The sequence below is a fragment of the Nitrospirota bacterium genome (assembly GCA_023229435.1).
Taxonomy (GTDB): domain Bacteria; phylum Nitrospirota; class UBA9217; order UBA9217; family UBA9217; genus JALNZF01.
The window spans coordinates 1-97849 of the sequence record JALNZF010000010.1 but is presented as its reverse complement, the minus strand read 5'-3'; the positions used below and the strand labels follow the sequence as shown (position 1 = coordinate 97849).

Here is a 97849-nt window from a genome sequence, read left to right as displayed (position 1 = left end):
CCTTATCAGCTTTGGGACTGGATGTCATACGACTGGGATGGGGACGGCATAAACGGTTATCCCCTGGTGGACGGCGCGTTTGCGGGTGCGTGGGCTGTAAACTTCAATGTGATGGGTGGTCTTTGAGACGGTTGGAAGACGCGCTGCAACGATAACAACGTTTGAACGAACAACACCTGTGATCCGGCATCCGGCGCCTGTCAGTAATATGCCGGGTCAGGAAAGACCCCGGTGAAGGTCATCAGTTCATTCAATGGGCAGCGCCTCTTTTAGAGGCGCTGCCTTTATTGTCATTGTTTAAGGTGAATAGCACACTCCGGTTTCTAACGCCAGAAATGGGGATCGTGGCCATGGATGTGCGCAATTAAAAATACGAGGGTAAGGTAGTGCCAACGAACAGGTTGACGCGTTCGTGTATATCTGTTAATGTTAATTAAAATGATATCAAATCTCTTATAAATCTTGCCGCCAGATATATACCGCTGATCAAGCTGAGCAAATCATGTCCAATTTCATAGAGATCTTCTTCATCGGACTTCTCGGCAGCATGCACTGCATCGGGATGTGCGGCGGTTTTGTGGCCATGTATTCGCTTAAAAAACCGGCGACGAAGCCGACCTTGCCCTATCATATCCTTTACAACCTCGGCAGAATAACGACCTACTCTTTGCTCGGCGGCATTCTCGGTTCAGTCGGATCGTTCTTCGCGTACATCGGCGAACACCGAGGAATTCCCGGCGCGGTGCTGCTGATCGCGGGATCATTCATGGTCCTGATGGGTTTGAATATCGCCGGGGTCCTCGGGAAGAGGGGACTCTTTGAAGAGAACGGGATCACCGGTACCTCCGCCTTCCGACAAACGCTTCACCGAATACTCGCTCTCGAAAGCGTGTGGAGCACATTTCTGCTCGGTCTGCTGCTCGGGTTCCTCCCCTGCGGCCTGCTTTACCCGATCTTCATGAATGCCGCGGCAAGCGGCGGTTTTATCTCCGGGATGCTGATCATGGCGATATTCGGGATCGGTACCGTTCCGGCCATGATGTCGTTCGGCCTTCTGATGACCCGTCTGCGGCCGCACATAAAACAAGCCCTCTATCGCGCCGCGGCTGTCCTGATCGTTATCCTTGGCTTGCAGACCTTTCTCCGCGGCATGGCATTCAACGGATGGATACCCATGGGAAGGTTCTGGTGAGGATATTCCCGCCCCGTGGCGGTCGAAGATCCTGAACACAACGCAAGAAAAACGTATCTACTCAGGTCAAAAAATCTGTTAGCCGCGAAAGAACCCCCGATAAGACATTTCGAGGGCAGGCTCCAGGATCGCAGAGAATTATAACTGAAATACATGGTTTCAGGTTTTTTCTTTGAGTTCTTTGCGTTCTTTTGCGGCCAATCTGAGTAGTTACAAAAAAACTTGACAAAGAATCCCGCTCCGGTGTATTCTGAACAACCAATTAATTAACCGCTTAGTTAAAATATGCGTAAACCGCAACCAACCATAAAAAGATCAGTGGGCCGACGTCCTAAGTCGCCGGGAATCGACGAGGATACGAGGGCCGATATTCTCGCCGCCGCACGCACGGTCTTTGCGCTCCGGGGCTTTTCCGGGACCTCGCTTCGTGAAGTTGCCGAGTCTGCGCGGGTCAATAAGGCCATGATCTACTACTATTTCCAGGACAAGGTCGACCTGTACCGCGCGGTCCTGTCCGATTCTTTTGACGCCATGCAGGACATCTGGAAGCATGAGATCTTTCAGGGAAATGCGCCGGCCCGCCAGAAGATACAACGATATATAAAAGGTTTCATCAGCTTTCAGCACGACAATGAAGATCTCCGGAAGATCCTCGCCATGGAATTCTCCACGACGGGCGCAAAGAGCGGGAACATCAAGTGGATCGCAAAGCACTATTTCGCGAAAAACCACGCGGCGCTGGTAACAATCCTTAAAGCAGGCATGAAGTCGGGTGAACTCAAAAAAATGAACCCGCTCATGGCGGTGGTCGCTTTGATCGGCATGATCATTCACAGTTTCATCTACATCCCGATCAGTCCTTACATACAGAAAAAGAACATGGACATGTCGTCCGAGAAACTGGGCGCATTTGTCGACGAGATATTCTTCAGCGGGTTGAGCGCACCGAAGAATGTCAAAAACAGAAATAATTGACAGAGGTCCGAACATGAAAACACTGATGGTGCGGGGGATCGCCCTGCTGATGACGCTTCTGTTGAGTGCAACGGTCGCACTGGCCGGGGAAAGGTCCTATACCCTTGAGGACGCTTACGAGGCCGCCCTCGGCACAAATGAATCCATGAAGATCGTCGAAGAGGACGTGGTGCAGTCGGACAGCCGGGTCGACCAGGCAGGAACGTATCGCTACCCGCGTCTTTACGGTCAGGCCGCGTATACGAAGTATAATGAGACGCTGCCGCCGGGCGGCGGTCCGGTTATTTTTCAGCCGGACGAACAGTTCCGGGCCGGCCTCATCATGACCCAGCCGCTCTACACGGGCGGCAGGACGCTGGCCGCGCTGCGCACCGCGGAACAAATGCGGGAAGCCAGCCGGAGCGGCCTCTCTGTCGCTAAACAGGACATCCTGATCAAGGTTTCAGAGGCGTACTATGGCGTGCTGAAGGCCCAGAAGGCGATAGATATCAGTCAACGCTCATTGGAGCGTATGGAGCGTCACCAGCAGGTGACGGAACGCGAGGCCGCGACCCGCAAGACCAAGGCGAACGCGTCCGCGCTGCTCCGTGCCAAGTCGCTGGTGAGCCAGGCACGAATCAGCCTGGTACGGTCACGGGATGGCCTCATGATCGCTCGAGACAAGCTCAATCTTCTGACCAAATTACCCGTGGATGCCGTATTCCTTGAACCGCAAACGCTGTACCCGCCCGAGGAGGATCTGGCCCGTCTTCAGGAATCAGCGCTCCGGAATCGAGACGACTATGCCGGCGCAAAGCTGAACCGGAGCATTGCCGCTGAAAACGTGACGATCGTGCGTGGTGGACACTACCCGCAGGTATACGCGGAGGCGGGTCTGACCTATCTGGAGTCGCAGCCGGTAACGGCAATGGATGCGACATCGTATTACGGCGGGCTCCGTCTGACGATCCCCCTGTTCGAGGGCGGTCTGATGAAGGCCGAGGTCGCGGATGCAAAATCAAAGCAGCGGCAGGCTGATCTGTCCGCTGATTTCCTGCGTACATCCATTGCATCCGAAGTGCACGAGGCGTTTGTGAACCTTCAGACCATCGGCTCAGTGATCGATAACGCGAAACTCCAGGTGGAGTATGCGCGCGACAACTTCGATGTTGTCGAGGGTCTCTTTGCCGAAGGGCTGGCGCCGAGTCTCTCGATCATCGACGCTGAACAGGCACTCACCTTTGCTGAGCGCGAACTGGTCAATGCCACCTATGACCGGCAGGTAGCGATCCTGCGCCTGAAGAAAAGCATCGGTATGATGGGAAAAGAGAAACAGTGAGGAGTGATGGAGTGCGGAGTTCGGAGTGAGAAATAAGAAGTAATAAAGTGCTATGCACGTGGTTCTTCCCCTAACTGCTCACATTTTAGTCCTTATCCATTTATTATAACGAGGTTATCATGCGACTTCCTGAAATAGCAATCAAACGACCGGTATTCATGACCATGATCGGGCTGGCGCTCATCGTATTCGGCCTTGTGGCGCTCCCGCGGCTGGCGCTGGACCTTTTCCCCAAAATCGACTTCCCGATCGTAAACATTTCGACCAAGCTCGTGGGCGCCTCCCCGGAGGTCATGGAGGTTGATGTCACGGATGTCATTGAAGAGGCCGTGAATACTATTAACGGTGTTAAGACCATCACTTCACGGAGCATGGAAGAAAACTCCATTGTCACGGTAGAGTTCTTTCTCGAACGTAATGTGGAACAGGCGGCCCAGGACGTTCGCGATAAGGTTGCGGCTGTGCGGAACCGACTGCCCCGGGATACGGAACCGCCGGTGATCGAGAAGATCAGCCCCGAGGACCAGCCGATCATCCTGATCGCGGTATGGGGAGACCGGAACGTCAAGGACCTCACCCACTATGCGGACAAGGTCCTGAAGCGTGACATCGAGAAGATCCCCGGCGTGGGTTCGGTGACCATAAACGGCGGCCGCACACGGCAGGTCCGGATCTGGCTTGACCGAAAGAAAATGGAGGCGCTGGCGCTTACGGCAAGCGATGTAAAGCAGGCGCTCGGCGCAGAGCACAAAGAGGTTCCCGGCGGCAAGATCGAGAACCAGCGGATGGAATATATTGTAAAGACCAAGGGCGAATACGAAACGCCGGAAGCGTTCAATGATCTGGTGGTGTCCTATCGCCATGGACAGCTCATCAAGCTCCGCGATATCGGCTATGCCGAGGACGGTCTCGAGGACGAGCGCTCCATCACCCGATTCAACGGAAAGACCGCGGTGGGACTGTCGGTAAAACGTCAGTCCGGAGAGAACACCGTGGCCGTTGCCGAGCGCATCAAGGCCGCGGTCGCCGCCGTCAAGCCTCCCCAAGGGATCAAGCTTGACATTACCTTCGACCAGTCCATCTATATTCGCCGGTCCATCGAGGACGTCCAGGTTTCGCTCTGGCTCGGAGCCGGCCTCGCCGTTCTCATCATCTTCGTCTTTCTTCGGAGCGTCCGGAGCACGCTTATCAGCGCCGTGGCGCTGCCGACCTCCGTTATCGCGACCTTTGCATTCATCAACGCCTTGGGATTCACCCTGAACATGATGACCATGCTCGGCCTGTCGATCTCGATCGGCATCCTGATCGATGACTCCATCGTGGTGCTCGAGAACATCTATCGCCGCATGGAGGAGGGGGAACCGCCGATGCAGGCCGCAGAGGAAGGCGCGTCCGAGATCGGGCTCGCGGTCATGGCCACCACCCTGTCGATCGTTGCCGTTTTCGTGCCCGTTGCGTTCATGAAAGGTATCATAGGCAAGTTCTTCTACGAATTTGGGATCACCGTGACCGTGGCTGTCCTGATCTCGCTGTTTGTGTCACTGACCCTGACGCCCATGTTGACGTCGCGGTTCCTGTACTACCGGAAAAAGCACGGAAAGTTCTATATGTTCCTGGAACGCGGTTTCGAAGCGATCTTCAGCGTATACCGGCCCCTTCTGGCCGGGGCGCTCCGGAACCGCTGGAAGACCATCCTGTTCGCCCTGGCAAGCGTCATCGCCGGACTTGCCCTTTTTGTCATCGTCGAGAAGGAATTCATGCCGGCTGCGGACCAGGGACGCTACCTGGTCCGCTTGGAAACTCCCATCGATTATTCATTGCCGCGGGCCGACGCCGCCATGCGGCAGGTTGACGAGCAGCTCAGAAAACGCAAGGAGATCGCCGGCACCTTCTACGTTACTGGTTCGGATTTTGCCCCGGAAAGCAACAAAAGCAAGATCTATGTCAACATGAAGGCGCGGAAGGACCGGCAACTCAATCAGCTCGACTCTATGAAGCAGATGCGCGACGAGCTGTCCACGGATATTGCGATCAAATCTTCCATAGAAGAGATCGCGATGGTAGGCGGTGGTATGCGGGCGGTCCCCATCCAGGTGATGATCCAGGGACGGGATCTGGATGAACTGAACAAAAGGACGATGGCCATCAAGGACCAGTTTGCGAAGGTTCCCGGGATCGTAGACGCCGATACGTCCATCGAGATCGGCAAGCCGGAGGTAAAACTCCGTATCGATCGTGATCGTGCGGCCAACTACGGCGTCAGCGCGGCGGCCATCGGCGGCACGGTCAATACGTTGATCGGCGGCGAGATCGTCGGCAAGTACAAGGACGAGAAGGAAGGGGAGCGCTACGACATCACGGCGCGTCTGATCAAGATCGAGCGGGATCAGCCTGACGACATCGGCGTTCTGCAGGTCCGCTCGTCCACCGGAGAGCTCGTGAGACTGCGGGATGTTACCGAGCAGTCCACCGGCACCGGGCCCACGATGATCATGCATTTGAACCGTCAGCGCGGCGCGGCGGTATTCTCGAACATCGACAAGACGAAACCCATGGCAACAGCGGTCAATGACCTCGAGCAGATCATCAAGAAGAACCTGCCGCCGGACATGTCCTTCAAGCTCGTGGGTATGGCGGACGTCATGCTTGACGCGTTCAAGAACATCGCCTTCGCACTGGTCATTGCCATTATCATGGTCTATATGATCCTGGCGGCCCAGTTCGAGAGCTTCGTGCATCCCTTTACCATCATGTTCTCCCTCCCGGTGAGCCTGATCGGCGCCCTGGGCCTGCTGTTCATTACGGGAGAACGTATCAGCATCTTCAGCCTCATCGGCATCATTATGTTGATGGGGCTCGTGACGAAAAACGCGATTCTGCTGGTCGACTACACGATCACGCTGAGAAAGCGCGGTATGTCGCGTGAAGAGGCGCTGTTGAAAGCGGGTCCTGTCCGGCTCCGGCCGATCGTCATGACCACGGCAGCCATGGTGTTCGGCATGCTGCCGACGGCGCTCAAGATCGGCGAGGGTTCCGAGCAGCGGGCGCCCATGGCCATTGCCGTGATCGGCGGCCTCATCACGTCCACGCTGCTCACCCTCGTGGTGGTTCCGGTGGTGTACACGATGATCGATGACCTGGAAAACTTTTTCAAAAAAGAAAGGAAAAAAGGTACATCGTAAGTTGGTAACGAAGCCCGTATCGTCGTTCGGTTACGTCATTCGTCTTCTTCATACGCAGCCGTAAGGCTCTTACCGAAACGGGCGTCGTAACCGTGACCGCTTGACGAAGTCCTCATGAATATGCTCAAACTCGGCCATATCGTTTACTCAAATTGTTTCCCGCCCCATGCCGCGATCATCACGGGACAGGTTCGGTTCCCCTTCAAACTGGTGGAGGGCACTCCCACGGAGTTGAACCGCCTGCTCTATGACGGAAAGGTCGATGTATCGCCGTCCTCGTCCATTGAGTACGCCATGAACCCCGGGCGCTACCTTCTTTTACCGACCCTTTCGATCACCTCGAAGAACAAGGTCATGAGCATTCTGCTTGAAAGCAAGGTGCCGATCGATGAACTGAATAATAAAGTCGTTGCCATGACCACGGCCTCCGCCACCTCGGTGGTGCTGCTTCGCATTCTGCTGGAAGTCCGGTATGATATGAATCCAGGGTACACCCAGTATGAACAGGGTGTTGACGACCCATCGGAACAGGCGGATGCAATGCTCACGATCGGGGACCTGGCGCTCACCAAGATGCCGCAGCCCGAATTCCCCCATCGCTACGACCTGGGAGAGCTCTGGCATGAATTTACCGGCCTTCCGTTCGTATTCGCGCTCTGGCACGTAAATTACAAAAAGAACGTTGAACGGGACCTCGACATGCTGTATGATATACTTGTTGCATCGAAAGCATACGGCATCTCTCATCTGAGGGATCTGGCGCGGTCGGAGGCGGAACGGTTCAATGTTCCGGCGGAATTGCTTTTATCCTATTGGAATTCATTCAGCTACGGCCTGGGGAGAGAAGAGCAAAAGGGACTCCGTGCTTTTTACGGTTATGCCGCGGAGATCGGGGTGATCGAAAAAATTCCAGAGCTGCGGTTCTGGACAAAAGGTTGATGAACTTCAAAAAATGGAATGAACGTCGCAGTAACTGATTCATCATGGTCTAACCCGGACAAGCCGAAAAGCTTTTAGCCACAGAAGTCACAAAGAGCACAAAGGTAAACAAGGAAACTAGAATAGTTTAAAATACTTTCAATCCTTTCCTTGTGCCCTCTGTGCCTTATGTGGCAAAATATTCTTGCCATTCTGAGTAAAATTTTATTCCTTAGTTTCTACGTGTCGGCCGGGACTTCGCCCGGCAGACATGGCCCCTTCGGGGCAGTTCGAATTTAACGTTTTTGTAGGGCAAGGCTTCAGCCTTGCTGATACCGAAAAGCCGCAACCCTGAAGGGTTGCCCTACAACTCAATGAAAACATAAAAAACCCAAACATCGACAACTTTTTGTCGATGTTATAGGCGTAAGCGCCTAATATAACCGGGAGCACAGGCAGCATGTCAATTGCACATCCTCATACCGATACTCATGAACATGTTCACGAACACGACAACGGTCAGGGTCTGCGTCAGGTTCCTGCTGGCGGGAAAAAAGATCTCCTGATCGCGCTTTCCATAACGGTCCTGATGATGGTCGCCGAGGTGATCGGCGGGCTGCTTTCGAACAGTCTTGCCCTGTTGTCGGACGCGGGCCATATGCTGACCGACAATATCGCCCTGCTGTTATCGTTCTTCGCAATGACCTTCGCCTCCATGCCCGCCAACGGACGAAAGACCTTCGGGTTCTACCGCCTTGAGATCCTGGCGGCGTTCGTGAACGGCATCGTACTTGTCCTGATATCGCTCTATATCATGTACCACGCCTATCTGCGGATGATCAATCCCCAGCCGGTACAGGGGATGCTGATGCTGGTTATCGCGGTCATCGGCCTGGTCGCCAATATCATCGGCGCACTGTTCCTGTTCAAACACAGCCACACCAGTCTTAACATCCGCGGCGCCTATCTTCACATCGTCGGAGACGCGCTCTCGTCCGTCGGAGTGGTCATCGGCGGAGTTATTATCCTCTATACGGGATGGTATTTGATCGACCCGATCCTGAGCATCATGATCTCGCTGGTGATCATCTATGGGGCCTGGTCCCTTGTGATGGAGTCGGTGAATATCCTCCTTGAGTCGGCGCCGGCGCATATCGATATCGACACCATTGCAGCGGAGATCGCAAAGATCAAGGGCGTACGTGAGGCCTACCATATTCATCTCTGGTCCATTACCTCAGGCGTCTATGCCCTGAGCGCCCATGTGCTCATCGACGACCGGCTTCTCAGCAACAGCAGGGAACTGAACGACCAGATCAGAACGCTTCTCTCCGAGAAATTCAAGGTGATCCACAGTACCATCCAGCTGGAGTGCGAGAAGTGCGATATGAACCCGTCGTGCAGCCTGCCCGAGGCTGTCAGGAATAATCGATGAACGGTCATTTTTTACGGGGGGCGGAAAACACCGTAACCATTTACAATACGGCTGTCGTTCGGCCTCACCGGTTATGACAGGTCATGCGGGGGCCATGGGACGATCAGAAGCCAAAAAGGTCCTCATTACGGGAGGCACGGGGTTCATCGGAAGCCATCTGACGGAGTTCCTTATCAAGAACGGTTATTCCGTCACCTGTTTGGTCAGGGACCCTTCATCTCTTCGATGGCTTGCCGGACTGGATATTGACGTTGCCGTGGGCGACTGCTCCCGGCCGGAGACGCTCGTGAACGCGGTGCGGAATGTTTCCATCGTTGTTCACGCGGCCGGACTTACCAAGGCACGGCGGGCACGGGAATACTACGAGGTGAACCACGTCGGCACGCGTAATATGCTGGAAGCGTGCTCTCGATATAATCCGGCCATCGAGAAGTTCATCCTGCTCTCGAGCCTCGCGGCAGCGGGACCGGCCAGGGATGGAAAGCCGGTCAAGGCCGGCGACCTCCCGCACCCGGTCTCGGATTACGGCAGGAGCAAGCTCCTGGCCGAGCAAGAGGCGCTTGGGTACCGGGACGCCTTTCCCGTGGTCATTCTCCGTCCCTCGGTGGTCTATGGCCCCCGGGACAAGGATATGTTCGAACTCTTCCGTTGGGCCGGTCGGGGTGTGACGCTGGAGATCATGGGCAGGGAACGGCTTCTCAATTTTTGCTATGTCGGGGACCTGGTGAAAGCGATATCTCTTGCCATGGAGAAGCAGACAAAAAGCGGAGGCATATATTTTGTGGCCGAGGACAGGCCCTATTCCTGGTCCGAAGTAAGGCGGGCATTGTTGTTCACCGGGGCGGTGAAGGCGCTCACCATCAAGATTCCCTATGCCGCGGCATACCTGATCGGTCTGGCTTCGGAGCTGGGGAGCCTTTTCACATCCAGGCCCGCCCTCACGAACAGACAGAAGGTACGGGAGGCTTCGCAACAGTACTGGACCTGCGATCTCGCCGCGATCGAGCACGAACTTGGATTCAAAGCAGCGTATCCTTTGCAACAAGGATTAGAAATCACCTGGAGGTGGTATCGTGACCATAACTGGCTCCAATAAGAAGACACAGAGCATTCTCCGGACGGAGATCGACACTCACGGAGATATCTTTGAAAAGTGCCGAAGGTTTACAACGGCAAAAGAGGTAATGGCTGCCGGATATTATCCCTATTTCCATGTGGTGGAATCGCAGCAGGACCCCGAAGTGATCGTCGGAGGAAAGAAGATGATCATGCTCGGGTCAAACAACTATCTGGGCCTTACGAGCCATCCGGAGGTGAAGACGGCGGCCATTGAGGCAGTCAAAAAGTATGGAAGCGGATGCGCCGGCTCGCGCTTTTTGAACGGCACGCTTGATATCCACGTGGAACTCGAGGAAAAGCTTGCAACGTTCTTTCGCAAGGACGCCGCCCTCATGTTTTCCACCGGATATCAGACGAACCTCGGCATCATTTCTTCTCTTGCGGGCAAGGACGATGTCGTGGTGATCGACAAACTTGATCATGCCAGCATCATCGACGCCTGCAGGCTGTCGTTCGGGGAGGTCAAGAAATTCAGGCATAATGACATGAGCAGCCTTGAGTTCGTATTGAAGGAGTGCGGAGCCAGGGGCAAGCTCGTGGTTGTTGACGGCGTGTACAGCATGGAAGGGGATATCGCGCCGCTTCCGGACATCGTGCCGCTCTGCAGGAAATACGGCGCCCGGCTCATGGTGGACGATGCCCACGGCATCGGAGTGCTGGGGAAGACCGGCCGGGGCACCGCCGAACATTTCGGCATGGAAAAGGACGTGGACATCATCATGGGCACGTACAGCAAATCGCTTGCCTCGATCGGGGGGTTTGTGGTGGCCGACGAGGACATCATTCATTTCATGAAGCATCATTCACGGCCGCTGATCTTCTCGGCAAGCCCGCCGCCCGCTTCCGTAGCCTCGGTGATCGCGGCGCTCGACATCATCGACCGGGAGCCGGAGCGCAGGGAGCGTCTCTGGCACAACACGAACAAGATTTTGAAGGCCTTCAAACATATGGGTTTTGACACCGGTGTTTCGGAGACGCCTATCATTCCGCTCGTCATGGGCGAGATGGAAACGGCGTTCATGATGTGGAAGACGTTGCAGGAACAGGGCGTGTTCGTGAATCCGGTGGTGCCGCCGGCCGTGCAGCAGGGGCGGTGCATGATCCGTACCAGCTATATGGCGACCCATACCGATGAAATGCTCGATCGGGCACTGGATATAATTGAGAAGGCCGGGAAGAAACTGGGCGTGATTTGAGGCAAATACCAGGTAACAAATCCCAAAATACAGTAACTGCTCAGGTTGGCCGCGAAAGATCGCAAAGATCTCAAAGAAAAGCTCGAAATCATATATTTCAGTTTTAATTCTTTCTGCGTTCTTTCGCGGCTAACAGGTTTTGACCTGAGTAGCTACAATATCCAATTACCAAATTACATTAGCCAAAAATGATTGAAGCTTGGCGCCTGGTTATTGGTGTTTGTGATTCGATAATCTAAATCATCAAGCATCTCCGTGAGAACTGCTCCGTGAAGATCGAACAAATCTCCCATAAGAAGGATATGGACCAATTCATCCGCTTTCCCTGGAAGGTGTATCAGGGAGATCCGAACTGGGTCCCGCCTCTTTTGAGTGAGATGAAGTTCGTACTCAGCGACAAGAACCCTTTTTTCAAACACGCCGAGGCCGCCTATTTTATCGCGCGCAGGAACGGAGATGTTGTGGGAAGAGTTGCGGCTATACTCGACCGCAACCACATTAATATTCATAATGAACAGGCCGGATTCTTCGGTTTTTTCGAGTGCCTCCCCGATGTCGTTATCGCCCGGGCCTTGCTGGCCGCCGCGGCCGCCTGGCTCAGAGAGCGTGCTATCGAGATCATGCGGGGACCCATGAACCCCTCGACCAATGATGAATGCGGTTTTCTCCTTGAAGGTTTTGATTCGCCGCCCATGATCATGATGGCCTACACGCCGCCCTATTACCTCGACTATATGGAGCAATGCGGTCTGGTAAAATCAAAGGACCTCTACGCGTACATCGCGATCATCAAGGACGTGAAGTCAGGCGAAAGGCTCGAAAAGCTCGCGTCGGCCGTGAAGGCCCGCATACCGGGGCTCGTGGTGCGTCCGGCGGACATGAAAAATTTCGCGCGCGAACTTGAATCGGTGAAAGAAATCTATAACTCGGCATGGAGCCATAACTGGGGGTTCGTACCCATGACCAATGAGGAAATAGAGTCCATGGCAAAAAGGCTCAAACCCCTGATCGTGCCGGAACTCCTCATCATGGCGGAAGTGAATAAAAGCCCGGTCGGTTTTTATATGGCGATCCCGGACTACAATCAGGTCCTGAAAAAACTGAATGGAAAAATGGGGCCGTTGGAGATCGTGAAGTTCCTCTGGTATTCGAGAAAAATATCCGACATTCGCGTTCTGACCATGGGCGTGAAGGAAGAGTACCGGAAAAAAGGGATCGAGGGCCTCTTGTATCTCGAGCCGTTCAAAGCCGCCCTGCGCAAAGGCTATAAGCGGGCCGAGATGTCATGGGTCCTGGAAGACAACGCCCTGATGCAAAAGGGATGCGAATTCATGGGCGGAAAGCTGTACAAAAAATACCGGATCTATGAGAAGAGGATTTAACGGTAAAACTGATACATTTGCCGGTCACGCCTCGTCATCCCCGAGGTCTCTATCGGGGATATGGTTTATCGATTGATGAAACCGTATTCCCGATTAAAACTTCGGGAATGACATGAAATGGACATGTGTTCATTATGAAACAGATCGGCCGTAAATTATATCATCTGGTCGGAGGCGTGGGACTCCTGTCCGTCTATTATGTTCTCGGCAGGAAGCAGGCGCTGTTATTCTACGCCGCACTTTTTCTGCTCATCCTGGCAATTGACGGGGCGCGGCTCATGATACCGGCATGGAACCGCGCACTATTTGCGCGATTCGGGAGCTTCATCCGCAAGAATGAAGAGCACCGGCTTACCGGTACGGCGCCCTATGTCCTCGGCATCGGATTGTCGCTTTACGCGTATTCGACGCCTGTCGCGTCCGCTGCGATCTGTTTTCTCGTATTCGGCGATGTGGCTGCGACAGCCATCGGTGAACGCTTCGGCAAAACAAAGATCGGTGACAAGAGCCTGGAAGGGTCCCTTGCTTTTATTGTTGCCGCGGCAGTGTCTGGGCTCCTGCTGTCATTGTGGGGAGTCCATCTTCCCGTCGGGGTGATGCTCCTCGGCGTCCTGGTGGCCGCCGGCGTTGAACTCCTGACGATTTCGATGAACGACAATCTTCTGATTCCGCTCATGTCAGGCGGGATCATGGAATTAGCCTTGCGGACGGTCGGATGATCCGGAGAAAAGCCGGTACGTCTTCGGAGCGATCAGAATGGTCAGCGCGGCGAGCAGAACACCGGCGATGACATCGACGACGTAGTGATATCTGAGATACACCGTCGAGAAGATCAACGCTGATACTGCCGGCACGAGTATCCAGGACAACACCTTCTCGCGGTATTTCCAGGCATACACGAGCGTTACGAGCGCCACGGCGGTATGACCGCTCGGGAAGGCGTCGGTCTTGTTGTGCTCAAGTCCGTCGAGGGCCTGCCGGATCCACAGCGTCACCGGGCCTGCCCGGAGTTCGGCTGTCTGGACATGACCGAGCGTGTACCGCGGGCCCACGGCAGGCACGAGCAGGTATCCGATGTAAGAAAGATAGAAGCAAAGCAGAATGGCGAAGACGGCGCTGTTAAATGCATCGTTATTCTCTCTGAAATAGAGGGCAAGGGCGAGCGCGATCGGCATACCATAATAACTCATATATGCGGCCTGGAGCAGTCCGGTGAGCAGAGGGTCGTTGAACCGCTCCATCCATACGGTCGGATGAACGCCGAAGAGTGCGTAGTCGGCCTGGATGAGGATATCATCGTAATGCCGGTTCCCGATGCCGGTGATAAGGTCTCCGAGGCTGTTAAAGATGATCGCGATGATCGCGATGGGAGCAAAAACACGGATCGACGAGAGTATTTTCCCCGTGCCTGCTCTACGGTCCAGCACGGCGAGTGATATAATGGTGAGAGCGAGCAGGAGATAGGTCAACCCGGGCTGCGGCCAGGCATGCACGGTCGGGACGAAGAACAGCATGACTGCCATAAGCAGCGCGAGCAGACAAAGGGTGAGGCGGTCGATCGGTGTGAGAAACGTCCGCATGAGAACTTATACAATACCTCATTCTGAAATGCAAGCGTTTCGGAAACGTAACTGTTCAGGTCAATATGTTATCCGCAGATTACGCAGATTTCATCACGCCCAGGCGTGACGTTCATCTGCGAAATCTGCGGATAAAAGGGTTTTCTCTGGTATAACGTTTTTTTTGTGTTCAGATGTGCTGAAAAGTTACTCAGAAACAAGGATAATTAAATTGAACGGTGTGATATGCGGTTTTTAAGTGTCATTATTATATTGTCGGCGGTCCTTCTTTCTTCGGCGAACGCGGCTGAGATGTTCAGTCTTCGCGGCTGTATCGAAACCGCACTCAAGAACCAGCCTGCGATCAGGGCTGCGCGGGAAAGCGTGAATGCAGGACAGGGACGCGTGACGCAGGCCAGGTCGCCCTACCTGCCGCAGGTCAGTGCGAGCACCGGCTATTCCGAGAACCATTCATTGGGCGGCGCTTTCGGCGACAGCACGGCAAAAAGCTACACCACAACACTGTCCGTCAATCAGGTGCTCTATGATTTTGGGAGGTCCGGCAATACGCTCGATGCGGCGCGCTCAGGCGCGCGCTCGACGGAGCTGGATGAGCAGCGCGTTATTCAAGAATCAATCCTGAACGTGAAGCAGGCGTATTTCGCCTTGCTCCAGGCGAAGAAACTCGTGATCGTGTCGCAAAAAACACGTGAACAGGCGGAAAGCCACCTTCGGCAGGCAGAGGCCTTTTTCCGGGCCGGGTCCAGGCCGAAGTTTGATGTAACCCGTGCAGAAGTGGAAGTGAACAGCGCGCAGCTTGGATTGATCAATGCCATGAACAGCGTGAGGATCCGTACGCTTACGCTGTACAATGCGATGGGCATCGATCCGGCAGGCGACCTTGACATCGAGGACATCCTCTCCGTACCGGTTACCATACCGACGTTCGAGCAGGCGCTGGAAGATGCGGTCAAGAACCGTCCGGAGATGCTCAAGAATGAAGCAGACCGGGAGGCGGCAAAGGCCCGGGTCAAGAGGGAACAATCAAATTATTTTCCGACATTGTCCGCGAATGGCGCGTACAACTGGGCGAACGGGACGCAGGAAATGGGGCCCTTCAAAGGCGACATCCAGAACAGCTGGAACGCGGGCGTATTGCTGACGATACCCCTGTTCGAAGGGGGGATCACCAGCGGAAAGGTCAGCGAGGCGCGGGCAAATCTGCGCGTTCTTGAAGCGCAGGGATATTTGATGCGGCAATCCATCGTTATTGAACTGAATCAGGCGAATGCGGACATCGAGAGCGCATCGGCCCGCATAGCGGTGATGGAGTTGTCAAAGAAGAAGGCCCGGGAAAACCTCGAACTTGCCCAGGGCAGATACGAGGCCGGCGTGGGACCCTATATCGAAGTGACCGATGCGCAGGTCGCTTCGGTCAATGCCGAGACCGACCACGTCCAGGCGCTTTATGATTATCAGCTTGCGGCAGCGCGGTTTTTCAAGGCAATGGGACGGATTGAGTGACGAGGGACGAGGGACGAGAGACGACGGACGAGGGACGAGGGATGAGATACGAGGGACGAGGGACGACGGACGAGGGACGAGGGATGAGAGATGAGAGATGATGAGTCTTAATCGTCCATCGTCCTAGTGAGCGAAGCGAACGGACATCCATCGTCCATCAGCGTCCATCATCGTCCATCAGAATCAGGGGAGAGAACATGCCGAAGAGAGAAGTAACATTCACCGTGAAACTGCCGATCAAAAGCGTTTGGTCATTTATGATCGACCGGAAGGAGGTCGGCTGTCTTTTTCCGGGATGCAAGGGTGTGGAGATCCTGAACGACATGGATTCCATCTGGACGATCAAGATGTCGCTCGGGCCTTTCTCACGCACGATCGTGATGAACGCGCACACGACCGATATGGTTCATCATGAGCGGATAACATGGACCGCGACGCATGAACACCTGGTCACCTCGGGGCTCGTTTTGTTCAAGAAGGTCTCCGACGATGAAACGGAGATCACCTACCACCTTGAGGGGCATGTGACCGACCACTTTTCATTTCTTCAGGACATTGTCGTTGCCGAAAAGCTTGGAGAATTGACCCGCGGTTTTATGAAGGGCATCAAGGAACGTCTTGAGTATAACGCTCAGAATGAGGCCTGACCTGAAACTTTAGCAGAATTATAACTGTCATTAAAAAGGACGGATACCGTGTTGACCATAGCCAGGATAGTAAAAAGCAAACTTGTATGGATCTCCGTACTCGTGGTGGTAGTTGTCATCATCGTTGCCATGAGCGGAAAGAAGCCGATATCCATCAAGGTCATTGAGCTCAAGCCGGGAGAGCTCCGCGTCATCGTGAACGCTACGACCACATCCACCGTGAAATCCGAGACAGAGGTCACACTTTCCGCTCAGCGCACGGGCAGAGTAATTGAACTCCCCGTGAAAGAGGGGGACATTGTCAAGGCCGGAACGCTTATAGCCCGGCTTGATCTGGCGGAAGAGTCGGTCCAGACCGGGAACGCGCTGGCGCAGAGCAAGGCAACGTATGAAGAGGCGGGAAAGAACCTGAAGCGTTCGAAAGACCTGTTCAACAAGGGCATGATCTCCCAGCAGGATTTTGATGCGGTTCGCAGGACCCATGACGTGGCGAAATCGCAGTACCAGTCATCGGTCGCCGATGCGGATGTGAAAAGCAAGTACTCGATCGTACGGGCGCCTTTTGACGGCGTGGTCGCAAAAAAAGCCACCGAGGTGGGTGAACTCCTGTTGCCGGGGAAGGAGATCGCCACGATCGTGAATCCTGACAGGATCTATATTCTTGCCACGATCGATGAAGTTGATGTAGGAAGGCTTAAGATGGGACAACCGGTGACGATCACCGTCGACGCTTTCCCGGGAGAGATATATCAGGGTACGATCAAGCGGATCTCCCCGATCGTGAGCGGCGGGAAGCTCGAAACGCGCACGGCCGACGTTTGGGTCACTTTCAATGAGAAGCAGCAAAAGATCAAACCCGGAATGTCCGCTGATGTCGAGATACTCGTTTTCACCCTCCCCTTTGTGCTTTCGGTTCCGTCTCAGGCGGTCATCGAGCGGGAAGGAAAAAAACAGGTGTTTACGGCGACAGGCAGCGCCATCAAGGCGGGAGAAAAGGCCGTTGCAAAGCTCAAGCCGGTCGAGATCGGAGAGACAAATTGGAGCTTCACGCAGGTGACGAAGGGCCTTGTCGCGGGAGAGTTCGTCATCACCACGCCGGAGGCCGAAGGGTTGAAGGACGGGGCGAAAGTGAAGATCGAACAATAGTTCAGAGTTCGGAGTTGGGAGTTCGGAGTAATGCAACAAACTTCCACTGGATCCCGTACGCTGAACTCCGAACACCGAACTCAAAACTCCGAACTGTTTTAAAAATCATGATCAATCTGAAAGACATAACCAAAACCTACCGCATGGGCGAAGTCGACTTCACCGTGCTTTCCAATGTTTCCCTGAGCGTACGAAAAGGGGAACTCATCGCCATCATGGGGCCGTCGGGTTCCGGGAAATCCACGATCATGAACATCATCGGATGCCTGGACCGTCCCACGAGCGGTTCGTACCGGTTCGAGGACCGGGAGATCAGCGCGATGTCCGATGATGAACTCGCGTCGATCAGGAACGTCAAGATCGGCTTCGTGTTCCAGACCTTCAATCTCCTCGCCCGATTTTCAGCGCTCAAGAACGTTGAAGTGCCGCTTATCTACAGCGGTGTCCCTGCGCGCGTGCGCAAAGAGCGGGCCGTTCCCATGCTCGAAAAGGTCGGGCTTGCCGATCGAATACAGCACAAACCGACCGAGCTCTCGGGAGGTCAACAACAGCGTGTGGCCATCGCGCGGGCGCTGGTGAACAACCCGCCGCTCCTGCTCGCCGACGAGCCCACGGGCAATCTCGACAGCCGCTCCGGTGAGGAGATACTGAAGCTCCTGACCGGGCTGAACGAGCAGGGGGTCACGGTCATAATCGTCACCCATGACCAGAATGTCGCGGCACGCTGCAAGCGCATCGTCAACGTGAAGGATGGACAGATCATAAACGATCAGGTGCGGGCATGAACTTTATAGAGACATTCCGTGTCGCCTTCGAGGCGATCCTCTCCAACAAGGTCCGCTCGGGGCTCACCATGCTCGGGGTGATCATCGGCGTCATGGCAGTGATCCTGCTCGTTTCCATCGGCGAGGGGGCGCAGGTGTATATCACGAAAGAACTGACCGGCCTCGGTACGAATCTTCTGATCATCACTCCGGGAAAAACGTCCACGCGCGGAGGGTTTCATCCTCCGTCGGCGGGCACGGTGCGCAAACTGACGTATGACGATTCGCTCGCGCTCAGGCGGCGCGCGTGGCTTCTGACCGATGCGGTGCCGCTCGTGTTCGGCACCGGAAAGATCAAGTACCGGAATATGGGCCGGGACACCATGGTGATCGGGACCACACCCGAGTTTCAGCGGGTTAGGAATCTTTTTGTGGACACCGGAAACTACATCTCCCAGGGCGATGTTGATTCAAAGGCCAAGATCATTGTGCTCGGCACGAAGGTCAAGGAAGAGCTGTTCGGCGCGGAAAACCCGCTCGGCAAGGTGGTGACGCTTTCGGATGCGCGCTACCGCGTGGTCGGCGTGATGCTCAAGAAGGGGACCAGTCTCGGCATGGACATCGACGATATCGTGTATGTTCCGGTCACCAGCGGACAGGAGCTCTTTGATACCGACTCGCTCTTTGAGATCATCGCGTCAACGCCGCGGTCCGAAGATGTTGAACGTACGATCGCCCAGATCAGGGAGATCCTGATCAAGCGGCATGCTCACAAGGAGGATTTCACCATTCAGACCCAGGGGGCCATGCTGGAAACGATGAACACGATCCTCGGCGTGCTCACGGCGGTACTCGGCGGCATCGCGGGCATCTCGCTTGTCGTGGGCGGCATCGGGATCATGAACATCATGCTGGTGTCGGTGCGGGAACGCACGCGCGAGATCGGCATCCGGAAGGCCCTGGGCGCCCGGAACAGGGACATCATGGCCCAGTTTATGATCGAGGCGATAACGCTCTCCGGCGCTGGCGGGGTGATCGGCATTCTGCTGGGGGTCGGTATTGCCCTGCTCATACCCTTGTTCGTGACCGTCCTTCCCACGAGCGTCTCGGCCTGGTCCATTATCATGGCGTTCACGTTCTCGGCGGCCGTGGGCGTGTTCTTCGGCGTGTACCCGGCGCGCAGGGCCGCGCTGCAGGACCCCATCCAGGCACTGCGGTATGAGTAGTTCATTCAGAGTAAACAGAGCTTACCACAGGAATGCCGGATGCTTCACCCTCCCGATTTTCCCCTCCCATAACGAGGGAGGGGAACGATTGATCACCAGATACTCCGCTCTCATCAAGAATTGTACGAGATCCCCACGAGATACTGGTAATGGAAACCAGTTGTACACCATTCACCTTCTCCCCGACCGGCAATTGATACGTAAGATAGACCGTGCCGTTCTTAATAGGAAGGATCTGTATGCCCGGTGAAAACCAGAGACTCTCGCTGCCAGTGTATGCGGGGTCGTCAATGAGGCTGGTATTGGTCGACGGTTTTGAGTACTACGCTGTCTTCATGAAAGCCAGAGAAGGAATGTTCGTCGTTATTTAACAACCCATATGCTGCTGCATTCTTATTTTATACTCTTCCCTGATTTTGGCGTTCATACCTTTTTCAACAGGATAGCCGGACTTTTTTGCCTTGTTTATCTGTTCTAGGGCCTGGTCGGTATGTCTTGTCTCCGCCCAGGACATCATACCCCATCGCAAGGCGTATGCCTTGTAGCCGAGTGTCCGCAGAGCGGTGAGTGCCTGGTTCTCCAGGTGTCCTGTGCTGCAATAGAGAATAATGTCCTTGCCCTTGGGGAGTTTCTTCAGACTGTCTGCTTTGACGATATCGCGCCAAGGGATAAAGAGAGCGCCCGGAATATGGCCTGTCTCAAAATCTTCAATGTGCGGACGGGTATCAACAATCACAAAATCCTGTTTGCCTGACTTCATTCTGTTGTAAAGGGTCTCGGCAGAAATAATATGACCGTCTTCTGGTATCATGTCAAAGGTATTTTCGAGAGCGGACAAGACCTCTTCCTGCCCGCTGTTTGCCATAAGATGTGAGAGGACGACAAACATCATGAGTATCGCACATAAGCTCAGGAGTGCGAAATGCCGCTTTATTTTCATACAGGTTCTCTCTTTTTATTGGAATGAACGAGGGGGACCGTGTCCCCCTCGTTTTTACTTACAGCGTTATTTCTTTGGTGACCTTCATCATCGGGACCGTCTTTCCTTTTTGACGGTAGCCCATATCGGCGTCTACAGTCAGTTTTTTCGTTCCTGTTGGGACTAAAAAGCTGGTGTCAACGATATTGTCGCCGATTTGGAGGGCACTGGAGCGGATATAGTCGTCGACTGTCCAGACCGCCGGCGTTCTCGGCACCTCTTTCAATTCAGGCGAGAATACGAAGGGGAGGAAGCCTTTTGACTGGGAATACCAGGTCCGCTCCGTGGAAAGTACTGTTTTCCCGGTGTCATCTTTCACCGTGAGAGCCAGCACGATATCCGCTCCGAGGATGCAGCCTTCCGGCAGGATATGTCCGGCGTTATTATGCACAGAGACCCTTACTCCAGCGACATCATTGCCCAGCATCATTCCCGAAACGGAAATATCGACTGCCTTTTTCAGGAATTCGGTGTTATTCGCCCCCGGGAAAGAGTGAATATGCCGGTTGCCTGTTTTTTCCATGTGGCATTCCTGGCACTGTTGTTTTGAACCACCGAGCTTCCAGTCGTCATAATTGAGCGCGCACCATATAAGTTGAGTCTTTCCGATCTTGGCGCTCCTGATTGCTTCGGTATCCTTTGGGTTCATAGCATGACATTTGCCGCAGAACTCGCTTTTTGCCATTTCCGGGGCATACTTAGTTTTATGGGGCGATTTTGCGTCTTTCTTGGTGCCATGACGGGGTCCGTCCTGGCTGCCTGTCATCTGGGCCGTGTGGCATTCAATGCAGCCCACGCCGATGGACTTCAGGGCGGTGATTTTTTCATTCCCCTTCACCTTTGCATCTTCCGTATCTTCGCCGATAACATTTGTGATCGCTTCATAGAGTTTCGCAGACCCGTATCGATGAAGGGTGGGGGCATGACAGCGGTCGCAGGAGGCCATGACCTTCTGATCGGTTTTCAGCCCATTCGCCTTCATGTCCCGGACAAAATGGTTGTAGGCGACCCTGGCAAAGGATATTCCCTGATAGTGCGGTGCGTCCTTGGCCCACTCCTTGAAATGGTCAAGATGGCATGCTGCACAATCCTCATCTTTTGGAACTATTTTAGCTGCCTCATCTTTTGTTGCCCCGAGTTCCACAAGGAAAGCACGCGTTTTGTCCCTCTCAGCCTTTATCGCATCCACAAAGTCATCCGCTTTAGCAACGGATGGTATCATCATAAGCATCATCAACATGACGTAAAGTGGTGTTATCATATGTCTATGGAATAACATTGGCGGCCTCCCTAAATTGGTCAATTGATGTTGCTGAAAAATAACCATCACCAAATGCAACGATGATTATCGATGGTCACTCGGAGGAACCGGGATGAAAAACACGGCCAGGAGCATATGCGCTTTTGTCCGGAAGAAGGCTCAGTCCGTGTGGTTTCATGCTACTGATTAGACAGGCGGTGGACGTTCTTTATGATAGTCCAGGAGCAAGGATAGTGGATCAGAAATACCGAAGGTGAGAACCAGAAAAACAAGTAATGCTTGCAATTTCATAAGTTCACTTTAAAAGTAAACAGGGTCGATGTCAATGTAAAGTTATAGTTTGAGTTTCCATGCGCCTGTGAACGACTGGTTAATTGATCCTTGATGGTCCTATTTTGTTGATGCATTGCGAGACCAGAATAACGGCAAACCAGCGAATGCATTTCAAGTTCTTAGTTGACACCTCATGGTAAATGCTGTAATTTTACCCATGACCGGTATCGTACTGGCAGGCGGGGAGAGCCGCCGGATGGGCAGGGACAAGGCATTTCTCATACTTGACGGGATCCCTCTGATCGAGCATGTTCTGAGGACGCTTCGCGGCATTTTTCCGCGGACCATCATCGTGACCAATAATCCTTCGGCTTATGCTTCATACGAGGCTGTCGTCGTCACCGATGCCGTTGAAAAGCGGGGTCCGCTTACGGGCATTTATTCGGGCTTGCTCAAATCAACGGATGAATATAATTTTGTGGCGGCTTGCGACATGCCTTTTTTAAATCCCGACTTGATCGCTTATATGGCCGGTCTTGCCGATGGACATGACATTGTCGTACCGACGATCGCTGGGCGTGTGGAACCGCTCCATGCGATATACTCGAAAAGGCTGTTGCCGATCATCGAGCAGCGGCTTCAGGAGGACGCCCGGCAGATCCAGGGTATCTTCGGAGATGCGCGAGTGAGATATGTAAGCGATGCGGAGATCGATCGCTATGATCCTGCAAGACGGTCGTTTAAAAATCTGAATACGCCAGAGGATTACAAGGAGGCAACATGTTTGGCCTTGGAATGCCGGAGCTGATCGTCATCCTGGTAATCGTAATAATCATCATGGCGTTCACGTTCTCGGCGGCCGTGGGCGTGTTCTTCGGCGTGTACCCGGCGCGCAGGGCCGCGCTGCAGGACCCCATCCAGGCGCTGCGGTACGAGTAGCTCCTTCATTGACGGGCTGTTGCCCAAACCCAAATTTGTCACTCTGAACCCTTCACTTTGTCATTCTGAAGGAGCGAAGCGACTGAAGAATCTCTCGTTCAGGGTAAACTCCGTGAAGGATCGCACGTTTCTGGAAATGCGAGATTCTTCGCTGCGCTCAGAATGACATTTTCGTCGTAAAGTGATTTGGGCAACAGCCCGTTGATATCTGAACATGCTACCGAATACCGTAATGGCCTGAATTGCGATCGGACCATATAAATTAATACTTAGTATGTATTGCAGACGGGCTTTTCTCGGTATAAACTAACTATTATCATCTCTAAAACTTCCTTGCGTTAGAAACCTTTCAAAAACCATAGTCGAGCACTTCATATCTTTATTTTACAGCTGTTGAACAGACACTTGTTCTTCATCCAACCTAATATTGCAGCTTTGCATTAACTACAAATTGCATTTCTATGACGTACATCATAGGAGAGCCTGCTGTTGCTTATGATATAATCGCGTTGCTTGCTTATACCTTAATTCAGCAGGCCGGGGTATTTACATGTCAAAGCCGTCATTTCATGTGGTCATTCCTGATTATCGTTATTGGAAACAGAATATCAAGTGCCAGACGGGTTGTCCGGTGAATACTGATTCACGCGGATACGTGCAGGCAATTGCGGCGGGTAATTATGAGAAGGCCTACTGGATAGCCCGGATGCCGAATCCACTGGCATCCATTTGTGGAAGGGTATGCGCCGCGCCCTGCGAGTTGGCCTGCCGCAGGGGATGGATCGACGAGGCTGTCTCCATACGAGCGCTCAAGCGCTTCGTTACTGAACGATATGGCGTGGAAATACAACAAGACAAAAACAGATTTGCAGCGAATATCATAGAGAAGATCAGGAAGGCGGGCAGCGGGATATCAGGCATACTGCAGTCCGCGCGCAAGAAGGACAAACCCGTCTCTATCGTTGGCGCGGGACCGGCCGGTCTTGCCTGCGCGCATGAACTGGCACTTATGGGGTATTCGCCGATCATCTACGAAATGGAAAAGGTCGCGGGAGGGATGTGCGCAGTCGGTATTCCGGCGTACCGGCTTCCCCGGGATATCCTTCAGGCCGAGATCGATGCGATAAAGGCCCTTGGCGTGGAGATCATGCTTGGGGTCCGGATAGGCAAGGACGTATCGCTGAAAAAACTCTACGATGAGTCCGCAGCGGTGCTCCTCTCTGTAGGCGCAAAGAAAGCACGGATCATTCCTGTCGAAGGCTCGAAAGGCAAAGGGGTCCTGGGCGGCGCTGATTTTTTGCGTGATGTTTCCGTCGGCAATGAGGTAATAATCGGGCCGAAGGTCGTGGTTGTCGGAGGCGGCAACGTGGCCTATGACGTGGCAAGGACGGCGATCCGGCAGCAGGGAGTGAAGTCGGTCTCGCTGGTATGCCTTGAAGACTTCGAACACATGCTTGCCGACAGGATCGAGATCGAAGAAGGCGCCGAGGAAGGTATCGAGCGTTTCAACAGCTTCGGGCCGGACCGGATCAATCTGGATGAGTGGGCGGCCGTGCGATCGATGCTTTTCAAAAAGGTCATCTCCGTATTCGACAGTGAAGGGAAATTCAATCCCCGGTACGACGAATCGGATACCATGACTCTTCCCGCAAACACGATCATTTTTTCCGTGGGTCAGGCATATGACCTGTCATTCCTTGAACAGTGCGGGCTTGATGTGCACATGACCGAGCGGGGAGCGATCAAGGTCGGTCCCGACAACAGCACCACATCGGTTCCCGGTCTGTTCGTGGCAGGAGACCTCGCGTACGGACCGAAGCTCGTTATCGACGCGGTGGCCAGCGGCAAGAAGGTCGCACTCCTCATGCACGAGTATATCAGCGGAATTCGCCTGAGCATCCGTACAACTGAAGAGCATGAGGCTCTTCCGGGCAATCAGGTGTGGCATCCGGTGGATTATGAGAAGGTGAGAAGGCGGCAGGTGCCCGCGGAGATTGCCGAGGACCGGCTGAAGGGCGGGACCGTCGTCGAAAAGGGGTTCGCGAAAGACATGGCCGGTGAGCAGGGCGGCAGATGCCTGAATTGCGCCGTGAATACGATCTTCGACGGAGACCGGTGCATCCTGTGCGGAGGCTGTGCCGATGTATGCCCCGAGTACTGTCTGCGGCTCGTCAGTATCGAGAGCATAAAAGGCGATGAGACCCTGGCGGCATTGTACCGCAACCGGTATGGAAGCGATCCCGCGGGCACGGGCTCGGCGATCATTAAAGATGAGGACCGGTGCATCCGGTGCGGCCTCTGCGCCGCGCGGTGTCCGGTGGAAGCCATTACCATGGAGCGATTTACCTTTAAGGAGGTGTTGACGAGTGAATAGCGGGACACAGGAAAAAGAAGGCGTAACACGGCGGGACTTCCTCAGCACGGCCTCATTCGGCATGGTCGTTCTCTCGGCACTGGCACTCTTCGGAGGTATGTTCAGGATGTCAAAGCCCAATGTCCGTTACGAAGAGGCGACAAAGTTCAAGATCGGCAAGGCGGAGAACTTTCCCGTGGGCACGGTAAAGAAGCTCGATGAAAAGGGCGTATTTATATTCTCCACTGATGAAGGGCTTCACGCCATATCGAGCGTCTGCACCCACCTCGGGTGCATCGTGTCCGTTTCGGAGACCGGTTTTCAGTGCCCCTGCCACGGTTCACAGTATGATGAAAACGGCAAGGTCATCGGCGGCCCCGCTCCCCGGAACCTTGCCTGGCTCGAGATCAGCCGGAGCATGGACGGGAGTCTGATGGTTGACACGGCGAGCGCTGTGCCAGCGGGAACAACGTTAAAATTGATCGCGTAACAGGGAGACGACGGATGAGCGAGTTGAACCGTTCCGGAATGGACCGCATGAAGGAAAACCTGAAAGAACTGAAACAGGCTGTCATTGGTTCGTTTCTCAGAAGCGGCAGGCCAACGTCCGACCGGTCGCGCTCGGCGGTCATGTTCAATAATTTCTTCCTCCACGTGCAGGGGGTCAAGACGCACGTCAATACGCTCAGGCCGGCATACACGCTGGGCCTGGGACTGGCATCGTTCTTTCTGCTCCTGATCACCGTGCTGTCGGGTGTCCTGCTCATGATCTATTTCAATCCCTCGATCGAAAATGCCTACAATTCGGTAAAAGACATCACCTATGTCGTCTTCTCCGGCAAGCTGGTCAGAAACATGCACAAGTGGGCCGGCGAAGGAATGATCCTGTTCGTTTTGTTCCACATGGCGAGGGTCTTCTATACCGGTTCATACAAGAACGGAAGGGAGTTCAACTGGCTGATCGGCATCGTGCTCCTGGTCATCACCTTTGGGATCAACCTCACCGGCTACATGTTGCCCTGGGACCAGCTGTCCTACTGGGCCCTCGTCATAACTTCGAACATTATCAATTCGCCGCAAGAGATCACCGACTCCCTCGGCATCACACAGTTCGCCGACATCGGCGGATTTTCAAAGGAACTGCTTCTTGGCGGACTGGCCCCGGGCAAGGAATCGCTCAATCGTATCTATCTTTTTCATATCATGCTCTTGCCGCTCATCCTGTTCCTCGTTCTCGGCGCGCATTTTTGGAGGATCCGGAAGGACGGCGGACTCACGAAGCCGGAAAACTTCCTGACCACGGCCGGTGCCGCGGAAAGGCTGACGCTGCCGCAGAAAAAAGGCGGCATCTTCAGCACGAACAAAACCTACGGCCTCATGGAGCTGGCAAAAGGCAGAACGCCCGCCGTTGACAAGGATATCGAGAATACCGTGTTGAGCTGGCCGAATCTCCTGCTTGCCGAAGCCGCTGTCTTCTTCCTCTGCCTTGCCGCTGTAATCGTTTATTCATTTTATATGGATGCGCCGCTCAAGGAACTTGCCAACCCCCTCATCCCCGAAAATCCGGCAAAGGCGCCCTGGTATTTCCTCGGGCTTCAGGAGCTGCTGTCCTACTCCGCGTTCATGGGCGGCGTCGGCCTGCCGAGTCTTGCGCTCCTGGGACTGGGCCTCATCCCATACCTGGACCGGGAACAGGCTCATGTGGGCATCTGGTTTTCGGGGAAGGAGGGCAAGGCCGTGGCGCTGCGGGCCCTCGTCGCGGGGGCCAGCGTGCTCATCGCGCTCCTGGCGTTCGTGATCAACTTCGGGTGGCTCAGGAACTGGTGGCCGAATGTGCCGCAGCTGCTCATCACCCTCGTTAACCCGGGCACCATCTGGGTCGGGTTCATGATCGCCTGGTCGCTCCTCATAATCAGGAAAACAGGCTCCACGAGGATGGGCGCTATCGCCCTGTTCACGATGTTTCTGGTCAGCTACATAATTCTCACCTATGTGGGGACGGAGCTTCGAGGACCGAACTGGGGCTTCTTCTGGTCGAAGAGCCAGTGGCCGGTGCATTAGACGAGAAACAAGCATCAAATATCAGGCACCAAATTACAAATTAATTCAAAGCACCAATCGTTAAATACCACACGTTTGGAAATTTGAATTTTGGAGCTTGGAGCTTATTTGTTTTTTTGTGATTTGTGATTTGAAATTTGTACTTAAGAGGTGTCTTTATGAATAATAAAAAAGATGATGATCAAAGTACCGATGGTCTTTCCCGGCGAAAGTTCCTGACGATTGCCGCCGGCACCGGGGCGGGGATCCTGCTTTCAGGATGCGATACCAAGCTGTTCACCTTTTTGAAACCGAAATCAGACAACCCCCTTGAATTCTATCCGGACAGGAACTGGGAAGCCGTCTACCGGAATATCTATAAAGAGGACAGCCACTTTCACTTTCTCTGCTCGCCGAACGACACGCACAACTGTCTGCTGAAGGCGCACGTGAAAAACGGGGTGGTCACCCGCATCAGCCCCTCGTACCGGTACGGCGAGGCCAAGGATCTGTACGGCAACGGCGCGTCCCATCGGTGGGACCCGCGCGCCTGCCAGAAAGGGCTGGGCCTTGCCCGCCGCCTCTACGGAGACCGGCGTATAAAAGGCGCGATGGTGCGCAAGGGTTTCAAGGACTGGGTCGACAAGGGAATGCCGAGGGATTCTCAGACCGGCAGTCCGCCGAAGGAATATTTCGACAAGCGCGGACAGGACAAATGGCTGAAGATCACCTGGGACGAGGCCTTCACGATGAGCGCCGCGGCCTTGAACAACATTGCCGAGACGTACTCCGGTGACAAGGGTTTCGACCGTCTCACCCGGCAGGGGTACGACCCCGCCATGCTCGATCCCATGAAAAAGGCGGGGACCCAGGTACTGAAGATCAGGGGCGGCATGTCGCTGCTCGGTGCAACGAGGATCTTCGGCTATTATCGCTTCTGCAATATGCTGGCGCTTTTAGACGACAAGATCCGCGGTACGGGCCCCGAGAAATCGCTCGGCGGCAGGGGCTGGGACAGCTACACCTGGCACACCGACCTCCCACCCGGACATCCCATGGTGCTCGGCATGCAGACCAACGAGTTCGATCTGAACAGCGTCGAGCACGCACAGATGGTACTCTTACTCGGCATGAACTGGATCACGACGAAGATGCCCGATAGCCACTGGCTGACCGAGGCGCGTCTCAAAGGGACGAAGGTCGTGAACGTGTCCGTGGAATATCCCGCGACCGGCTGCCGCTCCGACGAGATCATCGTGATCCGTCCCGGTACGGACCCGGCGCTCATGCTTGGCGTCGCGCATGTCATCATCAAGGAAAAGCTGTACGATGCGAATCATATCAAGAAGTATTCCGATTTGCCCTTCCTCGTGCGAATGGACACCCTTGATATGCTGCGGCCCGAGGACGTGATCCCGGGGTATCAAAAGAAAGCGCTGACCAAGGACACGGTCGTGATGAAAAAGAACGATCCCTTCATCAGCCATGTTCTTGAACATGACAAACAGATCGTGACGGAAGAGATGGCAGCTGAATGGAGCGACTGCGTGGTCTGGGACGCGCAGACGAGGAAGCCCGCCTCCGTCAGCCGGGAGGACTTCGGCAAGAAGTTCGGCATCGACCCGGCGCTTGAGGGGACCTTTGAGGTAACCACGCTCAAGGGCAAGACGGTGAAGGTGCGGCCGGTGTTCGACCTCATGAAACAGTATATCGACGAAAGCTTTACGCCGGAGCAGACCTCGAAGATCACCTGGGCGCCGAAGGAGGCGATCATCTCGCTCGCCCGGGACATCGCGTCCCGTCCCGAGGGGACCCTCTTTGCCTGCGGCATGGGCTCCAACCAGTATTTCAATGCCGACCTGAAGGACCGCGCCGTGCTGTTCGTGGCGGCCATGACCCGCAACCTCGGTTTTCCCGGAGGCAATGTGGGGAGCTTCGCGGGCAACTACAAGGTGGCGTTGTTGAACGGCGTCGGGGCGTATGTGGCGGAGGACCCCTTCAACATAGAGCTTGATCCCGCAAAACCCGCGCATAAAAAATATTATACCGTGTATGAGTCAGCTCATTTTTATAACTACGGGGACCGTCCTCTCCGAGTCGGCGGTCATTTGTTCAGCGGGAAAGGTCATCTGAACACGCCGACCAAGTTAATGATGTTCGCAAACTCGAACTCGCTGCTCGGGAACGCGAAGTGGCATTACGACGTGGTGAACAACACCCTGCCGAAGATCGAGATGATCGCCGTGGCCGAATACTGGTGGAACGGTTCGTGCGAGTATGCTGACATCGTCTACGGCTGCGATTTTGCCGCCGAATTCAAGCAGCCTGATTTCAGCGCTTCCTGCACTAACTCCTTTGTACAGGTGCATCCCCGGACCCCGCTGCCGAGGGTCTTCGATACCAAGCCCGACATCGAGATACTCGCCGGGCTCGCCGGCGCCCTCGGGAAGCTGACCAGGGACAGGCGCTTCGATGATTACTGGAAGTTTGTGCATGAGGACAAGGTCAGCGTCTATGCCCAGAGGATCTTCGACGGTTCTCAGGGCCTGGCGGGGTTCAAGTTTCCGGACCTGGAGACAAAGGCAAAGGACGGCATTCCCGCCCTGATGAACAACAGGACCTACCCCCGGCTCGGGAGCTGGGAACAGGTGCACGAAGACAAGTTGTGGTACACCAAGTCAGGCAGAATGGAGTTCTATCGCTTCGAAACGGAATGGATCGAACACGGCGAAAATATCCCGGTCTACCGGGAACCCATCGATTCAACGTTCCATGAGCCCAATGTGATCGTCGGCAGGCATCCTGCGATCCGGCCGAAGCGGCCCGAGGACTGGGGATTCTCTTCAAAAGACCTTTCAACGGAATCGCGCCAGGTGAGAAACATCCAGTATTCTTCCGAGGAGGTTATGAAGACGAAGCACCCGCTCATTTCCAAGGGCTTCAAGTTCATCTTCCATACGCCGAAGTACCGCCACTGCACGCATACGACGGCGGGGGATACCGATATGGTGGCTGTGTGGTTCGGACCTTTTGGCGATGTGTACCGCCGCGACAAGCGCATGCCCTTCGTGACCGAAGGGTACGTGGACATGAATCCCCTCGATGCAAAGGAACTGGGCATTGAGGACGGCGATTATGTCCATATCGACAATGACCCTTCGGACAGACCCTATCGGAACGCCAAGGCCGGGACCGAGGAGCACAAGACGGCACGCCTTCTGTGCCGCGCCCGGTATTACTGGGGCACGCCCCGCGGCGTGACGCGCATGTGGTACAACATGTTTGGGGCAACCCTCGGAAGCGTCAAGGGACACGAGACGCGGCCTGATGGGCTCGCCAAGAACCCCGAGACCAACTATCAGGCCATGTTCCGCTACGGCAGCCACCAGAGCGGCACCCGGGCATGGCTCAGACCGACGCTCCTGACGGACTCGCTTGTCCGCAAGGACGCCTTTGGCCAGAAGATGGGCAAGGGGTTTGCACCGGACATCCATTGCGCAAACGGCGCGCCCCGGGAAGGTTTCGCGAAGATCACGAAGGCCGAGAACGGCGGCATCGGCGGCAAAGGCCCGTGGCAACCCGTGACCAAAAACATACGGCCCACCCACGAGGATGATGCCATGAAGGCCTTTATCCAGGGTGGATACATAAAGAGCAAAAAAGCATAAGGAGATATCAGCGAATGCAAATGAGAAAAGTATATAACTGGCAGTTGGGAAGGAACGCAGCGTACCTGTACCCCCAGCACCGGCCGAAGAAACAGTGGGCCATGATCTTCGATCTGAACAAGTGCATCTCGTGCCAGACCTGCTCCGTTGCGTGCAAGACCACCTGGACGTCGGGAAAAGGGCAGGAGTACATGTTCTGGAACAATGTGGAGACCAAGCCCTACGGCGGCTATCCCATGGGATGGGACCGTGGGATCCTCGCAAAGCTCGGGTTCCAGGAATGGATCGGCGACAAATATGCGGGCAAGACCCTTTTTGAGGCGGCGGAGAAGGATGAGAAGATCCTCCAATATCTTGCCGAGGATGACGATTGGGCGCACCCGAACATCGGCGAGGACGAGGTTGCCGCCACGGTCAACCAGGGGGACTGGATCACGATGCCCCACCGGATATGGATGTACTACCTCCCGAGGACCTGCGCGCACTGCACGTATCCCGCCTGCCTCTCGGCGTGCCCGAGGAAAGCCATCTACAAGCGGGAAGAAGACGGCATCGTGCTGATCGACCAGTCACGCTGTCGCGGGTACCGCGAATGCGTCCGCGCCTGTCCCTACAAAAAATCGATGTTCAATGTCGAAACGAGGATCAGCGAGAAATGCATCGGCTGCTATCCCAAGGTCGAACAGGGCGACATGCCGCAGTGCGTGACGAACTGCATCGGCAAGATCAGGCTCGCTGGATTTGTCAGCACACCCGAACAGTCGCGGAAGGATAACCCCATCGATTATCTCGTGCATGAGAGAAAGCTGGCGCTCCCGCTCTACCCGCAATTCGGCACGGAACCGAACACCTATTATATTCCGCCGATCCACGCGCCCCTGCCTTATCTGGAGCAGATGTTCGGCCCGGGCGCAGGCCAGGCGATCGCGGCCTATAAAGCCATCAAGGACGACCAGACGCTGAAGGGATTGCTGGTGCTGTTCGGCAGCATGGAGAAACGACTGGATTCGTTCAAAGTGGATGCGGACCATGCCTACGGTTATGACGAAAAGGGGAATGAAGTGGTAAATGTGCCCCTGACGGAACCCATGTATATCAGGGAGTACTATGACAAAAAAATCCACGTCTATCGGCACAATACGCCGTAACAGGAGAGTGAGGTTTCCATGATCAGAAAAACATTATTTCTCTTCTTCGGCATAGCCCTTGTTGCAGCTTCGGCCTCTGCCGGGGACAAGAAGTTCGTTGAATTCAGCTCCGTGCGCGTAACGGTCGATGTGGGCAAAGTCGGACTGAACGACACTGTGTGGAGAACGGCCGCTCCGTATAATCAGCCGCTCCAAAGGCAGTTTCTCGTAGACCCGAAGCCCTTGGATGTGGGGGTGAAGGAGATCCAGGTCCAGTCGGTCCATGACGGAAAATACATCGCTTTCAGGCTGGTATGGAAAGACCTGACTAAAAATGACGATCCGAAGATCATGAATTTTTCGGACGGTGTTGCCCTCCAGTTTCCGGTCAAAAAAGACCCGCTTCCCGAGTATTTTATGGGAGAGCCCGGGAAACCGGTGCACATACTTCACTGGAAGGCCTGGAGGAGCGCGGACCTGAAAAAAGGATTCCAGACCGTCAAGACAGCTTATCCGAACATGACCGTGGACATTTATCAGTTCGATTATCCTGTAAAGGGAACGGGGACCGAGAAAACGCAGGCCGAGAAGGACATCTTCATTCCGGGTAAGGCTGCGGGAAACCCTCTTTCTGTTCCTCATAAAGAGATCGTCGAGGAGCTGTTCGCGGAAGGCAGCGGGACCCTGAAGTCGACGAATATCGAGAACACGTCGGGTGACGCTGAGTGGAATAAGGGAGAGTGGATCATGGTATTCAGGAGGCCGTTGACGGTCGGGGACCACGGCAGCGTGCAGTTTAAGCCGGGAGAAAAAATGCCCGTGGCGTTTGCCGTATGGGAAGGCGGCCGAAAAGAGTCTGCAGGGAGAAAGTCCGTCAGCCCGGCATGGGCCGAGGTAAAGGTCGAACCATGACGATAGGAACGATCTATCTCTATAAAACCCTGTCGCTCGGGTTTGCGTATCCGCAAGAGGGAAATTGGATACAAATCGAAGACCTACTGTCCGCGTGCGGCGACCTGCCTGAGGGGGATGTATCTTCGATGATGAAGGCTTTCAAGTCATCCTTTCTCGCGAACAGGCACAGGGTCAGGGACATGGAATCCGAGCACCTGCGCATCTTCGATATGGGAAGACTGATTTCTCCGTATGAGACGGAGTATTTGCAGGAGAAGATATCGAGGAAACCCTTCGAACTCGCCGATATCGCCGGTTTTTACCAGGCCTTCGGTTATGATGTAAGCGATGGGGCGGAACACCGGGAGCCGGTCGACCATGTTGCCGTGGAACTTGAATTCATGGCGCTGCTCGCATACAAAGAGCTCTATGCCGGGGAAAACCATCAGGATGAACACCTGTCGATCGTCCGGGAAGCTCAGAAAAATTTTTTGCATGAGCATCTTGCACGGTGGGGTTTTTTCTTCAGCAGCCGTATCAGGGGAATTGAGTGCGAGGACTACTATAAGAATCTCGGGAAGTTCCTTCACGCTGTTCTCTCCGCGGAATGTGAGATCCACGGATTAGCTGTTGCAGGATATGAAAAGGAAATCAACCGAGATGCTCCAGGCGGCGTGATAGAAGAGGAACTCAATTGCGATCAGCAATTGCCCGCAGGCGGTATTTGAATATAAACCCACGCACGTAAATCCCGTGGGAGGAAACGTTCTCGAACGGGGTAAAGAGGGATCCTATGCGCAACCGGTTTTATTTGTGGCTATTATTTTTCTCTGCGGTGATATTTGTTCTCTACTCGGCGCTTGCCGCGTACCGGGAGGCTACGCCTGAGTGGAAACACTATCAGCTTGCCTTCCAGGAATCCCTGGCGAAGAACGCACAGGATCCTGAGACCAGGGACAAGGCGCGGGCCATGACCGTTGAGCTGCAGCAGATCTATCTTGGCGGCCTCGGCGTTGTCGACCGGTGCACCAGTTGCCATATCGGCGTTGAAATTCCTCTTATGGCGGGCGCTGCGGAGCCGCTTGCGCAGCACAGCGGCGACTATTTGAAGAACCATCCACCGGACCGCTTCGGATGCACCATATGCCATTACGGCCAGGGCAGGGCCACGAACAAAAAGGAGGCCCACGGCCTCGGGCACGCGATGCACTGGGACCATCCCATCATCCCTCTGGAGTATATTCAGAGTGCTTGCGCATCCTGCCATGATCTCGGCATGTTGAAGGACCGGGGCGGGGAAAAACTCGTCAAGGGTGAGAAGATATTCAGGGAAAAGGGTTGCAAGGGATGTCACAAGCTCGACAACATCGGCGGCGTGCTCGGCAAGGCCCTCGACGGCGTCGGTTCGCAACCCATAGCCTATTTTCCCATGACCTCGCCCATGGCCATGCCTTCCGTAAAAGGAGAGAAGACCGTCTACTCCTGGATGAAACAGCATTTCGACGATCCCAGGAACCTGGTGCTCGGGAGCGAGATGAAGTCCGATTTCACGGACCAGGAATCCGATCTCTTGACCACCTATATCCTGTCCCTGCGAAGCGGCGAGATGCCGAAAAAATATCGCCGCATCAGGGAGTCTCCGGCAGCAGCAGGAGATCGGGTGGACGACGGTGAGACCCTGTACAATATGTACTGCATCTCCTGCCATACGACAGGAAAGGAGAGCGTGAACGACGAGGTCTTTAAGAGGACCATCCCCGCCATCATGAACCCGGCCTTTCTGAAGGCGGCCAGCAACCCCTATCTCAAGAAGGTCATTGAAGAAGGAAGGGCCGGTACGCAGATGACAGCGTGGAAAACCGCGGCAGCCGGATTGACGGACCGGGAAGTCGATACCCTCGTCGCCTACATAACGAGAAGCAGGCTTGGAGAGCGGCCGGAACCGTTCCGCTCTGCAGGGTACAAGGGCGATGTCGCGCATGGCCGGGAACTGTACAATGTCCGTTGCATCAGCTGCCATGGGGCCAGGGGGCAGGGCGGGGTCGGGCTGAACCTCCGGAACCCCGTGGTCCAGAAGGACGCGGAACCTGATTTTCTGGCGATCACCATCCGTGACGGAAGGGCCGGGACCCATATGGCCGCGTTCGGTAAAAAGGGCGTCGGTCTCAGTGATCAGGACATTACCGACATCGTGACGTATGTCAGGACATTGTCAAAGGAGCGTTAGACGCTATGAAGGTACTTTTCATCAAGAATGATGCGGCAGAGGGACCGGGTACGATCGAAGATCATTTAGAACAACGGTCGATCCCGTATGATATCGTGGAGCTGCACCGCGGAGATCCAGCGCCGGACGTGGACCGTTACAGCCATGTGGTCATTATGGGGGGGGGCCATGGCGGTATATGAGATGCAGCTCCATCCGTTCCTCTCACAGGAAGCAGCGCTGATCGAGAAGGCGATCAGGCTGGACCGGCCGGTGCTCGGCGTCTGCCTCGGAGCGCAGATGCTGGCGCACGTGCTTGGCGCCAAAGTGTTTCCGGGGGGCATGAAGGAGATAGGCTGGTACGATGTTTCGCTGACCGCCGAAGGAATGGACGATCCGTGCGTAGCGGCGCTTGCCGTGGACAGGAAGAACATGGCGCAGGTGTTTCAGTGGCACGGAGATACTTTTGATCTGCCGCAGGGCGCTGAGTGCATGGCGTCGTCGGAGATATTTCCGAATCAGGCATTCCGGTACTCCCGGAGGGTATATGCTCTTCAGTTCCATATAGAGGTCACTCCCGAGATTGTGCGGAAATGGTTTGCCCATGAGAACGGAATAGACCGGGCGGCTGTTGATGCTGATTCGAAGAGGATCTATCCGAAGTACCGTGAACGGGCTGAGCGGTTTTACCGGTCCTTCTTCGATGAAGGAGAAAGGTAATGCGGATGAAGCATCAGACGCAATGTGCATCACTATTCGAGGAGTTGCTGGCCGGGTCTGTAAAAGTGCACGGTCACCTGTGCGCGGGACAGGTGCTTGGGGTGAGGATGTCCATGCTCGGACTGCGCGAAATAGGCATCAGCGACCCGAAGGGCAAAGACCGGAAGAACATCATCGTTTTCGTTGAAATGGACCGGTGCGCCACGGACGCGGTCCAGTCGGTCACGGGATGCAGCCTCGGGCGACGGACCATGAAGTTTATGGATTACGGCAAGATGGCGGTGACGTTTCTCAACCTCAAAACAAACAAGGCAGTGCGGATATTTGCCCGTGAGGATTCCCGGGAGAAAGCAAAGGCATGTTACCCGGAGATCGAGAATAAATATGCCGGACAGCTTGAGGCTTATAAGGTCATGTCCGATGAGGATCTTTTTGACGTGATGGAAGTTACCGTTAAGCTGCGTCAAGAGGACATGCCGGGACGACCGATGCGCAGAGTGAAATGTGACTCCTGCGGCGAGCACGTCCAGGACATGCGAGAAAGCTATCAGGACGGCAACGTCCTGTGTGTTGCCTGCGCCAGGGGCGGCTACTATGAAGAAATAGAACCCTTCGTGGCGGTGCGTTATGCAAAAAAACCATAACGACCTGGATATCAGATCAAAGATCTGGATTGAAGTCGGCGGTGAGCCTGTGTTTGGCCGCGGCAGGCGTTTTCTCCTTGAAGCAATAGACGCCTACGGTTCGATCAATCGGGCGGCGCAGGAAGTTGATATCTCCTTTCGCAAGGCGTGGGGCCATATCAAGGCCATGGAAGAGCGGCTCGGCGTGAAGCTTATCGACAGGCAAACCGGGGGAAAGAACGGCGGAGGCGCTGTTTTGACGGCTGAGGCGCGGAAGTTTCTGAAGAATTACGAGGCACTGGAAAAAGGCATACAAGAGCTCGTCGATAAACGGTTCAGAAAAATATTCAAGGGAGGCGCCCATGTGTGACACCATTCATGATCAGCAAGGACCAGGAACAAAATCGATACCCGTTCAGCAGGCCATCGGCACGGTCCTTGCCCATGATATTACCGAGATCAGGCCGGGTGAATTTAAAGGACGCGCCTTCAAGAAAGGCCACGTCATCCGCGAAGAGGACGTTTGTCACCTTCAGCGGCTCGGCAAGGAACATCTATTCGTGCTTCAGGTCGCCGATGACGAGATGCACGAGAACGATGCCGCGTACGCGATTGCCAAGGCGCTCATGGGCGAAGGGGTCGCGATCAAGGGCGAACCAAAGGAAGGAAAAATAAACATCATTGCGGAGCGTGATGGACTTCTTAAAATAGATCGTGATGCGCTTTTGAAATTCAACATGCTTGGAGAGATTATGTGTGCAACTCTTCATGACAATACAATCGTTAAAAAAGGACAGACTCTCGCAGGAACGAGGGCGATCCCGCTGGTGGTGAAGAAAGTGGTGGTGGAGGAGGCGGTAAGGATAGCGGAGTCTGCACGGCAGGACAGGGGGACAGGACGACACGGGGACAGGGAGAAAATGAAGCTGACGCCGATTTCCCGGCGTCACCCCATTACTCCGTCTCCGCGTCTGACCGGCGTCATCGAAGTAAAAGAACTGCGCAAACCGAAGGTCGGCGTCGTGATCACCGGGAACGAAGTATACCACGGCAGAATCAAAGACGCCTTTGCGCCGGTCATTACGAAGAAGATAGAGGAGATCGGCGGGGAGCTTGTGGGCGTCTACTATGCGCCGGACGATAAGGCATTCATTGTGGACAGGCTTCGGGAATTGTTAAATGCCGGGGCTGACCTGCTCATCACCACGGGCGGCATGTCCGTGGACCCCGATGACGTAACGCGGTTCGCGATCCGTGAGCTGGGCGCCATTGATATTACCTACGGTTCAGCGGTTTTGCTGGGAGCGATGTTTTTGGTTGCTTATCTTGAGAATGCGGAATCCCCCCTCACCCCACCCTCTCCCCTGGGGGGAGAGGATAAAGGAGCGGGATGGTTTCACTCCGAACTCCGAACTCAAAACTCCAAATTGATTCCGATTTTGGGGATCCCCGCCTGTGGCATGTATGCAACGACCACGATCTTCGATCTGGTCCTTCCCCGGGTACTTGCTGGTGAACGGATAGGACGAAAAGAGGTGGCTGAGCTGGGCCATGGTGGACTCTGTATGAAGTGCGACGTTTGCAGGTATCCGGTCTGTCCTTTTGGCAAGCTGGGATGACTTCTCTGGATTCAAAACAGAAGGATTTGCCGTTCGCGGAGCGGGCAGCTGTGCTCACTGATTCGTTCAACCGTCGGATAGACTATCTCAGGATCTCCATCACTGACAGATGCAATTTGAAGTGCTTCTATTGCATGCCGGAAAATGGACTCAAACAATTCGGCCAATCTGAAATTCTCACCAGCGATGAGATCATCAGGATCGTGCGCATTGCAGGCAAATACGGCGTCAGAAAGGTCCGCCTGACCGGAGGCGAGCCGCTTCTGCGTAATGATATTTTCCAGCTTATCTCAGGGATCAAGAGCGTCGGGATAAAAGATCTCAGTATAACCACGAACGGACAACGCCTGGCAGGCATGGCGCAGAAGCTGAAAAAGGCCGGTCTCGACCGGGTGAATATCAGCCTCGACACCCTAATCGCGGAGCGATACCGAAAGATAACGAGGGGAGGCGAGATTGATCGAGTATGGGAAGCTATAGCGGAAGCGGAACGGACCGGGCTCTCGCCGGTGAAGATCAATGTGGTCCCGGTGCGGGGCGTCAATGATGATGAACTTGCCGGGTTTGCAGCCCTTACTTTGCATAAGGACGTTCATATCCGGTTTATCGAGTTTATGCCTATTGGCAACCGTGAAAGATGGAAACCCGATGCCTATCTGAGCAAGGAAGAGATCAGGGAGCGTGTGACTTCAGTGGGAAAACTTGTTAAGCTGCCGTTCAAGGGTGGTGGGCCGTCACGAAACTACCGCATAGAGGACGCACAAGGTATGATCGGTTTCATCAGCCCTATCAGCGACTGCTTTTGCGGTTCCTGCAACAGGCTACGGCTCACGGCAATTGGGAGACTGAGACCCTGTCTGTTTTCCGAAATATCAGTAGACATTAAAACTTCGCTCAGGAACGGCGCATCCGACGATGAGCTGGAAAATCTATATCGGGGCGCTGTCTTATCCAAACCCGCACGCCATACTCTCCAAGAGGGTTCTTCTCTCCATCCTGCATTATCTCCCATGTCCCAGATTGGAGGATAATGGATGATAAATAAATTACGCACTTCGATGATGAAGGCGCGGCCTGGTCCATCATCATGGCGTTCACGTTCTCGGCGGCCGTGGGCGTGTTCTTCGGCGTGTACCCGGCGCGCAGGGCCGCGCTCCAGGACCCAATCCAGGCGCTGCGGTACGAGTAGTTCACCTTAAGCCCAATCTGCAAACGGTACATAATGTTTCCGGAATGATATTTAGATACCGAAAAGCAAATACCCATCAGAGCAAAGCCGCTAATCCGGTTTCTCTTCTCGAGGAGTGAATGAAAGGATGAGCCGAACCGTCACACTGTGTTACCGAATCGCAATCGCGATTCTCGTTTTATGGTGGGCGTCGGTGGTACCGGCACGCTCGGCCGTCGCCGCCTCGCGCGCAATCTGGATCTGGAAGGAAGACGCCTTCCGCATGCTCGACAAGGAAGAGGCGCAGCGAGAAGTAAAATACTTCAGGCATTTACAACAGGTATGTTATCGGCAAGGAATGCAACAGAAGAGGATTGGGAACGTTTATTTTCTAATTTTTGCTTCGAGCAGAGCAACCCGTTTTGCGAGCGCGTCGAATTCGTCATAATCGACTTTTCTTTTCAGCTCGACTTTTAGAAATTGAACATCGGATTTGATGATTTGTACGTCTTCCAGCAAAGCTCCGATCATCTCAGTGTGATTTATTTGCGCTGATTTGATTTCCTGGTATTGCTCAGCAATGAGATTGATCTTTGATTCGAGGTCTTCCTTGAAGATACCGACGACATGCTGAAATTCAGTTCGCTGTTCAGTAAGGATTTCTTTTAATTTATTCTCGGTAATTTCCATTGCTGCAATCTCCTTCTTTTATGGATGCTTTGATATTATACGTGGAGACGTATTTTGTCAAGATATCTCTCCCGCTAATCCGGTTTCTCTTCTCAAGGAGTGAATGACAGTATGAACCGAACCGTCACTCGGTGTTTCCTAATCGCAATCACGATATTTGTTTTCTGGTCGGCGCTCATAGTCCCGGGACACTCGGCCGTCGCAGCCCCGCGCGCCGTCTGGATCTGGGAGGAAGACGCCTTCCGCATGCTCGACAAGGAAGAGGCTCTGCGAGACGTAGAAACGTTTCTCGATCGGCAGCATATCTCGACGATGTATCTGTATGCCGACGAATATAACGGCCGGAATATTCTTGTGAACGAGCCCAGGAAATACCGGAAGCTTATCGCAAGCGCCCATGCGCGAGGGTTCAAGGTGTTTGCGCTTCTTGGCTCCGCGTATCTCCGCACCCAGGAGTACATCCTTCCGGAGAAACGTGCCGCCGCAGTACGAATGTTCGGGTTAGTCATCGAATTCAACAAAAACACGCCTGATGCGTCCTCGCGATTCGACGGCGTCAACATTGATATAGAACCATATCTTCTCGACGACTGGGCATCCGCGCGCCCGCTGCGTGGCCGGCAGTATCTGGACCTGTCCGCCGAATTCATGCGCATGAAGGCCGCGGCAGGATCGAGTTTGCTTGTGGGACCGGCAATGCCGTTCTGGTTCGACGGCATCGAAGACGTGGAGTGGAACGGGCAGCGCCGGAAGCTGAACGAGTGCGTTCAGGATATCTACGACTATGTCGCGATCATGGACTACAGGAACTTTGCCGAAGGTCCTGATGGGCTCGTGTCGCACGCACAAGACGAGCTCGACTACGCGGATAAAATAAACAAAAAAGTGATGATCGGCGTCGAAACTCTTCAGATCACACCGGCGAAGGTCACCTTCTTTGGAAAGGGCGCTCAATACTTTGAAGCTCAGCTTGAACTGGCGGAATCCGCGATGACACGGCATCGGTCGTTCGGAGGTTTCGTTGTCCATCACTTGCAATCCTATCGTGTTTTGGTTGAGGAAAAGAAGTGACTTCCACCGCATTTTCTCGATTTCAGCAAAGAGAATATACACGGAGCGGGAAACTTTAGTAAATAAGGAATCAAATTCTACTCAAAACGGCAGGAATATTTTGCCACATAAGGCACAGAAGTCACAGAGAAGAGCTTGGACGTAGTTTTAAAATCTAAATATTCAGGTTGGCCGCAAAAGACCCCCGATAACACATTTCGAGGGCAGGCTCCAAGAGCTCAAAGAAAAGCTGACATCGCGATATAGTGTACTTCTTTCCAACTTCGACGATTGCCGCACACGTTGTATCCCGTTGTTCACCTCCACATTCAGAAAAACCTTAAACACTTCACAGTTGACATGCCCCGGTAAATGCTGTAATTTTACACATGACAGGCATTGTTCTTTCAGGCGGTGAAAACCGCCGCATGGGCCGGGACAAGGCATTTCTCAAGCTTGAGGGAGCTCCTCTGATCGAGCATGTTTTGCGCGCGCTTCGCGCAGTGTTCCCGAGGATCATTATCGTGACCAACGCTCCGTCATCGTATGTCTCATACGACGCTCTTGCGATCAATGATGCCGTTGACAAACGGGGGCCGCTCACCGGCATTTATACCGGCCTGCTCAATTCAACGGACGAATATAATTTTGTGGCGGCCTGCGACATGCCTTTTTTAAACCCGGACCTGATCGCGTATATGGCCGGTCTGGCCGATGGACATGACATTGTTGTGCCGAAGATCGCCGGGCGCGTGGAGCCGCTTCATGCGATCTACTCAAAAGGCCTGCTGCCGCTCATCGAGAAAAGGCTCCAGGGGGACGCCCGAAACGTCCAGGGGATCTTCGGAGAAGCGCGAGTAAGGTATGTACGTGAAACTGAGATCGATAGCTTCGATCCCGAACATCGGTCGTTTAAGAATCTCAATACGCCAGAGGAATACAAGGAGGCAACATGTTTGGACTTGGAATGCCGGAGCTGATCGTCATACTGGTAATCGTAATAATCATCTTCGGTGCGAGCCGCCTGCCGCAGCTCGGCGAAGGGCTCGGGAAGGCCATCAAGGGTTTTAAAAAGGGCATTTCCGATTCTTCCGACGAAGCCGCAAAAAAAGACAACAACACAAAGGGTTAGCCCGGCGGGCCCCGGACGTATGAAATGGGTCCTTGCAGAATCAGATAACGGCGCGGCGGCCGCGCTTGCCGAAAGCGCGGGTCTGCACCCGCTCATCGCACGGCTCCTGGTCAACCGCGGCATCTCCGATCCCTCGGAAGCAAGCACGTTTCTCGCCTGCGATCTGTCAGCGATGTCCGATCCGGGCATCTTCAGCCAGATGGAAAAGGCTGTCGGACGGATCCGTTCGGCGATCGCCGGTGGTGAGAAGATCGTGGTATACGGGGACTACGATGTCGACGGCGTGACCGGCGCTTCGCTCCTGTTCCTGGCGCTCCAGCAATCGGGCGCGAAGGTGGACTGCTATATCCCCGACAGAATGACCGAGGGGTATGGACTGAATGCAAAGGCCCTCGAAACATTAAAGACCGCCGGCACGCAACTGGTCATTTCCGTGGATTGCGGCATTACCGCTGTTCAGGAATCGCGCCATGCGCGATCCATCGGTCTTGACCTGATCATCACCGATCACCACGAATTCGACCACGCTCCGGCGCCGGAGCGTGGTTCAAACGGCCCTGACGATTTTATTCTCCCTAATGCGTATGCGGTCCTTCACCCCGGGCTTCTTTCTTCAGGCGTTTCGCCTGCCCTCCGGGAGTTTGTAAGCGGACTGACCGGTGTCGGCGTTGCCTTTAAGCTGGCCCAGGCCTTTCTGGGCGCAAGCAGCATTGATGAACGCCTGATGAACTATCTCGACCTCGTGACCCTCGGTACGATCGCCGATGTGGGCAGGATCACGGGCGAGAACCGGATCCTGGTGAGGCATGGACTTGACCGGCTGTCTTCGGATTTGGATACCCAGCGGCCGGGGATCGCGGCGCTCAAACAGGTATCAGGTCTGAACAACAAAAAGATAGGCGTGGGTATCGTCGGTTTTACCCTGGCGCCGAGGATCAATGCGAGCGGCAGGATGGAGAGGGCTGATGCGGCATTCCAGCTGCTTACTACCAGCTCGCCGGAAGAGGCGTTGAAACTGGCCTCTGCGCTCGACGCGGTGAACAGGGAGCGCCAGTCCGTGGAATTGGCCGTCTGGGAAGACGCCCGCGGGCTTTGCCGCGCGATCGATACCGATGCCGCGGGAGCACTCGTGCTGTCATCCGGGAAGTGGCACGCCGGGGTCATCGGGATCGTTGCCTCGCGGATCGTTGAAGAGTTCTATCGTCCCACGGCGCTTATCTGCGTCCGGGACGGCGTTGGCAAGGGTTCCGCACGCAGCATCCCCGGCTTTGACCTCTACGAAGGCCTGGTCGGGTGTTCGGACCTCTTGTTGGGATTCGGCGGACACAAGTATGCCGCCGGATTTACCCTTGCGGAAGATAATATCCCCCGATTCCGCGAGCGGCTGAGCGCTCTTGTGCTGGAGCGGATTGGTCCTGAAGGATTCGTGCGTACGCTCTCCGTGGACGGCGCCGTCTCCCTCGACGAGTTGACTCGCGACCTGATGGCGCAGATCGAAAAACTGGGTCCTTTTGGACAGGGCAATCCCGAACCCCGGCTCGGCGCGCGGGACCTCAGCGTGGTTTCTTCGCGGATCGTGGGCAAGAAACATCTCAAACTGCGATTGCGGCAGTCGCGCCTGGGGCGCGACGTTTCTTTGGACGCTATTATGTTTAAGGGCGGGCATCTTCTCGGCAAAAAGATACGGGACGGGTCGCGGCTTGCCGCGGTGTTCACTCCCCGTCTCAATGTCTGGAATGGGAACACGACGGTGGAGTTGGAGTTAAGGGACATTAAAGTGGAGAAATAATAGCTGACAGCTCATAGCTCGTAGTTCATGGTTTATTGCTGTTGCTATGAGCTATGAACTACGAACTGTTTTCGCCATTTGGAGTTTGAAACATTATGCCTGCTGTTCGCCTTGAAGACATAGTTGAGCGGATCCAAGGGTACAATCCCGATGCCGATGTGGACCTCCTGAGGCGCGCCTATATCTTCTCGGCCAAGGTGCATCAGGGACAGACGCGGCTCTCGGGTGAAACCTATCTCAACCATCCCATCGAAGTGGCCGCCATTCTCGCCAATCTTAAGCTGGACGCGGCCACGGTGGCAGCCGGCCTGCTCCACGATACCATCGAAGACACCACTGCCACACCCAAAGAACTCAAAGAGATGTTCGGTGAAGAGGTCGCGGGACTGGTGGACGGCATGACCAAGCTCTCCCGCATTGAACTCCAGAGCCGCGAACAGCGCGAGGCGGAGAACTTCCGCAAGATGATCGTGGCCATGGCCAGGGACATCAGGGTCATTCTGATCAAATTGGCCGACCGGCTTCACAACATGCGCACGCTCAGATCACTCCCTCCGGAAAAACAGAAGCGCATTGCGCAGGAAACGCTCGATATCTACGCCCCCATCGCTAACCGCATGGGCATTTCCCGGATCAAGATCGAGCTTGAAGACCTTTCGTTCATGTACCTTGAACCCGAGGCTTACGAAGACCTGGTCCGTAAGGTCAACCAGCGCCGTATCGAGCGCGAGTCCTACATCAACGAGCTCATCGAGGTCATGAAACAGCAGCTCGGGGAGCATGGGTATAAGGGGGAGGTAAAGGGCAGGCCCAAGCACTTTTACAGCATCTACCAGAAGATGCAGAAGCAGGGGATCGCCTTTGAAGATATCTACGACCTGATCGCGATCAGGATCATCACCGATACCAAGGTGAACTGCTACGCCATCCTCGGGCTCATCCATTCGCTCTGGACGCCGGTGCCGGGCCGCTTCAAGGACTTTATCGGCGTGCCCAAATCCAACCTCTACCAGTCGCTCCATACCACGATCATCGGCCCCAAGGGGGAGCGTGTCGAATTCCAGATCCGCACCGATGAAATGCACCGCCTTGCCGAGGAAGGGATCGCCGCGCACTGGAGGTATAAGGAAAAATCAGCCATCAGTCAGCGCGATGAACAGCAGTATGCCTGGCTCAGACAGCTCCTGGAATGGCAGAAGGACGTCCCGGACGCCAAAGAGTTCATGGAAACGGTCAAGGGCGACCTGTTCCCGGACGTGGTCTATGTGTTTACTCCTCGCGGGGACGTGAAGGAACTGCCGATGGGTTCAACGCCCGTGGATTTCGCTTACAGCGTGCATACCGATATCGGGCATCAATGCGTGGGCGCCAAGGTGAACGGCAAGATCGTACCGCTCAAACATGAGCTTCGCAACGGCGACAAGGTCGAGGTCACCACCCAGACGGGCCACACGCCGAGCCGTGACTGGCTCAAGTACGTCAAGACCTCCCGGGCAAAGACAAGGATCAAGGCGTGGCTCAAGACCGAAGAACGCAGGCGGAGCATGCTCCTGGGGAAGGAACTGCTCGAAAAAGAGCTTCGCAAGCATGAGCTCAGCCCCTCAAAGTTCTTCAAATCGGAAGAGCTTCTTGGTGTCGTGAAAGAACTGTCCCAGAATACGATCGAAGACCTGCTGGCTGCCATCGGCTATGGCAAGGTATCTGCCCTCCAGGTCGCGAACAAGCTTGCTCCGGATAAGGTGCACATCGAGCCGGTCTCCAAGCCCAAGAGATCGTTCTTTAAACGCGCAAAGCCGGCCAGCGTAAGCGGAGGCATGAAGATAAACGGCATGGACAACATGCTTATCCATCTTTCCAAGTGCTGTAATCCCGTGCCTGGCGACAAGATACTCGGGTTCATCACCAGGGGGAGGGGGGTCGCCATCCATACCGTGGACTGTACGAATGTCAGCGATCTTACCTTTGATAAGGAACGGCTTGTGGAGGTTTCGTGGGGGGATCTGCAGGCCGGGGCCCATGCGGTCAAGATCTCGGTCCAGACCAAGGACAAACCAGGCCTCCTGGCCAGCGTCTCATCATCCATCAGCGCGGCGGAGGCAAACATTACACACGCCGAGGTTACCACCAACGAAGACCGTCAAGCCATGCTTAACTTTACTATAGACATACGGGATGTGGAGCATCTGAACAGGATCATAAAGAACATCGAGGCAATTAAAGGGGTCATTGACGTGAAGAGGATCAGGACAGGGTAGGGATGTGAGTTCGGAGTGCGGAGAGACATCGGCAATGAAAATATATAATGGTTTACATGAGTGGTAAACAAGTCAATAATAATAAATAGTTAAAGTATTATGTTAAAGATAATGTGGAGGTTATTTTGGAGAAGAAAATCATAAAAACAGACGATGCTCCCCAGGCAATCGGCCCCTATTCCCAGGCTGTTGAGGCGGGTGGCTTTGTGTTCGTATCCGGTCAGATACCGATAGACCCGAAAAGCGGAAATGTGGTACAGGTTGACATAAAAGCCCAGACCAGGCAGGTTATGGAGAATGCCAAAGCCATACTCTCGGCAGCCGGATGCGGCATGTCAAAGGTGGTAAAGGCCACGATCTATCTCAAGAACATGTCTGATTTCGCCTCGGTGAACGAGATATATGGCGGGTATTTCCCCGCTGAACCGCCTGCCCGGGCCACGATAGAGGTATCGCGTCTTCCCAAGGAAGTGGCGATTGAAATGGATTTTACGGCGTGGAAAGGGTAGTACGTTACACCTTACCGTAAAGCAAATCATAAACTTTTTGGTCGAGTCCGGATTATTTTCTTGACGCAGAAGGACTGGATATGATATATATCTATATACTGATATAGAGGGGGTGGCTCAATGCCGTTGACGAAGAAAGCAATGGTCCTTTTCGATGAGGACCAATATAAACGAATTCAAAATTTTGCGAAGACCCGTCACATCTCGGTGGGGAAGGCGATCCGTGACGCCGTGGACGCCGTTGTCCTGAAAAAAGGAAATGCCGGGGAGCGGATGAATGCCGCGATACGCCTTACGTCGGCAAAGGATGCGGACGCGGACTGGGACAAGTTCGAGCGGTCCATCGTGAAGGGTCATACGGGATGAAAAACAGGGTCTTCATCGATACCAGTATCTTCATGTACGCCCGGGGCAACGACCACGCGCTCAAGGCGCCCTGCGCGCAGATCATTCTTGCGATAGCCAGAGACGGCACGCTCGGCAATTTTGGCGCTCCGGTGGTGAATGCGGAGGTATTGCAGGAGATACTCTATCGATATATCATGATTGAGAAAGGAGATATCGGCCTGTCGATATGCAAGGACATCTTCGCGCTGGATATCGATGTTCTCTCTGTTACAAAAGACGATATGAATCGCGTGTTCGAGTTATTCGAGCGATATCGTTTGAAAAACCTTCCACCCCGCGACCTCATTCATGCGGCGGTCATGATCAACAACGGAATCTCCACCATCTTTTCAGCGGACAAGCATTTTGATGCGATCAAGGAGATCAAGAGAGTGCGCCCGGAACAGTTCGCTCGTTCTCTTTGACGCACCTGTTGTATTCCTTGTTCCCTAACCCGACAACGTTTTCTACGCAACGCGCTGTTCCTTGGCTGGCAGGAGGACATGCCGCTGCATGTTTGATGAAGAAATTGATGATGGAGTGCTGCGAGATCTGCATATCAGGGCGAAGATAATGTATATATCCCGGCATGCAAAGCATGCCCTCAAATGTCTTTATCGGGGGCGGCCGAGTGATGAGCTGCCCAAAAAAACAATGCACAACGTTGGACAAGTGCCAACTTAGATAACCTTCAGAAAACAGATTGTTAATCAAATAATAAAGAGAGATACTTGCAATTAAGTGACCCACATAAAAGTCAGAAGAGCCTTATTTATTATATGTATTTCTCCGTGTCTCAGCGTCTCTGCGGTAGATTATGACTTTTAATGAGAGCATCAAGGGCAGGTCAGCAAAAATTCTGCGTTATATCGATCTTTCCCTCAGGGCCAAAGACGACGCCGATTCCCTCGCGCCTCCAGTGGGGCATGAGAATATTTTTCCGGTGACCCGTGCTGTTCATCCATCCCTGCACCGTTGTTTCAGCGATCGTATCCTGCGAGTTCCAGTCGTAGAAGGCCTCACCATTCACCGTGGTAACAGAGGCATATTGGTTGTTCAATGCGATGTTTTCCGCGCCCCCGTAAATGGTATTGCCCACGCGGACCGCGCACTGATATCCTTCCTGTCGGTACCGGTATGAGAAGTCATGCCCTTCCGGGGAATTATGGCCAAAGTAATTTCTGAGTGCCATATCCTTGCTGTGTTTTCTTCCAATACCCGCAAGCGCATCATCCCATTCGAGTTGCGGCAAGCCGTGTGTTTTTCGTTCTCTGTTGATAAGGGTGTGGATCTTCTTTTCCAGGCCGGCTGCGGATATCGTCGGTTGTGGCCGCTTCTTGAGCGACACGGGGTCGATCCGTGAAGGGGCTGGGGCGCAGGAATAAAGGACAAGCGCGCATATCACGATACTGATCGTCTTCTGACAACGAGTGATCATCCTGATCATATTCTCCGCAGCGTCACGATCGTCGCTCCCCAGCCGCCGGCACTTCCTTCCGCTGTTGTAAACGATTCTACGTAGGGGAGCTTTTCAAGGATTTTCCCGACCATGGTCCGCAGCGTACCGACGCCTTTTCCGTGTATGATTCGGACCTGCGTGATACCGCGCTCCCGGCAGGCGGCGAGGTATTCGGGAACCAGGTCAGTCACTTCTCCGGGCAGGAACGTGTGCAGGTCGAGTGTGCCGTCTATGGGCAGTTCTATGGACTGGGGAACGGTCATGGTATTGAGATAACTCTCAGGTTGTCAGGTTCACGGTTCATGGTTTAGGCTGAATAAACCACAGGAGCTTTGATCTCAGTGCGTGCAAAAAATAAAGCCCACTCCTGTTCAGAGTGGGCCTGGTTTTGCAAAGGATGGATTACTTCGCGCCCAGGATCGCGTCCTTGGCGGCCTTGGCAACACGGAACTTAACGACCTTCTTTGCCTTTATCTTGATGGTTTCACCGGTTGCCGGGTTTCTGCCCATGCGGGCCTTGCGCTGTACCAGCACGAGCTTGCCGAGCCCGGGCAGCGTAAAGGTGTTCTTTGCTTCTTTATAGGCCGTTTCCGCGATGAAATCCAATAACTCACCGGCGGCCTTCTTGGTAAGTGATGCCTTCTCCGCGACCTTTGCCACCAACTGCGATTTCGTCATTGCCTTTGCCATATAGTTCCCTCCTGTGGAATTAGAATGGTGCTGCATGAGATCAACTATAGCCGATAAAGAGTATATTGACAAGGACTCTTTTTTGCAATTGACTGCGCGGAGGAAATGGAGCGGAAAAAGAAGGGTAGTCGCCTCATTTTAAACCGATGAACAAGCCGAATTTTTTTAGAAATTGCCGGACATCGTCTGCATGAGAGTGGATAAGCCGGTAAAGCTCCTCATTGTCAACTTCCCAGTAGATATGCACGAGGCGGTTCCTGAACCGTGCCATTTGCATTAATGTTTTAGTAAATTCAGCATCAATAGCACCTCTTTCTGAGAGGACTTTGAAGGTGTCGGCATAATCTTCGGGAGTTCTGAATGCATTTTTTGCGATGACATGATTGGCAAGATCGATAGTGCCTTCAATGGCAACGATAAACGAGTATTTGGCGCTTCCTATCTTATGGGGATCGGACAGAAACGCCTCTTTAGGGAGATGTTTTAATTCCTCAAGCCGTTCAAGAGCAGTTAATATCTCCGAGACAATTTTTCTTACCTTGTCCTGATTAAACTCCAATTCCCAGGGCCTCCTTCAAATACAGCATTCGATACGGCGCAAAATCAAAATAATCAGCCAGGGTGGCTTCCTGAAAACCCGTTCTCTTTTCATCATCGTTCACAATCAAGAGAACGCCTTCTTTAATGACGTTATATCTGAAGGAGAGAGGCGCCGTGTTCAGGACCCTGACATCTACCGGGTACTTCCGCACAACGTCCATGAATTCAGCCTCAAGCGAAAGCTCATACTCAAGTGGAGCGGCAGGCCTCGACACGAGATATAGGGCAACATCTATATCGTTAAAATCTTCACGTTTTACAAAGGAGCCGTGCAGATACGCAAAACAGATATCGGGATGTTTCTCCAAAACGCTTTTCAAGGTGTTCTGGACGGTGATCTTCTTCGTTTCCGTTAACTCGTTGAATTTTTTCATTGCCATGTGAAAATATTAGCAGATTGGAAGAGAAAAGACAAGCGCAGAAACGCAAACCGATCATGCATATTCTCGACTCGTTACCGGGAGGTGACAAAGTGAAGAAGCGTAGATTAAGGAGATTTCGAATTGCGCTACGATTTACCCGACCTGTCGACTGCGGCATTGTTATTAAAGAGAGGATGGAAAATGAACGCCAGAGTTCGCAGCCGCTCAACCGATGGAATACTTCGTCAAGCAGTCAATGTTGTAACCTCAACAACATGATGTTTCTTACGTGCATCGTCGACGATCTCTTCCAATTTTGAGGCAACCGCGTCGTCAATCCAATCCGCACCGCACTGCGCGCACACCGTTGCGGGCACTTATTATAGCAAACGCAATAATTATTGTTATATCATTTGTAGGGCAACCCTTCAGGGTTGCTTAAAGCAAGGCTAAAGCCTTGCCCTACATGTAACAATATTTTATGCGTTTGCATTAGATAAAGCATTTCGTGCCATAACTACCTCCGCTATCACGCTGCGGCATAGATTACCTCTGCGGACTCTAAAATCTCCTTACGACGAATGCGATTTCGACTTCGTTCAATGCCGCGGCGGCTTATGAGATCGACAGTGCGTCCAAAGAGAGATTTCAGCTCGTCCTGCATTTCCACGTGGTCAAGAAGGCTCCAGCCGGCATTTGGCGCAAAGGTCACCAGTACGTCGATATCGCTTTCTGGTCGGAAATTATCCCACAACACTGAACCGAACAACGCAAACTCGCTGATTTTCCAGCGGCGGCAAAAATTGGAGATTTTTTCCTTCGGAACATTAATTCTTTTTACCACTACACTATAATCAAGTGTCTTCATGGTGAGTCACCTCCTCGGCCACGGTAATGTGAATTATATCAGATTACCGTCTGTTTGCAATAATTTTATGCTCGGGTGTCAATAACGACGGGGAAAAAATCTCTTTCCTTTTTTGGGTTTTAATTTTAATCGGGTCACTGGGTCAAATTCCCCGCCGCTTGCGGCGAATGGATCAAGTGAACACGGTTCTAATACCCCGCTGCTTGCGGCGGGGTAGTTGATTAGTGTATGCACTTGACGGCGCCAACCCTATCGAGACAACCATATCATATTCCCGATAAGAGCACTCGGGGATGACGGAAATAGTGCGAAGATAGTGTAATGAGCGAATGTTCATAAGCCTGCCCCGGTATGCCTGTCCTCTTGGATTTTATTAAAGTCGGGGTTTATATCAGACGGGGGGGATGGTTTGAGAGAATTCACAATAAATTACGTTGGGTTCCGTCAAGTGCATAACCGCACTTTGGCCCATTTTCCCATTACTTTTGAAAATATAAATATGGTTTTACCTGTCCTGAGCGGTCATGAAAATTAATTAATCTGGTTGAAAAAAAAGAGATTGACATGCGCCAAAATCTCTGTTATATGATATACGCTAATTACATTTAATACTATTCTACCATCCTGATAATTTATAACAATACGGGGAAAAACAGCAAGAAGCTTTGGAAAAGAGGTGAGGTCTTTTGTCATTCTGCTGAGCCGGGAAAAGATCTTTTTTGAAAGTGTGTTCAGGTGAGTGTGTCTTCAACACCTGAAGAGGGCTGATAAACCTCCCCGCGGCAAAGTGATCGGGTATCCAGGGAATGAATTTATTATGGAAGAAACCGGCTTTACTCGAAATCTTCCCTCTGGCAAATTGCCCCTGCAAACTAATTTCAGAGAACTGCACGTTACATTACAAATCAATAATAATAAGGAGGAAATGATTGTGAACAAAAGGGAGGACATGGTTATGAACGAAATAGCGAAAAATACGACGCTATGGGGAAAGTGGTTTATCTTTTTTGCCTCATTGATCCTCTGTGTTGGTATGGGCGCGACGCAGGCCTTGGCGGCAGCAGATACTACATTAAACAATTTTACCATGCGCTCTCCAACTGGCAGTGCGGTGGGCGGCACCAATGACGTTCATTTCACCTGGGACGGGACCACGAAGACTTCTGTTGCAGCAGCCGGCCAGGTCTCGAATGCAACAATTACCTCATCCTGTCCGTTCCAGGGTAAGACGTGGTCGGCCCATGATGTGGCCGTCTATGGCCCCGGCACCTACACGGTCTACGCAGGTTGTCCGGAGGGAAGCCCCGGCTGCGGAACAGGCACTGCGATCACCTTTACGGTTGGTGCGACAGAACTCGGCGCCCACATGCTCTTTAACTGGAATCTTAGCACAAACATAGACGTGGTGGATGTCTGGACGCCGCACGCCGTGTTTGCACCGTCACCCATGCACACAGTGGCATGCGGTTCCAATCCGGCCAACACGGTTTGGGACTTGATGTCAAATGACTGGAATGGAGATGGCATAAACGGCCGTGGCATGGTAGATGGCCCGTTCATGAATTTCAATGCCAACTTCAATGTGATGGTTTGCGGCAACTGCAATGACAACGATGCATGTACAATCGATTCCTGTGATCTGGCCACAGCCACCTGCGTTCACACGCCTGTTTCAGGAACGTGTTGTGTAGGACACGCTGATGGGACAGTCTGTGACGACGGCGATGTCTGCACAGGTAATGACGTTTGTTTTAATGAGGCGTGTGTAGGAACACCCAAATGCGATGACAATGACGCATGCACAACGGATTCCTGTGATGTGTCCGGCACTTGCACGCACACACAAACGAATTGCGATGATAGTAATGTTTGCACCACAGATACGTGTGATTCTTCAACAGGCGATTGTGTTTATGTAAATAATACATCGTCCTGTGACGATAACGATGCCTGCACAGAAGGCGATGTTTGTTCAGGTGGAACATGTTCTTCCGGCACCTATATACCTGGTCCGACGTGTAATGTGGCTTGCAGTCCGGCCCCGACCCTTATCTATCCGACAGATGGCCAGAGCGGGTTGGGTTCGACAGTAGAATTTAGATGGACTAAGTGTGGTGATACTGATGGAGATGCTCTCAAGTATCATGTCACTTATTGTATAACCCCGGACGCTATGGGTTGCCCCTCCATAGTGGATGTTGCAGATGCGAGCAAAAAGAACAGCAAGAGTGTGTTCTATGCAAGCGGGGCAGGGCTGTTTATGATCGGCTTGACGTTCATCGGCGGTTTTAGGGGAAGAAAAAAGATCATTGCCCTTCTCATCATTGTAACGCTGTGTGCCGGCGGTGCATTCATCGCCTGCGGAATCACCTCAGACAAGAACGTCGGCACGCCCCTTGGCGACAACGAAATGAACTATATGGCTTCGGGGCTTACTCCGAGCACTACGTACTATTGGAAAGTCGAGGCTGATGACAGTAGAGGTGGTCTTGTCAGCAGTGTCTCGTACAGCTTTACGACACAGTAATTGGAAAATTTTAAGAGAACAGAGGTGCCCCGTTCTTCGCGGGGCGCTTCTGCTCTTGTTTTCATAGCACTTGTTGATATACGATATGAAGTTGAGCAATAGACTTCTATTGGAAATTACCGGTTACCTATATTACTCATATTACTCAAGGAGGACAGGATAATGATCAAGAGGGGGAACGAGCTTATGAATAAAATAGCGAAAACACCGCTCAGAGGAAAGTGGCTTATCCTTATTGCCTCTATCGTCCTTTGTGTTGGGATGGTCACAACACAGGCGTTGGCAGCGGTACAAACTTCTTATAACAACAATTTCACCATGATCAGCGCAGGCGGTCTCGCCATAACGGGCGGAATGAATGACGTCATATTCAAATGGGACGGGACCCAGCGGCACTCTGTTGCCACGGGCAGCCAGGTCTCGAATTGCGCATTTTCTTCAACCACCAGGTTCTATGGCGCTACCTGGGCGACACATGATGTGGTCCTTTATGGGCCCGGCACCTATACGGTCTACTCTCTCTGCCCGGGAGGAAGCCCCGGCTGCGGATTGACCGACGCGACACACCCTCCCATCACCTTTACGGTCGGGGCGGATGAGTTGGGCGTTCATTATCAGTTTAACTGGACTGTCTCTACGGACATTGATATGATCAACATATTTACGAGACATGCCGCGTTTCTCCCGTCACCCATGTGTTCCAACTATCCAAGCTCCTCTACTGAGCAGACAGTTGGATGCGGCGGCAGCGCATCATGCGAGACAGCTCAACAGCCAGCTGACCATCCATGTCCTGATCCCGATACACAGCGTACCAAGGTTTGGGACCTGATGTCAAGAGACGTCGATGGAGACGGCATAAATGGACTGCCTTTTGTGGACGGCCCGTTTGTTGGTTTCAGCGGCAATATGAGTATCATGGTTCCTTTTGCCGGCGGGGTACCGCCGCATGTCTGGCCTGATACAGACTTTATCAGATTCGGCGGATCGTCCGGCGACAAGACGCTCACAATCAAGAACAACGGGGATACCAATCTTATTATCACTTCCGTGAACGAGCTGTCACCGCCGTTCAAAATTGTCGAGGGCACGGACACATGTTCAGGCGCATCCCTTGGGACTTCCGTGGGCAGCGCGTCGCCGCCATCGTGCACGATGACCATACGCTTTGATAAACCGGAAAATAGCACCCTTAGTGATTGGACTACCAGCCTCATCATTAATTCCAATGACGCGGGAAGCCCGGGAAGCATAACGAGGATCATGCTCAATGGCGGCAATGATCCACCCACTGCGCCTGTGCTGGTTTCTCCTGGAAACGGGTTGAGCGACGTGGGACCGGAACAGGAATTCAGGTGGATGAAAAGTACTGACCAGAACGGAGATACATTGTCGTATCAAGTCTATATGTGCCAGGACGCGGCCTTATCGTTGAACTGTATTACATCAACGGTCGCGAGCCGGACCAATGGCAAAGGCGTGTTTTATGCAGGCGGGGCGGGGTTGTTTATGATCGGCATGACATTCATCGGCGGATTTACGAAGAGGAAAAGGACCATTTTCCTCCTCCTTATTGCCGTACTGTTCACAAGCGGAGCGCTCATTTCGTGCCACAGCAAAGACGTGAGCGAGACCGCCGCACCAGCTCCCGCGGATCAAATGAGCTACTTTGCGGCCGGGCTGAATGCCGGCACTACCTACTACTGGAAGGTCGTGGCTGATGACGGAAAATCAACAAATAATTTAGCGGACAGCACAGAAACCTGGAGCTTTACCACCAAGTAAAAGAAAAACGGGGGCGCCCTTCTGTTGAGGGGCGCTCCCTGACTTTGATCTAAGAGAACCAAGTAATCGGTAAACATGTCGTTCGGTTTTCTCCAGTGAGGCTATCGCCTCCCCCTCAGACTGCCCTGTTCACACTGGCCGGCTGTAAAAGCACCGGCGAGGATATAACCCATCAACAACCGACAACTGCTACATTGGCGATCATAAGCCAGGGCACCCTTACTACGGGCACACTGATCGGTGCAGTTGATGTTACCGTTAACCTGCCTTCGGGAGTGACCGTGCAAACGACGCCTGACAGCGTCAATCCTTCTATACTGGTCATGAACACCGGCGTGGTGTTGGCTTCAGGTGTAACGGCCACCATAAACACGTACCTGACCGGCGCCTATACGGCTGCAACGGCAACAGAGCCCGGCAAAGTGATAGTCAAACTGCTCAATGCCAATGGTGTTGGAACGGGAGAGTTTGTCACGGTAAATTGCGATGTTGCAACGGGCGTCTTCCCGACAGCAGTTGATTTCAACTTGACCGATTTCAAGGCCTGGGATACGAACGGCGCCGAGATCATCCCCAGACTGACTGCCGGATTTACCGCGGATATAAGATGATTCAGGAATGAAGCTTTTGCAAAGGTCTTGAATTTATCCCGCAGCTCTGTATACCGCGAAGTGCTCTGAGGAATGGATGATTCCCTTCTTTATACGCTTCGCGGTTATTTTTTTGATATTAATAGTATGTATCTACTCAGTCAAAATCTGTTAGCCGCGAATGGCCTAAAAAATGAACCGGCCACTTAGAGAAGCACGCAAAGATCGCAGAGAGAATTAAAAACTGAAATACATGGTTTCAGGTTTTTCTTTGAGTTCTTGGAGCCTGCCCTCGAAATATGTTATCGGGGGTCTTTTGCGGTCAACCCGAGTAGTTACGATTCTTATCCGAATTATCAATCTTGAGTTGAAAGGTTAATCATGAAAATAAAAACCAGTTCATTGATATGCATTCTTACGCTCGCCCTGACGCTATATTTCTCCCAGCCTGTTTGCGCCGCATCGACGCTTTCCCTGTTGTCCTCGGGCGACGGCGGCTTTTCATTGCAAGGGGTGGGAATGGAAAATGTTGCGGCGCTTGATGTCACCATTAACTACGAAACCTCAACGCTTTCAAATCCCCGGGTCATGCCGGGAGTGTTCATTTCCGGCGCTCTGATGCAAGTGAACCCCAATGTGCCGGGGACCGTGCGCATGCTGATCATCACAACCTCTCCCATAAAAGGCGACGGTACTATTGCAACGCTGGCCTTTGACCAGACCGGCAATTCACCCGGCAGAATTATTGCGATCAATGCAAGCGTCGCCAATATTAACGGTGATCCGCTGCCGGTGCTGGCTCAGATCGTCAATTCGCCCAACGAGACTGAACCCTCATCCATCACCCCCTCGAACGCGGGGACTCAAGCCGATACCGGCGCTGTTCCGGTGCCATTCGGGCAGCAGGGAGTGATCGTCGGTATTGTGCCCTCCGGCGCATCTGCGGGCTCCAAAATCGAAGAGCCGTCAGCAGCTCCAGAAGTTTCTCCTGAGCCGGTAAAAGAGCTTGAGGTGGTTTCTCAAGAGACGGCAAGCAGAGCGGCCGGTACGGAGCAGGAAACGAATCCGACCAAACAGGACAAGAATATCTATTCACAAAAAAGTGTTCTGGAACGTTTCGGCATATATACGGGTGCACGCAGCGCGAAGGCGCTTACCGAACTCTTCAACCAGGAGCCGCTGATCGGTTTCAGGCAGGTTTCCCCGGTCGTTCTTTCAGACGGCAAGGCCACGGTCAAGATATCTTTTATCGCGATGACGACCGGCAAGAAGAAGCCTGATGTCAAGGTTTCGGGCGCCACCCTCCTTTCCCTGAAGAAAGATCCTGACAACACGAATACATGGATCGCGGAGCTGAGGCCGGACAAGAAGGCAGTATCGGCAACGCTCGCTGTTTCCCAGGAGAAGGTGAACATGGAGTTTCCGATCGTAGTTGCGCCGGCGGCCACTGTTGACCTGGATAAATCAGGTACGGTGACGGAGGCTGATTTCATGCTGTTTTTGCGTGATCACGGTACGGCGAAAAAACCCAAATTTGATTTGAACGGCGACGGGAAGAGAGACTTTGTGGATGAGTATATTTTTACCGCCAATTACATCATAAAGAAACCGGTAGTGATCAAATGAGGCGGGGACAAAACCGGTATGAGCAGCTTTAGTTACTATTAAGGTCTGATACTTTATGAAGCAGATCGACAGAGCGCTATTGGACTCACTGACGAAACAGGCCATGGAATCACCGCGTCACCGGGCGCACTTCAACCTTCATCCTGAATTGAACGACCCGGTACAGCGTCTCTGCATAGCCATAGAACCGGGGTCCTACGTGCGACCGCACCGTCACTCCGATCCCGAAACAGGGGAAGTACTAACCGCCCTGCGCGGATCATTGGCCATCCTGCTTTTCGACGAAAGAGGGAAGGTCCTTGAACGCACGGTGATCGATAACAACGGCATGATAGCCGCCGTGGAATTCCCAAGGAACACGTGGCATACCCTGGTGTCTCTGGAATCCGGAACGGTTTTTTTTGAGGTCAAGCAGGGTCCTTATAAGCCGATCGCTGAAATAAACAGCGCTTCATGGGCACCGGCGGAAGGCGCGCCCGAGGCCGCGCATTTTCTGAATTGGTTCAGGAACGCCAGGGCAGGGGATGTGCCGCCCGTTATAGCAAGCTGAGCCCGGTAGGTAGGGTAGAGCCCCTGCCTCAGGCATGCTGGGGCAGGTTGTGCGAAACCCGACGAATTAACTTTGAACGATCTTTAAGAAGCATTATTGTATCTGCTCAGGTCAAATCAGGTCAAAATCTATTGGCCGCGAAAGAACGCAGAGAACACAAAGAAAAGCAAAACAGGGTTCTTCTCAATATTGGGATCTCTGACAGCGTAAGCTCTGCCGAATTAACCCAAGGAGCATGAATATGATTGCGATAAGCGAACTGTGCGACGTTGTACGAGAAACGGGCTATGCCATTCATGTTTATCATGGACATGGGCATCTCGAAAAGGTGTATGAAAATGCGCTGGCAAACCGGCTAAGAAAAACCGGACTCGACGTAAAGCAACAACATCCTCTCAAGGTCTATGATGAGGATGGCACGGTGTTAGGCGATTATTTCGCCGATTTACTGATAGATGACAGTCTTATCGTCGAACTGAAGGCATGTCGTATGTTTGCGGACGAACATATATCTCAATTGCTGGGTTATCTCAAATCGGCCCGAATTGAGCACGGACTTTTAATCAACTTCGGAAGCTACAAATTTCAGATTAAGAAATACGCATTAAGCAAAGACGGCAATAAACCAAAGCTGCTTAAGAACGTATTTGCATGAATTTCAGGATTTTCTTTGAGTTCTTTGCGTTCTTTTGCGGCCAACCTGAGTAGTTACGAATTATTGTGAATATGTTGGGTTTCACTTCGTTCTATCCAACCTACGACTGAATTGGTTAAGGAACGCCCAGGGCAGGGGATGTGCCGCGCAGTTGACCGGTTTTAAAGGGAAGAGACCATTTTTCTCTTGCATTCCGCTATCTACTGTGATAAAAAGTATTCAACACTCTGGGAAATTCCTTGAAGAGTGGGCATCTTGCCCACTCTTTTTATTTGGGGGTTTGAATGGCTGATGCCGTGGAGCAGGTCCGGCAGTTGCTTGATCCGATCCTTGAATCCATGGGATTGTCGCTCTGGGACCTGGAGTTTCATAAACAGGGGCCGCAGTGGCTTCTCAGGATCTTTATCGACCGGGAATCCGGAGGTGTCACGCTGATTGACTGCGAGACCGTGAGCAGGGACCTCAGCGCGGCACTGGACGTCGAGGACATCATTGCGCACGCGTATACCCTTGAAGTCTCGTCACCCGGTCTCGACCGGCTCCTCTCGAAACCCGCGCACTTCATTCGGTTCACGGGCAGTATGGTCAGGATAAAGACTTACCAGCCAATCAACGGGCAGAAGGTTATCCGCGGCAGACTGCTCGGGTTGGTTGAAGGCACGGTCAAGGTGGAACTCGAAGAGGGAACGGTCCTTGACATCCCGATGACCGGCATCACCAAGGCGTCGCTTGAAGTGTAGTTTTAGACGATAAAAACAGGTTAATTATCGGGTTCAAGGTTCACGGTTTAAGGTTAGAAAGTATGAAGATTGAACGGTTTGAAGATATTGAGGCCTGGCAGTTGGCACGCGAGTTGACACGAAAAGTATATTGTTTAACAAAAAAACCGGAATTTGCGAAGGACTTCGGACTGAAAAGACAGATACAAGAAGCTGCGGGATCATCGATGCACAATATCGCCGAAGGCTTCGACTCCGAGACGAATGCAGAGTTTATCCGCTTTTTACGATATGCCAAGCGGTCTTGCTCGGAAGTTCAGAGCGAACTCTATATTGCCTTGGATGAAAAGTACATATCAACTGAAGAGTTTGAAGATGTCTACGAACAGGCCAAACGAACACGAGCTGCTGTTCGTGGATTCATCAACTATCTCAAGAAATATGAAGAAGGTAAGGTGGCCAACCGTAAACCGTAAACCGTAAACCGTAAACCGTGAACCGTGAACCGTGAACCATGAACCATGATTCTATCAGGAGGAAAAGGACTTATGAGTCAAGAGCTGATTCATGTTATCGATCAGATCAGCAAGGAAAAGGGCATTTCGAAGGAGATGGTCGTTGAGGCCGTGGAGTCGGCGCTGGTGAGCGCGGCCAAGAAGAAGTACGGCGCCCAGCGGATCGCGGTGCAGATCGACCCCAAGCGGGGAGACATCATCATGTATGCCTACAAGAAGGTCGTGGCGGAGGTTGTGAACCCGGAGGAGGAGATCACCCTCGAAGAGGCGCAGGCGCTCTATCCCGACGCGCAGATGGAGGGTGAGGTGCCGTTGCAGGTCGAGTTCCAGGGCTTCGGCAGGATCGCGGCGCAGACCGCCCGCCAGGTCATCGTGCAGAAGGTGCGCGAGGCCGAGCGCGAGGTCATCCTCAAGGAGTTCAACGACAAGATCGGCCAGCTGGTGAACGGCATTGTTCTGCGCCATGAGAAGGGCGCCTACTACATCGATCTCGGCAAGACCGAAGCCGTGCTGCCCGCGCGGGAACAGGTCCCGCGCGAGAGCTACCGCAGGGGTGACCGAGTCAGGGCCTATGTGCTTGAGGTGCGCGATACCTCAAAAGGTCCGCAGGTGGTCCTCTCCCGCGCACATCCGGATTTCGTCTCGCGTCTGTTCGAGATGGAGGTCCCGGAAATTTACGAGAATATCGTCGAAATCAAAGGCATCGTCCGCGAGGCGGGAGACCGCACGAAGATAGCCGTGTCGTCAAAGGAATCCCAGGTTGATCCGGTGGGCGCCTGTGTGGGCATGAAGGGCTCCCGTGTGCAGGCGGTGGTCCGCGAACTGAGGGGAGAGAAGATCGATATCATCCCCTGGTCCGAAGATCCGCGCATTTTCATCGCCAAGGCATTGAGCCCCGCCGTGGTCGAAAAGGTGGGCGTGACCGAGGAAGACCGCTCGGCGTTGACCGTGGTGGCCGATTCCCAGCTTTCACTCGCCATCGGGAAAAAGGGGCAGAATGTAAGACTTGCGGCAAAGCTCACCGGCTGGAAGATCGATATCCTGAGTGAATCCGAATACGATCAGGAACGGCAAAAGGAACGAGAGCAGGAGATCGAAGCGGCGATCGTAGAGGAAACGAGAAAGCTGGCCGAGGAGAACGAAGCTGCCGGGAACACGGAAGCCGAGGCCGCCACGCCACGGCGTGGCGATGCAGAGCCAGGGTCGGACCTGACAATCCTGGATGGCGTCGGGGCGAAAACGGCGGACCAGCTCATTGAGGCAGGTTACGACACGGTGGAGAAGATCGCCGCCATGTCCGATGAGGATATCCTGGCGATCCCCGGTATCGGCGAGAAAACAGCGCAAAAGATACTCTTGTCGGCGCGCGCGCTCATTGGATCATAAGCCGGGCAAGATGAGCCGTCCATGAGTAACAACTTACCAGGGACAATGAAAGCCCCCCTCACCTCGGTCCTCTCCCCACGGGGAGAGGAAGAAGAAGTTCCCTCGCCCCACAGGGGAGAGGGTTAGGGTGAGGGGGCATTTGCGGATGAAACAGGGACCGGAGAGAACATGTATCGGTTGTCGAGGCGTATTTGAGAAGGACGCCGTGGTCCGGATCGTCGGCGGACCTCCCGGCATCGCGATCGACTACCGGGAGAAACTCCCCGGCCGCGCGGCCTATGTCTGTCCCACGAAGGAGTGCGTAACAAAAGCGCTGGGCAAAGAAAACCTTTCCCGGGCGCTTCACTGCAAGGTCAGGCCGCCGGAGCCGGAGGCCTTTATCGACCAGCTTGCGGGTCTCATTACGGAGAAGATAAAATCGCTCATCGTGATGTCGGCAAAGGCGGGCAAACTGGCGGCCGGATACTCCGCGGTCCACGATGCGGTGGAGAAGGGGCGCGTTTCAATGCTCCTGTACGCGATCGACCTGTCCGAGGGGACGAAGGGAAAAGTAGCGAGTCCCAGTGCCGCAACCGTGCGATGCACGACGCTTTTCACCCGCGAAGAACTGGGGGCAATGCTTAACCGTGAACTGGTCGGTGTGATCGGGATAGAGGATACGGGGCTCTCCAACGCACTCTGGAAAGAGGCCGAAAGATTAAAAGTCTTGATAAAAAACAGTGAGTAGAGTAAAATGCCGAACTAAACAACCTTCTGGGGGCAAGTGATTTTATGACGGTAATCAGGGTACACGAACTGGCCAAAAAAATGGGAGTCGAAAGCAAGGACCTCATCTCCGTCCTTGAGAAGATGGGCATCAAGAACAAAACTGCGTCGAGCGGTCTTGATGACAAAGAGGCCAAGTCCCTGATCGATAAGTTGAAGGCTGTCCGCAAAGAGAAGGAAAAAGAAAAAATAAAGAAGGAACCGACCGGCGCGATCGTATCCAAAGAGGACCGGTTGAAGAAAGCCGCTGCGCTGATAGGAAAATTTTCCTCAACGCTCGAAAAACCGGGAGCGAAGCCGAAGCCGGCGCCCATTCCTCCGCCGAAGCCGACCCTGCCTGCTCCGCCGGTTATTCCGCCTGTGTCCCATGCAGCTCCGATACAACCTGCCAAGGTTGAAGAAAATCGCGTAACTCAAGAGCTCTCTCAACCCACACAACCCCAGCCGGCAGCGATTGCGCAGCCGGCCTCAGTGCCGCAGCGACCTGGATATGCTCCGCAGCGACCGGGCGCTCCGTCGCGTCCCGGTTTTACACCACAACGTCCCGGCGCCCCGGCGCGTCCCGGTTTTACACCCCAGCGTCCCGGCGCTCCATCGCGTCCCGGTTTCACGCCGCAGCGCCCCGGCGCTCCGGCGCGTCCGGGAGCTCGTCCCTTTGAAAGGACCTCTTTCAGATCTCCGGTGCTTGAACCCGCGCAGGTGCCGCCGTCCCTGATGCCGATACCCGGAAAGACATCAAAGAAAAAGTGGCAGAAAAAAGGAGAGTTCGAAAACAAGTCCGACCGGGAGTTCCGCGCGAAGCCGTCGTTCAAGAAGCTTCCCGATCTTAAGACGTTGCCCCTCGGAAAGAGACCTCATAAAAAAGACGAGAGACACGCGCCACAGACCGATGTGGCCGAGATCACCAAGCCGAGAAAAAAGGTCGTCAAGATCCAGGAAGGCTGTACCATCAAGGAATTCGCCGAGGTCCTTGGCCAGAAGGTGAGCGATGTGATCAAAAAGCTCATGGCCAACGGCATCATGGCAACGCAGAACCAGGTCATGGATACTGACGCCGCCATGCTTCTTGCCGAAGAGTACGGCATCAAGGCGGAGATCACGAGCATTGAAACGGCAGAGGATGTTCTGGAGGAAAAGGCCGATACGGCCGAGTCCCAGGTGCTGCGGCCGCCGGTGGTAACGATCATGGGTCACGTGGACCACGGCAAGACCTCGCTGCTTGATTCCGTTCGGGAAACGAATGTTGTCTCGGGTGAAGCCGGAGGAATTACCCAGCATATCGGCGCCTACCAGGTGAGCCTGAAAGGGAGGGACATTACGTTCCTCGACACGCCGGGCCATGCGGCATTCACGGCAATGCGCGCCCGCGGCGCGCAGGTGACGGATATCGTGGTCCTCGTTGTTGCCGCTGATGACGGCGTGATGCCGCAGACGCGTGAAGCGGTCAATCACGCCAAGGCGGCAAACGTCCCGATCATCGTGGCCATCAACAAGATCGATAAGCCCGATGCAAAGCCGGACCGGGTGAAGCAGGAGCTTGCGGAATTCGAACTGACCCCTGAAGAATGGGGCGGCCAGACCATTTTTTGTGAAGTATCGGCGAAGAAAAAGATCGGTCTCGAACATCTGCTGGAAATGATCCTCATCCAGGCCGATGTGCTTGAGCTCAAAGCAAACCCCGACAAGATGGCGCGTGGTACGGTCATCGAGGCCAAACTTGACAAGGGACGCGGACCGGTCGCCACCGTGCTGGTCCAGTCCGGTACGTTGAAAGTTGGCGATTTCTTTGTGACCGGGGCGCAGTTCGGGAAGGTGCGGGCGCTTATTAACGACAAGGGTGAACGGGTGGAGAGCGCCGGACCATCCATGCCCGCCGAAGTCATCGGATTTTCCAATGTCCCGCTTGCGGGAGATCGTTTTGTGGTGCTCGAAGAGGAACGCAAGGCCCGTCAGATCGCGGAAGGCAGGCAGGCAAAACAGAGAAGCACGGAAATGGGCTCGATCAAAAAGGTGACGCTCGAAGACCTGCACACCCAGATCCAGGAAGGCATGGTCAAGGAGCTCAATATCGTGATCAAGGCGGACGTGTCGGGATCGGCCGGAGCCATCGTCGATTCGCTCGAAAAACTGAGCACCGCCGCGGTCAAGCTCAAGGTCATCCACAGTTCCGTGGGCGCGATCACCGAAACCGACGTGATGCTCGCGGCCGCGTCGAACGCCATCATCATCGGGTTCAGTGTTCGTCCGGAACCCAAGTCAACCGAACTGGCACAGCGCGAGGGAGTGGATATACGCCTGTACAACATCATCTACAACGCCATCGATGATATCAAGGCCGCCATGGAAGGGTTGCTTGAGCCGACGCTCAAGGAACGCATACTCGGTCACGCCGAGGTGCGTCAGACGTTCCATGTTTCCAAGGTCGGCACGATCGCGGGATCCTACGTCTTGGATGGGGTCATGAGCAGGCAGTGCGATGGTGTCCGGGTGCTCCGGGACAATGTGCTGGTGTACACGGGCAAATTCCATTCGCTTAAGAGGTTCAAGGACGACGCGCGCGAGGTGCAGTCCGGTTATGAATGCGGCATCGGTATCGAGAACTTCAACGATATCAAGGTCGGCGATATCGTCGAGTGCTTTGTGATCGATAAGGTTGCGGGAAAGTTATAGAACAAGAGGCGGGTTAAGAGGTTCACGGTTCAAAGTTCACGGTTAACCGCGTAAACCCTAAACCCTAAACCTTGAACCTTGAACCTTGAACGTTGAACCTTGAACGTTGAACCTCATCAGCCTTCACGTTTTTTACGTAACTGCTATGTTCATCGGCGTTTGTACCATAGAGATGCATGTTCCCGACAGCGGGTCGCTCAAAGACAAGCGGCATTCACTGCGCAGCCTGAAAGACAGGATCCGGAACAAGTTCAATGTCTCGGTGGCCGAGGTCGATGACAACGACCTTTGGCAAAAGGCATCCCTGGCAGTAGCGGTCGTAAGCAATGATAAATCCCACCTCAACCAGACGCTGGATCATGTGCTGAACATGGTCCGCGGAGTGCCGGAAATAGACCTCCTGGATTATCATATTGAGATATTTTAGGACCGGAGTTGGAAACCAGAATAATAGAATCAATATTGGTATGCGCGTAGAACCTTACAAGCTTTCAGGAGAAAGGGGGAAATTGGAGAAATGGAGAAAAAGACATTCTATTAATTATGTTATTCATCCCCCTTTCGCCTCTTAATTCCCCATTTCTCCTGATCGGTTTATTCTGATCTGAATATAAAATATACCATGGCCAAACCAACATTTAAAAGATCAGTGCGCGTAGGCGATCAGATGAAGCAGGAGATCGCCGATATCCTCATGCGCAAAATAAAGGACCCCCGTATCGGGTTTGTCACGGTGACCGATGTCGATCTGTCGGATGACCTCAGGAATGCAAAGGTTTTCGTGAGCATCTACGGCGGCAACAAGGAAGAAACGTTCAAGGGTTTGAACAGCGCCTCGGCATTCATCAGATCGGAACTCGGCAGACGAATGACCATGAGGTGCATTCCGGAGATCCTGTTCCGTTTTGACGATACCGTGGAGCATGGGGCGCATATCATGGAACTTCTGCACGAGATCGAGAAAAAGCAGGAACAGGTACCGGAAGAGAATAAAGAGAATAATACGGAAGACCCGGAGCATGAGTAACTGTACGAGTATTGCCGCGGCACTGAAAGAGTGCACGACCATTCTTATTTCCACGCATAAAAGCCCGGACGGGGACGCCCTCGGTTCCCAACTGGGGCTCATGCTCGCGCTGGAAAAAATGGGGAAGACGGTGATCGCGCAGAATCTGGATCCGGTGCCGGAAATCTACCGTTTCCTGCCCTGGAATGAGCGGATCAAGATCGGGAAACCGGTCCAGGGTCGTTATGATGCATTCATTGTTGTTGACGCGGACCCGCCGCGAACGGGACTGTTTGACAAGACCTATCCCGCCGATATCCTGATCAATATCGATCATCACATTACCAATCCTCTTGCATGGCCGCTTACCTGGCTGGATACGGCCGCTTCCGCCGCCGGCGAGATGATCTTCAGGCTTGTTCAGGAGCTTGGCGTCAGGATCGACCGGGACATTGCCCTCTGTCTCTATACCGCTATTTTTACGGACACGGGATCCTTCCGGTATTCGAATACCACGCCGGAAAGCATGAAAATATCTGCAGCGCTTCTCGAGGCCGGCGCCGATCCCTGGCTTGTCACGGAAAACGTTTACGAATCCTCTTCGTACCCTCGATTGAAACTCCTTGGAACGGTCATTACGAACATGCAACGGAGCGAGGATGGACGGACCGCCTGGGTCGTGGTGACCGAGGAGCTTTATCGCCGGACCGGGACCACGGCTGAGGACACTGATAACTTCGTGAATTTTGTTCGGTCGACCAGGGGTGTAGAGGTGGCGATCCTGTTCAGGCAAACAGGAAGCGCGCAGTATAAGATCAGTATGCGCTCCAAGGGACGGGTTGACCTCTCAGGATTGGCCCAATCCTTCGGCGGAGGAGGACACAAGAACGCCGCCGGAGGCGTGCTTGACGGGTCGCTCGAGGAAGTAAAAAAACGGGTGCTCGGCGACGTCGAGAAGACAATTGCCGCGCAAATGGGAAACAGGGAACGATAGCGAATGGACGGCGTTCTTAACATCAACAAACCGTCCGGCGTTACCTCTCACGATGTTGTCGAGAGCGTTAGGAAGATCCTCCATGAACGGCGGATCGGACACACGGGAACGCTCGACCCGCTCGCGACCGGTGTGCTCGTTTTGTGCGCGGGCAGGGCAACGAGGATCGCACAATATCTTGAAGCAGGGGAGAAGGAGTACAAGGCGATCATGCGGCTCGGGGTGACCACCGATACCCTTGATGCCGATGGACTGATACGGGAAACAAAGTCGTATACCCCGCCCGACCGGCAGAAGATCATCGACGTTTTACCGGGGTTCATTGGTTCGATCATGCAGCGTCCGCCGGCATACTCTGCCGTGAAAGTAGCGGGAATTCCATCGTACAAGCTGGCACGGGAAGGCAAGGCGGAATTGCTCAAGCCCCGTCCCGTAACGATCTACACTATCGAGTTGACGGCGTTCGAGGACCCCGAGGTAAGCCTCACGGTACGGTGCTCAAAAGGCGTATACATCCGCACGCTCTGCGCCGAATTGGGAGAGGCATTGGGCATGGGAGCGCATCTCACCGCTCTTGAACGAACGCGCTCCGGGCGTTTCAGCATCGATCGAGCCATAACCCTTGATCAGCTTCAGGCGATGATGGCGGCAGGGAACGGGGAACAGGCGCTTACGCCGATCGACGATGCGCTCGCGGCTTTCCCGGCAATTCCGATCAGCGAGGCGGAGACAGTACGGGTGCTGCATGGAAACCAGATATCCTGTCCCCCGTCTTTTGCACACATCACGAGCGACCATGTCAGGCTTCACAGCCCTGCCGGCAGACTTCTGGGTCTTGCGCGTATCGTTGAAGGGGTGCTCAAACCCGATCTGGTTTTTTCGTAATTTTAAAAAAATCAGGAAGGATCTGTCAGATCCGGCAGATCCGACGGATAATAAATAAAAAGCTTTACATCTCGCAGTAAATATGATATTTTACCACGCCTTAGAAAGAAACATCTCACTGAAAGGAGGGACGGTTGAATGGATAAGGAACAGAAAACAGGTCTGATCAATACGTACCGCAGGCATCCATCAGATACAGGTTCTCCGGAAGTTCAGATAGCAATTCTGAGCGGACGAATCAGCCATCTGACGGAGCATTTGCAGGCGCACAAGCACGACCAACATTCGCGGAGAGGTCTTCTGCAAATGGTCGGGCAGAGGCGCCGGCATCTGAATTACCTGAAGACGAATGATCTTGACCGCTATCACAAGGTCATTGAGCAGCTTGGCATACGAAAGTAGCATTACGAACGTAATGGGAAGAGTGAGGTTTCATGGTAACAACAGTTAAAGCAGAAATAGGCGGAAAAGAACTGATCCTGGAAACAGGATTAATGGCCAAACAGGCAAACGGCGCCGTTGTCGTGCGGTACGGTGATACCGTAGTCCTGTCAACGGCTGTTTCTTCGAAAGTAGAACGGGCCAACGTTGATTTTCTCCCGCTTACGGTGGATTATCAGGAAAGGGCCTATGCAGCCGGAAAGATCCCGGGCGGGTTCTTTAAACGCGAAGGACGTCAGACCGAAAGAGAGATCCTTACGTCCCGGCTCATTGACCGGCCGATCAGGCCGTTGTTCCCTGAGGGATACTATTTCGACACGCAGATCATCGCGTCGGTACTCTCGATCGGTGAAGAGAGCTCCATGGACCTCATGGGAATGGTCGCTTCGTCGTCAGCTCTCGCGATATCCGATATCCCCTTCAAAGGCCCGATCGGGGCCGTTCGGATCGGGCTTGTTGACGGCAAGTACATCATCAATCCCGGCCAGAAGGAGCTTGAGGCCACGAAACTCAACCTGGTCGTAGCAGGCACTGTTGATGCGATCATGATGGTGGAAGGCGGAGCGGCCGAACTGACCGAGGACCAGATGCTTGAGGCCCTCGAGACCGCACACCGTGAGATCAAGAAGATCGTTGCGCTGGTGAACGAACTTGTCGCAAAGGTTGGAAAACCAAAGCGGGCGGTGAAAACGGTTGAGATCGACAAGGACCTTGCCGCGCAGGTGGCTGGTCTGGCCATGGACCGTTTGCTGACCGCAATCGTCATTCCGGACAAGATGGAACGCCAGAAGACCCTCGACGTGCTGCTTGACGAGATCAAACAGAAGCTCAAGGATGAAGACCCGGCAAAAAATATCCAGATAGCACCGATATTTTTCGGTTTGGAAAAGGACGAGGTCCGCAAGATCATTCTGGAAAAGAATATACGCGCTGACGGACGAAAGCCGGACCAGATCCGGCCTATCAGCTCTGTCGTCGGCATGCTTCCCCGGACACATGGATCGGCGCTGTTCACCCGCGGCGAGACACAGGCGCTGGTGGTAACCACACTCGGGACGTCGGTGGATGAGCAGCGCGTCGACTCCCTCGAAGGAGAGTATTTCAAGTCGTTCATGCTGCATTACAATTTCCCTCCGTTCAGTGTGGGTGAGACCAAGCCCCTCCGGGGACCGGGCAGGCGCGAAGTTGGCCACGGCGCACTCGCTGAGCGGGCGCTGAAGGCAATGGTGCCGACCAAGCAGGAGTTCCCGTATACCATCAGGATCGTATCAGACATCCTTGAGTCCAATGGCTCATCATCCATGGCAACGGTTTGCGGCGGGACGCTGTCGCTCATGGACGCGGGTGTGCCCATCAAGGCCCCGGTCGCGGGCATCGCCATGGGTCTCATCAAGGAAGGCGATAAGATCATCGTGCTTTCGGATATTCTCGGGCTTGAGGACCACCTCGGTGACATGGATTTCAAGGTCACCGGAACGAGCAAGGGGATCACCGCGCTTCAGATGGACATGAAGATCGAGGGTATCACGATCGCTGTTATGCGCACGGCCCTTCAACAGGCGAAGGACGGGAGGCTGCATATCCTCGGCAAGATGCTGGAGACGCTTACCGAGCCGAGGAAGAACCTGAGCACCTTCGCGCCGCGAATCATCACCATGAAGATCAACACGGACAAGATCAAGGATGTGATCGGCAGCGGAGGAAAAGTGATCCGCAGTATCGTGGAACAGACGGGAGCGAAGATCGATATCGAGGACGACGGTACGATCAACATCGCATCTTCCGACGAAGCCGCGGCGCTCAAGGCAAAAGAGATCATCCGGGGCATATGCCAGGACGCCGAGGTCGGCAAGATCTACACGGGCAAGGTTCGAAAGATCATGGACTTCGGCGCCTTTGTGGAGATATTCCCCGGCACCGACGGACTGCTTCACATTTCTCAGATCTCAGACCAGCGGCTCGAAAAAGTAACCGACGCGCTCAAGGAAGGTGATGAGGTCCTCGTCAAGGTGCTTGAGATCGACCGGCAGGGGAAAATCCGCTTGTCGCGCAAGGAAGCCATGCGGGATAAAGAAAACAAACAATAACTTTCCCCGTTGTCGACAGCACACTGTGAAAAGAATAGAGAGGAAATAGGAGACTCGATGAGATTCCCTGTTTCCTTTTTTGTTTGTGTCAGATCAGGTTGTCTGGTTCAGGGAGCAGGTTCAAGGTTCACGGTTCAACTTTCACGGTTGTGGCTGGTTGTTTCTCGTCTTTCTATGTATCCTGAACTTTGAACCTCAAGGAGCACTCATGCCGAAATACGATGTAGCCGTGGTCGGTGCAGGGCTCGGAGGCCTTGCCGTTGCAGCACTGTTGTCCAGTAAGAAGAAAAGAATTATCGTTATTGAGCGCGGATCATTGAACGAGGCTGTGGGAGCGTTTGCAAGGGATGGATACCAGTTCTCTGCTTCGCCGGCCCTTTCCTATGGTTTTGAACGGGGAGGTGCGTTTTATACGCTTTCTGCGAACCTCGGGATCGTTCATAGCGTGTCCGTGAAATCACCGTGTTATCAAGTGGCGCTCCCTGATCACCGGATCACCATTTTTGCCGATCAGGGAGAAACGCTTGAGGAGCTCAGACGAGAATTCCCCACAGAAATAGATTCATTGATACCGTTCTACCGGGATCTGCATAGATTGGCGGATACAATGGTAAAAAGCCGTTTTTCGGCATACGTGACGAAGCACAGGTCTGTCGCCGGGTTTATCCGGAAATATCGCTTCAGCAGAGAATTGACCGCGTTCTTCGATATCCAGGCGCTCTATTTCTTTCAGAGACCTGTTGCAGAACTTTCCCTGGTCGACCTTATCACGTTATGCGATACACCGCCGCTTTACCTCGAAGGCGGCTTCAAAAAACTAGCCGCTCGGCTCTATGACACGATTCTTCAGCAGGGTGGTGAAATTCTGCATAACGAAACGGTTAACGAGTTCGCATTAAGAGGAAGCACTATTGTTGGTATTAAAACAAAACAGGATGTCATAGAGGCTGACACGATACTCATGAATCTGTCGCAGCGCACTGATTCATCGACGATTTTCATGGGACTGCAGGATACCGTGATGCCGGTTGGCATGTGCCCGGAGGTGCTTTATCTACCGGAGTATCGGTCGCCCCGGGATTTTTTTACGCTTTCGTTTGGCGCCGACAATGACGGTGCAAATGCTCCCCATGGCATGAGGGCGCTGAGCATGTCTTTCAGATCCGCCCAAGGCGGCGCTGACGATAAGCAGGCGCTCATCGATACACTGAACAGGCTTATCCCTTTTTTAAACGATTACCTTGTTTTTAGCGAAGAACATCGAGCGGGTGATGAAGGGATCGAACTGCCGCAGGGTTTTACGTTTAAACCACTTCGATCAGGAGAGGGGATGCCCCTACTTTACCGGGGTTCAAAAAAGAATATATACCTTTTAAAAAATGAACAGACAGCCCCGCTTCAGGTAATATCAGAAGTGAACAGGTTTGTACAAAAAGTCAGCTGACATTCATTCTGGCTTTATCCCGTAGTGGCCTTGTTCGCAAGCTCGATGATGTATTGGTGACCTTTTGGCTCTCTTTATTTTGTGTCATTCCCGAGGCTTTATAAGTCTGCCCCGGTATTTTTTTAAGCCGGGGGGAATATGGTTTTTAGCATGAAGAGGTGCTTTCAATTTACAGGTTTAAACGCAAACCAGATCCCCGATAGAGACATTCGGAGATGACGGAAGACGAGTTCGCCAGGCTTTGTGTTTTAGAAAAAAATGATTATAGCTTATCGGTGTTTGAAGGGGGAAGATAAGAGGAATAAGAATATCATCATGAAAGCGGGCTTGCTTCTTTCATGATGATGGACTGCGATCAGACGTTGGCAAGCACGACGGTCTCCACTTCCTGAAAATCAACCGCGCCGTCCTTCAGTGTCACCAGCACCTTATGCACGTCTTTAAAGCGTCCTCTCAGGATGTCCTCTGAAAGCGGATCCGCGAGATACTTTTGGACCGCCCGGCGCATGGGCCTCGCGCCGTAGGTGGGCTGGAAGTTTTCCTGAATGAGCCACTCCTTCACTTCCTGAGATACCTCAAGCTCGATGCCCCGGTCAAGCATCATCTGGTTATCCAACTCATGGACCAGCATATCCACGATCTTGATGAGGTGCTCATTGGTGAGCGGATGGAAGACGACAACGTCGTCGATCCTGTTCAAAAACTCGGGGTTGAAAGACTTCTTGAGTTCCGAAGTAACATTCTCCTTCATTTTTTCATATTGAGTCCCGGCGCTCGCCTGATGGAAACCCAGCGTCGTATCCTTATCGATCATTCTGGCGCCGAGATTCGATGTCATAATGATGATGGTATTACGGAAATCCACCTTTCTGCCGAAGCTGTCCGTCATAAAGCCGTCATCAAGTACCTGGAGAAGCATGTTAAAGATATCCGGGTGCGCCTTCTCGATCTCGTCAAAGAGCACGACCGAGTAGGGCCGACGCCTGATCTTTTCAGTAAGCTGTCCGCCGTCATCATACCCGACATACCCCGGAGGAGAGCCGACGAGCCTTGATGAGCTGAACTTTTCCATATATTCCGACATATCGACGCGAATAAGCGCATCTTCGGTGTCGAAGAGGAACTGTGCGAGCGACCTAGCGAGTTCGGTTTTGCCGACGCCGGTGGGGCCGAGGAAGATGAACGAACCGATGGGCTGCTTGCGCGTCTTGAGCCCGACCCGTGAGCGGCGAATGGCACGGGAAACCGCCGCGATCGCCGCGTCCTGGCCCACGATCCTCTTGTGGATCTCTTCTTCCATTCTGAGAAGGCGGGACGCCTCTTTTTCCTCGAGCCGCGAAAGGGGAATGCCGGTGATATGCGATACGATCAACGCGATGTCCTCTTCACCGACAATGGGGACGTTCTTCTCCTGATCGTCCTTCCAGTCCTTGTGAATGCCTTCGAGCGTTTCGCGCAGACGGTCTTCCTCTTCCTGGATGGACTCCACCCGCACGTAATCCTTGATGCGCGAGAAAAGGTTTTTTTCCTGTTCAAGTTTTTTGAGCTTCTTCTCGATGACCTTCATCTCGGCGGGGTAGGTGTAGCGTTTGAGCTTCGCCTTCGCTCCCGCCTCGTCGATCACGTCGATGGCTTTATCGGGAAGGAACCGGTCCGTTATATAACGGTCCGAGAGGTGCGCGGAAGCTACAACGGCCTCATCGGTTATCTTGATCTTATGGTGCAATTCGTATTTTGGCCGGAGACCTTTGATGATGTTAATGGTCTCCTCAAGGGTGGGCGGCTGCACGTAGATGGGCTGGAACCGCCGTTTGAGGGCGCCGTCCTTCTCGATATGTTTTCGGTATTCATCAAGCGTGGTCGCTCCGATGCAATGGACCTCGCCGCGCGCCAGGGCCGGCTTCAGCATGCTCGACGCATCGATGGAGCCTTCAGCGGCTCCCGCGCCCACCAGGGTGTGCAGCTCGTCGATGAACAGAATGATATTGTCAGCCTGGACGATCTCCTTCATGACGACCTTGAGCCGTTCCTCGAACTGGCCGCGGTATTTGGTGCCCGCGATCAGGGCGCCCAGGTCGAGCGATACCACACGACGGTTCAGGATGTTCTCCGGAACTTCTGAATTGATGATCCGCTGCGCAAGCCCCTCCACGATGGCTGTCTTGCCGATGCCGGGCTCTCCGATAATGACGGGATTGTTCTTGGTCCTGCGGGAGAGAATATGAAGCAGACGTTCAATTTCCTGGTCCCGTCCGATGACCGGATCGAGCTTGCCGATCTTGGCAAGTTGGGTAAGATCTCTGCTGAATTCATCGAGGGCCGGGGTAGGGCTTTTCTTAGCGCTCACCTGGGTCGCCGCACGACGAAGGTAGTTGATGACCAGTTGGCGGGAGCCAAGCAGGTTCACGCCGAAACTGCGAAGGATCTTGCCGCCGATGCCTTCCTCCTCACGGATCAGGCCGAGGAGCAGGTGCTCACTGCCGATATAGTTATGACCGAGGAGCCGTGCCTCTTCAACGGCATATTCCAAGACTTTTTTTGCGCGAGGAGTGAAAGGGATGTCTCCGAAGGTAAGGGTGTTTCCGCTCGAGGGTAGATTTCGTTCCACCTCCATGCGGATCTGATCGACATCAATGCCCATCTTGCGGAGCACGGCCACGGGGATGCCGTCTTCTTCACGGAGCGTGCCGAGAAGGACGTGCTCAGTCCCCAGATAATCGTTCTGGAGCCGCTCCGCCTCTTCCCGCGCGTAGACGATTACTTTTCTTCCTCGTTCCGTGAATTTTTCGAACATCATAATAGAGAAACCACCTTCACCGTTGCAATGAATTTCGCTTATCTTGATTAAAATATACTCCAATCAAGAGGTTAAAGTCAAGAGTCCTTTTGCTTGTTGCAGCTCATCCATAAGGGGAAAGTCGTTCACCTGCTTCATTGCGCTTGTCAGCGACTCGACTGAGCGACTCGACTGAGCTCGTCGAAGTCTCGTCGAAGTCTTGCACGCTTGCGGGCCTGCAAACCATAGGTGTTATGAAAATGCGTTTTTTTGTTTGACTTTATCCACGCAACAGAGTAATTTTTCAACATGATACGCAAAGCAACGTTCATGGATGTGAAGGCGATCCAAACGCTGGTCAACCAATACGCCGATTCGGGACAGATGCTGCCCCGCACCTTAAACGAGCTCTATGAACATCTTCGCGATTTTCATGTCTGCGAGGACAACGGTTCGCTCGTCGGTGTGTGCGCTCTCCATGTCAGCTGGGACAAACTTGCCGAGATACGCTCGCTCGCCGTGCGGCAAGACCGGGTCAAGAGTGGTATCGGCGCTGAGCTGGTAAGAAAGTGCCTGGCAGAGGCCGCTGAACTGAGGGTTGAGCGAGTGTTTGTGCTGACGTATCAGTCAGGTTTTTTCAGAAAGCTCGGTTTTATCGAGGTAGATAAAAAGGAACTTCCTCATAAGATATGGACCGACTGCCTGAACTGCGTCAAGTTCCCTGACTGTGATGAGTCCGCGCTTATTATCAAGATCACCCCAACACACTGATAAATTCCAATATACAAATACATATTACAAATAATCTCCATGCACCAAATTCCAATTTTCCAATCGTTGGGAGCTTGCTATTTGATTCTTGAACCGATAATCTCTAATCTAACAGGTCGCTGAAAAAGTCCATCAGTCGCCCAAATTGTCATTCTGAGCGTAGCGAATAATCTCGCCTTTCCAAAGACTTGAGATCCTTCACTTCGTTCAGGATGACGTCAGAAAAGACTTTTTCAGCAAACTGCTAAGTGGTTAACTTAAAAAACAACATGTTATCTCTCTATATTCATATTCCTTTTTGTGTCAGAAAGTGCCGGTACTGCGGCTTTTATTCAACAGCGTACTCACCCGGAAGAGCCGATGAATTCATAGCCGGCTTTATCCATGAGGCAGCAAGGTACCGGTATGATTTCAGCCACAGGACCTTTAGCAGCATTTATATGGGCGGAGGCACCCCGACCGTTCTTTCTCCCGATCAGCTTGGGCTGCTCGTAAGAGTCATCAGGGATCAGTTCCCGATTGATGATCGGGTTGAATTTACGGTCGAGGCAAACCCGAGCACGGTTACGAGCGAGAAGCTATCGCTTCTACTGGCTCAGGGAGTAAACAGGCTCAGCCTGGGTGTACAGTCCTTCTCAGACGAGATACTTCAAACCCTGGGCAGGCTTCACACCGGGGAACAGGCTGCTGATGCGTTCAGACTTGCAAGAAGTACTGGATTCAAAAATATCGGCGTAGACCTTATCTATGGAATACCGGGGCAAACCGCTACCCGGTGGGAAGAGACCCTTGACGCGGCCATCGCGCTCAAACCCGAGCACCTGTCAGCCTACAGCCTCTCCCTTGACGATGGTTCACAACTCATGCGCGATGCGGAGGCAGGCGGATTCACGATGCCTGACGATGAAGTCACGGCGGCTATGTATGAGTACGCTGTACCGAAGCTGAGCAAAGCGGGCTATGCACAGTACGAGATCTCGAATTTTTCCCTGCCCGGATACGAGTGCAGGCATAATATGAACTATTGGGATCGGGGAGAATACCTTGGTCTCGGTCCAGGGGCATGGTCGTTCATCTCGGGGAGGCGATACGCCAACATCTCCGATACAGGGGAATACTCAAAACGGCTGTCAGACGGCCGTTCTGTTATCGATACCGAGGAGACTATCGGCCCAATACCCTCAGCGAGGGAGACGATCCTCCTGGGACTCCGGACCATGAAGGGACTGGACCTTCTTCGATTTGAACGGGAGTACGGCGCCGACCTCCTGCTCCGTCTTGAGAGGAATGTGGTCCCCCTCAGGGATGCGGGACTTGTTCGCGTGACGGAAGGGCGCTTGACGCTCACCGGCCGCGGAATTCTCCTGTCGAATGCGGCCCTGGCAAGGCTATCCGTATAATTTTTGTTTACACATTCCCTGCCCCATGCTATAGTATTCCGTTCTTATTGCGGTGAATGGAGGAAGTTCTAATCGTGCATAAATACCGTGCCGCCATCGCGGCGCTGACGTTTCTGCTCCTGTCTGTTTTTGCGAATTTCAGTGCGGCGGATGATACGAAGGTGACCCTGATCGAAGTGCAGGGAAACAAGAGAATCGAGTCCTCAACAATCCTTGCCAGGATCAAAACAAAGGAAGGTAATGTCTTTTCGCCGGCAGTGATCCGGGAAGATATCAAGGTGCTGTACCAGCTCGGGCATTTTGAGGACGTGCAGGTAAGGACCGAGGGTTTTGAAAACGGTCTCAAGGTCATTTTCTCCGTCAAGGAAAAGCCGCTCATTCGTGAAATTACCTTCGAGGGGCACGATGAACTGACGACGGAAAAGCTGAAAGAGATCCTGACACTGCTTCCCCGGACCGCTTTCAACATGCAGCTTATCAATGACAATGCGGAGAAAATTCGGCTCAAGTACCAGGACGATGGCTACTACGACGCAGTCGTGGTGCCCGTCGTAACCGAACTTCGCAACGGCGACCGGAATGTCGTCTTTCATATTGAAGAAGGGAAAAAGGTTCGCTTACAGGAAGTCATCATCGTCGGCAGTAAGGCCATTTCAGAGAAGGAGATCAAGGCCGCCCTCAAGAACCAGGAGCGTTGGTTATTTTCCTTCATTGACCGTTCCGGCACGCTGAGAACGGAAGAACTCAAAGAGGACCTGGAGATCATCAGGAACCTCTATTACAACAAAGGGTACATCCAGGTCGTGGTGGACGATCCGGTCATTGAGCCGGAGATATACACCTTTCGTGAATGCTATTTCTGGGGCCCCTTGAAAACGTTTACCAGGAAGAGCGAACTCGTCATACGCATCAATATTAAAGAAGGGGAACAGTTCCGGGTAGGTTCCGTGACGTTGAAGGGAAACGAGCTTATCCCCGATGCAGAGCTGTCGAAAGAGATCAAGCTGGCAAACGGCGATGTCTTCAGCAGGGAGGTGCTCCGTCAGGACGTTGGCAGGATCATGGACCGCTACGACAGCATCGCGAGGCCCTTTGCAAACGTCATCCCGCAGTTCAACATAGACCAGGACAAAAAAACCGTTGCCATCCAGATCGATATTCAGGAAGGCGGCGAAGTCCGTATCGGAAGGATAGACATCACGGGAAACAGCAAGACCCGGGACAAGGTGATACGTCGGGAGATGCGGCTTGAGGAAGGGGATCTCTACAGCAAAAAAGCCATTAAAAGAAGCTATGAACGGATCAACAACCTCAATTTTTTCGAGACCGTGGAACTCGTCCCGGAACGCCGGCAGCAGGAGCCGATCATGGACTTCAATGTGAAGGTGAAGGAAAAACTCACCGGCACGTTCAGCATCGGCGGCGGTTACAGCTCCGTGGACAAGCTGATGGCTATCGTCGAAGTTTCGCAGGGCAACCTCGGCGGCCGGGGCCAACTGCTCAAATTCAAGACCCAGTGGGGCAAGGTAAGTCAGCTTCTTATGCTCAGCTTCATGGAACCGTATCTCTTTGACATACCGCTCTGGGGCAAGGTCGATGTTTACAAACAGTCACAAGATTACAGCGGCTATTGGCTCAAGACGAACGGATTTGCCCTCTCAGCGGGCAAGAGCTTCGGCGAATATGTCTCGACCTCGCTCAGATTCAGCTACGACAACTCTCTTGTGACGGACATACAAACGGTGCCGGCATTCTCCCTCCAGAGGCAGCTTGACGTCTATGGTGATCGGATCAGCACGAATGCGCTTACCTGGAGCATTTCACGTGATTCGCGAGACTACTATCTCGATCCGAAGACCGGGTCCAGGAACAGCGTTTATGTGGAATATGCCGGAGGACCGCTCGGCGGCGACCCGAATTTTGTCAAGACATCGGGCGATTCGGCATGGTATTTCCCGCTGTTCTGGGACACCGTTTTTATGGTGCGCGGCAGAGTCGGATATGTAGAGTCTCTCATAAACAAGCCCGTTCCCCTGGGAGAACGCTTCTTTGTCGGCGGCCCTTCCACGCTCCGTGGTTTTCGATTCGGCACCGCCGGACCCATGGACGATGCCTTGAACCTCTGGGGTGGAAACAGGGAACTCATTTACAACATCGAGTATACGTTCCCGATCGTCCCGGCTGCGCGGGTCAAAGGTGTGCTCTTCTATGATATCGGGAAGGCCTTCGATAATTACGAGACCGTAAAATTCTCAGAACTGCGGCAGACCTATGGTTGGGGATTCTGGTGGCTTTCTCCCATCGGGCCGCTCAGGTTTGAATGGGGTAAGATCATAAAAGAGAGACCTGATGACCAGGCAAGTAAGTTCGAATTTTCCATTGGTACGCTCTTTTAAGATACCGTGGACTTGAAACGCGGATCATCAAGATACCATAATACCAAAAAATACTTTAAGGAGGTTCCAGATGAAAAGAATCATATTGTTGTGCGTTGCCATGTTGTTGATCTCATCGACCGCCATGGCGGCGGGAGGGAAAATAGCCTATGTAGATACCCAGGCGGTATTTGACAGGGCCAAGCTCGGCAAAAAATATCAAGGTGTGGTCAGGGAGTACTATGAAAGCCGGAAGAAGATCCTTGACCTTGATTCCGAAGATATACAGAAGCTGCAGGACGATTACACGAAGCAGAAACAGGCAAAACTGCTGAACGAGAAGGCGGAGAAGGAAAAGGAAGAGACCCTCAACCGCAAGATCAGTGAATTTCAGAAGAAGCGTGATGATTTCAGCGGAGAGATCGGGAAGAAGAACGAGGAGCTGTCAAGCGAATTCAACCAGCAGCTTGTTCTGGTGCTCAAGGATATCGCCAAACGGGAAAAATACTCCCTGGTCTTGAACAAGACGATCAATATCCTTTCGAAAGCCGAGGTCCCGGCGGTACTGTATGCTGAGGAGGACCTGGATCTGACCGAGAGGGTCGTCGCTGAATTGGACAAGAAGGAAGATGCCAAGAAGGAAGAAACCAAGAAATAATTACGGATTATGAATCTCAAAGAACTGGCAGATATGCTTGGTGCGGAATTGACCGGACCCGCTGACGTTGATATCAGCGGTGCGGCTGGTGTGCTTGAAGCGAGAGAAGGACAGATCACTTTCATCACCGGCAAAAGTCACCTCAAAGACCTTGAGCGCTCACAGGCTTCAGCAGCCCTGGTCCCGCTTGACACGCCTGCACTGCACCTGCCGCTGCTCCGGCTTAACAATCCCCGGCTTGCCTTCGCGCGGACCCTCGAGATGTTTTATGTCAAACCCTATCAGGCGAGCGGCATCAGCGAGAAAGCGGCGATCGGCGCGAACGTTGTTATCGGCGCGGACCCCTCTATTCATCCCTTTGTTGTTTTGGCTGATGACGTGAAGGTCGGTGAACGCGTTACTTTGTACCCCGGGGTCTCGATCGGCAGAGGTTCGGTTGTTGATGATGACTCCGTCATTCATGCCAACGTGAGCATCGGCCATAACATCCGGATCGGCAAACGGGTGATTATCCATGCGGGGACCGTGCTCGGCAGCGACGGCTTCGGGTTCGTGACCGACAAGGGGCGGCACCATAAGATTCCCCAGGTAGGTGGTGTGATCATAGAAGATGATGTTGAGATAGGCGGCAACTGCACGATCGACCGGGCCACGCTCGGGAACACCCTCATTAAGAAGGGGACGAAGCTCGACAATCAGGTGCATGTCGCGCATAATGTGACGATCGGAGAAAACTGTCTGATCGCCGGACAGGTCGGGATCGCGGGCAGCAGCACGATCGGAAACTCGGTGATGTTCGGTGGGCAGGTGGGGGTTGCGGACCATATTACCGTCGGCGACCAGGTGATGGCCGGGGGCGGGTCGGGTATCACCCGGGATGTGGAGGCGGGACAAGTCATTGCCGGATATTATGCCATGCCGATCAGGGATTGGCTCAAGGTCCAGTCTCTCCTGCCGAAACTGCCGGAGCTCATAAAACGTATTCGCGAACTTGAAAAGCTGATCAAAGAACAGTAAGACGGAAAAATCAGGATAATTGAAAAGGGGAACAGCATGCTCACTATCAATGAGGTAATGGACTTTCTTCCTCACCGGTATCCGTTTCTGATGATCGATCGCATCCTCGAGTTTGAGGCGGACAAGCGGATCGTGGGACTCAAAAATGTGACGATCAACGAGCCCTTTTTTCAGGGGCACTTTCCCGGCCATCCCATCATGCCGGGCGTTCTGCTCCTGGAGGCGATGGCGCAAACAGGCGGTGTGATGGCGCTCATGTCCCTGCCTGCCGAAGAGGTAAAGAAAAAGGTCCTCTATTTCATGAGCATCGATAAAGCAAAATTTCGCAAGCCCGTTACGCCGGGGGACCAGGTCCGGTTTGAACTGGAACTGATCAGAGCGCGCGGTCCCGTCAGAAGTTTGAAAGCGGTCGCGATCGTTGACGGCGGCGTTGTCGCCGAGGCTGAAATGATGGCCATGATCGTGGATAAAGATAAATAGGAAGGACCGGGACCAGGACGTGAACATACATCCGACTGCAATTGTACATCAAAAGGCGCGGATTGCCGGGGGCGTTTCGATCGGTCCCTTTACGGTCATCGGTGAGCACGTGACGATCGGGAAAGACACGGAGATCGCTTCCCATGTCCTGATCGAAGGCTGGACCACGATCGGAGAACGGAACCGGATCCATTCCTTTACGAGCATCGGCGCGCCGCCTCAGGATATCGGCTACCGGAACGAGGAAACATTCGTGCTCATCGGCAATGATAATGTCATACGGGAATACGCGACCATACACCGCGCCACGACCAAGGCCGACCGGAAGACGGAGATCGGGAACAAGAACTTTCTCATGGCCTATATCCATGTTGCCCATGATTGCAAACTGGGGAACAACATTATCATGGCCAACAACGCCGCCTTCGGGGGGCATGTCATTGTCGAGGATTTCGCCGTGCTTGGCGCTCTTATCGGCATTCACCAGTTCGTCCGGATTGGAGCATACTCCATGATCGGCGGCCAGTCAGCCATTGTGCTGGATGTCCCGCCTTATGTCAACGCCACCGGCAACCGCGCGCAGCTCTATGGATTGAATCTCGTGGGTCTCAAGCGCAAAGGTTTCAGCGACCAGGTCATCAATGACCTGAAAAAGACGTATAAGATCATATTCCGGTCGGGACTCGTGCAGGACGAGGCATTCAAAAAGGCACTTGAAGAGTTTCCCGATACCAAAGAAGTGAGTTATCTGATCGATTTCATGCGCAACTCGAAACGGGGAGTGACGAGATAATACAACGTCAGGAATCAGGAGCCGGAAATCAGAAGCAATGCAGGGTATGAATAAGATCGGATTAATAGCGGGGAACGGCAATTTCCCCATCGCCTTCGCGCAGGCGGCAAAACTGAAGGGGCTGCAGGTCATCGCCGTTGCGCACGAAGGCGAAACCCTGCCTGAACTGGCGCAGTTGGTTGACGCGATATTCTGGGTCAAGGTCGGACAGCTTGGCAAGATCATCACTATTTTAAAAGAGCAGGGTGTTGTTGACGTGCTCATGGCCGGCGGCATCAAGAAAACACGATTCTTCGGCAATACACTGCCTGATATGCGGGGTATGGCGCTGCTTGCCAAAATGGCCCACAAAAAAGACGACTCCCTGCTTCGTGCGGTTGCCGAAGAACTGGAGTCCGAAGGAATAACGGTCCGCGAATCGACGCTCTTTCTTGACAGCATCGTTGCGCAGCAAGGCCTCTTGACGAAAAGAAAACCTTCGAAAGAGGAACGCCGGGACATTGAGTTCGGATGGCAGATGGCGAAAGAGATCGGCCGTTTGGACATTGGACAGACCGTCGTGGTAAAGGACCAGGTCATTCTTGCCGTGGAGGCCATTGAGGGCACTGATGAGGCAATTCGCCGCGGCGGCAGGCTCTGTGGCCAGGGAGCGGTCGTTGTCAAGGTTTGCAAGCCGCAGCAGGACCTTCGCTTCGACCTTCCGGCCATCGGGACGCAGACGATCAAATCCATGCTCGAGGTACAAGCATCCTGTCTGGCCGTTGAAGCGGGCAAAACCATTATCATTGAGCGTGAAACAGTCATTAACGATGCCAACCGGGCCGGCATTACGATCATCGCGATGCAGGACCTGAAGGATATCGCATGAATAAGGTTCGCGTGGGCGTCATCGGCGTTGGGTACCTGGGGCAGTTCCATGCGGAAAAATACGCGAACCTTCCCGAGGTTGAACTCGTCGGACTGGTGGACGCCGATCCGGTACGCGCATCACAGCTCTCCGGGAAGCTGAAAACACAGTCTTTCCCCGATCCAGCTCATCTGATCGGGAAGGTGGACGCCGTAAGTATTGTGGTGCCGACAGTCCTGCACCATAGCATTGCAAAGCAATTTCTGGAACAGGGCGTTCATGTTCTTATCGAGAAGCCAATGACCGTGACCCTCGAGCAGGCCGATGAACTTATCGATCTTGCAACCCGCAATAAATTGATACTGCAGGTAGGACATATTGAGCGGTTCAATCCCGCGTTCACGGCGATCAAGTCGCTGGTCGGAACACCGCGATATATAACTGCGGAACGGGCCGCGCCGTTCACGCTCAGGTGCACGGACGTGAATGTGGTGCTCGACCTCATGATCCATGACCTCGATATCGTCATGGACCTTGCCGGATCAACGCCGAAAGAAGTCAGCGCCGCCGGAATTTCGATCATCACCAACGAGATCGACATGGCAACGGCACGGATCGTATTTCAGAACGGATGTGTCGCCGATGTCAGTGCCAGCAGGGTCTCGGATGAAAAAAAACGACTGCTCAGGGTATTTGACGAGAAGGCGATCTATACGTCCGATTACCAGACACAGAAGGCGAACGTCTCGCGGGTAAAACCGGGACCCGGTTCTCAATTGGTCGTCGAGGACATTTCGACGGACCGGCGCGATACGCTGGAAGACGAGATCCGGGCTTTTGTGAAGAGTGTACAGGGCGATGTCCGGACCCTCGTGTCAGGCATTGAAGGCAGACGGGCGCTGGCCCTTGCAAGAACAATTACCGACAATATAGAAAAAGGGCTGACCGGTTTCGTCCCTGTATGAGAAAGGGAACTTGTCAGAACCTAAAACGCAATTGCCGTAGAGGACACAGGGCTCAGCGGGTGAATTTTATTTATTTTGAACAAAGCATTGCAGAGGAGTCTCTAACCGTATGACGATACCGATGGTCGACCTCAAGGTCCAGTACGAAGCGATCAAGGAAGAGATCAATGCCGTCGTGCTTGGCGTACTGCAGAGCACGCATTTCATACTTGGTCCGCAGGTCAAGGCGCTTGAAGAAGAGATCGCGCACTATCATGGTGTGAAACATGCCGTGGCCGTTGCTTCCGGCACGGATGCCCTGCATCTTGCGCTTCTTGCCGCGGGGATCAAGCGGGGCGATGAGGTGATCACCACCCCCTTTACCTTTATCGCAACGGCCGAGGCGATATCCTATGTCGGCGCAATGCCGGTCTTTGTGGACATCAAACCCGATTCGTTCAACATCGATATTTCAAAGATCATACCGGCAATCACGAATAAAACAAAGGCCATCATCCCGGTGCATCTTTATGGACAGCCGGCGGACATGGATGGGCTTATGGAGCTCGCAAAAAAGCACAAGCTCAGGGTCATCGAGGACTGTGCCCAGTCCTTTGGCGCCGAATACCAGGGAAAAAAGACCGGCGCCATCGGTGATCTTGGCTGCTTCAGCTTTTTCCCGAGCAAGAACCTTGGAGGGTACGGCGACGGCGGCATGGTGATCACCGATGATAATGATTGTGCAAAGCATTTGATGAGTTTGAGGAACCATGGCAGCACGGTGCGTTATTACCACGACGAGATCGGGTTCAACAGCCGGCTCGATGAGATCCAGGCAGCGATCATCCGAACCAAGTTCAGGCATATCGATACTTATAACGCAAAGCGCAGGAACAATGCTTCGCTTTATTCACGATATCTCGCCGACTCCAACATCCGGACACCGTCGGAACAAAGCGGGACAAAACATGTGTATCATCAGTACACGATCAGGGTCAAGAACCGGGATGCGGTGAAGCAGAAGCTCGACGCGGGGGGCATTACCTCATCCATGATCTATTATCCTGTTCCGCTGCATTTGCAAAGAGCGTACAATGACCTCGGTATAAAGCCCGGAAGCCTGCCCATGGCTGAGCAGGCTGCGCGTGAGGTGCTGTCGCTTCCGATGTATCCCGAACTGACGGAAGAGCAGATCAAAAAAGTGGCTGATGCGGTGAAGATGGCGCTGTAGGTTAAAAAAATTACAAATATCAAATAAGCACCAATAAACAATTTTCGAATTTGGTGTTTAGAGGTAACTGCTCAGGTCAAAACCTGTTAGCCGCGAAAGAACCCCCGATAAGACATTTCGAGGGCAGGCTCCAGGATCGCAGAGAGAATTAAAACTAATACATGGTTTCAGGTTTATTCTTTGAGTTCTTTGCGTTCTTTTGCGGCCAATCTGAGTAGTTACGTTTAGAGTTTATTTGTTATTTGATGTTTGTTATTTGGTGCTTATGAAAAAGGTTATGATCATGTCAGGGGAAGCGTCCGGCGATCTGCATGGCGCAAACCTCGCGCGGGAGTTATGGAAACAGGACCCCGCGATGGTTATTTACGGCGTCGGCAGCAAGCAGATGCAGGAGGCCGGCGTCCGGATGCTTGCCGATGCAAAGGAGATCTCGGTCGTCGGGATCACGGAAGTGCTTACCCACCTTGGCGTGATCTACCGGGTCTATGCGTCGTTGAAGCGTTTTCTGAAGCACGAGCGGCCTGACCTTCTCGTCCTGATAGACTTCCCTGACTTTAATATCAAGCTCGGCAAGGCGGCCCAAAAGCTTGGCATCCCGGTTTTGTATTACATCAGCCCCCAGGTATGGGTATGGAGAAAAGGGAGGATCAAGACGATCGCCCGGATGGTAAAGGCGATGATCGTTGTATTCCCCTTCGAAGTGCCGCTCTACGAGAAGGCGGGTGTTGATGTCAGGTTCGTGGGACATCCGCTTACGGATGTTGTACGATCGGACCTTACGAAGGAACAGGCGAAGAGCGTGTTCGGCCTTGATGCGTCCCGGCGGACCATCGCACTGCTGCCGGGCAGCAGAAAATCAGAATTGACGCATCTCCTGCCTGATATGCTTGCTGCGGCGAAGATACTCTCGGCCCGGTTTCAGGACCTGCAGTTTATTCTTCCCGTGGCGCCGACGCTGGACCAGCGCTTCGTGCGCACGTTTATGGAGCAGTGCGGCGTTCCCGTTCGAGTGATCGAGGGGAGGGTATACGACGTGCTGCGGGCATCGGACGCAGCCATCGTCACATCGGGCACGGCCACGCTCGAAACAGGGCTTATGTCAATACCGATGGTGATCGTCTATCGCATATCGGCCATAACCTACACGATCCTCAGCAGCATGGTGCACGCCGGATTAAAACACGTAGGCCTGGTGAATATCGTAGCGGATGAAAGGCTGGTTCCCGAACTGATCCAGGAGGAATCGACACCGCAGCACATGGCCGATGCCGTTGCCAGGATGCTGACCGATCCGATCTATTATGATCAGATACGCGCGGGTCTCGAAGGAGTGCGGATGCGGCTCGGAGATGCCGGCGCTTCGGCACGGGCTGCCGCTGTTGTCAGGGAATTGCTTGCGACATGAAAAACGATCTGACCATCTATAAAAGGCTCTTAACCTATCTGAAGCCCTATAAAGCCAGGCTTGGCTGGTCCGTGTTCTTTATGGGTCTTACCAGCGTGCTGATCTCGGCGCAGGCCTACCTGGTAAAGCCCGTGCTGGACAAGGTGATCCTGGCAAAGAACATGGATCTCGGCCTCTATCTCCCGCCCGCGCTCGTCCTCGTAACCATCCTGAAAGGCGGTGCGGCCTATGCCCGGGACTACATGATGGGCTGGGTCGGACAGCGGGTTGTGAATGACATACGAGACCAACTCTATACACATGTCGAGTCCCTGTCCTTCTCCTATTTCACCCGGACCCCGACCGGCGTAATCATCTCCCGCATCGTCAACGACGTGAACCTGGTGCAGGGGGCCCTCACGAAGGCGCCGTCAAGCCTGGTACAGGGAATCTTCACCATGGCTGCGCTTACCGGATACATCCTCTATCTTAACTGGAGGCTCGCCGTTTTTTCGATCATCGTTCTGCCTCTTGCCGGTTTTGCGCTCTCAAAATTCAGCAAACGCTTCAGAACAGCGAGCACGCAGATGCAGGAGCAGATCGGCGTTCTGACTACGCATCTCCATGAGACCATTGGGGGCATCCGGATCGTCAAGGCATTCGGCATGGAAGATTACGAGAGCAAGAGGTTCGCCGTGAAGAACAAGAACCTCTTCAACTCCCTTATGCGTGCGATAAAGACCGGCGCGGTCTCTCACCCCGTAATGGAGGTGATTTCCATACTCGGGACGTCCCTCGTTATCCTCTTCGGCCTCTACTTCATTACCATCGGCACCATGACCGTTGGTGATTTCTTTTCCTTTATGGCGGCGCTCGTCTTCTTCTACCGCCCGCTGAGGGACCTGAACGGAGTGAACAACACGGTCCAGGACGGCGTTGCCGCCGCTCAACGCATCTTTGAGGTCCTCGACACTCAGCCGGAGATAAAGAACCGTCAGGGCGCGCAATCCGTTTCCCGTGATTTCAGGACGATCGAATTCCGGAATCTTACCTTCAAATATGAGGACGAGATGGTGCTGAAGGACATCAATCTGACCGTGAAAGCAGGGGAGACGATCGCTATCGTGGGCAAGAGCGGCGGGGGCAAAACGACCTTCGTGAATCTCATCCCCCGTTTTTACGATGTCACCGGCGGATCGATCCTTATCGACGGCAAGGATATTCGCGACCTGTCGATTGAATCCCTCAGATCGCTGACCGCCATCGTCACGCAGCAGACTTTCCTGTTCAACGACACGGTCAAGGACAACATCGCTTACGGAGATACCGATAGACCATTTGAGGATATTGTCCGTGCGGCGCAATCCGCCTATGCCGAAGACTTTATCCGGGCGCTTCCCCTGGGATACGACACGATTATCGGCGAGTCGGGCGTCAAGCTATCCGGGGGCCAGCGCCAGCGGATCGCGATCGCCAGGGCATTGCTCAAAAACGCCCCCATTCTCATACTCGATGAAGCCACATCCTCGCTGGATACGCAGTCCGAGCGTGAAGTGCAGAACGCCCTCGACACGCTCATGAAAGGCAGGACGAGCTTCGTGATCGCCCACCGTCTTTCGACCATCATGAACGCGGACCGGATCATCGTGCTCAAAGACGGCAGGATCGTGGAGCAAGGCAGGCATGAGGACCTTCTCACACGGGGCGGTGAATACAAGAACCTGTACGAGCGGCAGTTCCGGGATGAAACGCCGGCAAGGACCGTGTAATGTTCAGGGCAAGGATATTATCATTCATCGGCTGGGTCGTGCTTTCGCTGTGGAGCCGCACGCTGCGCATACAATTTGTGAATAAAGAGATCCCGAGCCGGCTTGCATCCGAGGGTAAGAACGTCATCTATGCCTTCTGGCACGGGAGGCAGTTCCTGCTGTTCCATAGCCACCGGAATTCCGGGATCGTCATTCCCGCCAGTGAAAGCCGTGACGGTGAGATCCAGGCCGGGATCCTGAAGTGGTTCGGTTTTGATGTTGTCCGCGGTTCAAGCAAGCGGAAGGGCGACCGCGCACTCCTGGGACTGGTCAGCGGGCTTCGCAGAGGCAAAGATCTCGCGCTTGCGGTAGATGGTCCACGCGGCCCCATCTATGAGGCAAAACAGGGGGTTGCTTATCTGGCGGGGAAACTGGACAAGCAGATCGTCCCCGTGATCACCAGCGCAAAGAGCTTCTGGGTCCTCGACAAGATCTGGGACAAGTACCTGCTTCCGAAACCGTTCACCAGGGGGATCGTCCTGTATGGTGAGCCGATCATCGTAAAGGGCATAAGCGAGGAAGAGCTCGAGGGAAAACGGAAGGAATTAGAGGCTGCTCTGAACAGGTTGATGGCGCAGGCGGACGGATATTTCAAAGCCGGATAACGGTTACTATGCCCGTTTCGTTTGGCGTCCGACGGCAACAGATGGGGCTTAAACCGTATAAGCGGTATAACCACATGATAATAACGGCTCTGTCGCCGATTTCCGGGTCATTGCTTAATCCGATTTTGTGCTTCGACAGGCTCAGCACGAACGGGTAAAAGTTCATCATATCAACCATCATGCCGTTCGCCCTGAGCTTGTCGAAGGGTGAACGCTGTTTGGACAACTGCTCCATCACTCCGAGGTAGTATTATGTACATTCTCTACAACCTGCTCCTGATCATAGCGACGGTGCTGTCGCTTCCGGTGATCCTGTTCAAGCTGATCACCGTGCCCAAGTACCGCGGGGGCATGACGCAGAAGCTCGGCCGTCTGCGAAAAGGTGTGATGACGGCGATCCAGGGGAGCCGTCCCATCTGGGTCCATGCAGTTTCGGTTGGTGAAGTCATGGCCGCGCATCCGCTCATTCGTGAGCTCAAAAAGAAGTACCCGCACCGGAAGCTGATCCTCTCGACGGTAACGGTCACCGGCAATTACACGGCGCGGCGGAGAGTGCCGGAAGCGGATGCGGTCTTCTACTTTCCCTTCGATTTCCCGTGCGTTGTTCGCAGGGTGATACAGGGCATCAATCCCCAGATCGTGCTGGTGGCTGAAACCGAGTTATGGCCCAATTTCTTTCGAGAACTGAAGCGGGCCGGGATACCCTCAGCAGTGATCAATGGAAGGATCTCGCCCAATTCGCACAGAAACTACCGGAAGTTCAGATCATTTTTCAGCCAGGTCTTTGACAATGTGACCCTGTTTTGCATGCAGTCCGAGGCCGATGCCGACAGGATCAAGGACATCGGCGCTGATCCGGAGAAGGTAATGGTAACGGGAAACCTCAAGTTCGACCAGAAGTTGCCGAAGATCACGTCCGCGCCGGTCTCACTTGCATTAGGAAAAAAGGTCATCACCGCGGGGAGCACCCACCGGGGAGAAGAGGCGGCGCTCCTGGAAGTCTTCAAGCGGCTGAGAGAGAAATATCCCGATCTTCTGCTTATCATCGCCCCGCGCCATCCCGAACGATTCAATGAAGTGGAAGGTCTCATCAACAGGGCCGGGTACGATTGCCAGCGGAGGACGTTGCTGAAAGGCCCGGTAAAGGACGTTCTGCTCCTTGATACGATCGGTGAACTCCGATCCTTCTATTCCCTCTGCGATATCGCATTCATCGGCGGAAGCCTTGTCAAGGTAGGCGGCCATAATCTCCTTGAGCCGGCAGCAATGAAAAAGCCTGTTATCTTCAGCCGATATATGTTCAATTTTAAAGAAATATCAGAGGCCTTGCTGTCGGCAGGCGGGGGGGTCATGGTAAAAGATAAGACAGAGCTTTATATTCAGATCGACAACCTTCTGTCTGACAAGGAGCTTGCCAGGAGCATGGGCGAGCGGGCATTCAGCGTGATCGAGATGAATTCCGGCGCTGCACGGAAAACCATTGATGCTATCGGAAGGTTGATCGTTGCTCAGTAAGTCATACTTTGAAGATCTTATGCTGGGGAAGAGGACTTCACCCTTTTGGGGTGTCGTCTTGTCCGCGCTTGCCGTGCTCTACGGGGCGCTCGTTTATCTGCGCCGGATATTCTTCAAACTTCATATATTCAAAAGCAATAAAATATCCTGCCCAATCATCTCAATCGGCAATATCACGCTCGGCGGTACAGGCAAAACTCCAACGGTCATTCAGGTCGCGCAATTATTGACGAGGAACGACAGGCGGCCGGTTGTTGTCAGCAGGGGATATGGAAGAAAAGACGAAGCGGAGATCATCATAGTATCCGACGGCCGATCAATCCTTGTGGATTCCCGGATCGGCGGCGATGAACCCGTGATGATCGGATCAAAGCTGCCCGGCATACCTGTTGTGGTCGGAAGCAAGCGCTATCAGGCGGCGCTGCTTGCCTTACAGCGATTCAGCCCGGACGTCGTGGTCCTCGATGACGGGTTCCAGCATTTCCAGTTAAAAAGGGACATTGACATTGTGCTTTTGGACGCTGGAAATCCCTTCGGGAACGGAAAACTGTTTCCCGCCGGCATCTTGCGCGAGCCGATCAATGCGCTCAAGCGGGCGCAAGCTGTTCTGATCACGAAAATTGACAATTCCATGGATGTGGAAAAGTTGAAAGAGACCATTCGTCGGCACACCCGGGCCCGGATTTTTACCTCACGCCAGGTTCCGGTGGATTTGATCGATTACCGGAGCTCTGATATCAAACCGCTTTCGGTTTTGCGCGGTTCGAAGGTTCTCGCTCTTTCCGGTATTGCGCGTCCGGATTCTTTCACCTCGATGCTCAGATCGCTCGGTGCGGACATCGTGGCAGTATGTACCTATCGTGACCACTTCGACTATCAAAAATCCGACCTGGCAACGGTTTTTCAGAAAGCGGCGGATGAAAATATCAGCATGATCGTCACCACGGAAAAGGACGCAATACGGTTAAAAAAACTGCACGCTGACGGTATCTGGGCGCTCAGGATCGAACTGACCGTAGTGGAATCTGATGAATGGCAGGCGTTTCTCCTCGAGGGATTGCGAAATGCATAGGGCGGTATTTCTCGACCGGGATGGTACGGTGAATGAAGAGGTGGGGTATTTGCGCGACCTTGCCGATCTCCGGCTGATTGCCGGCGCGGGCGCGGCGATCAAGAGGCTTAATGAGGCCGGACTGAAAGTCGTGCTGGTGACGAACCAGTCCGGGGTGGCTCGTGGATTTTTCACCGAGGCGCTGGTCCAGGAAGCCCATGAGCGCCTGTACCGGATGCTTCGCAGGGAAGGGGCGCGAATCGATGCGGTGTATTACTGTCCCCACCATCCGACAGCGGGTAATTCGAGCTATACCGTCGTATGCGACTGCAGAAAACCCGGCACCGGTCTGATCGACCGCGCGGCCAGGGACCTTGGCATCGACGTAAAAGAATCCTACGTGGTCGGGGACAAGTGGAGTGATGTGGAACTGGGACAGCGCGCGGGTGCGCACCCGATCCTGGTGCAGTCCGGATTCGCACCTGACGATCCGGGGAACATCCGGCCCGCGCACATCAGCGACCCTGACTTTATCGCGCGGACCATTCTTGAGGCGGTGGAGTGGATCATTCAACGGACTTCCAAAGATATTTAATGACGGATCATGAAAATGCCCCTCACCTCGGTCCTCTCCCCGCGGGGAGAGGGTCAGGGTGAGGGGGAATTATCCATGAAACTGAATGCCAAAAAAATACTCATCATGCGGTACCGCTTTATCGGCGATACGGTCCTGACCGTGCCGTTCCTCAGGAACCTGCGTCAGGCCTATCCGGACGCGCATATCGACCTCATGCTCGAACCGTTCTCGGGCCAGGTACTTGAGGGCTGTCCCTACGTGGATCGGACCATTCCCTTCGAATTTAAAACGATCCACAAGTACAGCGGTTCTTCGCAGCGGGGTAAGCTTGCCGGTTATGTCCATTACTGGAAATTTATGAGACAGGAAGGATACGACGCGGCATTTGTGCTCAAACGGTCGCTCTCGAGCGCCTTGCTGATCCGGGCGGCCGGAATTCCACGGCGCATCGGTTTTGCAACCGAAGGGAGAACGCTCCTGCTTACCGATCCGGTGCCCTACAGGCAGGACCGGCATGAGGTGCAGAATTTCCTCGATTGCCTCAGGGTACTCGATATCCCGGTGCATTCAGATGCCCTTGAACTCTGGCCATCCGCGGAAAACGACGCAAAGGCCCGTGAACTCTTTTCCGATGCCGGCTGGAAAAAGGACGACCTCAAGATCGTCATCCATGCGGCAGCGAGCCTGCCTGCCAAGCAGTGGCCTCTGGACCGCTTTGCAGCGGTGATGAAGGTCATGCAAGAGCGATACAACGCGCACTTTATCTATACCGGAGCACCGGCGGATGCCGCCTTGTACCAGGAGATCGAACGCCTTGGCCCTTTCAAGGGTATGAATCTCTGCGGGAAGATAGGCCTGCATGCCAATCTTTCCGTGTATCGCGCTGCTCACCTTTTTTTCGGCGTGGACTCGGGTCCCATGCATATGGCCGCCGCTGTCAGAGTTCCCGTAGTTGCTCTCTTTGGTCCAACCGATGAACGGAAGTGGGGGCCCTGGGGTGACGGTCATACTGTCATCACCCGGCGACTCTCCTGTTATCCCTGCAAACCCCACAAGTGTCCTGATAATGAATGCATGAAGAAGATCAGAGTCGAGGAGGCTCTCGAAGCAGTAGAAAAAAAACTGGGTGCAATCATGCCGAAAATCCGCTATCATTAAAAAGGCAAACCACAGAGGACACTGAGAAAAAGAAATTTAAATGAAATCATCTCTCTGAGTTCCATGGTTGATAACGTGCTCATATTCAAGCTTTCCTCTGAGTTCTCTGTGGTTAAATGTTGACCTTATGTCGTTAGAACAGCGAGATACTATATGGAAAAAGAAAAAAATAAAATATCCGTGACCATCAGAACGTTCAACGAGGGGAAGAACCTCCGTGAATGCCTCGAGAGCGTTTCCTGGGCGGATGAGATCGTGGTCGTGGACTCGAACAGCACGGATGGTACCGTGGCCATTGCCAGGGAATTCACGGACAAGGTCATTATCCAGAAATGGCTGGGTCATGTCGGCCAGAGCCAGTTTGCAACGGACCGGACCTCGAATAGCTGGGTATTGCACATGGACGCTGACGAACGCGTTTCCCCGGCGCTGCGGGATGAGATCCTCGCATTGGAGCTTGAGAACATCCCCTATGATGCCTATGAAATGCCCCGGCGTCATTTATTTATGCAGCAGTGGATCGACCATTCGGCCTGGTACCCTGATTACAAGATCCGTCTCTTCCGAAAGGACCTGTGCAAATGGGGTGGATACGCGCCTCATGATGAAGTGAAGGTAAAAGGGAGAAAGAAGAAGCTGAAAAACGATATTCTGCACCATATTTATCAGGATATCGCGCATTTCTCGGCAACAAAGAACAACTACTCGTCCCTGACGGCACGGGACCACTACAAGAACGGGAGGAGGGCGAGCATCATTGATATTACGCTGAGGCCGTTCTATGCCTTTCTGTATCGCTATGTTGTCCGGTTGGGCATTGCCGACGGGATCGCGGGATTTACGATCTCGGTCATGGAAGCTCACGCGGTGTTTATGAAGTATATAAAACTCTACGAGATCCAGAACAAGCTCCGGCGCTTCCCTCCGGAAGAGGAAAACCAGTAAGGATGGAGAAGACGTAAAACCATATCCCTGATAGAAGCATTCGGGGATGACATCATACTTAAACTGGAAATATTGTCTTTCCCGAGGGTTTAATCGGGAAACTGGTTTTGATCATAAAGCGTTTTTATGAAAATAGCATTCGCTCATATGTTCACCCTGCGCACGCCGCGGGGGATCGAACGTTTTATCATTAATGTGTCGAATTCCCTGGCACGGAAGGGGCACGAGGTCACCATTATCACGGGCCGCTGTCCCGATTCTCCCACGCGCGGATGGATCGACAAGCGTGTCCGTATCCATGAGATCAGGCATCATAACTGGCACAAGGCCTCCTTTATTCCCGGCTTCATGCGTGATTTTCTGACCCATGACTATGACATCGTGAACCTCGCCATCGCGCGGGCGGAAGGATATGCCGCGGGTCTTTCATACATGCTAAAGAAGTTCCGCTTCAATATCGTGTTCCAGTATCCGTTCGAGAACCACGAGAAACACTTTATTGCCTTCAAGCGCTTTGGCACTGCGAAGCATGCCGATGAGCTTATTTCCGCGAGTACCTATATTGCGCAGGGAGTAGCGTCCTGCTTTGGCCGGACTTCAAAGATGGTCCCGAACGGCGTGGATCCCTCCCTGTTCAGGAGCGATCAGGTGCGCCGCAGCGAGACACGGATGAAGCTCGGCATCCCGGAGGATGCTCCGGTCCTGATCACGGTTTCGGCCCTTCAGGGACGGAAGGGGATTGAAAAGGTACTGGACGTGGTCGGGCACCTGAAGCAATCAATACCCGATATCCGGTATATCCTGTGCGGCGACGGGAACAACAAGGACCGTGAGGCCTTCCATGCAAAGGTGGCCGCTCTCGGGATCGTGCCGAACGTGCATTTTATGGGCAACCAGAAGGACGTATCGGGGTTCTACAATGCCGCGGATCTTTTCGTGTTCCTGCCCGAGTTCGAGGGATTCGGCATCGTTGCGCTCGAGGCCATGGCAAGCGGGCTTCCCCTCGTTGTATCGCAGGGCAGCGCCTTCCCTGAGATCCTCGCCGAAGGCGGCGGGGTCATGGTGGATCCGGACGCACCCGCAGACATTGCCAGGACCATACAGGCACTCCTGCAGGACCATGAACGAAGATCGAAGATGGGAGCAGCGGGACGCGCGGTGGTCGAGAAAAAGTATTCCTGGGACGCTGTCGCGTCGCAGTTGGAAGCGATCTTTAGGGATCAGCTCAGGAGCTGAGTGGTCGTATTCGTAAGTCTGGTGAAGTATCGGCGCCCTTTTCGTTCTCTTTATTTTATGTCATTCCCGAGGATTTAATCGGGAATATGGTTTTGCATGAATAAGTGCTTTCATGCTACAGGTTTAAACGCAAACCATATCCCCGATAGAGACATTCGGGGATGACGGATAAATATAATAACGTAATCGTATTTATGAATTTGTATACTGAGGACCGGTATCACTATGCAAAAGATCACCGCTGCCATCATAACCTTTAACGAAGAGCACAGGATAGAGCGATGCCTGAGGAGCCTGGACTGGGTGGATGAGATCGTTGTCATCGACTCATTCAGCACCGACCGCACCGTCGACATCTGCAAGCGCTATACGCAGACGGTATTTCAGCACGCCTGGCCGTACAACTATTCCGAGCAGAAAACAAAGGCCCATGAATATGCGTCTCATGACTGGATATTGTTCATTGACGCTGACGAGGTCGTAACGAAAGCGCTGCGGGACGAGATCATTGTCTTGTTCAAGGCAGGCCCAACTGCCGATGCTTTCGGTATCCCGCGCAGAGAGTATTTTGGCGGTAAATGGATCAAGGCGGGCGGCTGGTACCCCCAGTACAAGACCATCTTGTATCGGAAGTCCATGGGAGAATGGGTGAACCCGATCCACGAGAAATTCGTGACGCGGGGAAGAACGGAACATCTCATGAATCCCATCCTGCACGACGGTTATGCGAACTTCAAGACCTTCATGGACAAGTTCAATGTCTATAGTTCGCTGGAGGCAGAGAGGACCTTTCAGGAAGGCCGCCGCACGAAGTTCAGTTTACTGAAGGCCGTGTTCAAACCGCTTGAACGTTTTTACGGAAGGTTCATCAGACATCGGGGCTACAAGGACGGCGTGCATGGGTTCTATATGGCCGCGGTGATAGCCTTTAACTATTTTCTGGCAGAGTTGAAATTATACGAACGCTTGTATGAAAAACGGAACCAAGAGAACTGGGACGCCGTATATCGCCGGGAAGCCGTGGGATCGGACCGTGATGACACGGGAACAAAATGAAAATCCTCTTTGTGAACAACTTCAGGTACCGGGGCGGGGGAGAGGAGTTCCTGATGGAGCTTCTGCCCGGCCTGATCGGGAAAGGTGTTGTCATCGGGATCGTCTGTCGTCCCAATACCCCGCTCGCGACGATGTTCAAGGATATGCCGATCGAGGTCTATCCTATCGAGAAGTCGGGACTGAGCGGGATCAGCTCATTTTTTCAGATCGCTCGGATCATCAAACACAAGGGCTACGATATTGTTTGTATTCAACGGGGCCATGATATTCTGCAATCCTGGATTGCATCGCTTTTATCCAATCGTCGGCCAAAGCTCATTTTTATTGTTCATGTGGCGGATTTTATCAACTCCCGGTATCTTCTCGGCCGCATGCACAGAGTTGTGACGATATCCCGTCATATTGCGCAGAAAATCCGCTCCTTTTCTCCCGGACTGTCAGACAGGATATCGATCATACACCACGGCATCGACCTCGCCGCGTTCAATGCCTCAAGGAGCCTAACGGGCTTCATCCGGAAGCGATTCGGTCTCACGGATGATACGCCGATCGTCAGTTCTTCTGGAAGCATGTGGAAGAACCAGATCGAATTTCTGGACGCGCTCGTCGAGATCAAAAAGGAAATATCCGGGGTACGGTATCTGCTGCTAACACCCCTGGCCCCCATACCGCAACTTCAGGCGTTTAAGGACCGGGCGGTCGAACTCGGGATCTCGGACTCCATTCTCTGGCTGGACACGTTGCCGAAAAGTGACATGCCGTCCTATTTCGCTGACATTGATATTGCGATCAGCACCTTCAGGAATGAGGGATTCGGTCTCTGGGTCGTGGAAGCACTGGCAATGGGGACGCCGGTCGTTGCCTTTGATGGCGGAGGAGTGCGTGATTCTCTTGAAGGATGTCCTGCGGGCGTCCTGGTCAGGAATGGCGCACAGGAAATGGCGGCAGAGGTCGTCCGAATATTAAAAGACAGGGAAGTCAGAAGACGCATGTCTGAAGCCGGTCCGAAGTGGGTAGCCGAAAGGTTCAGCCGGGAGCGGATGGTGGATGAATACTTTCAGTTTTTTAATTCGCTTGTTAAAAAACAGTAGCTACTCAGGTCAAAATCTGTTAGCCGCGAAAGAACGCAGAGAACACAAAGAAAAGCAAAGAAGGGTTCATCTCAAGATTGGGATCTCTGACAGCCTAAGATCTGCCGAATTAACTCAAGGAGCATGAATATGATTGCGATAAGCGAACTGTGCGACGTTGTACGAGAAACGGGCTATGCCATTCATGTTTATCATGGACATGGGCATCTCGAAAAGGTGTATGAAAATGCGCTGGCAAACCG

General features: G+C 53.6%; 89 protein-coding genes. 78 read left to right on the top strand and 11 right to left on the bottom strand.

The features are described from left to right. The first annotated feature begins 502 nt into the window (after nucleotides 1–502). From M0R70_09190 to M0R70_09145, 10 genes are all read left to right on the top strand, one after another. The gene (locus M0R70_09190; GenBank protein ID MCK9419537.1) at nucleotides 503–1192 is read left to right on the top strand and encodes a sulfite exporter TauE/SafE family protein; all 690 of its coding nucleotides are present in this window, start codon (nucleotides 503–505) and stop codon (nucleotides 1190–1192) included. 318 nt (nucleotides 1193–1510) lie between these two features. Next, nucleotides 1511–2167: a TetR/AcrR family transcriptional regulator gene (locus M0R70_09185; GenBank protein MCK9419536.1), complete on the top strand. Its 657-nt coding sequence runs from the start codon at nucleotides 1511–1513 to the stop codon at nucleotides 2165–2167. A 13-nt stretch (nucleotides 2168–2180) separates the two neighbouring features. Further along, on the top strand, nucleotides 2181–3485 hold the full coding sequence (locus tag M0R70_09180) for a TolC family protein (GenBank protein MCK9419535.1): 1305 nt from the start codon (nucleotides 2181–2183) through the stop codon (nucleotides 3483–3485). 119 nt (nucleotides 3486–3604) lie between these two features. Next, on the top strand, nucleotides 3605–6667 hold the full coding sequence (locus M0R70_09175; GenBank protein ID MCK9419534.1) for an efflux RND transporter permease subunit: 3063 nt from the start codon (nucleotides 3605–3607) through the stop codon (nucleotides 6665–6667). Nucleotides 6668–6781: 114 nt separating this feature from the next. Continuing rightward, on the top strand, nucleotides 6782–7606 hold the full coding sequence (locus M0R70_09170; protein MCK9419533.1) for a menaquinone biosynthesis protein: 825 nt from the start codon (nucleotides 6782–6784) through the stop codon (nucleotides 7604–7606). A 439-nt stretch (nucleotides 7607–8045) separates the two neighbouring features. Next, entirely contained in the window at nucleotides 8046–9020 is a 975-nt protein-coding gene (locus M0R70_09165) for a cation diffusion facilitator family transporter (protein MCK9419532.1), read from the top strand. A gap of 94 nt (nucleotides 9021–9114) precedes the next feature. After that, nucleotides 9115–10116, top strand: a complete 1002-nt coding sequence (locus tag M0R70_09160; GenBank protein ID MCK9419531.1) for an NAD-dependent epimerase/dehydratase family protein — start codon at nucleotides 9115–9117, stop codon at nucleotides 10114–10116. Nucleotides 10117–10204: 88 nt separating this feature from the next. Continuing rightward, the gene (locus M0R70_09155) at nucleotides 10205–11335 is read left to right on the top strand and encodes a pyridoxal phosphate-dependent aminotransferase family protein (GenBank protein MCK9419530.1); all 1131 of its coding nucleotides are present in this window, start codon (nucleotides 10205–10207) and stop codon (nucleotides 11333–11335) included. 269 nt (nucleotides 11336–11604) lie between these two features. Then, nucleotides 11605–12717 carry a hypothetical protein gene (locus M0R70_09150; GenBank protein MCK9419529.1) on the top strand — a complete coding sequence of 371 codons (1113 nt, stop codon included), beginning with the start codon at nucleotides 11605–11607 and terminating at the stop codon, nucleotides 12715–12717. A gap of 134 nt (nucleotides 12718–12851) precedes the next feature. Beyond that, nucleotides 12852–13436, top strand: coding sequence for a hypothetical protein (locus M0R70_09145; protein MCK9419528.1), 585 nt, complete (start codon nucleotides 12852–12854; stop codon nucleotides 13434–13436). Here M0R70_09145 and M0R70_09140 read toward each other — a convergent pair. After that, a complete protein-coding gene (locus tag M0R70_09140; GenBank protein ID MCK9419527.1) occupies nucleotides 13413–14297 on the bottom strand; it encodes a phosphatase PAP2 family protein in 885 nt (294 codons plus the stop codon). The two genes, M0R70_09145 and M0R70_09140, sit on opposite strands and share 24 nt — an antisense overlap. 225 nt (nucleotides 14298–14522) lie before the next feature. Here M0R70_09140 and M0R70_09135 point away from each other — a divergent pair, with 225 nt between their 5' ends. From M0R70_09135 to M0R70_09115, 5 genes are all read left to right on the top strand, one after another. Beyond that, nucleotides 14523–15800: a TolC family protein gene (locus M0R70_09135; protein ID MCK9419526.1), complete on the top strand. Its 1278-nt coding sequence runs from the start codon at nucleotides 14523–14525 to the stop codon at nucleotides 15798–15800. Between the two features lie 197 nt (nucleotides 15801–15997). Then, nucleotides 15998–16447 carry an SRPBCC domain-containing protein gene (locus M0R70_09130; protein MCK9419525.1) on the top strand — a complete coding sequence of 150 codons (450 nt, stop codon included), beginning with the start codon at nucleotides 15998–16000 and terminating at the stop codon, nucleotides 16445–16447. Nucleotides 16448–16495: 48 nt separating this feature from the next. Further along, complete coding sequence (locus M0R70_09125; GenBank protein MCK9419524.1) at nucleotides 16496–17593, top strand: efflux RND transporter periplasmic adaptor subunit; 1098 nt, start codon at nucleotides 16496–16498, stop codon at nucleotides 17591–17593. A 107-nt stretch (nucleotides 17594–17700) separates the two neighbouring features. Then, the gene (locus M0R70_09120; GenBank protein MCK9419523.1) at nucleotides 17701–18378 is read left to right on the top strand and encodes an ABC transporter ATP-binding protein; all 678 of its coding nucleotides are present in this window, start codon (nucleotides 17701–17703) and stop codon (nucleotides 18376–18378) included. Continuing rightward, nucleotides 18375–19583 carry an ABC transporter permease gene (locus M0R70_09115; protein ID MCK9419522.1) on the top strand — a complete coding sequence of 403 codons (1209 nt, stop codon included), beginning with the start codon at nucleotides 18375–18377 and terminating at the stop codon, nucleotides 19581–19583. Before M0R70_09120 ends, M0R70_09115 begins: the two co-directional genes overlap by 4 nt. A gap of 367 nt (nucleotides 19584–19950) precedes the next feature. Here the strand turns inward: M0R70_09115 and M0R70_09110 are convergent, their stop codons facing one another. Together M0R70_09110 and M0R70_09105 are read right to left on the bottom strand one after the other, a co-directional pair. Continuing rightward, a complete protein-coding gene (locus M0R70_09110; GenBank protein MCK9419521.1) occupies nucleotides 19951–20523 on the bottom strand; it encodes a rhodanese-like domain-containing protein in 573 nt (190 codons plus the stop codon). Between the two features lie 58 nt (nucleotides 20524–20581). Then, entirely contained in the window at nucleotides 20582–21787 is a 1206-nt protein-coding gene (locus M0R70_09105; GenBank protein ID MCK9419520.1) for a hypothetical protein, read from the bottom strand. A 502-nt stretch (nucleotides 21788–22289) separates the two neighbouring features. Here M0R70_09105 and M0R70_09100 point away from each other — a divergent pair. The 16 genes from M0R70_09100 to moaA all read left to right on the top strand — a co-directional run bounded on the left by M0R70_09100 (nucleotide 22290) and on the right by moaA (nucleotide 39316). Then, nucleotides 22290–22904 (top strand): molybdenum cofactor guanylyltransferase, encoded by a 615-nt coding sequence (locus M0R70_09100; GenBank protein ID MCK9419519.1) that lies wholly within the window; start codon nucleotides 22290–22292, stop codon nucleotides 22902–22904. Further along, a complete protein-coding gene (locus M0R70_09095) occupies nucleotides 22877–23035 on the top strand; it encodes a hypothetical protein (protein ID MCK9419518.1) in 159 nt (52 codons plus the stop codon). Before M0R70_09100 ends, M0R70_09095 begins: the two co-directional genes overlap by 28 nt. Nucleotides 23036–23585: 550 nt before the next feature. Continuing rightward, nucleotides 23586–25409, top strand: a complete 1824-nt coding sequence (locus tag M0R70_09090; protein MCK9419517.1) for an FAD-dependent oxidoreductase — start codon at nucleotides 23586–23588, stop codon at nucleotides 25407–25409. Continuing rightward, a complete protein-coding gene (locus M0R70_09085; protein MCK9419516.1) occupies nucleotides 25402–25878 on the top strand; it encodes a Rieske 2Fe-2S domain-containing protein in 477 nt (158 codons plus the stop codon). Before M0R70_09090 ends, M0R70_09085 begins: the two co-directional genes overlap by 8 nt. A 14-nt stretch (nucleotides 25879–25892) precedes the next feature. Further along, nucleotides 25893–27449: a cytochrome b N-terminal domain-containing protein gene (locus M0R70_09080; protein ID MCK9419515.1), complete on the top strand. Its 1557-nt coding sequence runs from the start codon at nucleotides 25893–25895 to the stop codon at nucleotides 27447–27449. Nucleotides 27450–27607: 158 nt separating this feature from the next. Then, nucleotides 27608–31096 carry a molybdopterin-dependent oxidoreductase gene (locus M0R70_09075; GenBank protein MCK9419514.1) on the top strand — a complete coding sequence of 1163 codons (3489 nt, stop codon included), beginning with the start codon at nucleotides 27608–27610 and terminating at the stop codon, nucleotides 31094–31096. A 20-nt stretch (nucleotides 31097–31116) separates the two neighbouring features. After that, entirely contained in the window at nucleotides 31117–32244 is a 1128-nt protein-coding gene (locus M0R70_09070; protein MCK9419513.1) for a dehydrogenase, read from the top strand. A gap of 18 nt (nucleotides 32245–32262) precedes the next feature. After that, nucleotides 32263–33135 carry an ethylbenzene dehydrogenase-related protein gene (locus M0R70_09065; GenBank protein ID MCK9419512.1) on the top strand — a complete coding sequence of 291 codons (873 nt, stop codon included), beginning with the start codon at nucleotides 32263–32265 and terminating at the stop codon, nucleotides 33133–33135. Next, a complete protein-coding gene (locus M0R70_09060; GenBank protein MCK9419511.1) occupies nucleotides 33132–33845 on the top strand; it encodes a molecular chaperone TorD family protein in 714 nt (237 codons plus the stop codon). Before M0R70_09065 ends, M0R70_09060 begins: the two co-directional genes overlap by 4 nt. A 65-nt stretch (nucleotides 33846–33910) precedes the next feature. Beyond that, entirely contained in the window at nucleotides 33911–35344 is a 1434-nt protein-coding gene (locus M0R70_09055) for a c-type cytochrome (protein ID MCK9419510.1), read from the top strand. Between the two features lie 5 nt (nucleotides 35345–35349). Continuing rightward, entirely contained in the window at nucleotides 35350–35526 is a 177-nt protein-coding gene (locus tag M0R70_09050) for a hypothetical protein (GenBank protein MCK9419509.1), read from the top strand. Further along, the gene (locus tag M0R70_09045; protein MCK9419508.1) at nucleotides 35513–36043 is read left to right on the top strand and encodes a gamma-glutamyl-gamma-aminobutyrate hydrolase family protein; all 531 of its coding nucleotides are present in this window, start codon (nucleotides 35513–35515) and stop codon (nucleotides 36041–36043) included. The genes M0R70_09050 and M0R70_09045 overlap by 14 nt, the downstream gene beginning before the upstream one ends. Beyond that, nucleotides 36043–36687, top strand: coding sequence for an FmdE family protein (locus tag M0R70_09040; protein ID MCK9419507.1), 645 nt, complete (start codon nucleotides 36043–36045; stop codon nucleotides 36685–36687). The genes M0R70_09045 and M0R70_09040 overlap by 1 nt, the downstream gene beginning before the upstream one ends. Then, a complete protein-coding gene (locus M0R70_09035) occupies nucleotides 36671–37036 on the top strand; it encodes a winged helix-turn-helix domain-containing protein (protein ID MCK9419506.1) in 366 nt (121 codons plus the stop codon). The genes M0R70_09040 and M0R70_09035 overlap by 17 nt, the downstream gene beginning before the upstream one ends. Continuing rightward, complete coding sequence (locus M0R70_09030; protein MCK9419505.1) at nucleotides 37029–38285, top strand: molybdopterin-binding protein; 1257 nt, start codon at nucleotides 37029–37031, stop codon at nucleotides 38283–38285. Before M0R70_09035 ends, M0R70_09030 begins: the two co-directional genes overlap by 8 nt. Continuing rightward, on the top strand, nucleotides 38282–39316 hold the full coding sequence (gene moaA, locus M0R70_09025; protein ID MCK9419504.1) for a GTP 3',8-cyclase MoaA: 1035 nt from the start codon (nucleotides 38282–38284) through the stop codon (nucleotides 39314–39316). Before M0R70_09030 ends, moaA begins: the two co-directional genes overlap by 4 nt. A 521-nt stretch (nucleotides 39317–39837) precedes the next feature. On the opposite strand, the gene M0R70_09020 is transcribed toward moaA, so the two are convergent. After that, entirely contained in the window at nucleotides 39838–40143 is a 306-nt protein-coding gene (locus M0R70_09020) for a hypothetical protein (protein MCK9419503.1), read from the bottom strand. Nucleotides 40144–40254: 111 nt separating this feature from the next. Between M0R70_09020 and M0R70_09015 the strand changes: the two genes are divergently transcribed. The 8 genes from M0R70_09015 (at nucleotide 40255) to M0R70_08980 (ending at nucleotide 47690) form a co-directional block, all read left to right on the top strand. After that, nucleotides 40255–41214 carry a hypothetical protein gene (locus M0R70_09015; GenBank protein MCK9419502.1) on the top strand — a complete coding sequence of 320 codons (960 nt, stop codon included), beginning with the start codon at nucleotides 40255–40257 and terminating at the stop codon, nucleotides 41212–41214. A 368-nt stretch (nucleotides 41215–41582) separates the two neighbouring features. Continuing rightward, a complete protein-coding gene (locus M0R70_09010; protein ID MCK9419501.1) occupies nucleotides 41583–42173 on the top strand; it encodes a molybdenum cofactor guanylyltransferase in 591 nt (196 codons plus the stop codon). Further along, nucleotides 42146–42325, top strand: a complete 180-nt coding sequence (tatA, locus tag M0R70_09005) for a twin-arginine translocase TatA/TatE family subunit (GenBank protein MCK9419500.1) — start codon at nucleotides 42146–42148, stop codon at nucleotides 42323–42325. The genes M0R70_09010 and tatA overlap by 28 nt, the downstream gene beginning before the upstream one ends. Before the next feature lie 19 nt (nucleotides 42326–42344). Continuing rightward, entirely contained in the window at nucleotides 42345–44114 is a 1770-nt protein-coding gene (gene recJ / locus M0R70_09000) for a single-stranded-DNA-specific exonuclease RecJ (GenBank protein ID MCK9419499.1), read from the top strand. A gap of 95 nt (nucleotides 44115–44209) precedes the next feature. Further along, the gene (locus M0R70_08995) at nucleotides 44210–46369 is read left to right on the top strand and encodes a bifunctional (p)ppGpp synthetase/guanosine-3',5'-bis(diphosphate) 3'-pyrophosphohydrolase (GenBank protein MCK9419498.1); all 2160 of its coding nucleotides are present in this window, start codon (nucleotides 44210–44212) and stop codon (nucleotides 46367–46369) included. 125 nt (nucleotides 46370–46494) lie between these two features. Continuing rightward, nucleotides 46495–46878: a RidA family protein gene (locus M0R70_08990; protein MCK9419497.1), complete on the top strand. Its 384-nt coding sequence runs from the start codon at nucleotides 46495–46497 to the stop codon at nucleotides 46876–46878. A gap of 120 nt (nucleotides 46879–46998) precedes the next feature. Next, nucleotides 46999–47244 (top strand): hypothetical protein, encoded by a 246-nt coding sequence (locus M0R70_08985; protein ID MCK9419496.1) that lies wholly within the window; start codon nucleotides 46999–47001, stop codon nucleotides 47242–47244. Continuing rightward, nucleotides 47241–47690: a type II toxin-antitoxin system VapC family toxin gene (locus M0R70_08980; GenBank protein ID MCK9419495.1), complete on the top strand. Its 450-nt coding sequence runs from the start codon at nucleotides 47241–47243 to the stop codon at nucleotides 47688–47690. Before M0R70_08985 ends, M0R70_08980 begins: the two co-directional genes overlap by 4 nt. A 422-nt stretch (nucleotides 47691–48112) precedes the next feature. On the opposite strand, the gene M0R70_08975 is transcribed toward M0R70_08980, so the two are convergent. The 6 genes from M0R70_08975 to M0R70_08950 form a co-directional block, all read right to left on the bottom strand. Continuing rightward, complete coding sequence (locus M0R70_08975; protein MCK9419494.1) at nucleotides 48113–48712, bottom strand: CAP domain-containing protein; 600 nt, start codon at nucleotides 48710–48712, stop codon at nucleotides 48113–48115. Continuing rightward, a complete protein-coding gene (locus M0R70_08970) occupies nucleotides 48709–48987 on the bottom strand; it encodes a Smr/MutS family protein (GenBank protein MCK9419493.1) in 279 nt (92 codons plus the stop codon). The genes M0R70_08975 and M0R70_08970 overlap by 4 nt, the downstream gene beginning before the upstream one ends. 139 nt (nucleotides 48988–49126) lie before the next feature. Further along, on the bottom strand, nucleotides 49127–49414 hold the full coding sequence (locus tag M0R70_08965; protein ID MCK9419492.1) for an HU family DNA-binding protein: 288 nt from the start codon (nucleotides 49412–49414) through the stop codon (nucleotides 49127–49129). Between the two features lie 133 nt (nucleotides 49415–49547). Further along, entirely contained in the window at nucleotides 49548–49973 is a 426-nt protein-coding gene (locus tag M0R70_08960; protein MCK9419491.1) for a DUF86 domain-containing protein, read from the bottom strand. Next, nucleotides 49963–50394: a nucleotidyltransferase domain-containing protein gene (locus tag M0R70_08955; GenBank protein ID MCK9419490.1), complete on the bottom strand. Its 432-nt coding sequence runs from the start codon at nucleotides 50392–50394 to the stop codon at nucleotides 49963–49965. Before M0R70_08955 ends, M0R70_08960 begins: the two co-directional genes overlap by 11 nt. Before the next feature lie 511 nt (nucleotides 50395–50905). Next, the gene (locus M0R70_08950; GenBank protein ID MCK9419489.1) at nucleotides 50906–51244 is read right to left on the bottom strand and encodes a nucleotidyltransferase family protein; all 339 of its coding nucleotides are present in this window, start codon (nucleotides 51242–51244) and stop codon (nucleotides 50906–50908) included. A 1087-nt stretch (nucleotides 51245–52331) separates the two neighbouring features. Between M0R70_08950 and M0R70_08945 the strand changes: the two genes are divergently transcribed. The 18 genes from M0R70_08945 to M0R70_08860 all read left to right on the top strand — a co-directional run bounded on the left by M0R70_08945 (nucleotide 52332) and on the right by M0R70_08860 (nucleotide 71889). Beyond that, entirely contained in the window at nucleotides 52332–53771 is a 1440-nt protein-coding gene (locus M0R70_08945; protein ID MCK9419488.1) for a hypothetical protein, read from the top strand. Nucleotides 53772–53933: 162 nt separating this feature from the next. Further along, nucleotides 53934–55556: a hypothetical protein gene (locus tag M0R70_08940; GenBank protein MCK9419487.1), complete on the top strand. Its 1623-nt coding sequence runs from the start codon at nucleotides 53934–53936 to the stop codon at nucleotides 55554–55556. 194 nt (nucleotides 55557–55750) lie between these two features. After that, on the top strand, nucleotides 55751–56167 hold the full coding sequence (locus M0R70_08935) for a hypothetical protein (protein MCK9419486.1): 417 nt from the start codon (nucleotides 55751–55753) through the stop codon (nucleotides 56165–56167). Nucleotides 56168–56527: 360 nt separating this feature from the next. Beyond that, entirely contained in the window at nucleotides 56528–57772 is a 1245-nt protein-coding gene (locus M0R70_08930) for a hypothetical protein (GenBank protein MCK9419485.1), read from the top strand. Between the two features lie 55 nt (nucleotides 57773–57827). Continuing rightward, nucleotides 57828–58322: a WbuC family cupin fold metalloprotein gene (locus tag M0R70_08925; protein MCK9419484.1), complete on the top strand. Its 495-nt coding sequence runs from the start codon at nucleotides 57828–57830 to the stop codon at nucleotides 58320–58322. A gap of 241 nt (nucleotides 58323–58563) precedes the next feature. Further along, nucleotides 58564–58977: a GxxExxY protein gene (locus tag M0R70_08920; GenBank protein MCK9419483.1), complete on the top strand. Its 414-nt coding sequence runs from the start codon at nucleotides 58564–58566 to the stop codon at nucleotides 58975–58977. A gap of 284 nt (nucleotides 58978–59261) precedes the next feature. Further along, complete coding sequence (locus M0R70_08915; protein MCK9419482.1) at nucleotides 59262–59717, top strand: ribosome maturation factor RimP; 456 nt, start codon at nucleotides 59262–59264, stop codon at nucleotides 59715–59717. A 62-nt stretch (nucleotides 59718–59779) separates the two neighbouring features. Next, entirely contained in the window at nucleotides 59780–60172 is a 393-nt protein-coding gene (locus tag M0R70_08910; GenBank protein ID MCK9419481.1) for a four helix bundle protein, read from the top strand. Nucleotides 60173–60244: 72 nt separating this feature from the next. Next, on the top strand, nucleotides 60245–61597 hold the full coding sequence (gene nusA, locus M0R70_08905; GenBank protein MCK9419480.1) for a transcription termination factor NusA: 1353 nt from the start codon (nucleotides 60245–60247) through the stop codon (nucleotides 61595–61597). 145 nt (nucleotides 61598–61742) lie between these two features. Further along, nucleotides 61743–62324 carry a DUF448 domain-containing protein gene (locus M0R70_08900; protein ID MCK9419479.1) on the top strand — a complete coding sequence of 194 codons (582 nt, stop codon included), beginning with the start codon at nucleotides 61743–61745 and terminating at the stop codon, nucleotides 62322–62324. Nucleotides 62325–62368: 44 nt separating this feature from the next. Beyond that, nucleotides 62369–65032, top strand: coding sequence for a translation initiation factor IF-2 (infB, locus tag M0R70_08895; GenBank protein ID MCK9419478.1), 2664 nt, complete (start codon nucleotides 62369–62371; stop codon nucleotides 65030–65032). Nucleotides 65033–65177: 145 nt separating this feature from the next. After that, the gene (locus M0R70_08890) at nucleotides 65178–65459 is read left to right on the top strand and encodes a DUF503 domain-containing protein (protein MCK9419477.1); all 282 of its coding nucleotides are present in this window, start codon (nucleotides 65178–65180) and stop codon (nucleotides 65457–65459) included. Between the two features lie 195 nt (nucleotides 65460–65654). Beyond that, nucleotides 65655–66059, top strand: coding sequence for a 30S ribosome-binding factor RbfA (gene rbfA / locus M0R70_08885; protein ID MCK9419476.1), 405 nt, complete (start codon nucleotides 65655–65657; stop codon nucleotides 66057–66059). After that, nucleotides 66052–67032, top strand: coding sequence for a bifunctional oligoribonuclease/PAP phosphatase NrnA (locus M0R70_08880; GenBank protein MCK9419475.1), 981 nt, complete (start codon nucleotides 66052–66054; stop codon nucleotides 67030–67032). Before rbfA ends, M0R70_08880 begins: the two co-directional genes overlap by 8 nt. Before the next feature lie 3 nt (nucleotides 67033–67035). After that, complete coding sequence (gene truB, locus M0R70_08875; GenBank protein ID MCK9419474.1) at nucleotides 67036–67917, top strand: tRNA pseudouridine(55) synthase TruB; 882 nt, start codon at nucleotides 67036–67038, stop codon at nucleotides 67915–67917. Between the two features lie 138 nt (nucleotides 67918–68055). Then, nucleotides 68056–68319, top strand: coding sequence for a 30S ribosomal protein S15 (gene rpsO / locus M0R70_08870; protein ID MCK9419473.1), 264 nt, complete (start codon nucleotides 68056–68058; stop codon nucleotides 68317–68319). Nucleotides 68320–68351: 32 nt separating this feature from the next. After that, nucleotides 68352–70445, top strand: a complete 2094-nt coding sequence (gene pnp / locus M0R70_08865) for a polyribonucleotide nucleotidyltransferase (GenBank protein MCK9419472.1) — start codon at nucleotides 68352–68354, stop codon at nucleotides 70443–70445. 208 nt (nucleotides 70446–70653) lie between these two features. Beyond that, nucleotides 70654–71889, top strand: coding sequence for an NAD(P)-binding protein (locus M0R70_08860; GenBank protein MCK9419471.1), 1236 nt, complete (start codon nucleotides 70654–70656; stop codon nucleotides 71887–71889). A gap of 355 nt (nucleotides 71890–72244) precedes the next feature. Here the strand turns inward: M0R70_08860 and M0R70_08855 are convergent, their stop codons facing one another. Continuing rightward, on the bottom strand, nucleotides 72245–74686 hold the full coding sequence (locus M0R70_08855) for an ATP-dependent Clp protease ATP-binding subunit (GenBank protein MCK9419470.1): 2442 nt from the start codon (nucleotides 74684–74686) through the stop codon (nucleotides 72245–72247). A gap of 288 nt (nucleotides 74687–74974) precedes the next feature. On the opposite strand from M0R70_08855, the gene M0R70_08850 reads away from it, so the two are divergent. From M0R70_08850 to M0R70_08750, 21 genes are all read left to right on the top strand, one after another. Continuing rightward, on the top strand, nucleotides 74975–75436 hold the full coding sequence (locus tag M0R70_08850) for an N-acetyltransferase (protein ID MCK9419469.1): 462 nt from the start codon (nucleotides 74975–74977) through the stop codon (nucleotides 75434–75436). 269 nt (nucleotides 75437–75705) lie between these two features. Beyond that, on the top strand, nucleotides 75706–76836 hold the full coding sequence (hemW, locus tag M0R70_08845) for a radical SAM family heme chaperone HemW (GenBank protein ID MCK9419468.1): 1131 nt from the start codon (nucleotides 75706–75708) through the stop codon (nucleotides 76834–76836). Between the two features lie 74 nt (nucleotides 76837–76910). After that, nucleotides 76911–79232 (top strand): outer membrane protein assembly factor BamA, encoded by a 2322-nt coding sequence (gene bamA / locus M0R70_08840; protein MCK9419467.1) that lies wholly within the window; start codon nucleotides 76911–76913, stop codon nucleotides 79230–79232. Nucleotides 79233–79302: 70 nt separating this feature from the next. Further along, a complete protein-coding gene (locus M0R70_08835) occupies nucleotides 79303–79869 on the top strand; it encodes an OmpH family outer membrane protein (GenBank protein ID MCK9419466.1) in 567 nt (188 codons plus the stop codon). Between the two features lie 9 nt (nucleotides 79870–79878). Continuing rightward, nucleotides 79879–80886 (top strand): UDP-3-O-(3-hydroxymyristoyl)glucosamine N-acyltransferase, encoded by a 1008-nt coding sequence (lpxD, locus tag M0R70_08830; GenBank protein ID MCK9419465.1) that lies wholly within the window; start codon nucleotides 79879–79881, stop codon nucleotides 80884–80886. 36 nt (nucleotides 80887–80922) lie between these two features. Then, nucleotides 80923–81366 (top strand): 3-hydroxyacyl-ACP dehydratase FabZ, encoded by a 444-nt coding sequence (gene fabZ, locus M0R70_08825; GenBank protein MCK9419464.1) that lies wholly within the window; start codon nucleotides 80923–80925, stop codon nucleotides 81364–81366. A 19-nt stretch (nucleotides 81367–81385) separates the two neighbouring features. Further along, nucleotides 81386–82159: an acyl-ACP--UDP-N-acetylglucosamine O-acyltransferase gene (gene lpxA / locus M0R70_08820; GenBank protein ID MCK9419463.1), complete on the top strand. Its 774-nt coding sequence runs from the start codon at nucleotides 81386–81388 to the stop codon at nucleotides 82157–82159. Between the two features lie 46 nt (nucleotides 82160–82205). Further along, nucleotides 82206–83027 carry a UDP-2,3-diacylglucosamine diphosphatase LpxI gene (gene lpxI / locus M0R70_08815; GenBank protein MCK9419462.1) on the top strand — a complete coding sequence of 274 codons (822 nt, stop codon included), beginning with the start codon at nucleotides 82206–82208 and terminating at the stop codon, nucleotides 83025–83027. Next, a complete protein-coding gene (locus tag M0R70_08810) occupies nucleotides 83024–83971 on the top strand; it encodes a Gfo/Idh/MocA family oxidoreductase (GenBank protein ID MCK9419461.1) in 948 nt (315 codons plus the stop codon). The genes lpxI and M0R70_08810 overlap by 4 nt, the downstream gene beginning before the upstream one ends. Nucleotides 83972–84080: 109 nt before the next feature. Continuing rightward, nucleotides 84081–85181 (top strand): DegT/DnrJ/EryC1/StrS family aminotransferase, encoded by a 1101-nt coding sequence (locus M0R70_08805; GenBank protein MCK9419460.1) that lies wholly within the window; start codon nucleotides 84081–84083, stop codon nucleotides 85179–85181. A gap of 265 nt (nucleotides 85182–85446) precedes the next feature. Then, nucleotides 85447–86586: a lipid-A-disaccharide synthase gene (lpxB, locus tag M0R70_08800; protein ID MCK9419459.1), complete on the top strand. Its 1140-nt coding sequence runs from the start codon at nucleotides 85447–85449 to the stop codon at nucleotides 86584–86586. Next, nucleotides 86583–88334: a lipid A export permease/ATP-binding protein MsbA gene (msbA, locus tag M0R70_08795; protein ID MCK9419458.1), complete on the top strand. Its 1752-nt coding sequence runs from the start codon at nucleotides 86583–86585 to the stop codon at nucleotides 88332–88334. Before lpxB ends, msbA begins: the two co-directional genes overlap by 4 nt. Beyond that, nucleotides 88334–88978 carry a lysophospholipid acyltransferase family protein gene (locus tag M0R70_08790; protein MCK9419457.1) on the top strand — a complete coding sequence of 215 codons (645 nt, stop codon included), beginning with the start codon at nucleotides 88334–88336 and terminating at the stop codon, nucleotides 88976–88978. Before msbA ends, M0R70_08790 begins: the two co-directional genes overlap by 1 nt. A gap of 252 nt (nucleotides 88979–89230) precedes the next feature. Further along, a complete protein-coding gene (locus M0R70_08785; protein ID MCK9419456.1) occupies nucleotides 89231–90493 on the top strand; it encodes a 3-deoxy-D-manno-octulosonic acid transferase in 1263 nt (420 codons plus the stop codon). Next, nucleotides 90483–91565, top strand: a complete 1083-nt coding sequence (gene lpxK, locus M0R70_08780; protein MCK9419455.1) for a tetraacyldisaccharide 4'-kinase — start codon at nucleotides 90483–90485, stop codon at nucleotides 91563–91565. Before M0R70_08785 ends, lpxK begins: the two co-directional genes overlap by 11 nt. Continuing rightward, nucleotides 91558–92139 (top strand): HAD family hydrolase, encoded by a 582-nt coding sequence (locus M0R70_08775; GenBank protein MCK9419454.1) that lies wholly within the window; start codon nucleotides 91558–91560, stop codon nucleotides 92137–92139. Before lpxK ends, M0R70_08775 begins: the two co-directional genes overlap by 8 nt. A 75-nt stretch (nucleotides 92140–92214) precedes the next feature. Continuing rightward, entirely contained in the window at nucleotides 92215–93279 is a 1065-nt protein-coding gene (waaF, locus tag M0R70_08770; protein ID MCK9419453.1) for a lipopolysaccharide heptosyltransferase II, read from the top strand. Nucleotides 93280–93432: 153 nt separating this feature from the next. Further along, nucleotides 93433–94224, top strand: a complete 792-nt coding sequence (locus tag M0R70_08765) for a glycosyltransferase family 2 protein (protein ID MCK9419452.1) — start codon at nucleotides 93433–93435, stop codon at nucleotides 94222–94224. A 126-nt stretch (nucleotides 94225–94350) separates the two neighbouring features. Next, nucleotides 94351–95460 (top strand): glycosyltransferase family 4 protein, encoded by a 1110-nt coding sequence (locus M0R70_08760; protein MCK9419451.1) that lies wholly within the window; start codon nucleotides 94351–94353, stop codon nucleotides 95458–95460. 225 nt (nucleotides 95461–95685) lie between these two features. Beyond that, nucleotides 95686–96516 (top strand): glycosyltransferase family 2 protein, encoded by an 831-nt coding sequence (locus tag M0R70_08755; GenBank protein ID MCK9419450.1) that lies wholly within the window; start codon nucleotides 95686–95688, stop codon nucleotides 96514–96516. Next, complete coding sequence (locus tag M0R70_08750; GenBank protein ID MCK9419449.1) at nucleotides 96513–97607, top strand: glycosyltransferase family 4 protein; 1095 nt, start codon at nucleotides 96513–96515, stop codon at nucleotides 97605–97607. The genes M0R70_08755 and M0R70_08750 overlap by 4 nt, the downstream gene beginning before the upstream one ends. The last annotated feature ends 242 nt before the right edge of the window (nucleotides 97608–97849 follow it).

Bases quoted from the DNA above. Each gene is read 5' to 3' on its own strand.
- M0R70_09190 (MCK9419537.1), top strand. From the start codon at position 503: ATGTCCAATTTCATAGAGATCTTCTTCATCGGACTTCTCGGCAGCATG.
- M0R70_09180 (MCK9419535.1), top strand. From the start codon at position 2,181: ATGAAAACACTGATGGTGCGGGGGATCGCCCTGCTGATGACGCTTCTG.
- M0R70_09175 (MCK9419534.1), top strand. From the start codon at position 3,605: ATGCGACTTCCTGAAATAGCAATCAAACGACCGGTATTCATGACCATG.
- M0R70_09170 (MCK9419533.1), top strand. From the start codon at position 6,782: ATGAATATGCTCAAACTCGGCCATATCGTTTACTCAAATTGTTTCCCG.
- M0R70_09165 (MCK9419532.1), top strand. From the start codon at position 8,046: ATGTCAATTGCACATCCTCATACCGATACTCATGAACATGTTCACGAA.
- M0R70_09160 (MCK9419531.1), top strand. From the start codon at position 9,115: ATGGGACGATCAGAAGCCAAAAAGGTCCTCATTACGGGAGGCACGGGG.
- M0R70_09155 (MCK9419530.1), top strand. From the start codon at position 10,205: ATGGCTGCCGGATATTATCCCTATTTCCATGTGGTGGAATCGCAGCAG.
- M0R70_09145 (MCK9419528.1), top strand. From the start codon at position 12,852: ATGAAACAGATCGGCCGTAAATTATATCATCTGGTCGGAGGCGTGGGA.
- M0R70_09140 (MCK9419527.1), bottom strand. From the start codon at position 14,297: ATGCGGACGTTTCTCACACCGATCGACCGCCTCACCCTTTGTCTGCTC.
- M0R70_09135 (MCK9419526.1), top strand. From the start codon at position 14,523: ATGCGGTTTTTAAGTGTCATTATTATATTGTCGGCGGTCCTTCTTTCT.
- M0R70_09130 (MCK9419525.1), top strand. From the start codon at position 15,998: ATGCCGAAGAGAGAAGTAACATTCACCGTGAAACTGCCGATCAAAAGC.
- M0R70_09120 (MCK9419523.1), top strand. From the start codon at position 17,701: ATGATCAATCTGAAAGACATAACCAAAACCTACCGCATGGGCGAAGTC.
- M0R70_09115 (MCK9419522.1), top strand. From the start codon at position 18,375: ATGAACTTTATAGAGACATTCCGTGTCGCCTTCGAGGCGATCCTCTCC.
- M0R70_09110 (MCK9419521.1), bottom strand. From the start codon at position 20,523: ATGAAAATAAAGCGGCATTTCGCACTCCTGAGCTTATGTGCGATACTC.
- M0R70_09105 (MCK9419520.1), bottom strand. From the start codon at position 21,787: ATGATGATACCATCCGTTGCTAAAGCGGATGACTTTGTGGATGCGATA.
- M0R70_09100 (MCK9419519.1), top strand. From the start codon at position 22,290: ATGGTAAATGCTGTAATTTTACCCATGACCGGTATCGTACTGGCAGGC.
- M0R70_09095 (MCK9419518.1), top strand. From the start codon at position 22,877: ATGTTTGGCCTTGGAATGCCGGAGCTGATCGTCATCCTGGTAATCGTA.
- M0R70_09090 (MCK9419517.1), top strand. From the start codon at position 23,586: ATGTCAAAGCCGTCATTTCATGTGGTCATTCCTGATTATCGTTATTGG.
- M0R70_09080 (MCK9419515.1), top strand. From the start codon at position 25,893: ATGAGCGAGTTGAACCGTTCCGGAATGGACCGCATGAAGGAAAACCTG.
- M0R70_09075 (MCK9419514.1), top strand. From the start codon at position 27,608: ATGAATAATAAAAAAGATGATGATCAAAGTACCGATGGTCTTTCCCGG.
- M0R70_09070 (MCK9419513.1), top strand. From the start codon at position 31,117: ATGAGAAAAGTATATAACTGGCAGTTGGGAAGGAACGCAGCGTACCTG.
- M0R70_09065 (MCK9419512.1), top strand. From the start codon at position 32,263: ATGATCAGAAAAACATTATTTCTCTTCTTCGGCATAGCCCTTGTTGCA.
- M0R70_09060 (MCK9419511.1), top strand. From the start codon at position 33,132: ATGACGATAGGAACGATCTATCTCTATAAAACCCTGTCGCTCGGGTTT.
- M0R70_09055 (MCK9419510.1), top strand. From the start codon at position 33,911: ATGCGCAACCGGTTTTATTTGTGGCTATTATTTTTCTCTGCGGTGATA.
- M0R70_09050 (MCK9419509.1), top strand. From the start codon at position 35,350: ATGAAGGTACTTTTCATCAAGAATGATGCGGCAGAGGGACCGGGTACG.
- M0R70_09045 (MCK9419508.1), top strand. From the start codon at position 35,513: ATGGCGGTATATGAGATGCAGCTCCATCCGTTCCTCTCACAGGAAGCA.
- M0R70_09040 (MCK9419507.1), top strand. From the start codon at position 36,043: ATGCGGATGAAGCATCAGACGCAATGTGCATCACTATTCGAGGAGTTG.
- M0R70_09035 (MCK9419506.1), top strand. From the start codon at position 36,671: ATGCAAAAAAACCATAACGACCTGGATATCAGATCAAAGATCTGGATT.
- M0R70_09030 (MCK9419505.1), top strand. From the start codon at position 37,029: ATGTGTGACACCATTCATGATCAGCAAGGACCAGGAACAAAATCGATA.
- moaA (MCK9419504.1), top strand. From the start codon at position 38,282: ATGACTTCTCTGGATTCAAAACAGAAGGATTTGCCGTTCGCGGAGCGG.
- M0R70_09020 (MCK9419503.1), bottom strand. From the start codon at position 40,143: ATGGAAATTACCGAGAATAAATTAAAAGAAATCCTTACTGAACAGCGA.
- M0R70_09015 (MCK9419502.1), top strand. From the start codon at position 40,255: ATGAACCGAACCGTCACTCGGTGTTTCCTAATCGCAATCACGATATTT.
- M0R70_09010 (MCK9419501.1), top strand. From the start codon at position 41,583: ATGACAGGCATTGTTCTTTCAGGCGGTGAAAACCGCCGCATGGGCCGG.
- tatA (MCK9419500.1), top strand. From the start codon at position 42,146: ATGTTTGGACTTGGAATGCCGGAGCTGATCGTCATACTGGTAATCGTA.
- recJ (MCK9419499.1), top strand. From the start codon at position 42,345: ATGAAATGGGTCCTTGCAGAATCAGATAACGGCGCGGCGGCCGCGCTT.
- M0R70_08995 (MCK9419498.1), top strand. From the start codon at position 44,210: ATGCCTGCTGTTCGCCTTGAAGACATAGTTGAGCGGATCCAAGGGTAC.
- M0R70_08985 (MCK9419496.1), top strand. From the start codon at position 46,999: ATGCCGTTGACGAAGAAAGCAATGGTCCTTTTCGATGAGGACCAATAT.
- M0R70_08980 (MCK9419495.1), top strand. From the start codon at position 47,241: ATGAAAAACAGGGTCTTCATCGATACCAGTATCTTCATGTACGCCCGG.
- M0R70_08975 (MCK9419494.1), bottom strand. From the start codon at position 48,712: ATGATCAGGATGATCACTCGTTGTCAGAAGACGATCAGTATCGTGATA.
- M0R70_08970 (MCK9419493.1), bottom strand. From the start codon at position 48,987: ATGACCGTTCCCCAGTCCATAGAACTGCCCATAGACGGCACACTCGAC.
- M0R70_08965 (MCK9419492.1), bottom strand. From the start codon at position 49,414: ATGGCAAAGGCAATGACGAAATCGCAGTTGGTGGCAAAGGTCGCGGAG.
- M0R70_08955 (MCK9419490.1), bottom strand. From the start codon at position 50,394: ATGGCAATGAAAAAATTCAACGAGTTAACGGAAACGAAGAAGATCACC.
- M0R70_08950 (MCK9419489.1), bottom strand. From the start codon at position 51,244: ATGAAGACACTTGATTATAGTGTAGTGGTAAAAAGAATTAATGTTCCG.
- M0R70_08945 (MCK9419488.1), top strand. From the start codon at position 52,332: ATGCGCTCTCCAACTGGCAGTGCGGTGGGCGGCACCAATGACGTTCAT.
- M0R70_08940 (MCK9419487.1), top strand. From the start codon at position 53,934: ATGATCAAGAGGGGGAACGAGCTTATGAATAAAATAGCGAAAACACCG.
- M0R70_08930 (MCK9419485.1), top strand. From the start codon at position 56,528: ATGAAAATAAAAACCAGTTCATTGATATGCATTCTTACGCTCGCCCTG.
- M0R70_08925 (MCK9419484.1), top strand. From the start codon at position 57,828: ATGAAGCAGATCGACAGAGCGCTATTGGACTCACTGACGAAACAGGCC.
- M0R70_08920 (MCK9419483.1), top strand. From the start codon at position 58,564: ATGATTGCGATAAGCGAACTGTGCGACGTTGTACGAGAAACGGGCTAT.
- M0R70_08915 (MCK9419482.1), top strand. From the start codon at position 59,262: ATGGCTGATGCCGTGGAGCAGGTCCGGCAGTTGCTTGATCCGATCCTT.
- M0R70_08910 (MCK9419481.1), top strand. From the start codon at position 59,780: ATGAAGATTGAACGGTTTGAAGATATTGAGGCCTGGCAGTTGGCACGC.
- nusA (MCK9419480.1), top strand. From the start codon at position 60,245: ATGAGTCAAGAGCTGATTCATGTTATCGATCAGATCAGCAAGGAAAAG.
- M0R70_08900 (MCK9419479.1), top strand. From the start codon at position 61,743: ATGAAACAGGGACCGGAGAGAACATGTATCGGTTGTCGAGGCGTATTT.
- infB (MCK9419478.1), top strand. From the start codon at position 62,369: ATGACGGTAATCAGGGTACACGAACTGGCCAAAAAAATGGGAGTCGAA.
- M0R70_08890 (MCK9419477.1), top strand. From the start codon at position 65,178: ATGTTCATCGGCGTTTGTACCATAGAGATGCATGTTCCCGACAGCGGG.
- rbfA (MCK9419476.1), top strand. From the start codon at position 65,655: ATGGCCAAACCAACATTTAAAAGATCAGTGCGCGTAGGCGATCAGATG.
- M0R70_08880 (MCK9419475.1), top strand. From the start codon at position 66,052: ATGAGTAACTGTACGAGTATTGCCGCGGCACTGAAAGAGTGCACGACC.
- truB (MCK9419474.1), top strand. From the start codon at position 67,036: ATGGACGGCGTTCTTAACATCAACAAACCGTCCGGCGTTACCTCTCAC.
- rpsO (MCK9419473.1), top strand. From the start codon at position 68,056: ATGGATAAGGAACAGAAAACAGGTCTGATCAATACGTACCGCAGGCAT.
- pnp (MCK9419472.1), top strand. From the start codon at position 68,352: ATGGTAACAACAGTTAAAGCAGAAATAGGCGGAAAAGAACTGATCCTG.
- M0R70_08860 (MCK9419471.1), top strand. From the start codon at position 70,654: ATGCCGAAATACGATGTAGCCGTGGTCGGTGCAGGGCTCGGAGGCCTT.
- M0R70_08855 (MCK9419470.1), bottom strand. From the start codon at position 74,686: ATGATGTTCGAAAAATTCACGGAACGAGGAAGAAAAGTAATCGTCTAC.
- M0R70_08850 (MCK9419469.1), top strand. From the start codon at position 74,975: ATGATACGCAAAGCAACGTTCATGGATGTGAAGGCGATCCAAACGCTG.
- hemW (MCK9419468.1), top strand. From the start codon at position 75,706: ATGTTATCTCTCTATATTCATATTCCTTTTTGTGTCAGAAAGTGCCGG.
- M0R70_08835 (MCK9419466.1), top strand. From the start codon at position 79,303: ATGAAAAGAATCATATTGTTGTGCGTTGCCATGTTGTTGATCTCATCG.
- lpxD (MCK9419465.1), top strand. From the start codon at position 79,879: ATGAATCTCAAAGAACTGGCAGATATGCTTGGTGCGGAATTGACCGGA.
- fabZ (MCK9419464.1), top strand. From the start codon at position 80,923: ATGCTCACTATCAATGAGGTAATGGACTTTCTTCCTCACCGGTATCCG.
- lpxI (MCK9419462.1), top strand. From the start codon at position 82,206: ATGAATAAGATCGGATTAATAGCGGGGAACGGCAATTTCCCCATCGCC.
- M0R70_08810 (MCK9419461.1), top strand. From the start codon at position 83,024: ATGAATAAGGTTCGCGTGGGCGTCATCGGCGTTGGGTACCTGGGGCAG.
- M0R70_08805 (MCK9419460.1), top strand. From the start codon at position 84,081: ATGACGATACCGATGGTCGACCTCAAGGTCCAGTACGAAGCGATCAAG.
- lpxB (MCK9419459.1), top strand. From the start codon at position 85,447: ATGAAAAAGGTTATGATCATGTCAGGGGAAGCGTCCGGCGATCTGCAT.
- msbA (MCK9419458.1), top strand. From the start codon at position 86,583: ATGAAAAACGATCTGACCATCTATAAAAGGCTCTTAACCTATCTGAAG.
- M0R70_08790 (MCK9419457.1), top strand. From the start codon at position 88,334: ATGTTCAGGGCAAGGATATTATCATTCATCGGCTGGGTCGTGCTTTCG.
- M0R70_08785 (MCK9419456.1), top strand. From the start codon at position 89,231: ATGTACATTCTCTACAACCTGCTCCTGATCATAGCGACGGTGCTGTCG.
- M0R70_08775 (MCK9419454.1), top strand. From the start codon at position 91,558: ATGCATAGGGCGGTATTTCTCGACCGGGATGGTACGGTGAATGAAGAG.
- waaF (MCK9419453.1), top strand. From the start codon at position 92,215: ATGAAACTGAATGCCAAAAAAATACTCATCATGCGGTACCGCTTTATC.
- M0R70_08765 (MCK9419452.1), top strand. From the start codon at position 93,433: ATGGAAAAAGAAAAAAATAAAATATCCGTGACCATCAGAACGTTCAAC.
- M0R70_08760 (MCK9419451.1), top strand. From the start codon at position 94,351: ATGAAAATAGCATTCGCTCATATGTTCACCCTGCGCACGCCGCGGGGG.
- M0R70_08755 (MCK9419450.1), top strand. From the start codon at position 95,686: ATGCAAAAGATCACCGCTGCCATCATAACCTTTAACGAAGAGCACAGG.
- M0R70_08750 (MCK9419449.1), top strand. From the start codon at position 96,513: ATGAAAATCCTCTTTGTGAACAACTTCAGGTACCGGGGCGGGGGAGAG.